This window comes from Vibrio sp. HS-50-1 (genome assembly GCF_024747315.1).
Taxonomy (GTDB): domain Bacteria; phylum Pseudomonadota; class Gammaproteobacteria; order Enterobacterales; family Vibrionaceae; genus Vibrio; species Vibrio diabolicus.
On the sequence record NZ_JAMPZF010000043.1, the window covers coordinates 1 to 115343 of the forward strand.

Genomic DNA, 115343 nt, shown 5'->3' on the forward strand with positions numbered 1-115343 from the left:
TGGACACTTGCTGATTACAAGCGAGTGTTACCACTGCGGAGTGGTAGTTCAGTTGGTTAGAATACCGGCCTGTCACGCCGGGGGTCGCGGGTTCGAGTCCCGTCCACTCCGCCACTTATTTGAGAGTCGTCTCATTAAACACGAACTGTAGGGGTGTAGCTCCAATTGGCAGAGCAGCGGATTCCAAATCCGCGTGTTGGGAGTTCGAATCTCTCCACCCCTGCCATATATCAAGGCTCTGACTTAGGTCAGAGCCTTTTTCGTTTCTAGCGAATAGTTGTCGACATCTGATGCACATTGATCTTAAGAACATATTACATCGGTGATTTAAGCCATTCTATTTTCCCTTGCAATAGATTGCGTCACTAAGCTTCGGTGTATCGTTTTACCCTTTCTTACTTCTCTTCATACTCCCATTACTCTTCGTTAGTGAGCTAGTTGATTTACTACTGGATCTATATGACGTGTATAGAAAAGCTTAGTGGTTACATTGGCTTGGATGATTACTGACTTGGTTCCTGTTATTATCATGAGTTAATGCTAATAATTAGGAAGTAAGTTTATGCCACATTTTCGATTCCGTGCTGTAGAGCCGCAAGCTGTTCAGGCACTATCAAAGCCTCTGACGGATGAACTTCAGCCTCTGATGGACTGTCCGCGTGAGGATTTTACTTTTGAGTATATCTACACTACGTTTTTCAATGAGGGTGAGGTGAGTGCTGCATATCCTTTTGTCGAAGTGCTTTGGTTTGACCGTGGTCAGGAAGTACAAGATAAAGTTGCTAAGCTTATTACACAGCAAGTTCGTGGTATTGCTGGTGCGGATATTGATGTTGCAGTTATATTTTCAGCTTTATCCCCTAAAGCTTATTACGATAATGGCGAACACTACTAAAGGCTAAAAGCTATGAAGCTGAGTTTCATTGTATCTTTGGGTTTATGTTTCTCAGCTTCTGTATACTCTACTCCTTGGGAGTCTGTTACTAACCCTACCCAAAACTCTTCTTCCTCTATTGGTAGCTATGCTAACGGTTGTTTGGATGGTGCATTACCTTTGCCTCTTGATGGCGTTGGTTATCAAGTTTTACGCAGTAAAACGAAACGCTACTATGGGCACCCTAAAACGATAGAGTTTATTAAAAACCTAGCGCTTAAAGCTCATCAAAATCTCAACACAACGCTGCTTATAGGTGACCTGTCTTTACCAAGAGGAGGAAGGTTTTCTTCTGGCCATTCTAGTCACCAAACTGGGTTAGATATTGATATCTGGTTAAGACTCGCTGACCAACAGCTTTCTTATAACGAATTACAACTCCCTAAGCCAATGAGTGTGGTGGACTTAAAAGGTTATTCCATACTTAACCATCGCTGGGAAGATAGGCACTTTAGGCTGATTCGATATGCTGCACAGAGTGAGGATGTTGCACGAATTTTTGTACATCCTGTCATTAAGGAGCAGCTTTGCTCGCAAGAAGAAGGCAAAGAACGTTCTTGGTTACGTAAAGTTCGCCCTTGGTGGGGGCATCATTACCACTTCCACGTCAGGTTATCTTGTCCTGAGTCGAGTGGCTACTGTGTTGAACAAGCTCTGCCTCCAGCTGGTGATGGTTGTGGGGTAGAGCTCGCTAGTTGGGGACCGAAAGTTAAGCCTATCGATAAGCCGCCGTCTGCGAAAGTTATTGCTAAGCCCAAGCGAAAAAAAGCGATTCCACCGCAATGCCAATCACTTATCTCTACTAACTAGAGTGGCTCTACAGGTTTATATTCCCTTACGTATCTCTTTTATGAAACTGGAGAAACATCATACTTTTGTCTACAGTGAATAATACCAATACAAAAACTAACCTAATTAGTTTTGGTGACATAATATAGAAATCTAAATTAAACAAAGAGTTGTAGTATAGATAAGTCGTAACTTCTCTGTTTAGAAAGATCTTTCGTCACGATACTTTGGTTTCTTAGCAATATGTCTGTCAGTTGGCTAGCGAAGCAATAACAAGGCAGACAAGTGTGTGAGGCGGGAATGGATACTTCTCCTGCTAGAAGAGTAAATCAAGGATAAAACCATGACTATGATTTGTGCAAAAGAATTTGCAGAGTGGTTAAGACACAGATTTAGCAGTGAAACGAAAGGGGTCTTATTGACTCGGGTTGATGTAAATCACCTGACAGGACGTCAGCGTCTTGATCCCGGATTTGTTAATGATGTGCATTACGAGCTGATGCAATATGGAATGGCTTTCGTTACGGATACGAGCCGAGAAAACTTTTATCTTGTGCCGGTTTCCCAAGCAGAAAATTGGCGAGATAGGTTAGAGTCTCATTTTGAAAAAGAGTTGTTTTGTAATATCTATCCTATTGAAAAGTCGGGTTAAAAAAAGGTTCAACTTTGTCTCCAAAGTTGAACCTACTTGTTCTTATGCCAATCCTTGAATAATCACGAACTTCTCCAGTAACTGCTCTTCTGTTTCTACATGATCCGGGTCTGTGATGATGCATTTTGTAATCGGACACACTGACTGACAGGTCGGCTTTTCGTAATGTCCCTTACACTCTGTACATAGAGCTGGGTCAATCTCGAAAATGCTTTCTCCCATGCTGATTGCCCCATTAGGGCATTCGGGATCGCACATGTCGCAGTTGATGCATTTGTCAGTAATGAGCAAGGCCATGATTACTTACCAGTCGGGTTACGGGTGTCCTGCCCTGAGTTCAAGTTACGCATCAATAGACCGTATTCTAAATCTAGATCTGCTGGTACTGGAATGAAGACGAAGTGACCATTCCCTTTGGCATCCTCAATAGACTCTGACTTACGGTTTTCCATCGCTTCTAGCGTGAAAACAACATTACCTTTTGGCGTCATTAGCTCAAGACTATCACCGACAAGGAATTTGTTTTTCACTTCTACTTCAGCCATATCACCACGACGTTTACCAGTGAACTCACCGACAAACTGTTGAGCATCAGAGACTGAGTAGCCGTAATCGTAATTTTGGTAGGTATCGTGAGTATGACGACGTAGGAAGCCTTCGGTATAGCCACGGTGAGCTAGGCTCTCTAGTGTACCCATTAGGCTTTCATCAAATGGTCGGCCTGCTACAGCGTCATCAATTGCTTTGCGGTAAACCTGTGCAGTACGAGCACAGTAATAGAATGATTTAGTACGACCTTCGATTTTCAGCGAGTGCACACCCATCTTAGTTAAGCGCTCAACATGCTGTACCGCACGTAGGTCTTTAGAGTTCATGATGTAAGTACCATGTTCATCTTCGTACGCTGCCATTTTTTCTTCTGGACGGTGCGCTTCAGAAAGTAGAACGACTTCATCCGTTGGTTTACCACGACCAATTGTGGTTTCAGGGCGTTCGTCTTGTACTTCGACAGGCTGTGCTTCAGATGGGTCAAACTTCTCTACAATATCACCAGCGTCGTTTTCTTTGCCTTCTTCCACTTTGTATTCCCAACGGCACGCGTTGGTGCAAGTGCCTTGGTTAGGATCACGTTTGTTTATGTAACCAGAAAGTAGGCAACGACCAGAATAAGCCATGCATAATGCACCGTGAACGAATACTTCAAGTTCAGTTTCAGGACAATGCTCACGAATTTCTTCGATTTCTTCTAGAGATAGCTCGCGAGAAACGATCACTCGTTCCACGCCATTCGCTGCCCAGAACTTAACAGTCGCCCAGTTTACAGCGTTTGCTTGTACAGAAAGGTGAATTGGCATTTCTGGGAAAGCTTCACGAACCATCATGATTAGGCCTGGATCTGACATGATCAATGCGTCAGGACCCATTTCTACGATTGGTTTAAGATCACGGATGAAGGTTTTTAGCTTCGAGTTGTGTGGTTGAATGTTACATACCACATAAAGCTTTTTGCCTAGAGCATGTGCTTCATCGATACCGATTTTTAGGTTTTCGTGGTTAAACTCATTGTTACGTACGCGGAGGCTGTAGCGAGGTTGGCCAGCGTAAACTGCATCTGCGCCGTAGGCGAATGCGTAACGCATGTTTTTCAGGCTTCCCGCAGGAGACAGTAGCTCAGGTACGAATGCTTTCTCAGTTGTCATTGCTCAATTCTCTTTTATCTGATCACAAGTCAGGCCAATTCCACCTAATGGAAATGGGGCGCAAATTTTACGTCAAAATGTGAACTGTGACTAGGGTAATTGTGCTTCAGATAGAAAAACGCCCTCAAAAAAAGTGAGGGCGTTATGGTTAACTTTTATACAGTATTAAGCGTTGGGATTTGGTAAGCCGCCTAGCGCATCGTATAGGTTGGGTAGGAAAGCACTGAACTCCCCACACATCAGAGAGAAGTCTGCATCAAATCGAGCTGCTTGATCTTCACGTGGAATATCGTCATTTTGATCTTTCAATTCATCAGAGAATTTTAGACGCTTAATACCCGCATCTTCTGTCATGATGAATTCAATACGATCTTGCCAATTAAGTGCAAGCTTCGTTACGACTTTATCTGCTGCGATGTGGTTGCGGATTTCATCTGTGGTCAGCTCTTGCTTCTTACAACGAATCACGCCACCTTCTTCAAGCACGGATTTTAGCTCAGCTTCGTCCATCATGGTGATACCTTGAGGTGTGTCGCCCGTTTTCACCCACTCGGTTAGCGTTGTTTCAATCGCTACTTCTGGAATGGCAGGAACAACAGGTAAACTACCCATGGTTTTACGAAGTAGTGCTAATACGTCTTCCGCTTTTTTGTAGCTGCTTGCGTCAACAAGGATGAACCCTTCTTTTGGCATGATGAGCACGTGAGCGTGGCTGCTGCGGCTAAATGCGCGAGGCAGTAAATCCATTACGATGTCATCTTTCAGGTTGTCTTTCTCTTTCTTCTTCAGAGGACGACCTTCTTGCGCTTCCATTGCTTCTACTTTTGCATTCAATGACTCTTTGATCACTGAGGCAGGTAGCATTTTCTCTTCTTTCTTGGCGCAAATCAGAATGCGGTTTTCTGACACGTGAGTCATCATGTCGCCATGTCTACCCATTGCACTGACCCAGCCAAATTTCTGTTTATCTTGACTGCCACATGGGGTGAATCGGAATTCAGACAGTTGAGTTTCTAGTTGTTCGGCGTTGAAAGTAACCTCGCGGTTAACGCGGTATACCAGACAGTTTTTAAACCACATAAATCTTCTCTAGGCTTGATGACAAGGGACTAATCATAGGGAATTTTTGTGCTGATGTCTTAATAGAAATGAAAAATATCCGAATGAACCTCAAAAGAAAGTTATATGAAAATTTGTTTTCAAAGGTCACAAAAGTGTCATAATTGGTAGTGATAATGCTTATGCATAGAGGGGCGCTTTGTCTCTTAAATTCATTAGCTCAACGAACATAAGGTTACTCAATTATGTCTAGAAGGATTCTGGTTGTTGAAGACGAAGCTCCTATTCGCGAAATGCTGTGCTTCGTACTTGAGCAGAAAGGTTACCAAGCGGTAGAAGCGGAAGATTACGATACTGCAGTAACCAAACTGGCTGAACCCTTCCCTGATTTAGTTTTACTGGATTGGATGTTACCAGGCGGCAGCGGCATTAACTTCATCAAACACATGAAGCGAGAGGAATTAACGCGCAACATTCCAGTTGTGATGCTTACCGCTCGTGGTGAAGAAGAAGATAAAGTGCGCGGTTTAGAAGTCGGTGCGGATGACTACATTACTAAGCCATTTTCTCCTAAAGAGTTGGTTGCCCGCTTAAAAGCGGTGATTCGTCGCGTAACCCCGACCGCATTGGAAGACGTAATTGATGTGCAGGGATTGAAGCTTGATCCTGTATCACACCGTGTCACGGCTAATGATGCACCATTAGATATGGGCCCAACAGAATTTAAAATGCTACATTTTTTCATGACGCATCAAGAGCGTGTGTACAGCCGTGAGCAGCTATTAAACAATGTTTGGGGTACTAACGTGTATGTCGAAGATCGTACGGTCGATGTTCATATTCGCCGCCTGCGTAAAGCATTGGAAGCAGCAGGGCATGATAAGCTGATCCAAACTGTTCGTGGTGCTGGATACCGCTTCTCGACAAAGGCATAAATTAACACGCAGCTTATCGGTACCATTTCTGGAGTTATGAGTGGTTGAAAGATTAACGTGGAAAAAGCTGGCCTGGGAGCTGGCTTTTTTTTACACCCCATGGGTGATAGTAGGTTGGATATTCGGTTATATGCCGTGGTTGCTTTTGGCAGCTACGGCATTGCAGCTTGTGTGGCATTTGCATAACCAAGTACGTTTATCTTCTTGGTTATGGGATGAAAAGCGCCTTACGCCACCGTCTGGTAGCGGTAACTGGGAATCTTTGTTCAATGGCTTGTATCGCTTACAGCAGCGCCAACGCCGTAAACGCAAAGAGCTTACTAATCTCATTCGCCGATTCAGAAATGGTGCGGAATCGTTACCCGATGCCGTCGTGGTGTTCCGTGCTGAAGGCAATATCGTTTGGTGTAACAAACTGGCTCAACACTTATTGGGTTTCCATTGGCCGGAAGACTCTGGTCAACCTATCTCCAACCTCATTCGTACGCCTGATTTTATCAAGTACCTCAACAAGAAAGACTTCTCTGAGCCATTGGAAATGCGCTCACCACTCAATGTCGAACGCATGCTAGAACTACGTATCGTACCGTATACCGAAGGTGAACATTTGATGGTGGTGCGTGATGTTAGCCAGTTAAAACAACTTGAGGGAATGCGCCGCAACTTCTTTGCTAACGTTTCTCATGAACTTCGTACACCAATGACGGTGCTGCAAGGTTATTTGGAGATGACAGAAGATCCTGACATGGTTGTGGGCCCAATGTGGAGCAAAGCGCATGGTGTTATGACGGAGCAGCTCAACCGCATGAACAGTTTGGTGAACCAACTACTGACGCTATCTAAAATTGAAGCGGCACCTATGCATGAGCTTGAAGATGTCGTGAATGTACCTGCGATGCTAGAAGTACTAGAAAAAGAGGCGGTCAGCCTTAGTGGGGACAACCAACATAAATTGAAATTTGATGTTGATGCTAGCCTACGTGTACTGGGCGATGATGACCAGTTACGTAGTGCCATCTCTAACCTCGTTTATAATGCTGTCAAATACACACCGCCTGGCGCGAACATTAATGTTCGTTGGTTCCAGACATCTCAAGGCGCATGCTTAGAGGTGGAGGATAGTGGTGATGGTATAGAGCCTCAGCACCTCCATCGACTTACTGAGCGTTTTTATCGCGTCGATAAAGCAAGATCACGCGATACCGGAGGGAGTGGGTTAGGGTTGGCTATTGTGAAACATGCGCTGAGCCACCATGATTCTCATTTGGAAATTCACAGTGAAGTGGGCGTGGGCAGTAAGTTTTCTTTTGTATTGCCTGAACGTTTGGTGGTGAAATAATGGCATTAAGAGTCGCAAAAGTGTTCAGTCTACTGGTTCTTGCTTGCTCCGGTATGGCTGTTGCTCAAGATAAACCATTGCCGAATTATCATAAAACGACTGGGATTGTCGGGAATTTGCTCTCTGTCGGCTCCGATACGCTTGCGGGCATGACAACACTTTGGGTTGAAGAGTTTAAATCCATTTACCCGAATATTAATGCGCAAGTCCAAGCGTCTGGCTCTTCCACGGCGCCCCCAGCATTGACCGAACAAACAGCTCAGTTTGGTCCCATGAGTCGCCCGATGCGTTTAAGAGAGGTTGAAGCGTTTGAACGTGAACATGGTTACAAGCCAACGGCGCTTAGGGTTGCGATCGATGCTATCGGTATTTTTGTCCATCAAGACAATCCAATTCAAGGGCTCAACTTTAGTCAATTAGATGCTTTGTTTTCTGCAACTCTGCGCTGTGGTGAAAGTCAATTTGTCACAAACTGGCAGCAACTCGGTCTTGAATCACAGTGGGCAAAGCGAAACGTACAGTTGTTTGGTCGTAACTCCGTTTCTGGAACTTATGGTTACTTCAAAAGCAATGCCTTGTGTGGCGGAGATTTCAAGACCCGAGTTAACGAGCAGCCAGGCTCCGCGTCAGTTGTGCAAGCTGTAGCGTCAACCATCAGTGGAATCGGTTATTCCGGTGTCGGTTATCGAGTGGCAGGCGTACGCTTAGTTCCGGTGGCAAAAACGGGGAATGACTACGTGACGCCAACGCGAGAACATATTGTTAGTGGTAAGTACCCACTATCACGTTACTTATATGTTTACGTGAATAAGCACCCGGATTACCCATTAACACCAATTGAAGCCGAGTTTATTCGCTTTATTTTCTCCGCTCAGGGGCAAGCGTTGGTTGAGAAAGATGGTTATGTGCCCATTACGGCAGATTTTGCAGAAGAAGAGTTAAAAAAAGTCGGCCTGTAAGCCGACTTTTTGTTTAGGTATGAACAGCACGAGATCAGAAAGTGAGTGTCCACTTCGCGCTGTCCCAACGTTCTTGTTCTTCCTGCAAATCAGCATGAAGCAATTTGTTGTTTTCTAGCCATGCTTTATCTGTGCACGTAAGAATCCATTCATCATTTTTGATGGATAAAGTGATGTCAGGCAATGGATCTTCGTTACGCTGTCCATTTAATACGATAGAAAGTCGTAATATTTTGATGAGGCTTATCACGTCACTTTGTTTGTAGAGGTTGAAATCTGGCAGTTCTTGCAGTTTAAGTGCTTTACGCTGGAAGCGGGCTAATGTTGCGAGCACTAATTGCTGTTCACGGTTGAAGCCTTGTAGAGTGGAATGCAACAGAACATAGAAAGAGTGGCGATGGAAGCTACGTAAGTTGATGCTTAATCCGACTTCATGAAGCAATGCTGCCCATTCTAGTAAGTCAAATAACTCACTCTTTTTTTTAATGCCTAGTTCAGAGCGCACCTGACATAACATCTCACGTGCATGGCCTTTAACACGAGCAGCATGCTTTAAGTCAACCCGGTGTTTGTTGGCTAAATTTTCAGTTGTGCGCATACGTATATCGGAGCGCGCAAAACGCTCTTCCATTTCGTACAACAGACCTTCGCGCAGAGCACCATCGGAGAAAAACATCTGCTCAATGCGGAGTGCTTTGAAAATTGCGGACAAAATCGCCACGCCTGCCGCGAATACGGGCTTACGTTCTTCTGTTAAACCTGTCAGTTCAATCTCTTCAATTGAATCAAAATTACACAGAGTTTCAATAAGCGTGTCCAGTCTCTTCGCGGTGATCAGGCCATCTTCAAAACCCAACCCTACAAGTACTTCTTGAATCGCTTTGATAGTTCCTGACGAGCCGAGCGCGATATCCCAGCCTTTTTTACGATATGCTGAAGCGATGGACTCGAGTTTTTGCTCGGCGGCTAACATCGCTTTATTGAAGTTTTTTCCAGACAGTTTGCCGTTTTTAAAATATTGCTCTGTAAAGCTGACGCATCCCATCTGTTTACTGTTGAGAAGCTCAGGTTCAAACTCTTGTCCAATGATCATTTCGGTACTGCCGCCACCAATATCAACGACCAACTTGGAGTTTGACTCTACTTGAGTGTGAGCGACACCTAAGTAAATCAAGCGGGCTTCTTCTTCCCCTGGGATGATTTCTATTGGGAAGGGCATCACTTCTTTCGCACGCTCAATGAATAGATGAGCATTTTTAGCGCGTCTTAGTGTGTGTGTCGCGGCGATACGCACATTCGACTCATCAAGCCCTTGCAGTCTCTCAGCGAACATGGCTAAGCACTCTAACGCACGTTCCATCGCGGAATGACTTAAGTTCAATTCACTGTCGAGTCCTGATGCTAAGCGAACACGCTGTTTATGGCGGCTAACCAGTTGTAAGTCACTGCCTACAACCTTGGCCACCACCATGTGGAAACTGTTTGAGCCGAGGTCTATCGCGGCAATGTAGCGAGTATCTTGTTCAAGTATTTGAGGCATCTGAATTTTGTTTTCTAGTTTGCTTTTCTATATTTTTAAGATAGTCATAGATAGCGATTTGAGAACGAACTTTTTTGCGATTACCTCGTGGTACGTAAGCGTTGCTCATTTCCTTATCTATAAAACGAGCCTTTACTGTATCGGTAAAATGGATATTCGTTATATCAATAATTCTCTGTTTCAAACGTGGATCACGGACTGGCGCCGCCACCTCAATGCGGTGATCGATATTTCTTGTCATCCAGTCAGCAGAAGAGATATAGACTTGCGGATCGCCATCGTTATGGGTAATCACCACGCGTGGGTGTTCCAAAAAGCGGTCAACAATACTGATGATGCGAATATTGTCGCTGATCCCCTCAATGCCCGGTACTAAGGAGCACATGCCGCGAATGATCATATTTATCTTCACTCCCGCCGTACTTGCTCCATATAGCTTATTGACGATGCCTTTGTCGACTAGGTTATTGACCTTGATCGTAAGGGCGGCTTTTTTCCCTAGCTTAGCATTCGCAATTTCATTATCGATTAGGCGGTAGATTTGGGTTCGAGAATTACGAGGAGATACCATGAGGTGATTGAACTTCACTGGGCGATATGGATTCTCAATGTAACCGAAGACATTACGAACTTCGTTAGTGATTTCTTGATCTGCGGTAAGGAGAGAGAAGTCGGTATAAATTCGTGCCGTTTTCTCATGGAAGTTGCCTGTGCCGATGTGCGCGTAGCGAATAATTTCTTCACCTTCACGGCGACTGATCATCAGTAGCTTTGAATGAATCTTAAGGCCAGGCGCTCCGAAGATGACGTGCACACCTGCCTCGGTCAACACTTTTGACCATTCGATATTGGCTTCTTCATCAAAGCGAGCCTGCAGCTCCACGACCACGGTGACGTTTTTGCCGTTGTGCACGGCATCAATTAACGAGTTCATCAAGCGAGAATCTTTCGCGACACGGTAAATGTTAATCTTGATACTAAGTACTTTCGGATCGAAGGAGGCTTGGCGCACCAACTCACTAATGTGGTCAAAAGTGTGGTAGGGGTAATAGAGTAGAATATCTTTCGCTTTAATCGCATCAAAGCTGTTAGCGTAACCTTCGAAATCGGCGCATTTCATTGGCGGAAGCGGTTTATTTTCAAGGTACTCTCGCCCAACATTTGGAAAAGCAATGAAGTCTTTAAAATTGTGATAGCGGCCGCCGGGGATAAGGTTATCGTAATTAGAGATATTGAGCTTGTTACAAAGAAACTCTAGCATTTGGGGCGGCATATCACGTTCGTAGACGAAGCGAACGGGCTTTGCTGTCAGTCGCTGATTGACACCTTCCGACATTTGTTCGAGCAAGCTGTACTCGATTTCATTGCGTAAATCGTATTCAGCGTCACGCGTCATTTTCATCGCATAGCCGCTAAGCTCATCATAATCAAAAAAGCCTTTGAACAGCTCGTCCAAACAGTGGCGGATAATATTATCAAGTAAGATGATGGTTTTTCGACGCTTTCCTTTCTGTTCTGGTACCATCACAAAGCGGGGAAGGTGATCGGTCGGAATTTCGATAAGAGCGTACTGGTAATGTTCTTCTTTACGCAGTTCTACGGCGATGTAAGCGTACTCGTCTTTGAGAAATTGCAGAACATCGATCTCGTCTTTCATTAGGAGGGGAGTGATATGCGGCATGACCTCTCTACGGAAGTATTTTGCGATCCACTTTTGTTGCGATTCATCCAGTTGTTGTTCGTTGACCAAGAAAATGCGACGTCGCGCCATTTCTCGAATCAATTCGCTGTAAAGCTCATCAAATTGTTCGTTAAGCTTTAGTGCTTTCGACTGCATTTTGGTTAACAGTCGTTTAGGGCTATCACTGCCACCGCGCTCTTGGCTGATTAGGATTCTGCGCTTCACGTCCGCAAAGCGTACTTTGTAAAATTCATCTAAATTGTTGGAAAAGATCCCAAGAAAGCGAATACGTTCGATCAAAGGGACGGTTTTATCGGCAGCTTCTTGTAATACTCGTTCGTTGAAAGACAACCAACTCAGCTCTTTTTCTATATATAGTTTTTCTGCGCTCATAACCTTACCTAGCCAAAAGTGAAGTAATACGTACTCATCTTGGAAAAATGGATGAGTGAGAACATTATGAGATTTTCATTACAGATTTATTTCATACCACGCATTGCATAAGAGTTGTATTCTTTTCAGGTGTTTAATGTGATCTGTAATATAATTGTCATCTTAACGACATATTCTAGTACTAAGTCAAAAAAGGTAGAGATTTAAATGGCACAAGCCGAGTTTTCATTGCAGGAAAAAGATAAGAAACGACTGATAAAAGATCGTTTAGTTCGACTTGCAGTGACATCCGGTGGTGTCGGCGTACTCGCGGCGCTTATTTTGATCTTTGTCTACCTCGCCATGGTGATCATTCCGCTTTTTTCTGATGCGGAGATCAAAACCAACCAAGCCATTCGAGCCTCCCATATTGAAACACCACTGGCGATTTCGGTGGATGATTACGCTCAGCTCGCGTTCGTTCTAACCCAAAGTGGTGAGATTCAATATTTGTCGATGGACGATCCTACGAAACCTGCGGTGTATAAACAGCAAATCGTCCAGGAACCCGTCGCTTTCTCTCAATCGGCTCCTGGACTAGGTTGGTATGGGTTTGTTGATGGGCAGGGTAAAGCGCACCTTTTCAAGCCTGAATTTAATGCCACGTTGAGAGAAAATACACGTCCTCCGGAAGTGATTGAGCTAGACACCAGCATGGATCTGACGCTGAGTACGCCTCAAGATCCTGTGACTCAGTTTGTGTTTGCAGCTTCAACGCCGTTACCAACAATTGTTTGGCAGACACAAAGCGGTGAAGTGAAGGCTCGTTGGCAAGTGGCTTCGTCTTTGGGGACGCCTCCGACAACGATCGATTTTACGTTCTCTTCAGGCTTTGATGCCCCTCAGCAAATGTTATTGACACCTGATGGTGAAACGCTTTATTTGCGCGATGGCTCTGAGTTGATCGTGTTAAAGAAAACCGCACGTAAATTTGCTGTGCGAGAGGTGGTCGACCTCACTCAAGGTGATAAGAAGCACTCCGTTCGTACAATGGACCTACTGGCTGGTGCTTACTCGCTTTTGGTGACACACAACGATGGTCGGGTGTCGCAATGGTTTGACACGCTGCAAGAAGAGAGACGCACGTTAACGCATATTCGTGATTTTAAATTGGCATCAGAGCTTAAGTATTTGTTGCCGGATTCTCATCGCAAAGGATTTTATAGCTTTTACACCAACGGCACGTTGCAAAGCCATTATACAACCAGTGAAAAACTAGTGTTGTTTAAGCGTGCGTACAATCAAGCGCCCGCAATCGCAGCAATGTCTAACAATGAACGCTACTTAATCACTTGGCAAAATAATGCGTTAAATGTTGCGGAAGTGGACAATGCCTATCCGGAAATTTCATTGTCCTCATTATGGCAAGAAGTGTGGTACGAAGGGTATCCTGAGCCTGAATATGTGTGGCAATCGACTTCGGCGAGCGATAACTTTGAGGCTAAGTTCAGCCTAGTACCTATTGCGTTTGGGACGATAAAAGCGGCGATGTTTGCGATGCTGTTTTCAGTACCGCTCGCAGTGCTAGGTGCTATTTATACGGCTTACTTTATGTCGCCACGCATGCGTCGTGTCGTAAAACCGTCGATTGAGCTAATGGAAGCACTGCCGACGGTGATCATTGGTTTCCTCGCGGGGCTGTGGTTCGCGCCTATTGTCGAAGATCACCTGATTACGATCGTCGTCATGCTGTTTGTTTTGCCCTTGAGCACCATGATTATGGGCGGGCTATGGGCATTAATACCGCAACCTTTGCGAAATCGTCTGCCTAATGGTTGGCATGCTTTAGTGCTCATGCCTGTCATATTGATACTGATTGGGCTTGGAGTGTGGATTTCGCCTACGATTGAGCAGACGTTCTTCAGTGGTGATATGCGCTTGTTCTTAACCGAGCATGGTATTGGTTACGATCAACGTAATGCATTGGTGGTGGGGTTAGCGATGGGTTTTGCTGTTATCCCGACGATTTTTACCATCGCCGAAGATGCCATTTTCTCTGTGCCGAAGCATTTATCGGATGGCTCTTTGGCATTAGGGGCCACGCCTTGGCAAACTTTAATCTATGTTGTCTTGCTTACCGCAAGCCCGGGTATTTTTTCTGCCATTATGATGGGGCTGGGACGCGCTGTTGGTGAAACCATGATTGTGTTAATGGCAACGGGCAATACGCCATTAATGGATTGGAATATTTTGGAAGGATTGCGCAGCCTGTCGGCGACCATCGCCGTTGAGTTGCCAGAGTCGGAAGTTGGAAGTTCGCATTATCGCCTGCTGTTCCTAGCTGCATTAATTTTGTTTGTGTTTACGTTTGCAGTAAACGCGCTTGCGGAGTGGGTTCGTCAGAGACTGAGAGACAAGTACCGTGCGTTGTAATAATGGTTTGAATAAAGAGCGAGTAATGACGTGTTAAATTGGATTCGTTCTGGCGCACCGTGGATATGGCTAACAGGCGGTGCAGTCAGCATCAGTTTGTTGTCGGTATTAGGGTTGTTACTCCTTATCGGCTGGAAAGGCCTGACTTACTTTTGGCCAGCGCCCTTGTATCAGTGGAATGTTGCAGCGTTGACCCCTGTGCAAGGCGAAGTGCTACATGAAAATACTATTCTGATTGGTCAAGTGTATGAACGCAGCTTTGTACCGAAGAGTTATCTGCCTGAAAGCGCGGCGCAGCAATTAGAAGACGATGAAGACTTTGCTACGCGACTCAGTATCAAAATCGCCAACCGAGAGTTGTATCCCGCCGATTTTATCTCCGTATTGCAAATGCAGTTGGATGAGCCCACGACGCCAAAAGAGTGGGCTGTGATCGAGCGAAGTAGTGGCGGTTACTTTTTTGGTAAGCTGGTGGCGTTTCAGGATGGAGACAACTTATACACCAACGATATTCAATCAATCTTGAACAAAAAACTGGATGATGCAGAAACTCTGCGTCATGAGATTGATTCTTTGGTGGTCGATCAGCTTAAAGAGCTTGGTTGGAAGCTAGAGCAATTGCGATTAGAAAAGCGCAAGCATGAGTTGAATGACACGCTGACAGAAAGCTTCTTAAAGGAAAACCAGACGAAAAAAGAGCGGATAGAGAAAGCGCTGGCGACGTTAGATTTACAGCTTGATGGCTTACGATTACAGCTTTCTGGCTATGCCCTGATTGTCGAGGATATGACGGGCTCACAAGTATCGATTCCGCTCGAAGACATTTTGGACTACTGGTACCCAAACCAAATGTCACTGCCTGATAAAGTCATGCACTGGGGGAAGCAGGTTTGGAAGTTTTTATCTGAAGATCCAAGAGAGTCTAACTCCGAGGGAGGCGTGTTCCCTGCGATATTTGGTACGGTTTTCTTAGTAATTATCATGTCGATCATTGTGATGCCACTTGGGGTGATCGCTGCTATCTATCTGCATGAATACGCTAAGAATAACGCTCTAACCAGGGTTATTCGTATTGCGGTTATAAACCTAGCGGGTGTTCCATCGATTGTTTATGGCGTATTTGGTTTAGGCTTCTTTGTTTATACGATTGGTGCCTCTATCGATAACGTATTCTATGCGGAGAAGCTACCGGCACCAACCTTTGGTACGCCGGGTTTGTTGTGGTCTGCACTAACTCTTGCCGTGCTGACGCTTCCAGTTGTGATTGTGACGACAGAAGAAGGTTTAACTCGTATTCCGAGTTCAGTACGACATGGCTCTCTGGCGCTTGGTGCAACTCAGTTCGAAACACTATGGCGTGTGGTTTTGCCTATGGCGACGCCAGCTATTATCACAGGGTTGATCCTTGCGATTGCGCGTGCAGCTGGCGAAGTAGCGCCACTGATGCTGGTGGGGGTCGTGAAATTAGCATCCAGTTTACCGGTTGACGGGCAATTCCCTTATGTGCATTTGGATAGAAAGTTCATGCATTTAGGTTTTCACATTTACGATGTTGGCTTTCAAACCTCCAACATCGAAGCTGCGCGACCATTAGTTTATGCTACCTCTTTCTTACTCGTGACAGTGATTGTCGGGCTAAACTTAACAGCAATCAGTATTCGCAATAATTTACGAGAAAAATACAGAACGTTAGGACAAGATTAAGTATGTTTAATTTTGATAGTACATTAGGTTATGAGCCACCATTGGACGTTCATAATTTAACGGATGAACAAACAGCAATCTCAATCGAGAACCTTAATCTGTTCTATGGTCAAACTCAGGCGCTGCATGATATTTCGATGCGAATTCCCAAAGGGCGAGTCACCGCTTTTATCGGTCCTTCAGGGTGTGGAAAGTCGACGTTATTACGTTGCATCAATCGCATGAACGACTTAGTAGAAGGGTGTCGAGTCACAGGTAAAGTCCGTCTACATGGCAAAAATGTTTATCATCCTAATGTCGATGTTGCGACACTTCGACGCCGAGTGGGGATGGTGTTTCAAAGACCCAATCCATTTCCTAAGTCTATTTATGAAAATGTAGTTTATGGCTTACGCTTACAAGGTGTAAAAAACAGCCGTAGTTTAGATGACGCAGTGGAGCGATCCTTGCGCTCGGCGGCGTTGTGGGATGAGGTAAAAGACCGCTTGCATGAGAACGCATTTGGTTTATCTGGTGGTCAGCAACAGCGCTTGGTCATTGCGCGCGCGGTGGCGATTGAGCCGGAAGTCCTGTTATTGGATGAGCCGACATCAGCGTTGGATCCAATCTCAACTTTAACTATTGAAGAGCTTATCAATGAGCTTAAGACTCAATATACTGTCGTTATCGTTACCCATAACATGCAACAAGCGGCGAGAGTGAGCGATCATACTGCATTCATTCATATGGGTAAGTTAATTGAATACTCTGACGCGGACTCGATCTTCACCTCGCCAATGAAGAAACAGACCGAAGATTACATTACGGGTCGCTACGGTTAAGTCGCGACTCTATACGGAATAAGGAACATCATGCACTTTGGACGTCATATTTCAGGACAATTTAACGTAGAGCTAGAATCGATTCGTACTCATGTATTAACCATGGGGGGCTTGGTAGAACAGCAGCTTTCGTATGCTATTCAAGCCTTGCATAAAGAAGACATCGAACTGGCGCGTAAGGTTGTGCGTGACGATCATAAAGTGAATGCGATGGAAGTCTCGATCGATGACGCCTGTACACGCATTATTGCTAAGCGTCAGCCAACGGCAAAAGACTTGCGCTTAATCATGGCTATCATCAAAACGATCACTGATTTAGAACGTATCGGTGACGTGGCGACACGCATTGCTTACGTTGCCATTGAAAGCCCATCATCAAAAGAACGACAATTCCAAGTGTCGTTAGAGCCTCTCTGCCGTCAGGCAATTAATATGCTGCATCAGGTTTTGGATGCGTTTGCCCGCATGGATGTAGAAGCGGCAGCAGAGGTGCACAAACAAGATGACAAGCTAGACGCCGAATATGAAGCGGTAATTCGTCAGTTGATGACCTATATGATGGAAGACCCAAAAAATATACCCAATATTCTGCAAGTGATGTGGTCGGCACGCGCGATTGAACGCGTGGGGGACCGTTGCCAGAACATCTGTGAATACATTATTTACTTTGTGAAAGGGAAAGATGTACGCCATCTAGGTGATCAAAGCATTGATGACGTACTGAAGTAACTGATTTCAATAAATAGACCAGCTTTTAGGCTAGTCTATTTGTTAGGGAGAGGGAAAGCACGTCAATATTTATCAGGAACGAAGGTCTGATCATCAATGGGCGCTCTGACGTAACCTTCTTTATTGAGTTCAGGTAATTCGATGGGTGAGTACTCAAGTGCTTTGTAATCAATCTGGCTAAGTAAATGACTGATGCAGTTCAAGCGCGCTTTCTTTTTCGAGTCAGAGGGCACGACCCACCAAGGACAGCTCTTCGTATCTGTGTAAGCGAACATTTTATCTTTTGCCTCAGAATACTCGACCCAGCGATGACGTGACTCCAAATCCATTGGGCTGAATTTCCAACGTTTGATCGGCGTATTAATTCGACCTAGAAAACGTTTTTCCTGCTCTTCGTCTGAAACCGAAAACCAATACTTAATCAGAATAATCCCAGAGCGTTGCAACATTCTCTCGAATTCAGGGCAAGAGCGTAAAAACTCCTCGTATTCGTCTGGAGTACAGAACCCCATGACTTTTTCGACACCCGCTCGGTTATACCAACTTCGGTCAAATAAAACGATTTCACCAGCAGATGGCAAATGAGCGACGTAACGTTGGAAGTACCATTGCGTTTTTTCTTTTTCTGTCGGTGCAGGCAGAGCCACTACGCGACAAACACGCGGGTTTAGCTTTTCTGTAATTCGCTTTATCACCCCGCCTTTGCCCGCAGCATCACGGCCTTCAAACAGAACCACCACTTTTAACCCTTTGTGTTTGACCCACTCTTGAAGTTTTACGAGCTCAACTTGAAGGTTTTTGAGCTCCTTTTCGTATTCCTTTTTCTTCAATTTAGACATACACCTTTCCTCACGCCTTGATAAACAATATGTTAGCACTCAAAAGCTATGCGCGTGAGGTTACGGTGGTCTATTTGAGAGCTGCTACGACATCGGTAATGGCTTGTGTACTTGTGATGGGGATTAAGAAATCATCGACATCAGTTGCGCCCATTTTGCTTTGTTCAGCAACAAAGTTCATTTTACTAGGTCGAGTCGTTTTGCCTGACAGATGGATTTCAGGAACTTGAGTGTCTTCTACTAATGCACGTACGTTACTCGCATTAACGCCAGCACCCGCCATGATTGCAATGCGTCCTTGGGCTTGTTCAACAAGAGATTTAAGTACTTTCTGGCCTGCTGGCGCAGAAGGTGCGAGCCCTGAGGTGAGAATGCGTTCGCAGCCCAAACTGATGACCTCTTCCAATGCTAATTGAGCGTTTCTACATTGATCAAAAGCACGATGGAACGTTATGCCCAGCCCTAATTCCTGTGCGAATTCGCACAGTGCTGTTGCAAAGGGCATGTGAATACCCCCCTCTTGAGTGAGTACACCTAAAACCACACCATCCAAGCCCGATTGGTGAGCAGCTTCAATATCCCAACGCATCATTTCGATCTCTTCTTCACAGTAGAAGAAGTCACCTTGGCGTGGGCGGATCATGGCATAAACTGGAACACTAGAAAGCTTAGCCGCTTGCTGCATAAAGCCATAACTGGGTGTTAGCCCGCCTAAAGCCAAAGAGGAGCAAAGTTCAATCCGAGTGGCGCCGCCAGCAATGGCGTAGTGCAGAGATTCAATATTATCGATACAGACTTCTAGGTGAGTAACCACGTTCATTTATCCTGCTAACGTTACAAATAAGTGTTGTGGCTAAGATATTAGCAGGGCCAGTAACCAGAATCTGTATGGAGGGCATGAGAAATAGAGGTAAAGTTTACGCTGCAGCGTTACCTCATTTTGGCGGTTTATCTGAAGGTAAAAGAAAGCCCAGAGCATTTGCTCTGGGCTTTGATAGGACTTTACTTAGACTGATTGGCGTTTGCGGTTTTCCGCATTAGCTTTTTGCTTTATATACATCCAACCATCACACCCGTTGAGCTAGGGTGAAGGTCTATTATTTTTTGCCTAGGTCAGCTGCGTGCTCAGATAGGAACGCTGCAACACCTTTTGGAGATGCGTCCATACCTGCTTTACCTTCTTCCCATTGTGCAGGACATACTTCGCCGTGCTTCTGGTGGAAGTTAAGAGCGTCAACCATGCGTAGCATTTCGTCGATGTTACGGCCTAGAGGTAGGTCGTTAACTACTTGGTGACGTACAACGCCTTCTTCGTCGATTAGGAAAGAACCACGGAAAGCAACGCCTGCTTCTGGGTGCTCAACGTCGTAAGCTTTACAGATTTCGTGCTTAACGTCAGCAACTAGTGGGTACTTAACTTGACCGATACCGCCATCTTCGATAGCAGTGTTACGCCATGCGTTGTGAGAGAACTGAGAATCGATAGAAACACCGATTACTTCAACACCTTTAGCTTGGAAATCAGCTAGACGGTTGTCGAATGCGATTAGCTCAGATGGGCAAACGAAAGTGAAATCTAGTGGGTAGAAGAATACTACTGCTTTCTTACCTTTAGTGAACTCTGCAAAGTTGAAGTTTTCAACGATTTCACCGTTACCTAGAACAGCTGCTGCAGTAAAATCAGGGGCTTGACGACCTACTAGTACCATTTTTTTGCTCCTAAAAAGTATGGTTAGTTCCAAACCGAATTCAGTTGTGTCGGTTTGGTCCGTGTTTGTACGAGACAAACTATAGTACAGATTGTAGTATTGAAAAAAGCGAAATAAATAGATTGAGTTAATCGAAAAAAACGATAATAGCAAAACTCTTAACTCGATCACTGGAACGGCGGTAGATACAAATACAATTATGAATAAATGGCCCAGTTTGAAGCAGTTGCACTACTTAGTCACACTGCATGAAACAAGACATTTTAGTGACGCTGCAGAGCGTTGTTTTGTCAGTCAGTCGACTTTAAGTAAAGGTATTCAAAACTTAGAGGAATTGATTGGTTGTCCATTATATGAAAAGAAAGACAAGAAAAGTCCACTGGTTTTTACCCAAACAGGAGAAATGGTAGTAAAGCAGGGGCGAGAGCTGTTAGCAAAAGGGCAAGATTTGGTCGAGCTTGGACGTATGTGCCAAGGCGACGATATGCAAGGCCAGCTAAAAGTGGGATGCATACCAACAATTGCTCCGTTTTTACTGTGTGATTTGGTGCAAGAGGTTAACTATCGTTTCCCACAACTGAATCTTTTATTAAGAGAAGACACGACAACAAACTTACTTCAAGCGCTTAGACACGGTGAGTTGGATGTACTCATTTTAGCGTTGCCAGTTGAAATTGACGGTATGGAAAGTCGAGTGGTGGGTAAGGATCCGTTTCGAATGGTTATTAGTGCGAATCAAGCCCAATCGGTGCCTGTGCCGATTCGTTACGCAGATTTACCTGACGAATCCGTCTTTTTATTAGAGAAAGAGCATTGTTTAACGGAACACGCGGTATCTGCGTGTAAATTAACAGATAAAGAAAAAATTAATCCGTTTACAGCAACCAGCCTTCATACTTTGGTGCAAATGGTTGCGAATGGTTTGGGAACAACGTTCATTCCTCAAATGGCTATCGACCACGGCCTGCTGCATAACCAGAATTTAGTCGTGATCGATCCCCCAGGAAAGCAAGCCTATCGTGAAATTGGCTTAGTTTGGCGTCCGAGTTCATCAAGAACGAAAACATTTAATCAGCTTGCAGAAGTCGTTTCCGAACTGCTTTAGCTATTAGTATTAGCCTCTACATCTCCATTATTTATCTAAAAGCGCACTGAAAACAGTGCGCTTTCTAGTATTTTATTCTGTTGGTGAACTTTGACTTGTAAAATTTTACAGCTCTTCTTTGATGAAGCTTTCATAAAATAGTGAAATTTCACAATGTTAATTTTACACAAAACCTAGTATGTCTTGTTTGACCCTTGTTTGAATCCACCTTGCCAGCCCTTGTGAATACAAGGCGTTTGTTTACCAGTCTATATTCATACACTCGTTTGAAATGATAAATCGATCTTAAAATTAATGTAATTTAATTACGTAATAACTTACAAAAATAGGTGTTCGATAGGCGGTTTTTACCCTGCCGAATAAAACTTCGAATTTTCTGTTTTGTTTATCTTGGGGGTTTCGTTAAACCCTTTGTTGAGATAGCTTATTTAAAGGCCGATAAGACTTATGTCTAGATTGAAAATACACATAACATTACGCAATCTATCGACATAGCTAGACGAGTTGAACACAAAGTTAAAGGATGTAATTTGTTGTTCATAACTTACAAATGTAGCTTTACGCTGACTGCCCAAGATGGATAAAGCACGTTAAGGATGAATGATTATGCTTGCTCAGACAGAACAAAAAACACAACAACTAAAGCAAACCCAAGGCATGCTTGAGGTGAATGGAGTCGTTGCTCCAGAACATCAAGCAATTTTCCCTGTTGAAGCCCAAACCTTTTTATCTCTACTGTGTGAAAAATTTGCTGGACGTGTTGAGCAGTTGATGGAAGCACGAGAAGAGAAGCAAGCGCGTATCGATGCAGGTGAGCTGCCAGACTTTTTACCAGAGACACAAGACATCCGTGAAGGAAGCTGGAAGATCCAGGGAATCCCACAAGATCTGCAAGATCGCCGTGTGGAGATTACCGGACCAACTGATCGCAAGATGGTGATTAACGCACTGAATGCGAATGTAAAAGTGTTCATGGCAGACTTCGAAGATTCAATGTCTCCAGCATGGAGTAAAGTGCTGGATGGGCAAGTGAATTTACGCGATGCCGTGAATGGAACCATCAGTTACACCAACCCTGGCAATGGCAAGCATTATCAGCTGGAAGATGACCCAGCGGTGTTGATCTGCCGTGTTCGCGGCCTTCATTTAAAAGAAAAACACGTTACGTGGCACGGTCAGATCATTCCAGGTGCGCTATTCGATTTCGCTCTGTACTTCTATAACAACTACAAAGCGTTACTTCAAAAAGGCAGCGGCCCTTATTTCTACATTCCAAAACTGCAATCGCATCACGAAGCGAAGTGGTGGAGCGAAGTGTTCCATTTCACGGAAGACTATTTCGGTCTTGATACAGGCACCATCAAAGCGACTGTGCTGATTGAAACCTTACCAGCCGTATTCGAAATGGATGAGATTCTGTTCTCACTAAAAGAACACATCGTTGGTTTGAACTGTGGTCGCTGGGATTACATCTTTAGCTACATCAAAACCTTGAAGAAGCACCCTGAACGCGTACTGCCAGATCGCCAAGTGGTCACTATGGACAAGCCATTCTTGAATGCTTACTCGCGATTATTGGTGCGTACTTGTCATAAACGAGGTGCTTTCGCGATGGGAGGAATGGCCGCCTTTATCCCAGCGAAAGACCCGCAAGAGAATCAAAAAGTATTAGACAAGATCCAGACTGACAAATCGCTAGAAGCAAACAACGGTCATGACGGTACTTGGGTAGCTCATCCAGGTTTGGCTGACACCGCGATGGAAGTTTTTAGTGCTGTACTGGGCGAGCGCACCAATCAATTGGATGTGAGTCGTTCAGAGGATGCACCTATTACAGCGGCTGAACTACTCGAGCCTTGTGAAGGCGAGCGTACAGAAGCCGGAATGCGCCACAATATTCGTGTTGCGCTGCAATACATCGAAGCTTGGATTTCTGGTAATGGTTGTGTACCGATTTATGGCTTGATGGAAGATGCGGCGACAGCTGAAATCTCTCGCGCTTCTATCTGGCAATGGATTCAACACGGCAAGTCGCTAGATAACGGATTGAAGGTCACTAAGGATCTGTTCGAGCTCTATCTAAAAGAAGAGATTGAAGTAGTGAAACAAGAAATTGGCGAGCAGCGCTACCAAGCGGGTCGATTTGAAGAAGCGGCAGACTTGATGGCAAGGCTCACTACGAGCGATGAGCTGACCAACTTTTTAACAGTTCCTGGTTATGACTACCTGGATTAATAAAGAATAACTGTAACACCAATAACGTGAAGGATTTTCAAGGCAGATAGGGAAGTACTGCCTGAGAACGGAAACTCAACGCACACGCATAAAGTGCAAATTATAAAGAGGGATAGACCAATGACTAACTTAACTCGCCGCCAACAAATTGAAGCTCTGGAAAAAGACTGGGCAACTAACCCGCGCTGGAAAAATGTAAAGCGTACATACACTGCTGAGGAAGTGGTGGAACTGCGTGGCTCTATGGTACCAGCTAACACAATTGCACAACGTGGTGCAGACAAACTTTGGTCACTGGTCAACGGTAGTGCGAAAAAAGGTTACGTAAACTGTCTTGGTGCGTTAACTGGCGGCCAAGCTGTTCAACAAGCTAAAGCTGGTATTGAAGCGATTTACCTATCTGGTTGGCAGGTAGCAGCGGACAACAACACCGCTTCAACGATGTACCCTGACCAGTCTCTATACCCAGTCGATTCTGTACCGTCAGTAGTAAAGCGCATCAATAACTCGTTCCGTCGTGCAGACCAAATCCAATGGTCAGCAGGTAAATCGCCTGAAGATGAAGGTGGTATTGACTACTTCCTACCAATCGTAGCGGATGCTGAAGCGGGCTTTGGTGGTGTGCTTAACGCTTACGAGCTCATGAAGTCTATGATCGAGGCAGGCGCAGCGGGCGTTCACTTTGAAGACCAGCTAGCATCGGTGAAAAAGTGTGGCCACATGGGCGGCAAGGTATTAGTTCCAACGCAAGAAGCGGTCCAAAAACTGGTTGCTGCTCGTTTGGCTGCTGATGTGGCGGGTACAACAACCTTGGTTATTGCTCGTACTGATGCGAATGCGGCAGATCTCATTACTTCAGATTGCGACCCATACGATAAAGACTTTATTGAAGGTGAGCGTACTCAAGAAGGTTTCTACCGCGTTCGTGCTGGTATTGACCAAGCCATCTCTCGTGGCCTAGCTTACGCACCGTATGCAGATTTGATCTGGTGTGAAACAGCGACGCCATGTTTGGAAGAGGCACGTAAGTTTGCAGAAGCGATTCACGCTGAATACCCAGATCAACTGTTGGCATACAACTGTTCGCCGTCCTTCAACTGGGAGAAGAACCTAGATGCAGAAACCATTGCTAAGTTCCAACAAGAGCTGGCAGACATGGGCTACAAGTATCAATTCATCACGCTAGCAGGTATTCACAACATGTGGTTCAACATGTTCGAACTGGCGCACGCTTATGCTCAAGGTGAAGGTATGCGTCATTATGTTGAGAAAGTTCAGCGTCCTGAATTCCAGGCGGCAGAAAAAGGCTATACATTTGTTGCACACCAACAAGAAGTAGGTACAGGTTACTTCGATAGAATGACCAATACTATCCAAGGTGGTAACTCTTCAGTGACCGCATTGACCGGTTCGACCGAAGAAGACCAATTCTAATTGGCAGAGAAACACTTCCTTAATCAGCGTCAGTAATGGCATTTTGAGCGGCAACCCTGCCGCTCTTTTTTCGTTTAAAACGTTTAAGAAACGAAATTTACACCCAAGATAACGCGTTTGCGTATTATTCTTCTGGCTCGATTTCTTCGGGTTCCACTTCTTCTTGCAGTTCCAATAAGTTAATCGCAATGGTCACAAAGTCACTGTCAGTAATGATGCCTACCAATCGACCCTTGGTGACAACAGGTAAACAGCCAACTTTGTGCTTTTGCATGTAGATAGCGCTCTCTTTAAGCCCCGCGATGGGTTCGGCAGTCATGATGTTAGTGTGCATCATTTCGTAGAGCGGTGTATCTAGAGTAAAAGATTGTTCAGCCTCATCTGGGTGCAAGCTCGATTCTTGAGCAGCAAGAATGTCGCGTTGAGTCACCAAGCCTTGTAAGTGGTTATTGGCATCAACAACCGGAATATGTCGAATATCAAGCGCATCCATCATGCTTTTTGCATCACGCAAGGTGTGCGTGCGCAGTAAGGTATGAGGATTACGAGTCATCATGTCTTCAACCTTGATCATAGAGACCTCCAGCGGCATTGTCCTTCTCTTAAATATAGAGAATATTTTCCTGTATATCTGGGAGCTAACTCGTTTTTCATCAATTAAATAGCACAATACACTTGCGCTTCTTTTTGTCTGCGTAATCTGTGTCTTATCGACGTTTTTATTAATTTGAATAAGTCGGTTTGCGTGCGAGTCAGTTGGCATTTTTGATTGATATTGAATGTGTACCCAAGGTAATCCAATGAATTGAATCGCACATTTTTATTCGTTGGATTTTCCAAGATTCGTCTCTCGAAGAAGATACGCTCAGGCTTACCAAATTGAAGACAGCAACCTAAATGAAAAGAACAACGTGTAACAAACTCATTGCGCTGGCAGTGGCGGCATTCAGTGTGCAATCAGCACAGGCGATTGTGTTAGGAGATGAACTAACCGACTCTGTTGACCGCGTTACTTTACGAGCAAGTAATATGGCAGAGTTCCCACTGTGTGGCGGCACCATGCTGACGGAGCAGTGGGTGTTGACTGCGGCACACTGCGTGGTCATGGGGCAGGGAGCGAACGAAGCAAGCTACTATGTGACCCCGCCGGGCGAGTTGTCGGTGAATGCGAATGTGCATGAACTTAATTCAGCAGGGCTTGATAACTTCTATCCAGTGTCTCACGTTGTGGTTCACCCTGATTACACGCGGATTTCAAAAGCTGAGACCGACAGTAATGGCAACGTGAAACCTACCCAAACCGGTTTAGACTCAGACATCGCGTTGCTGTATCTCACGCGCCCAGTGGCAAACGCGAGCTTTGCTGATTTAGCAAACAAAGCCGACATGGAGAGTATCGAAGCGCGGTTGGCAGCGGATTGGAACGATAATTACTTGACCAATCAACGTGTCGAAAATGTGCAAGTGTTTGGGTGGGGGACCACTCAGCCGGATGCTTCTGAACCTTCCAATACGCTCAAAACCACCATTAGTACATTTTTACCCATCGACAAATGTTATGAGCGTTTAGAAATTGGCAGCAGTTTTCCGGGGATTATCGACTCAAGAGAAAACCAAACCAAAATCTGTACGCTACCAACGAAAAACCGAGTATTAGAGCCGGATAGCCACACCCAATATGGTAACTCTGCATGTAAAGGTGACAGTGGGGGGCCGCTGGTCGATGTGGCAACGGGCAAACAGATTGGTATTGTTAGCGGTGGACCTCTCATTCTTCCGACTTGTGGCTCTTTGACTATTCCAAGTTTCTACACCAAGGTGAGCCAATATTACGACTGGGTACAGTCTTACATTACTGCCGATGCGCCACCAAGTAGCTACATCATTGCACCGAACTTTATTAAAGAGGCTAATAACGAAGTCGGCGGAGATAAAGAGTGTCACGACGGTATTGCAACCAATAACTGTGATTTCAAAGGGTCAGATGATGATGGTGGCAGTCTGGGTCTGTGGCTATTGGGTCTATTCGTACCCTTGGCGTGGTGGCGAAGGCGTGAGGTTTGATAGGGCGATTTGAATACCAAACGAGTAAGCAGCGTTATGCGCTGCTTTGCTTTTTAATGTTCCATTTCTGTTGGCTTAAACTGAAAAATAATGCCAAGTGATCGCGGTTTTTCACGTTTTATTACATTCTTCATCATGGCTTTTACAGTGATATTCTGGGGATTTGCTTGCTATTGCAGCATGTAAACATATACTAGTCTGCTGCGAAAAACTCGTCGCAATTTTATCGTCGTCCTAGACGTGATTTGACCAATATATAAGACAAGTAACATGCAAGTATCAGATTTCCATTTCGACCTTCCAGATGAACTTATCGCTCGTTACCCTCAGCCAGAGCGTACCGCTAGCCGACTATTACAAATGGACGGCAATACCGGAGAGCTAATTGATGGCACATTTACTGATGTATTGGGCCAAGTTCAACCCGGTGATCTCGTGGTGTTTAATAATACTCGTGTTATACCTGCTCGTCTTTTTGGTCGTAAAGAGTCGGGTGGTAAGCTAGAGGTGCTGGTGGAGCGCATGCTTGACGAGAAAAGCATCCTCGCGCACGTTCGCTGCTCTAAATCTCCAAAACCAGGTACAACCATCATTGTTGGCGAGAATGATGAATACTCAGCAGAAATGGTGGCGCGTCATGACGCTCTATTTGAACTGAAATTTAACGCTGATAAGACGGTATTAGAAATTTTGGAAGAAATCGGCCACATGCCACTTCCTCCGTACATTGACCGCCCAGATGAAGATGCAGATAAAGAGCGTTACCAAACCGTATATAACCAGAAGCCAGGCGCAGTAGCGGCGCCGACAGCGGGTCTTCATTTTGATGATGTTCTACTAGAGAAAATCAAAGCGAAAGGCGCAGAGTTTGCTTACGTCACTTTGCACGTTGGTGCCGGTACATTCCAGCCAGTAAAAGTAGAAAACATCAACGATCACCATATGCACGCTGAGTACGTAGAAGTACCGCAAGAAGTCGTCGAAGCAATTAAAGCGACGAAAGCGCGAGGTGGACGAATTATTGCTGTTGGTACTACATCGGTACGCTCACTTGAAAGCGCAGCGCAAGACGCATTGAAAAAAGGGACTGAGTTGGTCCCATTCTTTGGTGATACAGAAATCTTTATTTTCCCTGGCTACGAATATCAGCTTGTGGATTGCTTGATTACCAATTTCCACCTGCCAGAATCCACACTGATCATGTTGGTGAGTGCATTTGCAGGTTATGAGAACACCATGAATGCTTACAAGCATGCGGTAGAAAACAAATATCGCTTTTTCTCATATGGTGATTCAATGTTCATCAAGAAGAAAACGATTTAGTAAAAAATAAGATTTACGAGTGCTAGCAGTAAGCTAGGAAATAGAGCAGAACCTCTGCTTTATCTCTCGCAAGGAAAAGCGACCGCTCCTTAAAGTAGGGTAGAGCCCTAAACACTCAGTCAGACTGTTTCTCTGACACCCGGAGGCATCGTGAAATTAAAATTCGATCTTAAGAAGAAAAACGGCAATGCGCGTCGTGGTCAACTGACTTTCGAACGTGGCACTGTTCAAACCCCAGCGTTTATGCCAGTTGGTACTTACGGTACGGTTAAAGGCATGACGCCAGAAGAAGTGAAAGGTACGGGCGCAGAAATCCTACTAGGTAACACGTTCCACCTTTGGCTGCGTCCTGGTCAAGAAGTCATGAAAATGCACGGCGACTTGCATGATTTTATGAACTGGCACGGTCCTATTCTTACTGATTCAGGCGGCTTCCAAGTATTCAGCCTTGGCAAGATGCGTACTATTACCGAAGAGGGTGTGCACTTCCGTAACCCAGTTAATGGTGACAAGATTTTCATGGACGCAGAAAAGTCGATGGAAATTCAAAAAGACCTAGGTTCTGACATCGTCATGATTTTTGACGAGTGTACGCCATACCCAGCGACACACGATGAAGCGAAGAAATCGATGGAAATGTCGCTACGTTGGGCACAGCGCTCACGTGATCACTTCGAGAAGCTAGAAAACCCGAACAACCTGTTTGGTATTGTTCAAGGTGGTGTTTACGAAGATCTACGTGATGTGTCGGTAAAAGGTCTAACGGAAATCGGTTTTGACGGTTACGCGGTTGGTGGCTTGGCAGTAGGCGAGCCTAAAGAAGATATGCACCGTATTCTTGAGCACACTTGTCCGCAGCTTCCAGAAGACAAGCCTCGCTACCTAATGGGCGTGGGTAAACCAGAAGACTTGGTTGAAGGTGTTCGCCGTGGTATCGACATGTTTGACTGTGTAATGCCAACGCGTAACGCGCGTAATGGTCACCTGTTTGTGACTGGTGGTGTGATCAAGATCCGTAATGCGAAACATAAAACGGATACAACCCCGTTGGATCCGCACTGTGACTGTTACACTTGTCAAAACTACAGTAAATCGTACCTTCATCACTTAGAGCGTTGTAATGAAATTCTGGGTGCTCGTCTGAATACGATCCACAACCTACGCTACTACCAGCGTCTGATGGAAAGTATTCGTAAAGCGATTGATGAAGATCGTTTTGATGAGTTTGTTACCGAGTTCTATGAGCGTCGTGGCCGTGAAGTGCCACCACTAGCAAAAGAACAGTCATTGACGGACTAAAAAGAATTAAAGCCTTTGGCATGTCGCCAGAGGCTTTTGCTAATAAAGTAGGCTAACGCACGTTATTTTTGAGAGAGTGATCGCTATTAGTTACTCTCAGACTTGAATCTAAAATGCGAAAGCCCAACTTGTTGGATTATCAATAAAATATAATGAGGATGTTTTAATGTTTATTTCTCAGGCTCACGCAGCAGCAGAAGGCGCGCCAGCAGGCGGTGGTTTTGAAATGCTAATCATGCTTGGCATGTTCGCAGTGATCTTTTACTTCATGATTTACCGCCCACAAGCGAAACGTGTAAAAGAGCACAAGAACCTAATGGCTTCTATGGGCAAAGGCGACGAAGTTCTAACTAGCGGTGGCCTAGTGGGTAAAATCACTAAGATTGCTGAAGACAATGACTACATTTCAATCGAGCTTAACGCGAACAATGAAGTGGTAATCAAGAAAGACTTCATCACTGCAGTGTTGCCAAAAGGTACGCTTAAGTCTCTATAAAACAGCTAAAGGATCCTCGCTGTGCTAAACCGTTATCCATTATGGAAGTACTTGATGGTATTTTTTGCCATCATCACCGCTGCGTTATACGCACTTCCAAATATCTACGGTGAAGATCCGGCTATTCAAGTTACAGGGGCGCGTGGCGCCTCTGTAGATATGTCAACGCTGGATGCTGTCACTACTGCTCTTGATAAAGAGCAACTCTCTCATAAATCCATTGCTCTCGAGAATGGATCAATTCTTGTTCGTTTTAACGACACTGACACGCAAATCAGTGCTCGTGATGTCATCAGCGAAGCGCTTGGCAAAGACACAATTGTTGCACTTAACCTTGCTCCTTCTACACCCGATTGGCTAGAAGCGATTGGCGCGTCACCATTAAAGCTGGGTCTTGACCTTCGTGGTGGTGTCCACTTCTTAATGGAAGTAGACATGGACGCTGCGATGGAAAAGCTCGTTGGTCAGCAAGAAGAAGCTTTCCGTAGCGAACTTCGTGAGGCAAAAATTCGTTATCGTGCTATCCGCCCTTCTGGCAAAGAAGCGGTAGAGGTTCTGCTACGTAACGAAGAGCAATTAGCAGAAGCGAAAGCAATGCTAGAAAAGAATCACCCGGACATGCTCTTTGTCGAATCTGATTCAAATGGCCGTTACGCTCTTACTGCGACCTTTACCGAGCAACGTTTACAAGAGATCCGTAACTACGCTGTTGAGCAAAACATTACGATTTTACGTAACCGTGTAAACGAGCTAGGTGTTGCAGAGCCTCTCGTTCAACGTCAAGGTGCAAGTCGAATTGTTGTTGAGCTTCCTGGTGTTCAAGATACTGCTCGTGCAAAAGAGATTCTAGGTGCGACTGCAACGCTAGAATTCCGTGAAGTTGACGATAAAGCTGACCTATCAGCGGCGGCAAATGGTCGTGCGCCAGCAGGCAGTGAAATCAAAATGGACCGAGACGGTCGTCCGGTTGTGCTTAAGAAGCGTGTTATTCTTGGTGGTCAAAGCATTACGGATGCAAGCTCAAGTGTCGATGAATACGGTCGTCCACAAGTTAACATCTCGCTAGACAGCGAAGGTGGTAACAAGATGTCAGCGTTCTCTAAGAAGAACATCGGTAAGCTAATGGCTACCGTGTTTGCTGAGTACAAAGACAGTGGTCGTCGTACGCCTGAAGGCAAAGTCATCCTAGATAAGCATGAAGAAGTCATCAACCAAGCGACGATTCAATCGGCTCTTGGACGTAACTTCCGTATCACGGGTATAGACTCCGCAGCTGAAGCGCACAACCTTGCACTTCTATTACGTGCTGGTGCACTGATCGCACCTATCTCTATCGTTGAAGAGCGTACTATTGGTCCATCAATGGGCCAGCAAAACATCGATATGGGTATCCAAGCGTGTATCTGGGGTATGGTTGCCGTAATGCTGTTTACGCTGCTTTACTATCGTGGCTTTGGCTTGATTGCCAACATCGCTCTAATGGCTAACTTAGTGTTGATCATTGGTGTTATGTCGATGATTCCAGGCGCTACCATGACGCTTCCGGGGATTGCCGGTATCGTGTTAACGGTCGGTATGGCGGTTGATGCGAACGTACTGATCTTCGAGCGTATCCGTGAAGAGCTTCGTGATGGGCGTAGTCCACAACAAGCTATTCACCAAGGTTACGCGAATGCATTCAGTACGATTGCCGATGCGAACATCACGACACTGATTACTGCAATTATCCTATTTGCAGTCGGTACTGGTGCAGTGAAAGGTTTCGCGGTTACTCTATCTATCGGTATCTTAACTTCAATGTTCACCGCCATTATTGGTACACGTTGTATCGTGAACCTGATTTACGGTGGCAAACGCGTTGATAAATTGTCGATCTAAGGCTGGGAATTAATATGTTTCAAATTCTAAAAGCAGAGAAGACGATCGGCTTTATGCGTTGGTCGAAAGTAGCATTCGTTTTTTCAATCTTTATGATTGCGGCTTCTATCTTCACTTTGTCAACTAAGTGGCTAAATTGGGGCCTAGACTTCACTGGCGGTACGCTAATTGAAGTTGGCTTTGAAAAACCTGCGAACCTTGAAAAAATCCGAACCGCTTTAGATGCGAAAGGTTTTGGTGATGCGACAGTACAAAACTTCGGTAGTGCTCGTGAAGTAATGGTTCGTCTTCGTCCACGTGATGACGTTTCTGGTGAAACGCTGGGCAACCAAATCATTGGTGCTATCAAAGATGGTACTGGCGAAAGCGTAGAAATGCGTCGTATTGAATTCGTAGGTCCTAACGTTGGTGATGAGCTAACAGAAGCTGGCGGTCTAGCGATCCTCGTGTCGCTGATCTGTATCCTGCTTTATGTCTCGATGCGATTTGAATGGCGTCTAGCGGCTGGTGCGGTTATGGCATTGGCTCACGATATCATTATCACGTTAGGTGTTTTCTCATTCCTACAAATAGAAGTTGACCTAACCATCGTCGCGGCATTATTAACGGTAGTCGGTTACTCGCTCAACGATACCATCGTTGTGTTTGACCGTATCCGTGAAAACTTCCGTAAGATGCGTAAAGGTGAGCCAGCCGATATCATGGACGCTTCAATCACCCAAACGTTGAGCCGTACGTTGATTACCTCGGGTACAACATTGTTCGTGGTAATTGCACTGTTCATGCAGGGTGGTGCGATGATTCACGGCTTCGCAACCGCACTTCTACTTGGTATCACTGTAGGTACTTACTCTTCTATCTACGTAGCATCAGCACTAGCGCTAAAACTGGGCATCCAGAAAGAGCACTTGATGCCACCTCAAGTAGAAAAAGAAGGCGCAGAGTTCGACGAAATGCCATAAGGCAGGTTGAGAGTCGAAAACAAAAACCGCTGAGCAATCAGCGGTTTTTTTGTATCTGAATCGAGTTTTGTGCTTGCAGAACCTCACGGTATGGAGAGCCTTACATTGCCGCTAAGTAGATACGGTTCAGTAGATACAAGAAAGCCCCGCTCATTGAGCGGGGCTTTCTAAAGTCATCAGCGTGACGGGCTAAATATGACTTTCAAATATTACTTAAGGATCGCGCTGTTACCGTTTTCGCGGATGTGCTTAAGGATAGATTTTACGCCACGAGCGCTTGAAGCAACAATGTTACCAGACTTCATGTACTCAGTGCCGCCAGCAAAGTCAGTTAGGATTGCGCCAGCTTCACGAGCAATAAGCTCACCTGCTGCCATATCCCAAGGTTTTAGACCTAGCTCGAAGTAACCATCAACACGGCCAGCAGCCACGTAACATAGGTCAAGAGCAGCAGAGCCGCTACGACGGAAATCAGCACATTCAGTGAATAGCGCACCAACGATCTTGATGTAAGACTCAGCGTGTTGTTTCTGTTTGAATGGGAAACCAGTAGCTAGAACAGTACCTTGAAGGTCTTTTAGTTGAGCAACACGGATACGCGCACTGTTTAGTTGAGCGCCTGCACCACGTTGTGCAGTGAATAGCTCGTTTTGCATTGGATCGTAAACACAAGCAACTTCAGTTTTGCCTTTGATACGAACTGCGATAGAAACCGCGAAAGTTGGGTAACCTTTTACAAAGTTAGTGGTGCCATCCAGTGGGTCGATGATCCATTGTACGTCTTTATCTTTACCTTCGATAAGACCTTGTTCTTCAGCAACGATACAGTGCTCAGGGTAAGACTGCTTGATAGTATCGATGATGATGTATTCTGCTTCTTTATCTACATTAGTGACAAAGTCATTAGTGCCTTTAAGAGTAGATTCTACTTTATCAGTGTTTTCTAATGATTTAGCAATATGATTGCCTGCCTTTCGCGCAGCGCGAATAGCAATGTTTAGCATTGGATGCATACGAATTTCCCAACGGATGTTAAAGAACAAATGAAAGCGGCGGCGAGTATACCAGAGATCAGTAAAAAGGGAAGTGGTTATTTTTTGTTCTAAAGTCAGTGGTTTTATTGTATTTAGCTTGAGGCGAACGAGAACAATGACCAAGAATGAGAAGAGAGGCCTGCTTCGCCCTAGGGTGTGTTAAAAAACTATGGTAACATTCTGCGGTTTTAATTTAGGTAGCAAACACAGATGTTGGATCAAGTAAAAATTGTACTCGTAGGTACCTCTCATTCAGGCAATATTGGCTCAGCAGCTCGAGCTATGAAAGTGATGGGTTTAAGCCAACTAGTATTAGTCGATCCACAATGTGAAGTGGATGAACAAACTCTTGCTTTGGCTGCGGGTGCTGGTGATATTGCTCAAAATGCAAAGATTGTCGGTACATTAGAGGAAGCGGTTGAAGATTGCAGCCTTGTGGTGGGCTCCAGTGCTCGCTCTCGTACATTAGAATGGCCAATGCTTGAGCCACGTGAATGTGGTGAGAAATTTGCGGTTGAGGGTAGAAAACACCCTGTCGCGCTCGTGTTTGGTCGTGAAAGAACTGGTCTAACAAACGAAGAGCTGCAAAGGTGTCACTACCATGTTTGCATTCCTGCTAACCCTGAATATAGCTCGCTTAACCTAGCGATGGCCGTACAAACTCTGAGTTACGAAGTACGAGTTGCGCATTTGAACTTAGAGCAAAGCCAGTTTGCCCCAAATGAGCCGGAAGAGTACCCACGTCATAGAGAGCTCGAAATGTTCTTCGAGCATCTTGAAAAGGTGATGGTTGAGACCCAGTTTATCAATAAAGAGCAACCAGGGCAGGTGATGAATAAATTGCGTCGCTTGTTCTCTCGTGCTCGGCCAGAAACCCAGGAGCTCAATATTCTACGCGGCATTTTGACCTCGATAGAAAAGAAGTTCTGAATAAAGAATAACCACTCTAGGTGTAAGGATGAATACCTGAGTAAAATGGTCAAATAAATACTTGACCATTTTACTCAGGTATGGAAAAATCTTAACCATTACAAACCATGTGGATACGGTGTGGTATGAAACTTACATCTAAAGGAAGATATGCGGTGACAGCCATGCTGGATGTGGCACTGCATTCGCAACAAAACCCTGTACCTCTTGCTGACATCTCAGAGCGTCAGGGGATCTCGCTCTCTTACTTAGAGCAGCTATTTTCAAAATTGCGTAAAGCAGGTCTCGTTGCCAGCGTTCGTGGTCCTGGTGGTGGTTACCGACTTGGTGCCGACGCACACAGTATCGCTATTGGTACCGTGATTGCAGCCGTTGATGAGTCAGTCGATGCAACCAAATGCCAGGGCAAAGGAGATTGCCAAGGTGGAACACGTTGCCTTACTCACACGCTATGGCGCGACTTAAGCTCTCGCATTAGTGACTTCTTGAATAACATCACTCTTGGTGAGTTGATGACAGACAATGAAGTCCTCGAAATTTCTGATCGTCAGGACATTGATCTGGCGGTAACCCATGGGCTATCAAACAAAAATACAACCGCCGCGCCCATCGGTGTAAACGTCCGCTCTTAGCGGTCAGCTTTTTACATTGGAGTAGAGAATGAAACTGCCGATTTATCTTGATTATTCCGCTACATGTCCAGTTGATCCACGTGTTGCTGAAAAAATGGTTCAGTACATGACAATGGATGGCACATTTGGCAACCCAGCGTCGCGTTCGCACCGTTACGGCTGGCAGGCAGAAGAAGCGGTCGATACTGCTCGTGAGCAAATTGCTGACCTTCTAAATGCAGATCCTCGCGAAATCGTATTTACATCTGGTGCGACAGAATCAGACAACCTTGCGATTAAAGGTGCAGCGCACTTTTACTCGAAGAAAGGCAAGCACGTAATCACTTGTAAAACAGAGCACAAAGCCGTTCTTGACCCATGTCGTCAACTTGAGCGTGAAGGCTTTGAAGTGACTTACCTTGAGCCAGAATCAAATGGCTTGATCGATCTAGAGAAGCTTAAAGCGGCAATGCGTGATGACACAGTGCTTGTGTCTATTATGCACGTAAACAACGAGATTGGTGTGGTTCAAGACATTACAGCGATCGGCGAATTGTGTCGTGAGCGTAAAATTGTTTTCCACGTGGATGCAGCGCAATCTGCAGGTAAATTACCAATCGACGTTCAAGAGATGAAAGTTGACCTAATTTCGCTTTCTGCTCACAAAGTTTATGGCCCTAAAGGCATCGGTGCACTTTACGTTCGTCGTAAGCCTCGTATTCGTCTTGAAGCGCAAATGCACGGTGGCGGCCATGAGCGTGGTTTCCGCTCTGGTACACTTCCTACTCACCAAATCGTTGGTATGGGTGAAGCATTCCGCATTGCAAAAGAAGACATGCAAAAAGATTACGATCACGCTTTAGCGCTTCGTAACCGTCTTTTTGATGGCGTGAAAGACTTAGAAGCAGTGACGGTAAACGGTGACCTTGAGCAACGTGTACCACACAACCTAAACATCAGCTTCGCATTCGTAGAAGGTGAATCACTACTAATGTCGCTTAAAGATCTAGCGGTATCTTCTGGTAGTGCTTGTACGTCTGCAAGTCTTGAGCCTTCTTACGTTCTTCGTGCCTTAGGCATGGATGATGAATTGGCTCACAGCTCGGTTCGTTTCTCGTTTGGTCGTTTCACGACTGAAGAAGAAATTGATTACGCAATTGAACAAATCCGCGTTGCAGTGACTAAGCTACGCGACATGTCTCCTCTATGGGATATGTACAAAGAAGGGATTGATTTGAGCACTGTTGAATGGGCTCACCATTAATCTCAGGGATTGAAATAGAGGATTCGAGGTAATTTATCATGGCATACAGCGAAAAAGTAATTGATCACTACGAGAACCCACGTAACGTTGGTTCATTCGATAAAGAAGACCCATCAGTAGGTAGCGGCATGGTTGGCGCTCCAGCTTGTGGTGACGTAATGAAGCTTCAAATCAAAGTGACACCGGAAGGTATCATCGAAGATGCGAAGTTCAAAACATACGGTTGTGGTAGTGCAATCGCATCAAGCTCACTAGTAACTGAGTGGGTAAAAGGCAAGTCAGTTGATGAAGCAGCAGCAATTAAAAACTCTGAAATTGCTGAAGAGCTAGAGCTTCCACCAGTGAAAGTTCACTGTTCAATTCTTGCTGAAGATGCAATCAAAGCAGCGGTTGCAGACTACAAGAAAAAACACCAAGAATAATTATTCCGTAATATAATGGGAGCTTTGACGCTCCCATTCCAATCGAAATTTAGACAGACTAAGGTGCAGTATGGCCATCACAATGACAGAATCAGCGGCAAGTCGCGTAAGAGCATTCCTAGATAACCGAGGCAAAGGTATCGGTTTACGTCTTGGAGTGAAGACGACTGGTTGTTCAGGCATGGCATATGTACTTGAGTTTGTTGATGAGCTTAACGAAGAAGATGAAGTTTTTGAACTCTCTGGAGTGAAAATTATCATCGACAAAAAAAGCTTAGTGTACCTAGACGGTACCGAATTGGATTACGTGAAAGAAGGGTTGAATGAAGGTTTTGAATTCAACAACCCTAACGCGAAAAGTGAATGTGGTTGTGGTGAAAGCTTCAACGTCTAATTGATTGTCCTTCTGGGCAAGCGAGTCCGGAAGGCTTTACTAGGACCCGAACTTAATGAATCACTTTGAATTATTTGGGCTACCAAGTCAGTTTAAGCTGGATGGTAGCCTTCTTTCTTCTCAGTTCCGAGAACTACAAAAACGCTTCCACCCGGATAACTTTGCAACGGGATCTGAACGTGACCGTTTGATGGCGGTGCAAAAGGCAGCGCAAATCAACGATGCCTATCAAGTTCTGAAAAACCCTATCTCCCGTGCCGAGTACATCCTCGCAGAGCAGGGAGTTGAGATCCGAGGTGAACAGCAGACAATGCAAGATCCAATGTTCTTAATGGAGCAAATGGAGCTGCGCGAAGAACTGGAAGAAATTGCTGACAGCACCGATCCTGAATCGGCTCTTTTTGACTTCGATTCTAAGGTCAGCAAAATGTACAAACAGCATCTGGCAAGCGTCGAGCAAGAGCTTGATGATGGTCTTTGGGCTGAAGCCGCAGACCGAGTTCGTAAGCTAAAATTCATTGCCAAACTAAAGAACGAAATTGAACTAGTCGAAGACAAACTCCTCGGCTAGTTAGCGTGACAAGGACCTATCATGGCACTACTTCAAATCGCAGAACCGGGCCAAAGCTCGGCACCTCATGAGCATAAGTTAGCAGCGGGTATCGACTTAGGTACTACCAACTCTTTGGTTGCTTCTGTACGTAGCGGCGATGCAACTCCACTTGCGGACGAGCAGGGCCGTACTATTTTACCTTCAGTCGTTAATTACACTGAGGAAACGTTAACGGTTGGCCACGAAGCCAAAGCCAAAGCAGAGCTTGAACCAGAGAACACTATTATCTCTGTAAAACGTTTGATCGGTCGTTCATTAAAGGACATTCAGTCCCGTTACTCTTCACTTCCTTATCGTTTTAGAGAGAGTGAAAATGGTCTTCCGATCCTGCAAACGCCTCAAGGTGACAAAAACCCGATTGAAGTATCTGCGGACATTCTAAAAGCGCTAGGTAAGCGAGCAGAAGAAACGTTAGGTGGTGAGTTAGCGGGTGTTGTGATCACTGTTCCTGCTTACTTTGATGATGCTCAGCGTGCAGGTACGAAAGATGCCGCGAAATTAGCTGGCCTTCATGTGCTCCGTCTGCTTAACGAACCAACTGCCGCGGCAATTGCTTATGGCCTAGACTCAGGCCAAGAAGGGGTGATTGCGGTTTATGACCTAGGTGGCGGTACATTTGATATCTCTATCCTACGTTTGTCGAAAGGCGTATTTGAAGTATTAGCAACAGGTGGTGACTCTGCGTTAGGCGGTGATGACTTTGACCATCTGTTAGCGGATTACCTAATGGAGCAAGCGGGTCTCGAAGCCCCACTTTCTGCTGAAAAAAACCGTACGCTACTGAACATTGCTACTGCGACTAAGATTGCTTTCTCTGAGCAAGACAGCGTTGATGTTGACGTGTTTGGCTGGAAGGGCACCGTTACTCGTGAGCAGTTCGAAGATCTGATTCGCCCCTTAGTGAAGAAAACACTAATGTCTTGTCGTCGTGCATTAAAAGATGCTGATGTTAACGCAGACGAAGTACTCGAAGTTGTCATGGTTGGTGGTTCAACACGCACATTGCTGGTTCGTGAAATGGTAGGCGAGTTTTTTGGCCGCACACCGCTAACAAGCATTAATCCTGATGAAGTTGTCGCAATCGGCGCGGGTATCCAAGCCGACATTCTAGCGGGTAACAAGCCTGATTCAGAAATGTTACTTCTTGACGTGATCCCACTGTCGCTTGGTATTGAAACCATGGGTGGTTTGGTTGAGAAGATCATCCCTCGCAATACCACGATTCCTGTTGCGCGTGCGCAAGAATTTACCACATTCAAAGATGGCCAAACGGCCATGAGTGTTCATGTGGTACAAGGTGAGCGTGAAATGGTTGATGATTGTCGTTCACTGGCTCGTTTCTCATTGAAAGGCATTCCACCGATGGCGGCGGGTGCGGCACATATTCGTGTGACTTACCAAGTTGACGCTGACGGCCTTCTTTCTGTTACGGCAATGGAAAAGAGCACCGGTGTTCAGTCAGAGATTCAAGTAAAACCTTCTTACGGGTTAAGCGATAATGAAGTGGCGGATATGCTGCGTGATTCAATGACTCACGCTAAAGAAGACATGCAAGCTCGTGCGCTAGCTGAGCAGCGTGTTGAGGCCGACCGTGTGATAGAAGGTTTGATTGCAGCGATGCAAGCTGATGGTGACGAACTACTATCAGAACAAGAGAAACAAGACCTGATAAAAGCCATCGAAGCCTTGATTGAGCTGCGTAATGGTGATGATGCCGATGCGATTGAGCAAGGCATTAAAGATACCGATAAAGCGAGCCAAGATTTCGCATCGCGCCGTATGGATAAATCGATTCGAGCTGCGCTGTCAGGTCAATCAGTAGACGATATATAAGAGATAAGTAGTTATGCCTAAGATTATTGTATTACCACACGACGATTTGTGCCCAGAAGGCGCAGTGTTGGAAGCAAACACTGGTGAAACCGTTCTGGACGTAGCGCTAAAAAATGGTATCGGTATTGAACATGCGTGTGAAAAATCATGTGCTTGTACCACCTGCCACGTGATCATCCGTGAAGGTTTTGATTCGCTAGAAGAAAGTGAAGAGCTGGAAGACGACATGCTGGATAAAGCGTGGGGTCTAGAGCCTGAATCACGTCTAGGGTGTCAGGCGAAAATTGCGGATGAAGACTTAGTGGTAGAAATTCCTAAGTACACGCTGAACCACGCTTCAGAAGATCACTAAAACTATCTTCCCAATATAGGGAAGAAGCAAAAGGAAGATGAGCAATGAAATGGACAGATTCTCGCGATATCGCGATTGAACTTTGTGACAAGTTTCCAGATGTTGATCCGCAAACGGTGCGTTTTACCGATCTTCATCAATGGATCATGGAGTTAGATGAGTTTGAAGATGACCCAAACCATTGTAACGAAAAGATTCTGGAAGCCGTTATCATGTGCTGGATGGATGAAGCAGACTAAGTCTGTAAAACACAGCCTAGTTAACAATTCTTACTAAAAAAAGCGGACCTTTAGGTCCGTTTTTTTATCCAATTGACATTTTTGCCCTACATAATGCTAACATCCGTGAGTTATTAAAAAGAAGCAGCGTAGGCAACGCTGCTATAAGACAAGGAGAAACCATGTCTACACAGATGTCTGTATTTTTAAGTCAAGAGTCGGCAGCACCACATTGGGGTGAAAAAGCACTGCTTTCATTCGCTGAAAACGGCGCAACCATTCATTTAGGTGAAGGTCACGATCTTGGTGCAATTCAACGTGCAGCTCGTCAGCTAGATGGCCAAGGAATTCGTTCTATTTTTCTTTCCGGTGATAACTGGGATTTAGAGAGCGTTTGGGCTTTCCACCAAGGTTACCGTAACCCCAAAAAACATGGCTCAGTTGAGTGGTCTGCATTGTCTGAAGAAGATCAAGCAGAGCTTCAAGCGCGTATTACCGCGACTGATTTTACCCGCGATATCATCAATAAAACCGCAGAAGAAGTTGCCCCTCGTCAGCTAGCGACAATGGCCGCTGAATTCATCAAATCTGTTGCGCCTAAAGGCACAGTGACAGCTCGTATCGTCAAAGACAAAGACTTGTTGGCAGAAGGTTGGGAAGGTATTTACGCCGTAGGCCGTGGTTCGGAGCGTACTTCTGCGATGCTCCAGCTAGACTACAACCCGACAGGTGACGAGAACGCACCAATATTCGCGTGTCTTGTCGGTAAAGGTATCACCTTTGATTCGGGTGGTTACAGCTTGAAGCCTTCTAACTTCATGAGCGCAATGAAAGCAGACATGGGTGGCTCAGGCACCATCACCGGTGGTCTTGCACTGGCGATTCTTCGTGGTTTGAACAAGCGTGTAAAACTGATCCTTTGTTGTGCAGAGAACATGGTTTCTGGTCGCGCACTCAAGCTTGGCGACATCATCACCTACAAAAACGGTAAAACCGTTGAAATCATGAACACCGATGCAGAAGGTCGTTTAGTGCTTGCTGATGGTCTTATCTACGCTAGTGAGCAAAAACCTGAGTTAATCATTGATTGTGCAACACTAACAGGTGCGGCGAAGAATGCGTTGGGTAATGATTATCACGCATTAATGAGTTTCGATGACGAGTTATCGCATCAAGCGCTCACTGCGGCAAACCAAGAAAAAGAAGGTTTATGGCCGCTACCACTTGCTGACTTCCACCGTGGAATGCTGCCATCAAACTTTGCTGACTTATCGAATATCAGTTCTGGTGACTACTCTCCGGGTGCAAGCACAGCAGCAGCATTCTTGTCTTACTTCGTAGAAGACTACAAAAAAGGCTGGTTGCACTTCGACTGTGCGGGTACATACCGTAAAGCCGCGTCTGATAAATGGGCTGCGGGAGCTACGGGTATGGGCGTTCGTACACTTGCTCGTTTCCTCAATGAGCAAGCTGGTAAATAAGATTGATTGCGGCACTCCTTGTTTGAGTGCTGCTCTTACCCAGTAAGTCACTTTAAAAACACAACTATTATTACAAGTACAGAAAGGAAATTTTATGGCTCTAGAAAGAACATTTTCAATCATTAAGCCGGATGCGGTAGAGCGAAACCTAATTGGTGAAATCTATAACCGTATTGAAAAGGCTGGCCTACGTATTGTCGCTGCTAAAATGGTTCACCTGACTGAAGATCAGGCAAGCGGTTTTTATGCAGAGCATGAAGGCAAAGAGTTTTTCCCTCCACTAAAAGAGTTCATGACATCTGGTCCTATTATGGTTCAGGTACTGGAAGGTGAAAATGCGATTGCACGTTACCGTGAGCTGATGGGTAAAACTAACCCAGAGGAAGCGGCATGCGGCACTTTGCGTGCTGATTACGCACTTAGCATGCGTCACAATTCAGTTCATGGTTCCGATAGCCCTGAATCTGCAGCGCGTGAAATTGAGTTTTTCTTCCCTGAGTCAGAGGTTTTCTCTCGCTAATTAGGCGTGATACTTCACTTGTTAGTGATACTCTGATACAGAAAAGCCTCGGAACTTTCCGAGGCTTTTTCATTTCATATACCTAAGTTGAGTGGCAATGTTGACTGCATAAGTGAGCTCTTACACGCTAACTAGTCTGACTATATAATGGGCTTTAAAGCCCAGTAACGTGAGTTATTTTTAGTCTTTTCCCTTTACGATTTCTACGCTTTTACTTTTGATAGTGTAATAGCCACTTATAGCGCAAGAGGTGCTTAAAATTTAATCATTTTGATTTTAATGCCTTAGCAAACTCAGGGTTTTACACCCCTTGTTGTAGCTGCATAAAGGCTGTACAATTCGCGCCCTTATTCTTGTTTCAGTCATTGAGAGGCAACATGACCACTGAAAAAATCAATCTACTCGACTTTGATCGCAAAGGCATGCGTCAGTTTTTCGCAGAAGAACTCGGCGAGAAAGCGTTTCGTGCCGATCAGGTTATGAAGTGGATCTACCATTTCGGTGTAGATGACTTCGAAAAAATGACAAACATTAACAAGAAGCTGCGCGAAAAGCTTTTACACAAGTGCGAAATCAAGGCACCAACAGTCGCAGAAGCTCAGCACTCTTCTGATGGTACGATCAAGTGGGCGATGAACGTTGGTGATCAGGATGTAGAGACGGTTTACATTCCAGAAGATGATCGTGCAACGCTTTGTGTGTCTTCTCAAGTAGGTTGTGCGTTGGAATGTAAGTTCTGCTCAACAGCACAGCAGGGCTTTAACCGTAACTTGAAAGTTTCAGAGATCATCGGTCAGGTGTGGCGCGCTGCACGTGAAATTGGTCTTGAGAAAGAAACAGGTCGCCGCCCAATTACTAACGTCGTGATGATGGGGATGGGTGAACCGCTTCTAAACATGAAGAACTTGATCCCGGCATTAGAACTAATGCTGGACGATCTTGGCTTTGGTTTGTCAAAACGTCGTGTGACTGTATCTACATCAGGTGTGGTTTCTGGTCTTGATCAGATGACAGGCAAAATCGATGTCGCGTTGGCAATTTCCCTTCATGCGCCAAACGATAAGTTGCGTAGTGAAATCATGCCAATTAACGATCGTTGGGATATTCAAGATTTCCTAGCATCAGTTCGTCGTTACATCGCTTCATCGAATGCAAACCGCGGTAAGGTAACGGTTGAGTACGTACTCCTTGATCATGTGAATGATGACATGGACCATGCTCGTGAACTGGCTGAGCTGATGAAAGACACACCATGTAAGATTAACTTGATTCCGTTTAACCCGTATCCAGGTTCACCTTACAAGAAACCAAGTAACTCACGTATTGATCGCTTCCAAAAAACATTGATGCAATATGAGCATACAGTAACGGTTCGTAAGACTCGTGGCGATGACATTGATGCAGCGTGTGGTCAGTTAGTTGGTGATGTGATTGACCGAACTAAACGTACTGCAATGTTAAAAGCGTCGCGCGGTGCTGATACCATTGAAGTAAAAGCGGTATAAACGACCGGAATTCAAAAATAGCCAGAGCCATTTGCTCTGGCTATTTTGTTTATCGATAAGAGCATTTCTGCCAAGATTTATGACGACAACTCTCCAACTCGAGGTTATTTGGGTATAATTTCGAATTCCTTTGTCAAAGTTTGGACAAAAGCTTGAGCTATCTGTTAGTTTGAGTGTAAAGAGTTTTTGTCTTCGTTACACATTCGCTTATCATGATATGTGACATTAACGATGACACCGATAATTCTCAGCATTTTCTCACATACGCTTTGCTGATTTTTGCAAAACGGGTATTCACACTCAAATCGCTGAGAGTTTCTTAAAATTATTATTTTGGTTAACGCGTTTAGGCTAGCTATCTTTTAAAGAGGCTTAAGAACAATAACGAAAATACATAACCACGTTAGCCACTAAAACAGATTAAATACCACCATTATGACAGAACACGAAAATACGAATGAAGTGCCACTTTCTATTGAAGCTGGCACATTACTGAAAAACAAACGCGAATCTCTTGGGATGAGTCAAAAGCAAGTTGCTGATCGCCTGAGGCTTCGCGTTTCTGTTATTGAAGATATTGAAAATAACCGATTTGAGTCTCAACAAGTTGCGACATTTACGCGTGGTTACTTGCGTTCTTACGCGAAGTTCGTGGGCCTTGATGAGAAGATGGTTTTGACTGCGTTAGAGCAGACAGCAGATGTACAGCCGCAAGAGCAAGAAATTGAAATGCAGAGCTTCTCTCGCAAAACAAAAGATGAGAAGCACAATAGCCGTATCATGCTCCTGACTTGGGTTATCGGGTTGGTCATTATTGGTATTTCTGCAGCTTGGTGGTGGCAAAACCAGCAAGAGAATAGCCTAACGAAGGAAGTTACGGATTCAAGTGTTGAAGCGCCGAAGCCCACAGCGCAAGAGTTAGCTGATATCGATTTAATGACGGCTGAGGAGTTAATCGCAAGTACTCCTGAAGACGTTGTTTCAACAAGTAATGATGTTGTTGAAACGAGTGAAGTACCAGTCGAGCAGGGTAGCGCCCCTCTGCTTGCTGAAACTGAAAATACAACAAGCGTAGATTCTGAAGAACCTGTTGCCGTGATTGAAACTGCGGAAGAGGAACAGCCTGCGCCAGTCGTACCTGAAGGCATGACACTTCTTACTATGAAGTTTAAAGCGGACTGTTGGATTCAAGTAAAAGACACCAATGGTAAAACGCTGGTAAGTGGTACTCATAAACCAGGACAAGATGTAGAACTTACCGGAAAAGCGCCGTTTAAAGTGATATTAGGCGCACCGGAAGGGGTTACAATGACATTTGCAAGTGAACCTGTCGACCTTTCTGGGTATACTTCAGGCAAAGTAGCTAGATTCACTCTACCGTTATAAAAAATTATGAAACACGAATCTCCAATTATTCGTCGTAAATCGACGCGTATTTATGTGGGTGATGTGCCAATTGGTGATGGTGCGCCAATTGCCGTACAGTCAATGACTAACACTCGCACGACTGACGTAGAAGCGACAGTCGCTCAAATCCGAGCACTAGAAAAAGTCGGTGCAGATATCGTTCGAGTTTCTGTACCTACCATGGACGCAGCAGAAGCTTTCAAACTGATTAAACAGCAAGTTTCTGTACCATTAGTGGCTGATATTCATTTCGACTATCGTATCGCGCTGAAAGTGGCGGAGTACGGTGTTGACTGTTTACGCATCAACCCAGGTAACATTGGCAATGAAGAGCGCATTCGCGCTGTTGTTGACTGTGCTCGCGATAAAAACATCCCAATCCGTATTGGTGTCAACGGTGGATCTTTGGAAAAAGATTTACAGATGAAATACGGCGAACCAACGCCAGAAGCTTTAGTTGAATCGGCGATGCGTCACGTAGATCATCTCGATCGTCTTAACTTTGACCAATTTAAAGTTAGCGTGAAAGCTTCAGACGTCTTCCTTGCGGTGGATTCATACCGTCTGCTAGCGAAGAAAATCGATCAGCCTCTTCACTTGGGTATTACAGAAGCGGGTGGTGCTCGTGCTGGTGCTGTTAAGTCATCTGTTGGCTTAGGTATGCTGTTATCTGAAGGGATCGGTGATACGCTGCGTATCTCTTTGGCTGCCGATCCAGTTGAAGAAATCAAAGTCGGTTTCGACATTCTTAAATCTCTGCGTATTCGCTCTCGAGGCATCAACTTTATTGCTTGCCCAAGTTGCTCGCGCCAAGAATTTGATGTGATTGGCACGGTGAACGCACTTGAGCAGCGTTTAGAAGACATCATCACGCCAATGGATGTGTCTATCATCGGTTGTGTGGTAAACGGCCCTGGTGAAGCAGAAGTTTCTCACTTAGGTCTAGCAGGTAGTAACAAGAAGAGCGCATTCTACGAAGATGGTAAACGCCAGAAAGAACGCTTTGATAACGATGACCTTGTGAATCAGCTAGAAGCTAAGATCCGTGCGAAAGCAGCCATGATGAATGGCGAAAACCGCATCGAAGTTAAAGTACAAGATTAATCTCAACGAGAATTACGGTAAGTATTGTGGCAAAAACAATTCAAGCAATTCGAGGCATGAACGATTGCCTCCCAACTCAGTCGCCACTGTGGCAAAAACTAGAAAACACAGTGAAAAATGTAATTAGCGCATACGGTTATAACGAAGTGCGCATGCCAATCGTTGAAGAAACAAACCTATTCAGCCGCGCTGTTGGTGAAGAGACAGACGTCGTTTCAAAAGAAATGTACACCTTTGATGATCGTAACGGAGACAGCCTAACACTTCGCCCTGAAGGTACGGCGGGTTGTGTACGTTCATGTATTCAAAACAGCCTTATCAACCGTGATGAACAGCGTCTGTGGTACATGGGGCCTATGTTCCGTCATGAGCGTCCGCAGAAAGGTCGTTACCGTCAATTCCACCAGTGTGGTGTTGAGGTGTTTGGTCTAAATGGTCCAGATGTTGATGCAGAGCTTATCATGATGACGGCTCGACTATGGCGTGAGCTAGGTATCAATGAACATGTTCGTCTTGAGCTGAACTCTATCGGTTCTCAAGAAGACCGCGCAGACTACCGTACTGCACTGGTTGCGTTCCTTGAGCAACATATTGATGTGCTAGACGAAGATTGTAAGCGTCGCATGCACACGAACCCACTGCGTGTTCTGGATACGAAGAACCCAGACGTTCAAGCTATTTTAGGTGATGCACCTCGCCTTTCAGATTACTTAGGTGAAGAATCTAAAGCACACTTCGCAGGTCTATGTGAACTTTTAGACGCCGCAGGTATCGAATACACAGTTAACGAACGTCTAGTTCGTGGTCTGGATTACTACAACCGCACGGTATTTGAATGGATCACTGAAAGCCTAGGTGCTCAAGGCACCGTTTGTGGCGGTGGTCGCTACGATGGTCTTGTAGAGCAATTAGGTGGTAAACCAACACCAGCCGTTGGCTTTGCAATGGGCCTAGAGCGTCTTGTTCTGATGCTAGAAACACTAGAACTAACAGACGTTCGTCGCAGTGTGGATGTTTACGTAGTAACAGCAGGCGAAGGCACCATGATGGCAGGAATGAAGCTAGCAGAGCAGCTTCGTGAGTCTATCCCTGGCGTTCGTGTGATGAATCACTTCGGTGGCGGTAACTTCAAGAAACAGTTTAAACGCGCAGACAAAGTTGGTGCTGTAGTAGCATTGGTTCTGGGCGAAAACGAAGTTGCGGATAACACCGTAGTACTGAAAGACTTGGCTGGTGGTGAGCAAGAGACTTACAACCAAGCCGAAGTTGCAGAAAAGATCGCAGCACTGATTTAAGTCTTTTAGTAATCTAACAAAATTACATCCTAGTTCGTAAGCTAAGGCTCCCAAATGTGGAGCCTTTAAACGAAATAGGAACAATGGCAGCTAAGCTGCCATTTACATGTTTTAAGAGGACAGGAAGTGGAACTTTACGATACTGAAGAACAACAAGTTGAAGCCATTAAAGACTGGTGGAAGGAAAACGGCAAAGCCGTCATCATCGGTGCGGTTGTTGGCTTAGGTGGTTTATTTGGCTGGCGTTACTACCAGGATTCTGTGATTCAGGCGAGTGAAGCAGCTTCTCAAAGCTACACGACAGCAATGAATGCTTTGCAAGATAAAGGTACTGATGCTCAAGCTGACGTGAAAGCTTTCATTGAGTCAAATGAAGTAAAAGAATATTCAGTATTGGCTGCGCTACAACTTGCTAAAGCACAAGTTGAAGCTCAAGATCTTTCTGCTGCATTAGAGCAATTGAAGTGGGCGCAAAGCAACACTCAAGATGCTGCGCTGTTACCATTGATTAGTTACCGCATTGCGCGTATTGAGACGGAAATGGGTAACTTCGACGCTGCAACGGCAGAGCTAAGTAACGTCACTGATACAGCATGGACAGGTCGTATTGCTGAACTTCGTGGCGATATTGCGATTCGCCAAGGTGACAAAGATGCCGCATACGCTGCGTATACTGAAGCTCAGCAAGCGGCAGACGCAAGCCCGACACTACAAATGAAATTGGACGATCTGGCGAAATAAGGACCGCATTGGATGAAAAGAGTCTTTAACAAAGCCTTGTTAGGGGCGTTAACAATGGGAATTCTTGCCGGTTGTGCTGGTGAGAAAGATACCATTGTAATGGCGCCACTACCTCAGGTAGACAGTGAGTTTACAACCAGTAGTGAGTGGAGTACATCGGTTGGCGATGGTGTTGGTCATTACTTTTCAAAGCTATCCCCTGTATTTGCGAATGATACATTGTTCGTGGCAAGTCGCGATGGCTTAGTAAAAGCGCTGGATCCTGAGAATGGTAAACAACGTTGGCAAACGGACCTAGAAGAAGATGTCATTGCTCGTCTCTCTGGTGGTATCACAGCAGCATACGGAAACCTTTATATTGGCTCTGAGAATGGTGAAGTCATCTCTCTTGACCAAGAAACAGGTGAAGTTGTTTGGCGTGTGAAAGTTGGTGGTGAGGTACTGGCGAAGCCAGTTGCAGATTCAGGCCTTATTATCATCAATACGAGCCGAGGCATGTTGATTGCCCTTAATGAGAGTACAGGTGAGCAACGCTGGGCATTGAGTACAGAAGTGCCGAACCTAACTTTACGTGGCGACAGTACTCCGACTGCAATTGGCGGCGGTGTATTTTGGGGAACGGCAAATGGCCGACTCGCAGCTGCTATCGTTGAGCGTGGTCAGCTGATTTGGCAACAGCCTGTTGGTACGCCAAAAGGCGCGACAGAAATTGATCGTTTGGTTGATGTTGATTCATCGCCAATTGTGTTAGGCGGTACTCTTTTCACCATTGGATACAATGGTCAACTTATCGCCATTGATTTGCGTTCAGCGAACCCGATTTGGAAGCGTAATTACTCATCTGCAACAGACATTTCTACAGATGGTAGCCGCATCTTTGTGATAACGGAAAAAGATCATGTTGTTGCCGTTGATTCACGAAGTGGGACTGAGTTGTGGGAAAACAGCTTGCTTGAGCACCGACAACTTACAGCGCCAGTTATTGTCGGCAATTATCTCGTTGTCGGTGACACGCTTGGTTACCTTCACTGGATGGATCGTTCAACAGGCGAATTTGTTGCGCAGCAGTTTATCGATGATAGCGGCTTGGCCGTTGGCCCGACGTTATTGTCGGATGGTTATGTGATTACAACTCGCAACGGCGATGTAAAGAAACTAACCATTAACGAATAATATCGTGATATAATTCACATTCGGCTCCTGGCTGGTGACAGCTAGGAGCCGTTTTGTTGTTTGAATTTATTAACCCTGACGTGGTTATAGGTAAAAAGCTGGTTTGATTTGGCATCGAGCAAGTCGTTACCTATAACTACAGAAGAAAGATTATTGTAGAGGTTGTTATGGTACCTGTTGTAGCTCTAGTAGGGCGTCCGAACGTAGGTAAATCTACACTATTTAACCGATTGACTCGCACTCGTGACGCGTTGGTTGCGGACTTTCCAGGCCTAACGCGAGACCGTAAGTATGGCCAGGCGAGACTTGGTGAAGAGCACGAATTCATTGTGATTGATACCGGCGGTATTGATGGCACAGAAGAAGGCGTGGAAACAAAGATGGCAGAACAGTCATTAGCCGCGATTGATGAGGCTGATGTTGTATTGTTCCTTGTTGACGGTCGTGCTGGTCTGACTCCTTCAGATGCAGCAATTGCTGCGCATCTGCGTAAAATTGAAAAGCCAGCGATGCTGGTGGTAAACAAAATAGATGGTATTGATGCCGATGCGGCGTGTGCTGATTTTTGGCAGCTCGGCGTGGATGATATGTACCAGATTGCGGCCGCTCATGGCCGTGGTGTGACCGCTCTGCTTGAGCGTGCTTTATCTCCATTCTTTGATGATCTACTAACAAGTGAGTCTGAAGACGGTGAGATTGAAGACCTGACTGGATTCGAAGACGAAGAGCCTCTTGTTGAAGATTACACTGAAGAAGACGCAGAAGCTGAATTCAAGCGCCTTCAAGAGCAGCCGATTAAGTTGGCGATCATCGGTCGTCCTAACGTAGGTAAATCGACACTGACTAACCGTATTCTGGGTGAAGAACGTGTGGTTGTATACGATATGCCTGGTACGACGCGTGATTCTATCTACATCCCGATGGAGCGTGATGGACGCGAATACGTACTAATTGATACCGCAGGTGTTCGTCGTCGTGGTCGTATCAATGAAACGGTTGAAAAGTTCTCTGTTGTTAAGACGCTGAAAGCGGTAGAAGATGCAAACGTCGTTCTACTGGTGATTGATGCACGTGAAAATATTTCAGACCAAGACCTAAGCTTGCTTGGTTTTGCACTGAATGCTGGCCGCTCAATTGTCATCGCCGTTAACAAGTGGGATGGTCTAGACAGTGACGTGAAAGAAAGCGTGAAGAAAGAACTGGACCGCCGTCTAGGATTCGTCGATTTCGCGCGTATCCACTTTATCTCTGCGCTGCACGGTACTGGCGTTGGTCACTTGTTTGAATCTATCCAAGAAGCATATAACTCGGCGACAACGCGCGTGGGTACGTCAGTACTGACGCGTATCATGAAGATGGCAGTGGATGATCACCAGCCGCCAATGGTTCGTGGTCGTCGTATCAAACTCAAATACGCACACGCAGGTGGTTACAACCCACCGATCGTTGTTATCCACGGTAACATGGTTCGTGAATTGCCAGATTCGTATAAACGTTATCTAATGAACTACTTCCGTAAGTCTCTGGAAATTATGGGAACACCGATTCGCATTAACTTCCACAACAGTGATAACCCATACGAGAACCGTACGAATAAGCTTACTCTATCACAAGAGCGTAAACGTAAGCGTATGATGTCGATGGTGAAAAACCGCAATAAATAATGAAATTCGAATACCCAAGTTTCTACTTGGGTATTTTTTTATCAAAAGTAATCGTAAAAATGACTATCACAGCAACAAAGACTCGTTTTTGTCATCAAACATGGCAATTAGAAGCACAAATACAGCTCGTTCAATCTACGGAAGAAGTGACTTACGTTATTACAGATGTCACGCCGTTCCATCCCGTCAGTCACATATGGCCGGATCACCCTGCAGACAAAGGAACGTTGAAGGTGAATGGGGCTGAGCATGACGTGGTAGATTGCCAAGTTGGATCAGTGGAGCAGGAGAGTGGTGCTTTGTATGTGGGTAGTGACATCCCTGTAAAGCGTGATGCTGAAGGTTGGGTGTTTGTCGTCGTGCATGTTTTATCACGTACGGAATCACTTGCAATTAATGACTTGGTAATATTAGCGGTAGATAAAGACTATCAAAATGCTTTGAGCCGAGGCCACACTGCAGGACACTTAGCGTATTTGGCGTTGAATAAAGTACTAGCGGAAGACTATTGGCGAAAAGACGCAGACCGCAAAGACCCACATGGTTATTATGACTTTAATAGCTATGCACAAGTTACGAGTTATGTTACTCCAGACAAGTGCCTCGATACGTACCGTTTAGGCAAAACACTCCGTAAAAGAGGATTAAACAGTGCAGATATGCTGAATGACCTCCAGGCGATTGCAGAAAAAGTGAATGGCCAACTGGTTGAATGGCTTCAAAGAGATGCGATGATCACCATGGAATGCCACGGCGACAGATTAACGGATTCTCGCTATTGGAAGTGCGATTTAGGGGAAGGTCAATTAGCGGTAATCCCTTGTGGTGGAACGCATGCGAGCCATTTAAATGAGTTTGCTTTTATCCAAGTTAAACTCGTTGAGCTCGACGCTCAAACTATCGAAATGCACACCAATGTAAACACTGCTTTCTGAATAAGATCTTTTTATTAAATTCTAATTTTTCGTTTAATTAAATTAAAATTAGGTTTTTATTCTGCCTTAAATTGGAATGCAGAATATGTAACTTATGCTTTCGGTGTGTGGTTATATAAATATTCTTTTAAGGGGTGATCGCTGATCAAGGAGTAAATATCAGACGATCAGTATAAGATCCTACTTATCAAGTATGGTTAGCGCCTCGTGAAACTTGTTGGGGCGGTGATGAAGATCAACATACTTGTTCGTTATTTTGAGTAGCATGCGTTACTCGAAATTGCTTAGTTTAGAGAGAGGAACGGGATATGCAGCAGAACATTTGCCCGACTTGCAATGTCGAACTGGAATGGACAGGACAATACCATTGTGCACAGTGTGAATCGGATTTTAAAAAAGTAGGTTTTTGCCCTGATTGTGAGGCGGAGCTGGAGAAGCTGCAAGCATGCGGTGCTGCGAGTTACTTTTGTAATGTGTGTAATGAACTCAAATCAAAATCACGTGTCCGATTTGAGTTCCAGAAAGTCACTTAACCAGAGTTTGTATTCAGTTAACGGTAGAACGAACGTCGCCTTCGGCTAATCGAGTAATCAATACATCTCCCGATTTTACATCTGAAGATTGAGTAATCACTTTACCTTGCTCAGTTTGAGTAATTGAGTAACCTCGTTTCAATGTCGCTAGCGGGCTGACGGTGTCTAACTTCTCTGCAGCAATCGAGAGTTGATGGCGCATAGTCAGTAACTTGCGATCCATTGCATCCATGAGCTTTTGCTCAACACGTTCTAGCTTCGACTTCTGCTCGGCAAGGCGTGTTACAGGAGAATTTAATTGCAGCCGATAATGTTGACGCTCGATTCGCTGTTGACGCAAGGCAATAAAACGACTCATCGCTCGCTGTAAGCGCATGTCCAACTCATCTAACTGTTGCGTCTGACGTTGCAAGCGATAGCTTGGGTGCTGTCTCTCTAGACGGTGCACTAATTGAGCAGATTGCTGCTTTTGTTGTGCTAGGTAGTAACGCATCGCGCTCGCTAACTTATGCTGGCGGGTAACTAAAGCTTGATCTTTGTGGCTGTTATCACGGCTTACTAGCTCAGCGGCTGCTGATGGAGTAGGCGCGCGTACGTCGGCGACAAAATCAGCTATTGTCACGTCAACTTCATGTCCAACGGCGCTAATAATAGGAATTTGGCTTGCTGCAATCGTGCGAGCTAATATCTCGTTGTTAAAGCACCATAAGTCTTCTAATGAACCACCACCTCGGCCCACAATTAGCACATCACATTCATCACGGCTGTTAGCGCGACCAATGGCTTGTGCAATTTGAATGGCTGCGTCCTCACCTTGTACCACTGTCGGATAAATCACAACGGGTAGGGAAGGATCACGACGTTTCAATACGTCTAAGATATCGTAAAGCGCGGCACCAGTTTTCGATGTGATGACGCCAACACGTTTAGGGTGCTCAGGCAAAGATTGCTTATTGATTTGCGCGAACAACCCTTCTGCTGCAAGCTTCATTTTCAGCTCTTCAAACTCTTGCTGAAGACGGCCGTCACCTTCCGGTTGCATGCTTTCGATGATCAATTGGTAGTCACCGCGAGGCTCATAAAGAGAAAGACGAGCTTTTACTAGGACTTGATTACCGTTAGCGGGCTTGAAAGTAACACGGCGATTGTTACCACGAAACATGGCACATTTAACTTGAGCGCGAGAGTCTTTAAGAGTGAGGTACCAGTGACCAGAGACAGGAGCTGAGAAGTTGGATATCTCTCCGACGAGCCAAACGATCCCCATTTCGTTTTCAAGGAGTAAACGAACTTCTGCGTTGAGACGAGAAACAGTAAAGATGTTTTGATTGGTCTTGGAGAGCACAGCTAATCTCTTAGACGTGAGTATGGAAATTAGCGGAAATATAATACATAGCAAGGGGGTAATTGCAAGAAAAAAATTAAAAAATTTGTGGTCAAGCGATTGCGTTAACCGTATAATCCCTCCGCAATATCTAATCCAAATGTAGCTTGTTGCTAACACAGGTTACCCTCATTATGCGAAACGATGAGATTGGATTGTTCTTTTTACTCCTCTAATTGTGAGATATTGCAAATGCTAAGAATTGCCAAAGAAGCGCTGACATTCGATGACGTACTACTTGTGCCAGCACACTCCACCGTTCTCCCAAACACAGCTGATCTTCGCACTCAGCTAACTAAGAACATCACCCTAAACATCCCAATGATTTCAGCGTCTATGGACACTGTTACTGAAGCTCGTCTAGCGATCGCGCTAGCGCAAGAGGGTGGCATTGGCTTTATCCACAAGAACATGTCTATTGAGCAGCAGGCAGCCGAAGTTCGTAAAGTTAAGAAGTTCGAAGCTGGTATGGTGACTGACGCGGTTACAGTAAACCCTGACGCGACCATCGCTGATGTTGTTGCACTCACTGAAAAGCATGGTTTTGCAGGTTTCCCTGTTGTCACTGAGAGCAATGAGCTTGTTGGTATTATCACTGGTCGTGACGTTCGTTTTGTGACGGACCTTTCTAAGAAAGTATCTTCAGTAATGACGCCAAAAGAGAAGTTGGCAGCAGTTAAAGAAGGTGCAACACGAGAAGAAGTGCAAGAGAAAATGCACGAAGCTCGCGTAGAGAAAGTATTGGTTGTGAATGATGAGTTCCAACTAACCGGTATGATTACTGCGAAAGACTTCCACAAAGCAGAACGTAAACCAAACGCATGTAAAGATGAGCGTGGTCGCCTACGTGTTGGCGCAGCAGTTGGTGCTGGTGCTGGTAACGAAGAGCGAGTTGCTGCACTAGTTGAAGCTGGCGTTGACGTTCTACTTATCGACTCTTCACACGGTCATTCTGAAGGTGTTCTAAGCCGCATTCGTGAAACACGTGCAGCTTACCCAGATCTAGACATCATCGGTGGTAACGTAGCAACAGGTGCTGGTGCTAAAGCACTAATCGAAGCTGGCGTAAGCGCAGTGAAAGTTGGTATCGGCCCTGGTTCTATCTGTACAACTCGTATTGTAACGGGTGTGGGGGTTCCACAAATCACTGCAATCGCAGATGCGGCAGAAGTGGCTAATGATTATGGTATTCCAGTTATCGCTGACGGTGGTATCCGTTTCTCAGGTGACATCTGTAAAGCAATCGTAGCGGGCGCATCATGTGTGATGGTTGGTTCTATGTTTGCAGGTACTGAAGAAGCGCCGGGTGAAGTGATTCTATACAACGGCCGTTCTTACAAGTCTTACCGTGGCATGGGTTCTCTTGGTGCAATGTCTCAAGGTTCTTCTGACCGTTACTTCCAGTCTGACAACGCAGCGGACAAGCTAGTACCAGAAGGTATCGAAGGTCGTATCGCATACAAAGGCCGTCTAAAAGAGATCGTACACCAACAAATGGGTGGTCTACGTTCAAGCATGGGTCTAACTGGTTCTGCAACTATCGAAGATATGCGTACGAAAGCTGAATTTGTACGTATCTCTGGTGCAGGTATGCAAGAGTCTCATGTACACGATGTTCAAATTACTAAGGAAGCGCCGAACTACCGTCTAGGGAACTAATTACCTAACGAAAACGTTTGCTTTTTCCTTGAAGCATTAAGAAGAGGCGAGTACACTCGCCTCGGTTTTAATCACTTAGCCTTAAAAAGACTGCTCAAAATGACTAAAAATATCCATGACCAACGTATTCTGATCTTGGACTTCGGTTCTCAGTACACTCAATTAGTAGCACGCCGCGTACGTGAAATCGGCGTTTACTGTGAACTATGGAGCTGGGATGTAGAAGAAGCGGATATTCGCGAATTCAACCCAGATGGCATTATCCTATCTGGCGGTCCAGAAAGCGTAACAGAAGAGAACTCTCCACGCGCGCCTCAATATGTGTTTGATTCTGGTGTTCCTCTACTTGGCGTATGTTACGGCATGCAAACTATGGCGGAACAACTAGGTGGCAAAGTAGCAGGCTCTAACGAACGTGAGTTTGGCTACGCTCAGGTTAAAGTTTCTGGTGAATGTGCCTTATTTAAAGATCTTGAAGCAACTCAAGACGTTTGGATGAGCCACGGCGACAAAGTAGTAGAGATCCCAGCCGATTTCGTAAAAGTTGGTGAGACAGACACTTGTCCTTATGCTGCGATGGCGAACGAAGAGAAGAAATACTACGGCGTTCAGTTCCACCCAGAAGTGACACACACAAAAGGTGGCCTACAAATGCTTGAGAACTTTGTTCTTGGTGTATGTGGCTGTGAGCGTCTATGGACATCGGAATCTATCATCGAAGACGCGGTTGCTCGCATTAAAGAGCAAGTGGGTGACGACGAAGTTATCCTAGGCTTATCTGGTGGTGTGGATTCATCTGTTGTTGCGATGCTGGTGCACCGCGCAATTGGCGACAAGCTAACGTGTGTATTTGTCGATAACGGTCTACTTCGTTTAAACGAAGGCCAACAAGTGATGGATATGTTTGGCGATAAGTTCGGCCTAAACATCATCAAAGTTGATGCAGAAGATCGTTTCCTTGAAGCACTGAAAGGCAAGTCTGATCCTGAAGAGAAGCGTAAGACAATCGGCCACGTATTCGTAGATGTATTCGATGAAGAGTCGAAAAAGCTAAAAAATGCAAAATGGCTAGCGCAAGGTACCATCTACCCAGACGTAATCGAGTCTGCGGCATCTAAGACTGGTAAAGCGCACGTGATCAAATCACACCATAACGTGGGCGGTCTACCAGATGAAATGGAAATGGGTCTTGTTGAGCCACTACGTGAGCTGTTCAAAGATGAAGTACGTAAGATTGGTCTAGAGCTAGGCCTGCCTTATAACATGCTTTACCGCCACCCATTCCCAGGTCCAGGTCTAGGTGTTCGTGTTCTTGGTGAAATCAAGAAAGAATACTGTGACTTGCTACGTCGTGCTGATGCTATCTTCATTGAAGAGCTTCACGCTGCAGACCTATATGACAAAGTATCTCAAGCGTTCACGGTATTCCTACCAGTTCGCTCTGTAGGTGTAATGGGCGATGGCCGTAAATACGACTGGGTTGTATCACTGCGTGCAGTAGAAACCATCGACTTTATGACTGCCCATTGGGCACACCTACCATATGACTTCCTAGGTAAGGTATCTAACCGTATTATCAACGAAGTTGATGGCATTTCTCGTGTTGTTTACGACATTTCTGGTAAGCCACCAGCGACTATCGAGTGGGAATAATTTTCCTCTAGACTGTTGAGTTTATAAGAACCAGCCTCCGGGCTGGTTTTTTTGTGCTTCAAATTTGTGAATAGGGGACTCAACTTTTTTATAGGAGATATATACATGCGTTAAAATTAAATATATATTCATTTTAATTGTTTGAATATTATAAATGGTATTGCTATGGAACAGGCTGACGTTACCTCTCTCATTCCCATCCTTATTACTCTTTTCCTCGCGCTGAAGACGAGAAATGTCGTCGTTGGTTTATTCGCTGGTGTGGTCAGTGGCGTCGCTATGCTTGAAGGGACATTTGTCGAAAAAGGACCACTAGACTCGTTTAGTGCGTTGATGAAAAGCTATCTACTGCCGCAACTTACCGATAGCTACAACGCTGGTGTGATTTTGTTATTAGTGTTCATTGGTGGTTTCGTTGCGCTGATGGAAAAGTCTGGTGGTGGTGTTGCTTTTGCTAAAAAGGTCACTCAATGGGTGGCGAGTAAGTGCCAAGCTCAACTGTCCGCATGGTTCGGTGGTGTGGTTATTTTCTTCTCTGACCTTGGTACACCGTTGATTGTTGGTCCTGTTTTTCGCCCTTTATTTGATAAGTTAAAAGTATCACGCCAAAAATTAGCTTTTATTATCGATTCGACTTCCTCTCCGGTCGCAATCTTGATTCCTTTTATCGGATGGGGTGTTTACATCATGGGGTTGATTCAAAAAGAGTTTACTGCCCTGAATGTCACTATGAGTGACTGGGATGCTTTCATTGGTGCGATTCCGTATCAGTTTTACGCCTTTCTTGCGATCGCGATTGTGCCGATTGTCTCTTTCTTCAAATTAGATTTCGGACCGATGGCGAAGGCTGAACAACTAGCAGAGCAGGGTTCCGACTTTGGAAAAGTTCAGGAATCGATGAATGTATTTACGCATAAAAATGCAAAACCCAGTTTTGTCTGGGCGCCTTTGCTCGTTATGCTGGTGGTTCTATGTACCATCCTCGTGCCACACGGTTTTCCATTTCAAAAAGTGGCAGGATCAACGTTTAGGGCTGCACTTTCTTCTGCATACTTCTTCGCGGCCTTCACTTTAATTGCGCTGATGGCGTTTTATGGCGTAAGAAAGCTTTCGGATGGTATTCAGGTTTATCTGAAAGGGATGTCAAACATGATGTCAGTGGCGGTGATTCTGGTATTGGCTTGGGCGCTTAGCTCGGTTGGGAAAGAATTAGGTGCAGCTGCATACATTGCTGAACAAGCTCAAGCCGGTTTCCCGTATTGGCTATTGCCAGCAGTCGCCTTTTTGCTTGCTGGTATTATCTCGTTTGCGACGGGATCATCTTGGGGGACATTCGCCATCATGATGCCATTGGTGATCCCAACGGCCGTCGCGATTGATGCTCCTTTGTTAGTTTGTATTGGTGCGGTGTTATCTGGTGGCCTGTTTGGCGATCACTGCTCGCCAATCTCTGAAACGACGATTTTGTCGTCGACAGGGGCAGGGTGTGAGCAGTATGAGCACTTCCGTACACAGTTGCCTTACGCATTACTCAATGGAATGATTGCATTAGGGTGTTTCCTTTTAGCTGGAATCAACGCCTCGCCAGTGATTGTGCTTGCCGCCATTGTTGCCCAGTGTGTGGTTTATTTTGTGTTGTCTAAACAAAAATCAACCGCGAAGCTAGACGTGGTTTCGGCAGAACAATAAAGATAGAAATATCATAAAGCGGAGGCTCATTGGGCCTCCGCTTTTCTTTTGAGTCAAGGTAACATTTTTCTTGTGACAAAATGTGTGCGAGGACTTATTTATTCATTTTGTCTCGCAGAATCAACGCACTTAGCTCGGCGTTTTGTATATATGATCCACTATATGTCTAGTTATTCCTTGTATATTGTATTGTTGAAACCCGGAGAATAGACATGTTTGCACTCAAACATCTTCCTCTTGCATTGAGTTGTGTCCTAGCTGCACAAGCGAATGCGAGTATGAATATCCAGCCCGATCCGCAGAATCCAAACGGCTATGTCATTGCTCGTGGTGACGTTCAAGCCGTAGAGCAAAGCAAAACCTCTGACCCTATGTATGCCATTTGGTCACAAGCATTAGAGACGCGCCCGAACTCAGTGGTGGAGGCGATTGTTCCTGGAGCGGCAACCAATCCAGAAAACGTGAAGCGTGTAGAGCGTGTGTTCCCTGAAAGTGAGTGGGACTTCCTGACTCAAATGGCGGCACCTGAATACACTTACACGCGTTTCCTACGTGCAATTGGTAAGTTCCCTGCATTCTGTGGTGAGTACACGGATGGGCGAGATTCGGATGCGATTTGTAAAAAATCGATCGTGACAGCCTTTGCTCACTTTGCGCAGGAAACTGGTGGTCATATTTCGATTGATAACGTATCAGATAACCCTCTTGGATTGGAAGAGTGGCAGCAAGCTTTGGTTCATGTGCGTGAAATGGGCTGGTCAGAAGGTCAAGAAGGTTACACGACAGGTTGTGGTCAGAATGACTGGCAAAACAAGCGTTGGCCATGTGAACCAGGACAAGGTTACTTTGGACGTGGTGCTAAACAGCTTTCTTACCATTTTAACTATGGCGCGTTCTCTGAAGTGATGTTTGATGGTGATGCATCTGTATTGCTAAAAAATCCAGGCTTGGTTGCGGATTCATGGTTGAACTTAGCATCGGCTATCTGGTTCTTCCTAACTCCACAAGCACCGAAACCTGCAATGCTACATGTGATTGACCGTACTTGGGTGCCTTCACAGCGTGAACTTGATGCTGGTATTGGTTACGGCTTTGGTACCACCATCAACGTGATCAATGGTGGTATTGAGTGTGGTGAGCAAAACAAGGATAAAGGTCAACCTGTTAACCGTATTCGTTATTGGGAAGGTCTTGCCGCCCATTATCAAATTCCAATTGAAGCTGATGAAACAAACACTTGTTGGCAGCAGACGCCTTACGGCAGTCTGAACCTAAATGGTGCGACAGACGTGCTTTACACCAACTGGGATGGTAACTGGAAATACTACTCAGATCGCCCTGGAGGCCATTCGTTTGAATGTGAGTTGGTTGGTTTCCAAACGGCTTACTCTGCGCTAGTTGCGGGTGATTACGAGAAGTGCGTAACTAACTTCTACCAATCTCATGCGGGGTGGCCAGAAGTTCGTGTGGTTGAAAAACTAGACCCTGTTGATCCGGTCGATCCACCTGTAGGTGGCGTGGCGGCTTGGGATGCAGGCAAAGTGTATAACACAGGTGATCAAGTCTCTTACCAAGGTGCTGTTTATGAAGCGAAATGGTGGTCACAAGGTAATGAACCCACGCAAGGTGGCCCGTGGAAGTTGATCTCGGGCACTCCGACAGAGCCGCCTACAACGGAACCTGAACCACCGGTGACTGAGCCAGAACCGCCCGTCACAGAACCTGAGCCACCAGTAACCGAGCCAGAACCACCAGTGACAGGTAATTTTATTCAGTGGGAGCCGGGCGTAACGCAAGTCGCTAACGGCGATAAAGTGACGTACCAAAACAAATGTTTTGTTGCGAAAAATGGCCCTGGAGTGTGGGAAAGCCCAACGCAGAGCAACTGGTTCTGGGACGAGATTTCTTGCCAGTAATCGAGTGAAAAATAACCTAACCATATATAAAGACTCTGCTTTTTCGCAGGGTCTTTTTTTATATATGTAGTGGTTTATTTATGGAATCTAAGTTTTCAATAACAGCTTTTCTCTTTTGTTCTGGAGCCCATTAAAATTCGCGCGCATTTTTTATCAACATTTTTGAAAAAAGGTATTTGTACATGTCGACAAAACTGGCTAACCCAGCACCGCTAGGTCTAATGGGTTTCGGTATGACCACTATTCTGCTTAATATTCATAATGCAGGATTTTTCCCAATTGACTCTATGATTCTAGCGATGGGCATCTTTTACGGTGGCCTTAGCCAAGTAATCGTTGGCATCATGTGCTTTAAACGCGGCGACACGTTCGGCACAACTGCGTTTACTTCTTACGGTCTATTTTGGCTAACACTAGTAGGCTTGATCGTAATGCCTCACATGGGTCTTCCTGCAAGCCCAGCAAGCTTTATGGGTTGGTACCTAGCGTTATGGGGTATCTTCACTGGTTTCATGTTCATTGGTTCTCTATGCTACCCAACAGCGAAGCAAGTGGTATTTGGTTCTCTAACTATCTTGTTTTTCCTACTCGCAGCTCGTGACTTTACTGGTAGTGAAGTGATCGGTGCTATCGCTGGTTTCGAAGGTATCTTCTGTGGTGCAAGCGCGATTTACTTCGCAATGGCACAAGTACTAAACAACGAATTTGGTCGTGAAGTTCTACCTGTAGGTAAAGCAAAAATCGCTCGTAAAGTTGAAGCTGTCGCTGCTTAATCCTTTACACATAATGCAGAAAAGGGGATTAACCAATGGTTAATCCCCTTTTTTATGCCCTTAAACGGACCACTGCTTTTTCTTGTTTATGCGTTAAGGCTATGTTGATGGTTGTTCAACAGTTTCTGTAGTACTGTTGTCTGCCGTTGGTGCCTTACCCGTTTTACGCTTGTACTTATCTTCCCAGTAATCTGCGCCTTTAATGCCTAGCGCTACAGGGTTGAATGTAAAGTCGGTCACACCACGTTTTTGTTGTTCTTCGTAATCGTTCAATGCTTTGAGAGCTGGTTTCGACATAAAGAAGATGATCAAAATACCGACGATGTTAAGCCATGCCATTAGACCTACACCTACATCACCCATCGCCCAGGCTAAGTTGGCGGTTTTCACGGTTCCGTAGAACACGGATGAAATAATGATGACTTTCAGAATAAACATCAGCCCATTTACTTTGAATGTACGACGAATGTAAGCAATGTTCGTTTCTGCAATGTAGTAGTAAGCCAGAATGGTCGTAAACGCAAAGAAGAAGAGTGCGATTGCGATGAATGGCTTACCCACACCAGGTAGCGCACTTTCGATCGCCATTTGCGTAAATACAGGACCATTCGCACCAATATCAGCCGGTAGGTTTTGAATTAGGAACGTACCTTCAACTGCACCATTTACGTTGTACGCGCCAGTGATAAGAATCATAAACGCGGTTGCTGAACACACAAGTAGTGTATCGATGTAAATAGAGAAAGATTGAACAAGACCTTGCTGAGCTGGGTGATCAACACTCGCTGCAGCTGCAGCGTGAGGACCAGTACCTTGACCTGCTTCGTTGGAGTAAACGCCACGTTTTACACCCCAACCGATTGCCGCACCAACACCTGCCATTGGTGTGAACGCGTCACCAATGATCATGCCGAAAATGCGTGGAACCTCACCAATGTTTAGAAGGATGATGACAAATGCAGTGATGATGTAAGCCAGCGCCATAAATGGCACAACGATTTGGGTAAAGTTCGCAATACGTTTTACGCCACCGAAGATGATGAAGGCCAGAATGACACAGACAACCGTACCAGTGAAAATTTTAGCAAAACTGAAGGTACCAATAGCGGTTTCAATCATGTCACCTGAGCCAAATGCTGCTTCTACTGCGTTACCGATGCTGTTCGATTGAACGCCAGGAAGTAGAACACCACATGCAAAGATGGTTGCGATAGCGAAGATCCAAGCGTACCATTTTTGTCCCATTGCTTTTTCAATGTAGTAAGCAGGACCACCACGGAATTCACCTTCGTCTTCTTCTTTATAGATTTGTGCAAGTGTCGACTCTGCGTATGCGGTTGCTGCACCAAAGAAGGCAACGACCCACATCCAGAATACGGCGCCTGGTCCACCAAAACCGATAGCGGCAGCAACACCAGCAATGTTACCTGTACCTACACGGCCAGATAGTGAAACGGCAAGTGCCTGAAATGATGATATCCCTTTTGTTGAACTCTTCCCTGAAAGTAATAAGCGCCACATCTCAAAGAAGTGACGAATTTGTACAAAACGCGTCATGATTGAATAGAACAAACCTGCACCAAGGCACAAATAGATCAGTACCGGGCTCCAAATAATTCCATTCAGAAAATCAACTAATGACTGCATGAGTATTTTCCCTGTTAGTTGTGTTTGTGGTTGTTTTTCACACAATACATTACCCTTTATGTAATGCAATTGTTAACTTTTTTGGCTATAAATCCTTTGTAGCGTGATGGTGAACACAGAATAGAGAGTGATTGTTAAAATTTAGTTCTTGTTGCTTATTTGCTCCTTTGGGGTAGAAGATTTGTCTGGTGATTAAATATGCAGCACATTGTCATTAAAATGTGCTGCATATTTGATGAGTTGAAAATGCCAAATATTATGCATTTTGTGGAGTAAAGGCCTGTTTGTTTTTATGCAGATATGTCCTTATGCATAACGGCAAAGGTTAAGCTCTGTGTCATCCATCACTTTCGCTTTTTCACCAACCATAATGCTCGCTAGCAAGTGGCCAGAACCACAAGCCATAGTCCAACCCAGAGTGCCGTGTCCGGTGTTAGTAAAAAGGTTATCGTATTTGGTCGCGCCGATAATCGGTGTGCCATCAGGCGTCATTGGTCTAAAGCCACTCCAAAACTCGGCTTGGCTAAAGTCGCCGCAGCGAGGGAAAAGATCACGGATGACCATTTCGATGGTATTTTTTCGTTTTTGCGGAAGGGAGGCATCAAACCCTGCTAATTCTGCGGTGCCCGCTACGCGAATTCTGTCATCAAACCGAGTCATGGCGACTTTATAGGTTTCATCCATCACAGTAGAGCGAGGAGAGAAGTGCTCATCTTCCATTGGGATGGTGAGCGAATAGCCTTTTACTGGATAGACAGGAATCTCAATGTCGAGTTGCTTGAGTAGCGCTGTAGAATAGCTGCCAGAGGCAACCACATATTGGTCCGCTTTAAACTGTCCTCGATTCGTTTGGACACCTATGATCTTTTTGCCTACTGTAACCCAATTGCTTACTTCGGTGTCGAACTCGAACCTCACGCCATGGGCCTTAGCGAGCTCTGTTAGTTGTTGGCAAAACTGATAGCAATCGCCTGTTTCGTCATCTGGCAGATGCAAGCCACCAACCAGTTTATCTTTCACAAGATCCAGTCCAGGTTCTTGTTCAATGCAGCGTTCTACGTCCATCAACTCAAACCGAGTCCCGCTTTGCTCTAGAAGCTGCATATCCTTTTCAATGGCTTGCAGCTGTTGAGGCGTTCGAAATACTTGCAAGGTGCCGAACTGGCGACCTTGATATTCAATGGCATGTTCTTGACGTAATTGTTCCAGACACATACGACTGTGGTTAGCTATCGAAAGCATGCGAGCTTTGTTGACTTGGTAGCGAGACAGGGTGCAGTTGGCCACCATCTTACTTGCCCAACTGATCATATCGGCATTGAGGGTTGGTTTGATTTTGAGTGGAGCATGCTCTTCCATTAACCACTTTATGGCTTTAACAGGAACACCAGGCGCAGCCCAAGGCGAAGAATAGCCGTACGAGATCTGCCCAGCATTGGCGAAACTTGTTTCCATTGCACTGCTTGGTTGACGGTCAATAACCGTAACTTGATAGCCTGCTTGAGATAAATACCAAGCAGAGGTTAAGCCGATGACGCCGCTGCCTAATACGATGACTTCCATTGATGTACTCCACACATTTATCAGAGTGGTTAGTTTCTTTTCTTTACCTTTTGTTAACAATCGATATAAATTACATACAGCGTTTAGAAAAACTATAGGCTCAAGGATGAGAAGTAATTTAATAAGTGGCTTGTGTCTGTTTAGCCAAGTCGCGGAACACAGCAGCTTTACTGGCGCGGCTAGGTTTTTGCACCTCACTACGGGAGCCGTGAGCCAACAAATTATTCATTTGGAAGCGTTATTAGGTTTTACTTTATTTGAACGCCATTCCCGCGGTATTCGTTTAACCGCTAAAGGCACTCAGTTACACCAAGCAACGCAGTTTCACTTTTCTGAGCTGAGCAAACTGCTTGATGAGCTCAAAGTAGAAAAGCACACCAATGAGATTCGCTTAAAATTAACGCCTTCTTTTGCTTTTAAATGGTTAGTCCCAAAGCTGGAAAGTTTTCATCACGAGAACCCGGATATCCAAGTGCAAATCTTCGCGGAAGGGGCGTTGGTAAATAGTGAGATAAAAGACTATGACGTCGCGATAGACTATGGTCTTCATCCTTACCGAAATGCTAACGCGGAGTTGATTTTGGATGAGCAACTGCTGCCCGTAATGAGTCCGAAGTACCTTGAGGATCATGGTTGGCTAAAAGTGCCTTTTGATGAACAAGAATCCTCAATGTCAGTGAAGAAATGGCAGGAGGCGACGCTACTACACGATGCGATGCCATGGGAAAAAGCGACGCGTGACTATGAGTGGCTATATTGGGCGTCCGCAATGGGATTAGACTTTAAAACCGATGTTGGACACTTTTTCAATAGAACGGATATGGCGATGTCTGCGGCGGAAGCAGGAGTTGGGATTGCGATGGCACGAATGGCACTGATTGAGGATGAATTGACGACAGAGCGTTTAGTTTCTCCCTTTCAGCCGGTTCCAGCCAATGCAGGGTACTACTTGATCATGAACACACGAAGCCAGTCCACAAACAAGTTTCGTACTTGGTTATTACAGCAAGTGGCGAACAAATAGATATAGTACTTGGTGAGTCAGATAGAAAACACCGCCTCGATGACGGCGGTGTTTTATTTTGGATTACTGTCGTTGATAAACCGACTCGCCTCGGCTGATGGTTTCTTCCACGTTTAGGTCTTTTAGCGCATTAGGTTCAATCTTCATCGGGTTGTTATCGAGGATGATTAAATCCGCATTTTTGCCCACTTCGATAGAACCTTTATACGACTCCTCAAAGTGTTGGTAAGCCGGCCAAATCGTCATGGCTTGCAGTGCGGTATACGTGTCAACACGCTGATCTGGCCCCAGTACTTTATCGGTTCTGGTGGTGCGATTGACGGTCGCATCCAATACTCGGAATGAACTTGGCAGCGCCACAGGTGCGTCATGGTGTGTACTGAATTTTAACCCCGCCTTTCTCACCGCTTGAGTTGGTGAAATGAAATCGGCACGAGGATGGCCGAGTACCGAGTCCACATGCCAGTCACCCCAATAAAAAGTATGCATTGGAAATAGAGAAGGGAAGATGCCTTGCGCAGCTAAGCGATCTACTTGGTCTTGGCGCATGGTTTGGCCGTGAATGAGAACAGGTCGGCGGTCTTGCTTTCCTAGCTTTTCATTTGCTTTGGTTACCGCATTGATAAATTGCTCGATCGCCGCGTCACCATTGGCATGCGTCAGCACTTGCCATTCATTTTTAAAGGCTGTTTCTACGTAATCGTAAGCTTGTTGATCTTCGAAAGTTGGGTAGCCAGCGTAGTCTTTATCTTGTCCATGTGGTGGGTGGAAGTAAGGCTGACTTAGCCATGCCGTTTTACCTTGTGGAGAGCCATCAAAGTTCAGCTTTACGCCACCGATGCGGAAATGGTTGGTGTACTCTGGCGTGTTGTATTCCGAGTCCATAAAATCGCTGCTCGATACCATATCGGCGTACGCAACCAAGTCGATCATCAGTTTGTCGTTTTTCGACGCGCGTTTCATCGCTTCATAACCTTCTGATGTTGCTCGTCCTTCTTGAGCCGTGGTATAGCCATATTTCGCGTACATACCTTGCGAGGCTTCTAACATGCGATCTTGAAGTTCAGAATCAATCAACTTATTGAGGTTGAACAGCATTGCAAAGTGCGCGTTTTCTTCTAGGACACCATTTGGCTCTTGGCTGTTTTCCATTCGGCGGATAATGCCACCTTTTGGATCTTCCGATTCTGCCGTGATGCCTGCTAGCTCTAGCGCTTTACTGTTTGCGACACTCAAATGCCCCGAAGTGTGGATGATCAATACAGGCTTATCTGTACTGACTTTATCGAGATCCGCTTTGGTAGGGTAGTAATCCAGTTGGGCGTCGTCGTAACCAAAACCTAAAATCCAACCCGTTTTCTCAATGAATAGGCGTTGCGTATTATTGTTCTCGGCATTTTTTAGAGTTTCGATGATTTTCGCTACGGTATCGGCTTCGCCATCAGGAGATGGCAGCACGTTTGCGACCATGGCTTGCAGACCAACACCATAGACATGACTGTGCGGATCAACAAAGCCAGGCAACATAGTTTTGCCTTTTAAGTTGACCAACAGTGTTTTATCGAACTTGTGTTCCATCGCTCCATCTTTGCTGCCGACATAAATGATTTTCTCGCCTAATGTGGCGACGGCTTCGGTGTACTCTGGCTTATCGCCAGCCATGGTTAGGATATCGCCACCATAATAAATTTTGTCTGCGGCGGTTACTTTTAGCGGCTCGGCGACGGCTTCTACTTCTTTCGCTTCTTCAGAAAAACACCCCGTTAAAGCAAGCCCAGAGAGGGCAATAGGGATCCAGTTTTTGTTCATCGGTCATCTCCATACAGAGTAAGGTTTTTGCCTATTGCCCCCATCTCAATGAGTTTGAGAACTCAATAGGTCAAATTCACTTTAGTTCATATTGAAGGAGGATTATCAACAAGATTAAAGACTTTCAATCAAGCGCAAGTTATACCTATCGATGAATATCAAAAATGTTACCTTTTCCCATTTCATAAACGTTTTTGGACTTGGGCAATGTGACCCATAACGAGGTTCTGTGGTTAAAAAGTCGGCATGATAAGTCCACGATTTATCTCGATGACGCTCAAGGAAGAACATGAAAGACGAAACGCTATCCATCCACTTTGGTTACGAAACTGACCCTACCACTAAATCTGTCGCGACACCGATTTATCAAACGGTCGCGTACGAGTTTGATAACGCGCAGCACGGCGCTGACCTGTTTAACTTGGAAGTACCGGGGAATATCTACACTCGCATCATGAATCCGACTAACGACGTTCTGGAAAAGCGCATGGCGGCGTTAGAAGGCGGCATTGCTGGATTGGTCGTGAGTGCGGGGAGTGCAGCGATTAACTATGCGATTCTGACGTTAGCACAAGCGGGCGATAACATCGTTTCTACGCCGCAACTTTATGGCGGTACTTATACCTTGTTTGCGCACATGCTGCCAAATCAGGGTATTCAGGTGAAGTTTGCTAAAGATGACAAGCCAGAAAGTTTGGCCGAATTAATTGATGAAAATACCAAAGCGGTATATTGCGAGAGCATTGGTAACCCTGCGGGTAATATCATCGATTTAGAACGTGTGGCGGAGCTTGCTCACGCACAAGGTGTGCCTGTGATTGTGGATAACACCGTCGCGACGCCAGTGCTGTTCAAGCCCATCGAGTTCGGTGCGGATATCGTCGTTCACTCTCTCACTAAGTACGTTGGTGGGCATGGCACCACATTAGGTGGCGTGATTGTGGATTCCGGTAAATTCCCTTGGGCGCAGCACAAAGACCGCTTTCCCGTTTTCAACCAACCAGAACCTTCTTACCACGGCGTGGTGTATACCGAAGCGTTTGGTGAGGCGGCATTTATCGGGCGCGCGCGCACCGTACCATTGCGTAATACCGGATCGGCATTATCACCGATGAATGCATTTATGCTTATGCAAGGGCTAGAAACGTTACCGCTGCGTATGGAGCGCCATACCGAGAACACACTCAAAGTGGCTGAATTCTTGGAACAGAATGACAAAGTCAGCTGGGTGAGTTATGCCGGCTTGCCAAGTTCTGAACACTTCCATCTCGCCGAAAAATACATGAAAGGTAAGCCTTCTGCGATTTTGTCGTTTGGTTTAAAAGATGGTTATGACGCAGGTGTGCGTTTTTATGATGCTTTGAAAATCTTTAAGCGTTTGGTGAACATTGGCGATGCAAAATCACTGGCTTGCCATCCCGCCTCGACGACCCATCGTCAGTTGAGCGAAGCAGAACAAAAACAAGCTGGTGTGTCTCCAGAGATGATTCGTTTATCGGTGGGTATTGAACACATTGACGATATTCTAGCCGATTTAGAACAGGCACTAAACACGTAAAACGATCCTGTTTTTAGCTTTTAGTTACCCATAGGCCAGCCTTTGAAAAAGCTGGCCTGTTTTTATTTTATTATTTAAATATCAAAGGCTTTGGTGCTTTTGGTTTGTGGTATTCCAAAAGCTCATAGAGGGTGAAATTTATTCCCTTGTCACGTTTGGGGTTGTTCCTGATGATGTGTGCAAATATTACACATTGGAAGGGACTCAAATGTCTTACGTATTTCACCGTCATTGCCATGCCACGCTACCAATCATCGATAAAGGTGAGGGTGTTTATCTATTCGATAAACAAGGGAAACAGTATCTCGATGCTTGTGGCGGCGCTGCGGTATCAAACCTTGGCCACAGTCATCAAGCCGTTAAAAAAGCCATGCTGGAACAGATCGAGCGAGTGCCGTTTGCTCATACTGGATTTTTTACTAGTGACAGCAGTGAGCGACTAGCGGAATTGATTTGTCAGCGTATGCCTGAGCAGTTCAACCATGTGTATTTAGTCAGTGGCGGATCAGAAGCGGTGGAGTCGGCACTAAAAATGGCGCGGCAGTATTTTGTGGAATCAGGTAAGCCAGAGAAGAAGCAATTCATCGCGCGTCAGCAAAGTTATCACGGCAATACGTTGGGGGCTCTGGCGGTCGGTGGTAATGAATGGCGACGTGAACCGTTCAAACCTATCTTGCATCCGAGTCATCACATTGCCCCTTGCTATGCTTATCGTTATCAGCAGAGTCATGAGTCGGAATTGGATTACTCATTGCGAGCGGCGAATGAGCTAGAGGCAAAAATTCTTGAGTTGGGGGCTGACAATGTCATGGCTTTTGTCGCCGAGCCTATTGTGGGAGCCACAGCTGGAGCTGTGCCAGCGACTCAAGGTTACTTCAAACGTATTCGCGAAATATGCGACCAATACGATGTGTTATTGATCTTGGATGAAGTCATGTGTGGCGTTGGGCGAAGTGGCAGTTTTTTTGCGTTTGAGCAAGAAGAGGCAGAGCCCGATCTGGTTTGTATGGCTAAAGGGCTTGGTGCGGGTTATCAACCTATTGGCGCGGTGGTTGCGAATGATCGAGTCTATCAAGCTATTGCTGATGGAAGCGGTTTTTTCCAACACGGTCATACTTTTATGGCGCACCCTGTGGCGTGCGCTGCTGCAGTGGCAACCATTGAAACCATCTTCCAAGATGATTTATTAACGGCGGTGAATCAGCAAAGTGCTTTGCTGCGTAATGAGCTTACTTCTGCATTGGCCCATTTACCATACATTGGCGACATTCGTGGTAAAGGCTTGTTTTTTGGCATTGAGCTGGTGGCGGATAAAGAAAGCAAGGCGCCTCTGAGTAAAACCACATTGGCAGACAAACGCATCAAACAGCGAGCAATGGAAAATGGCTTAATGTGCTACCCAATGGGCGGAACGATTGATGGCGTTAATGGGCACCATATTTTGCTCGCACCGCCTTTCATTGTTCAGCCTCACCATATTGATGAACTAGTCGGCAAACTCTCACTGACGTTAAAAGAGGTGGCGGAGACATGGAAGTAGCAAACCAATATTTGCGAGAACCTATCGCCATTATCGTGGCTCCAAACGGCGCAAGAAAAACCAAGCATGATCACGTCAACTTACCCATGACAACAGACGAACTGGTTGCAGAGGCTATCGCTTGTCAAACAGCAGGGGCTGCCATGATCCATTTGCATGCTAGAGACGCCAACGGACGTCATTCATTAGACATCGATGACAACATGGCAATTTACCATGCCGTGAAAGAAGCGGTGGGAGAAAACATGATGGTTCAGCTCACCACAGAGGCGGTGGGTTTATATTCTCCGTCACAACAGAGGGCGTTAGTTAAAGCTGTGAAACCAGAAGCGGTTTCTTTCGCATTGAGGGAGTTAATCCCCGATCGCGCAAGTGAGAAAGAAGGGCATGCCTTTTTCCATTGGGTGGCTAAAAACAACATCGTGAGCCAAATTATTCTCTACGATGCAACCGACATTGAACGTTATTTCCAACTGCGTGATGCAGGCGTGTTACCTAAAGTGCATCAGCATGCATTAGTGGTCTTAGGGCGTTATCACCAAGCTCAACAGTCTTCGACATGGGATTTACGAGGCTTGAATTTGGCGCGTTTTGTCGAGGAAGAAATTCGATGTGCCATTTGTGCTTTTGGCGCGCGAGAGCAAGATTGTTTAGCGAGTGCGATGTTACTTGGATTCGATGTGAGAGTGGGGTTTGAGAACAACCACTTCGATGTGACAGGCGAGTTAGCAATCAGTAATGCGGCTCAGGTGGAAGCTCTACGCGATGTGGCTAGGCACTTCGCGATTCCTTTACACAGTGCGCAAAGTTTGCGTTCAGTTTTGAAGTAAATCTGTTCGCGGCAAGGAAAATAAAGAAGAAAGTAAAAAGGCTCCATCGGAGCCTTTTCGGTATTTGTCGCTAGTTCTCAGTTTGCACTACAGGTTGACGTGCGGGATGTTTGATAAATACCGCGACAACAGCCGCTATCGCTAATGCAAAGCAGTAGTAAGAATTAGCAACTACTTCAATTGGCGATAGGTTGAATACGGAACCTAGCAGCAATACTTGAGCGCCGTAAGGCAACACGCCTTGCACCACGCATGAGAAAATGTCTAACAAGCTTGCTGAGCGGCGAGGAGAGACATTGTTCTCTTCCGCCAACTGGCGCGCAACGCTGCCCGATACAATGATTGCGACTGTATTGTTCGCCGTACAGCCATTGACCATCGACACCAAGCCAGCGATACCTAGCTCGCTCGCGCGGCTGTTGGCATGCTTAGAGTGGCTAGAGCCAAACGCGTGGATAAGGCTGCTAACGAAATTGGTTAGGAAAGCAAGACCGCCTTGACGACGCATCAGTTCACTCAAACCTCCAATTAGCATGGATAACAAGAAGATCTCTTGCATGTTACCAAAGCCTTTATAAACGTCTTGGGCTAGATTAGTCAGTCCGTAATTGTCAATCGATGCCAAGCTCACGCCGCCAGCCAAAAGGATACCAATCGACAGAACCACAAACACATTCACACCAGATACCGCTAGGATCAAAATAGTGATGTACGGCAAGACTTTTAGCCACTCAATATCGCCAGTTGCAGGCACTTGAGTCGCTGTACTGTTGAAAGCGAACACTGCAATCGCGATCAACGCCGCAGGCAAAGCAATACGAATGTTCTCTTTAAACTTATCTTTCATCTCACAACCTTGAGAGCGTGTCGCCGCGATGGTGGTGTCAGAGATGATAGAAAGGTTATCACCAAACATAGCGCCGCTCAGCACAACGCCTGCGGTTAACGGTAAGCTCATTCCTGCTGATTCAGCAATCCCCAACGCTACGGGGGCAACGGCTGCGATAGTACCCATCGAAGTGCCCATCGCTGTTGCGATAAAAGCAGAAATCAGAAAAATGCCCGGCAAAATCATGCTGGTTGGAATTGCGGATAAACCAAGGTTCACCGTTGCATCAACACCGCCAGAGGCTTTTGCTACCGCAGCAAAAGCACCAGCAAGCAGATAGATCATACACATTGCGATGATGTCTGGGTGGCCAACACCACGCATGAAGTGTTCGATTGAGCGGTTAAGTTTCTCTTTACTTAAAAGAAACGCAATGATGATGGCTGGTAATACCGCGATGGGTGCAGGCAGCTGGTAGAAGGCAAATTCAACGCCTTGCAAAGATAAGTAAGTGCCTACGCCAATAAACAGCGCAAGGAATACAATCAATGGGATCAGTGCGACCGCAGAAGGTGCAACTGTTTTAGTTGTTTGTTGGGAACCGGACATGTAAACGACAATGTTAATAATAAGAGAGAAGAGCAGACTAATATCACATTTACGCATTGTCAACGTCTAGACGTCTAAATGGCTGTTTAAATTTTGCACGTAAAGAAAAAGATAAAAGCTCGTATTACGTATCTCACTGATACCACGAGCTTTAGTTATGCGCCAATGAAGAGGCTGTCGTTATTGCATTGATTTGGCTTTTTTGCGTTTAACAATACCTAAAACCATCCACGTAAATAAGACAGCAGCAAATGCCCATACCAGATATTTGTATTCGGTGTACAGGTTGCTCAACACGCTTAAATGTTCAAATGCAAAGTGAGTTAACAAGCTGAATACCAATACCCAAACCGTCGCCGCGAGGGCGTTACCGAGCAAAAACTCTCTACGTGGCATTTTCGCGATACCGCACGCAAGAGGCATAAATTGCTTCATTCCTTCAATAAAGCGACTGACGACCAAGCACGTAGGGCCGTATTTCTGGATAGTCAGTTGAAGTGTTTGCATCTTCGGGCCAGAGATATAGCCTTTTTTATCCAACCAGCCTTCAAAGTAATACCCGATTAGGTAACCACAGGTATTCCCAAAAAAGCAGCTTAGCCACGATACCATCATAACCATACTTAGGTTCATGACTTGTTCTGAAGAGAGCAAAGATGCCGCGATCATCAGCGATTGACCAGGCATCGGTACACCTATCCCTTCTAGAAATATACTGACAATCAGCGCCAAGTAGCCGTATTGCTCGAGCAAAGGCTTCATTGACATGAGAAGTTCGTTAATGTGTTCCAAAAGCTTTCCCCTAATAAAAGCGGAACGAAGTTGGAGTGATACTCCGAATGTCCTACTGGGTCAATTCTTGTTTCTTACCGCTGAGAAAAACTGACATGCCTCTGATTATTGTGCGGAATCAATCTGCTGCTTGTTTTATTCGCCGCCACGCTCCCGTGTGGCGACGAATAAGGCACACCTTTATGACTCTTTAGCTTTAGTAAATGCGCCATACAAATCAAGGCGTCGGTGACGTAAGTTGGTTACTGAACCCTCGGTATTAAGTTGCTTCAACTTAGTCAAATCAACATCGGCGAAGATCATCATTTCGGTGTTGGCGCTTGCTTCTGTCAAGGTCGCATCGTGCGGGAAGTAGATATCCGACGGTGAGAATACGGCAGATTGTGCGTACTGGATGTCCACGTTATCAACACGAGGTAAGTTACCGACACTGCCACCAATTGCAACATAGCATTCGTTTTCAATGGCTCGCGATTGGGAACAAATTCGTACTCGTTGGTAGCCATTTTTTGTGTCCGTCCAGAAAGGAACGAATACAATTTGTGCGCCTTGTTCTGCTAACATTCTTCCCAATTCAGGGAATTCGCTGTCATAACAAATCAGTATGCCGACTTTGCCCGCATCGGTTTCGAAAACTTGAACATTGTCACCACCGTCGATCACCCAGTCTCTTTGTTCATGAGGCGTGATGTGGATTTTATATTGAGCGTTGATTTCACCATCTCGTTGCAGCAAGTAGGCCACATTATACAGTTTGCCATCTTCGATAACGGGCATACTGCCTGCAATAATGTTGATGTTGTAGGTGACCGCCATCTGCGAGAAACGGTTTTTGATCTCTTCTGTAAAGCTAGCCAAAAAGCGGATTGCTTCAACGGAATTTTTGTCGTTTTGCAAGCCCATCAGCGGTGCGTTAAAGAACTCAGGGAATAGGGCGAAATCGGCTTTATAGTTCGCAAGAGAAGAGATGAAGAACTCAGCCTGATCGAGCAAATCCTCTAGGTCATTCATCGCGCGCATTTGCCACTGGACGACACCAATCCGAATCAGCGTTTTTTCTACATCGTGTACGGATTGAATATCCTCTTCGTAGAAAAAGTTATCCCACTCCAGCAGTGTCGCGTAACCTTTAGAAGCGCTATCCTCTGGTAAGTAGCCGCGCATAATTCGTTTTACATCGAAGTCGTTAGCAAGCTGAAAAGACAAAATAGGGTCATGAAGCTCACGGCGTTTTACTTTGTCGATGTACTCTGCAACGCTCAGTTCATCTGCGTATTGGTGGTAATTAGGAATGCGACCACCGGCTAAAATGGCTTTGAAGTTTTTACTACGGCAAAGCTCTTTACGCGCATCATATAAACGTCGACCCAAACGTAGCCCTCGATAGTCTGGGTGGACAAATACATCGAGACCATACATTGCATCACCGGTTACTTGATTCTGTATGACGTTGTTTTCGGTAATGATGTCGGTATACAGGTGAGGAAGAGAAAAGCGGTTGTAGTCCACTTTAATGGTTAATGCTGCACCGACTATTTTGCCGTTATCTTCAATACAGATTTGGCCATCAGGAAACTGATGAATGAGATCCATAATTGTCAGCCGTGGCCATGAGCCGCCAACATCAGGAAACACTAAGTCCATTAGTTCTGCAAGCTCAGGGTAATCCGTTGGCTCAATGGTACGTAATGAGAGTTTGGGCGAATTGCTGTCCATATCTTTCAATCCATTTATCCTTTTGAAACAGTGTTAATGAGAATGCCACAATTTGGAGCAGACAGATACTGAAGTCTTTGAGTTGTTTTGGGTTACCAAAAGCATTTCAAGAAAACAATATTAGCTTAGTTTGCTCTTCAACCATTCGTAAAACGCCGCCACTTTCTTAGCCGATAGGCGATAATTTGGGATCATCACGTAATAACCATAACCACTCTGTAAAGATAGGTTAAGAATACGTTGGATATCCCCTCTTAAAATAGAATTCTGCGCCATAAAATCAGGAAGTAAGGCGAGTCCTTTTCCCATTTTGACGGCTTCGTAAGCTAGGTAAAAATGTTCAAAGCCTACAGAGTGATAGGTAACGGTTGATTCTACTGCATGTGCAGCCTTAAATTGCTCCCACAACTGAGGGCGAGTGATTTGAGGTATCAACGGATAGTCGCTAACAGCGTGCACACTCTTGAGTGCAGGAGCGTTAGTACAACCGACCAATAGTAGTATTTCTTCGCATAGCAAGTGGCTGTATTCATAATGCGTGGACAATGGAAGACAACGAATATGCAAGTCGCTTTCACCGCTTGAACCTTTGATGTTCCCATCTCCGGTACAGATTCTTATACGGATATTGGGATGTCGCTGGTGGAAGTCATCAATATGAGGCACCAACCAAAGGCTAGCGAAAGAAGGAGTAACATCCACGGTGAGCAATTCTTGCTTTGAATCTGATTGGATTAAGTTGGCGGTTGCATTCTGAATAAGTTCTAGTGCTTCTGTGACTTGCGGTAGGTAGCGTTTTCCTTCCTCAGTTAACTCAATACCATTCGAGCCTCTTTGTATTAAAGGTAAACCCACTAGTTGTTCAAGCGCGGCGATTTGTTTGCTTACTGCGCTTTGTGTAATGCATAGGGCATCCGCCGCTTTAGAGAAGCTGAGGTAATTTGCAACCGCGACAAACGTCCTCAATGCTCGGATAGAAGGGTACTCACTGCCTTTTAACATACTTCAGTCCCATGGAGATAGCCTCTTCACAGAGTAGGAGATTTACCTATTGAAGCAAAGAGAGAAAAAGCCGATGTGTGATTACCTTCCTTACTCGTTCATAAAGAATCCAGATCAAAAATTAAGAATCCTAAATATAATGGGTATGTAAATAATTGATGATAGGGGTTTGTTTATTGATTCCCCCTATCTTTTGAAAAAACTACAAATAAAATAGAATGTTTTACATCATTAGTATTTACAGAAAATTAATATTGTTTTATCAAGGTAAATAAAACGGTATAACTTTTAGTTTTGTTGTTCTAATTTCAAAATAATGTCAATTTTTTATAAAGTAGAAGATGTTTTCATTAAATTAAAATTGGCATTGCATTTGCTTTGTATAATTCGAACTTTCAATGGCACTTATATTAGGAGAACGAAATGAAAAGCAATGTTGTTACTTTGATTGGCCTTTTTTCTTTAGCAACGTTTAGTACTTTATCTCACGCAGCGGGCTCCAAAGATCATGGTGTTTATGTCGGCGCCAGCTATGGTTACTTAAAAGTTGATGGACAAGATGACTTTGATGATGACAGCGATGCTATTCAAGGTTTGGTTGGTTACCGTTTTAACCCTTACTTAGCGTTAGAGGGCGGTTACATTGATTTTGGTAGCTATGGTAATAACCTAGCAAATGCCGAAACGGACGGTTACACCGCAGCACTAAAAGTTACAGCCCCTATTGCTGATCGTGTCGATCTTTACGCAAAAGGCGGTCAAATGTGGTACTCGACGGATTACAACGTTGCGGGCTTCCAAGGCAACAAAGATGACGAAGGTGTATTCGCTGGTGCCGGTGTTGGTTTTAAAGTTACTGATAACTTCTTAGTTAACGCAGAATATATGTGGTACGACGTAGAACTGAATGCAGAGAACGTAGCGAATGGTGCAAGCACAAAAACTGATTTTAACCAAGCATCGCTAGGTGTGGAATATCGCTTCTAATATTGTTAACCATGTTAAACCCAATAAAAATGCGAAGCTAAATGGCTTCGCATTTTTATTTTTTAAGAGATTTAATTATCTGCATAAAATTACTAATGAATAAAATATTTATAAAGTTGGAAGTGTTGATTATTAGAGATCGTCTGCTTATTTTTCTATAGGCTATAAAAGAAGCCGTGCACTAATAGAAAGTAACATCGTAAAAGTAGATCGTGTACTGTTGCAACATAAGTACGGATAGCAGATACAAAAAAGGCCACCCGAAGGTGGCCTTTTCCAAACGTTTGGTGGGCTGGCGTAAGTTGAACTTATAGTTTAAGCTTTTGATTTTAAAGTTAAATCAATGGTTTGATTTTTAAAGTGGTTACTACTATGGTTCCTAAATCTGTTATGATAAGACGATCTTTGGCCATTTTAATCTGTATTGCTTAAAGTATATCGTCGAGAGTATCTGCAGGTTAAAGCTCAATGCTCAGTAGCTCGTTATCGATCAACTCCTTTAGCTTCGCCTTGATCTGGCTTTTAGACTGACTACCTGCAATTTGGCTCAGTTTGTCCCAGTCAGCTTCACTAAATGTTAGCGTTTTTTCTTCTTTGCTGGTTTTAGTATCTTTGCTTTTATTGAGCTCTCTTTCTTTTCTGCCAAATCTCTCAGTTAGTTTTGCTTCCAGTTTTGTAAATTGGTTTGGCTCTGTGGTAGCGCAAAGCACATCAAAGATACACAAAATGGTTTGCTTTTGCTTATCGGTGCTCTCTGTTACAGAGAGACCGAGCGCCGGGAACTCTTTGGTTAAGCTACGGTAATACCAGCTTATTAAATTGCTATTGCTTGTTTGAAAGACATTTTTATTCGTATTTATTTTATTAAAGACTGTAGTATGAAGTTGTTCTAAATCCTGAAGTAATTGGTATGTTTTCCTGCGCTCTTGTGAAGAGATTGATATGATTATGAACTCTAGAGTATTCACTATGTTGTTGTAAGCTGAGAGGCTTTTATTTGGGCATATTTTTGCTAAAGGCTTTAGATGGCGGGTTTGATTGCGAGAACTTCTGTAGTTTTTTAAATCTAAATCTAAATCTAAATCTAAATCTATACCGGTACCTAAATCATGTTGACCTGATTCAAAAGAAATACTAGTTACAGGATAACGAAGATTCTCAGAACCATCTCTTACTAAGGCGCGAATCATTACAAGGAAAAAGTAAAGAGCTCTTGGCTGTTGATGTAACCAGCCAATATAATCATCGAGGTCACTCCTTATACTTTTCGATAGTGAAAAGATATTATCAATAAAATTCCCTAGTGCATCTATTTCTTCTTCATTCAAATTGCCAGAATCTAAAATCTCTCTATCTATATCTAATGTTTCACTAATGTATTCTTTTAATAAGAATTCTAATTGAGGTTTGTTACGTTCATTTAAATCTTTTGTTTTTTCATTAGTTTTAGATCTTGTTTCGATGATGGTTATATATTTCTTTAGATCTTCTGTTGTCGAGTTTTTTATTAGTTCTCGGTAGCGATTGTGGACCATTTCTTACTCTCAGTGAAGTTTTTTGTTGGTATATAGTAGGAAATATATCATATTTAGGAGAGTTTTTTACGCTATCAGGTTGGTTTTTGGTTGGTTTTTGGTTGGTTTTTGGTTGGTTTTTTGGTGGGTTTTGCTGTTTTTTGTGACTTAAGTAGGGCTTAGCAGTTGTGTTGTAAAGTTGAGCTAAGAAAACTTAATCAAGAGAAATTGATATTATCTTAGTCTGATTGATTTTATTTTTAAAGTGTTTTTAAATTTTCTTGGAAACTGATAGTTATACTTTTTTATCTTTAACACAGCTCTTTCTTATGCTTCTGGTGGAAATAATTGGAAAGGCTGCTCAATTAGCTTATAGCGTTGAAAATGCTCTAAAGCCGCTGGCTTGGTTCGGTTTGGTTTCGCTCGTAAACCGTCGGTATATAGTTATATATGTTTCATTCTTAAGCAGTATTCACAACCTATAAATTATTACCAAGATACCTAACCTATGAGGTAGTAAATCGAATAGGTATAAGAATGAATACAAAGAAAAGGATACGAGAGCCGAAGGTTTATCAGGGTAGGTACTTTCACGATATAAAGCTGAATAAAAAAAGAGAATATTATGAACCTTATTTGACAAGGTCAAAAGAACTTCTTGATTATGTTACAAGTGAACATAACAGGGTTCTTTCTTTTAGTCTTATTTTACGGTTTCCTGAAGGATTTAAGCAGGATAGAGATGTATGATATATATCAAGGTTTATAAGGATATTTCAGAAGAAGGTTGATGTTACTTTAAAAGAGAGAATAAAGAGAAAGGCCAGGGTTCATCATATCAAGAAGGGAAATAAGGTTTTCAATATATGGTGTAGAGAAAGGGATAGTAGTAATAATGACCACTATCATATGTTTATTCTACTGAGTTATGAAAACTTCCGAACTCTAGGTCACTACTCTACCAGTCTTGAGCCAGAAAAAAGCTTAGCAATCTTGTTACAAGAAGCATGGTCTGACGCTTTAGGAATTTCATACTGTGGTATGAAAGGCTTAGTTCAGTTTCCCCCTAAGAATAATTACTTCAGAGTCGTACAAAATAGGCCTGACACCAAGAGTAACTACGACGACTTACTTTTCCGAATGTGTTATTTAGCCAAAAGAGAGACGAAGAATTTTGGAGAAGGGATACGCTCATTTGGATGTAGCAGGATCAAGAGGGGCTAAGGCCTTAAATTCTTATCACGTGCCAATCGCCGTAGTTTTTGAGGAGAGAGCTGCGGTGTGGTTGGAATCTGATGTCACTGAGTGGATGAAAACTAGATTAACAGAGCTCAGTGAATATTAGGTGATTTTGAGTTGATACGTAATGAGGCTAGCGAGAACTAGCCTTTGATGCGATGAAAGAGCAATGACAAAAATGCCTGATATGGAGTGCAGTAATCAGACCTGGATGGTTGAGAAAGATGATCTGCTTATCCTTTGTGACGATGCCTTACATCCCATACACGCCACTGACTCGCTTGAATGTGAGTACGAGTGTCACGTTTAAGCTGAGTCAATGTGAAGGTGTTTGAGAAGATGTCACCACTTAGACAGTAGCTACAGAACTGATGACAGTTTTCATTTAACAGGGAATAGTCTGTTTGCACACCAAGCATGGCTTCTGCAATTTGAGCGGTAAACTCGCTGCCAATTGCTCTCCCTTGAGCATTGCAGCTCACGTAAATGGAAAGGGCTGTAGTATCAGCTAGGAACTGATGAATTGTTACGGCTTCAATAAGACCTTTACCATTACGATGGATGATACGTCCATTTCCCACGTAGACACCTGAATGTTCAGCATATCCAAATGCGAGATCGCAATACACAATGCTACCTCTTACTGGGCTATTCGTTTTCCAGAATAAATTTTGGATTAAGCTTTTCGATAAGCTGCCAATTAGAAAGCTTCCTATTGCGTGATATGGATTCATGTTATTTGCTCTCAAATATAATAATGACGAAACTCAAAAGGGCTCTGAGCCTAATGTTTATAAGGGATTGGCGGTCCCGCTCCCTCACTAAATGACCAGGCTTAAAGCTCAAGAGAAACAAAGTCTTTATCGACTTCATCTTGAGTGATACCGATATAGCGAAGCGTGACGCCCTCAGATGTGTGACGAAGCATTTTCATGACACGGCCTATATCCTTTGTAGATTGGTAAAGAAAGTAGCCTCGTGTCTTTCTTATCGAATGAGTACCTAACGCAATATTTAGCTCTTGGCCTACCTGTTGAAATGCCATAGACACGGCGCGTCGCGTGATTGGCTGGGGTGGTTTGTTTTTCAACTGTTGGCATCGGTAGGATTGAAACAAGTAAATGTGGTCGGGATGTTGCTCCCTTAATCTAGCAATATGCTGCTGCGCTTTGGTATTGAGCTGAATGTTTGCCAGCTTGCCAGTTTTACTTTCACGAATAATAAGTCGGTCACCATGAATGTCTTCAAAGCGGATCGATAACAAATCAGAAATCCGCAGTGCTAGGTTTAATCCGATATGCCACACATCGGCCATTTGTGGATTACAACGAATACTCAGTAAATGTCCAACCAGACGTATGGTGTCATCGTCTTTGATTGCTTGTACCTCAGCCATAATCTGCTTCCTTTTTTGTCTGTAGAAGGATGTTTTGGGAAGCACAGAGCAGACGATATCAAGAAACCCTTGTGCAATAAGGGATTGAAGCTTCCCGTTTTAACAATATGGGAAGCAGACATCGGCTTAGCTCTATGCGGGTGGTTTTGTTGAATATTTGGTAAGGGAAGGGGAGTGTTCTGGGGTAGTAAGTGGATTGGCTTTGGTTGTTAGCCACACTTAATCTGAATTTGGTTGTAAGCGTCCATTGCTACATAAGCTAGAAAGTTGCACTCCCACATTTCATACAGCTCCGTGGTTTCTTGTAGGTGCATGCCCAGCCAGCCGCTAAAGCGCGCGAAAGCGACGTTGTTAGCAAAATCAAAAGTAAGGTCGGGAACCAGTTCTGGTATTTCGTCGCCCACATAAACGCGGTCCGTTATCTCACTAATGGCAATATGGCTGTCTTTAATATCGATAGTGATAGAGACAGGATGAAACCCTCCATCTTTCGGGTGGTAACTGGTGTCCTTAAATCGGATAGTTAGCCGTCCTCGGTAATTAACATCATGAATAGAGCGTTTGATTAAGTCTTTGAGTTGGTGTGAAGGCTTGGCTCGCTTGCATGCGAACATAGCCAGGTTAGCAGCTTGATTCATAGTGACCTCTTTGAGGGAAATGGAGATTAGCGAATGGGGGTAATGTCGATTGAGATTGCAGAGTGTGCGATGAGCGAGCGAGTGACTGCTTTAAGCCAGCTGGCGAGTAAGGTTTGTACTTCTGGCCGTTGTAAGCTGCACTGCTTAATTTCAGGGTGATAGAACCAACAACCCGCGAAGTTGAAATACAGCGATAACTCTTTTTGTGGCGAGCCTGTGACGACAACATCAAAGGTGGCGATAAAGCGAAGCTGCCAGGGCGAATCACTGGATGTGCGTTCTAGTTGAATTTCAATGGGCTGAAATCGTTGGTCTGTTTCTTGAGAGCGAATGTTTAACGCCAAACGCTCAACTGTATTAGGAATGGTGCTGTCCAATAGCAGGGCATCAAGAAAGCAATGCATTGGAGTAACGAGCTCATCATTAAGCCCGAAAACAATAAACTCACTCATATCAATCCCTTTTCAGCAAATGAGACACAGTCTTCACCAACGACGATGTGGTCTAAGACACGGATATCCACGAGCTTTAGAGCGTCGATAAGTCGCTGAGTAATGCGTTTGTCGGCTTGGCTAGGCTCAGCAATACCGGAAGGGTGGTTGTGGGCAAAAATCACCGCGGCAGCGTTGTGGTTTAGTGCCGTTTTTAATACTTCACGGGGATAAATCGAAGCGGCGTCAATCGTGCCAAAGAACAACTCTTCGAAGCTGATCAATTGATGTTGGTTATCAAGAAACATCACGGCAAACACTTCGCGGTCATGTGCTCCTAATTTGAGTTTTAAATACTCTTTGACATTGGTTGGGTTAGTGAACGTGCCTTCACGTTTGTATTTCACAGCCAGCGCCTCGGCTGCACGCTCTAGCAGTTCATTGAGTTCTGAAATCTCAAAGGGGTAGTCATGGTCAGTATTTGGGGTACGCATAAGGGCTCCTTAGACTATCTGTTTGGTTATGCGTACTGATGAAATATGTCTGAAAGGGTTTTAAATCAGGCTTGCTAGGGCTGGTGGGGAGAACGCAAGCGTGCCTAGAGACAGGTAAAAAATAACTTACTTGCCGTTGTTATGTAGAAATAGCTGTAAAGCAAGTTATTAACAACCAAGCCGAATCAAAGAATGTGTCGGCTTTTTAGTCTCTGGAGAGTATGACAATGAGTATGGAAATTTATGTAGAAGCGGCCATGGTGAGAAAACAAAGAGGTCGTCTTGTTGGTGGTATTGCGTACATAGCACTCGATGCTGATGGATGTATTGATGATGAAGATTGGGAGCCTGTTGGCTATGTCACAGACCAAGCTTATCTAGACCTATCGGCGCTTGCTTTTGGATTAAAGCGTGCGAGAGATGGCGATATTATTTATTCAAGCAGCAATTATTGCGTCAAGGGTTTTAATGAGTGGTTAGATGGCTGGAAGCGACGAGATTGGCGTAAAGCAAATAAAGAATCGATAGCTAATGCAGAGCTCTGGCGGCTGGTGGATGAAAGAAGCGCGGAGAAGCGTGTTGAGGTGAGAAAAGTCGCTGCCTGTTCAGCAGGAAAAGATGCAGCTTATAGATACGCTCTCCTGGCGACGAAACGTCAGTTGTAAGGACAATGAATCACTTGCTGGTACTGCCAGCAAGTGATTCATATTTGCCGTTATCGAATTTTATAGCTTTGCAAACAAACCACAGGGACAAAACGGTATTTTTTTATGTGCAAGTCAATCCCATGGGAACCAATGACATAGGAGGACGTCCCATGAGATTTCTAAAACTACAAGAAGTAATGGAAAAGACAGCACTAAGCCGTTCAGCAATTTACCGGAAAATGAATGAAGATCAATTTCCTCAGTCCATCAGCCTAGGGGATAGGGCAGTAGCTTGGGTTGAAAGTGAAGTAGATGAGTGGATGGAGGAGTGTTTAGCTTTAAGGTGATTCAGTGCCGCTTTGTTTTCAGAGGGAGCCGTCACACTCTATCATTCTTCTGGCATTCTTTATCGCCTTATGCAATCAGGCTGTATATCATCGTAAATTAATGATGTTTGATGGTATTGTAGGTTTTGGCTAGTGGAGAATAGAAAAGAAAGCTTAGTTAATATTTTGAGGTCCTGGCACTTAGTGGAGTTTTTTCAAGCCTACTCGGTACCAGACAAAGACGACAGTAAAATTGCTCCAGTAAACGTGGCTGGTCACGAGTTGCAGTCGCACGGTAATTACCTACTTCCGTGGTTAAATCCCGCGGCTCGTGACAAGCTCGGCCTTACTCCAGGAAAAAAGTGTGTTTATACCCTATATCTAGGTTTGTTCGATAAATCGGCGATAGATAAAAAAGTTGCAGAGTATTTTTCTACCAACCGCCAGGAGGATTGCTTCTCTGAAGAGATAGAGCAAAGAAGAGACAATGAAGGGGCGTCTTGCTTTGCCAAATTGATGTTGGATGAGTTTGGTACTCCCCGGCTCGATACCTTTTCGGTAAGCACACTACCTTGGGCTTTAGCCGAGTTACTCGGGGGAAGGGCAGGGACGATATCTCAGGAACGATTTGATAGTCGCTGCGAGGACCTTAACGAGTTTGTGGAGCGGTGGGAAACAACCTTGCCTAGCCATCCTCGCTCAGAGGGAAGACATACTCTTTGTGTGAAAAGCCTAATGAACTTGATTGAAGGGCTTTATCAATGGGCTGGTATTTCCAATCAGGAGTTATTGCTTTCAGATAATTCAAAGGTTTACCCGCTTCAGATGGCTTTTTATGAGTACGAGGCGAAGTCAGACAACCTTTTGGAGAATAAAAACAAGTCAGAAAAAGCTGAAGACGATAATGAAGATGACCCTAGCGATGACGAATCTCAGTTACCCATCCTGAACAGCTTTTACATTCGAGATATAGAACGTGCCATTAATGCGGTTTCTACTGGCAGGAGCAGCAAGCCCCTTCAAACGTATCTGGGGCAATCCGATCATAAGCATGTCGACCTGTATACAAACGATTCGATTCCGTTGATTCATAATCACCTGAGCCCCAAAGAAACACCAGAAGGAAGGTGGCTGACGGAGCCTGCTCATAACATGTCCTTAATGCAGCAGTTTGCTATCAATACCGTCTTCAAGGAGCTAAAAACAGGTGGAGTAATCTCAGTAAATGGTCCTCCTGGCACAGGTAAAACCACCTTATTACGTGACATAATTGCGCAAAATATTGTTGAGAGAGCGAAAGTATTAGCTTCTTTTTCGAAAGCTGCCGATGGATTAAGTCCAGAAGGGTTTCTTATTGAAGAGCTTACTGATTTTGAAATGGTTGTGGCGTCATCAAACAATGCAGCCGTTGAAAATATCTCAAAAGAACTTCCTCAAGCAAAGTCGATAGCTGACAGATACGCTAATACCAGTTTTTTTCGCTCTGTTGCCAATCAAGTTAGTGCTGATGAGAAGAAAGGTCGTTTACAACCCTTGAACGACAAAGTACAGAGCTGGGGAAATATATCTGCTGCCATGGGGGCTTATAAAAAGAGGCAAAGGTTTCTCGATCGCTTTTTCTTTAAATATCACTATGAAAAAGGCAAGGAGCCAGAGTTTAGAGAACCTTCTTTAGACTTCTTGAACTTTTGGCAATATCGCTCAACTTATACCGGGCCCTCTTTTCACACGGCCAAAGCAACTTTTAACGAGAAGTTATCTCGTTTCCATGAACTGAATGACAAGTTAGCCTATTTTGATAGCCTGAAAAACACTTTCGATGCACATCAATTTGATGCTGATTTACATCGAATGAACCTAGCTCTCAATGAGCTAGAAAACTACGTTCATTCGCTTTCTATGGTGTTAGATGCCCTTAATTCGACAAGAAACGCTGAAGTAAAAAGGGAAGAAGAAATTGCAGTTTCCATAGAGTTACTGAAGGTGAACACGCCTAGTTGGTTTAGTCGGTTCTTTAACACTAAGAAAAATAAACAATATAGGGCCTCACTATCCCAAAAGCTTGGCGAATTCGAAAGTGTCAAAAAAGCTATCCGGTCGGTTGTTGGTGATGTTGAAGCCAAAGAAATCGAGATAAAAGGATATACAAAGAAAATTTCACAGCAGCAGGTTGATATTCAAGCTAAAGAGCTTGAAAAGAAGAAGCTTCTAGATGAGTTAGATGCCTATAGAACGGAGTTTAAAGGGTATCATTTACCTGAAATTACTGATGATATCGAGGATCATGACAGGCAGAGGCATGCTTGCTGGCAGCACGCAACCATCAATGAATTACGGTCTGACATTTACGCGGCAGCGTTAGAGCTTCACGAGGCTTGGTTGATAGAGGCCAGTAAGCAGAGTGCCTTTCTATCAAAGATAAGAAAAATCAATGATGTTGTGTTAGGGAAGAGTAGCGAAAATGCACTGGCGATTTGGCAGATACTGTTTATGTTTGTCCCCGTGGTTTCGACGACTTTTGCTTCATTGGGAAATATGTTTTCTAAGCTGCCCCCAGAATCTCTAGGTTGGCTCATGATTGATGAGGCCGGGCAAGCAATACCCCAAGCAGCGGTTGGTGGGTTGCTTCGTGCTAAGCGGGCTGTGGTTGTTGGAGATCCTCTGCAAATCGAACCTGTGTTTACTTCCCCACCAGAGCTTATTGACTACCTAATGCAATCTAAATTGCAAGAGGAATCCGAGAAGTGGGACCCTTGTAAGTGGTCAGTTCAGACGTTAGCCGATCGCGTTAATCCATATGGCTGTATGATAGATATGGATGGTGAAAACCAATGGATAGGTATACCGTTATGGGTACATCGCCGATGTATAGAACCAATGTTTAGCATTTCGAATGAAATAGCTTATAACAATCGAATGATACATGGCTCTGACAACAATAAAGATGTTGAGCCAAGAACTCATAAGGCCTTAGGACACAATCGATGGAATGATTCACAAGGAGACTGTGTACTCAAACAGTACAAACTTGAGTTGGGTGAAGATGTTAAAGCTCTTTTACTCGAATTAGCAGCGCACAATGGGGACTTAAGCAGCATCTACCTGATAACACCGTTTAAAGCGGTAAAAAAAGAGTTGAAAGAAGATCTAAGGCGTAGCAAGTCTGAGCTGTTGAGTAACTCGAATTGGAAAGGGAAGGACTTTAATAACTTTTTGAAACACAACGTGGGGACTGTTCATACCTTCCAAGGCAAGGAGAACGATACCGTCATTTTAGTACTTGGTTGTGACACAAGAAACAGTGGCGGGGCGTCTTGGGCTTCTTCAAAACCAAATTTGTTGAACGTAGCGGTTACCCGAGCCAAAAAACACTTGTATGTCATCGGCGATATTCAGGTTTGGTCCGACAAGCGCTATTTTGATAAAACATACAGTAAGTTGAATCATTTTAGTATGAAAGACTATTCGCAGAGCGATAGTACAACGAAACACAAAGACCCATTGCCTGTTTAGGTTAGTAATAGTTCTACACTTACGAGTTGCTGAATTATCAATATAGTTTGGAAGCTATCACTGCATTGATAACTATGAAACAAATCTCCACCAGCTTTCACTGGTGGGGATTTGTCTTTTTTCTATGCACTCAGTCTTGTATTGAGTTATCTCACATTGCCGATTCCCCAATTTTCCCATATTCTCTCACCATCAATTCTGATGAATAAAACCAACATGAGATAACACTCTGAATGGTAGACCAAATTTTAACTTTGAAAGAGGTGGCCGCTTACCTAAAGTTGGCCGAAAAAACAGCATATAGATTAGCAAGCGAAGGAAAGCTTCCTGGTTTCAAAGTCGGCGGTTCTTGGCGCTTCAAACGTGAAGACCTTGAGGCGTGGATAGAAGAGAATAAGAGCAAGTAATGACATTAATAAATCTCAAAGACTTAGAAGCGCACCTTTGGCATGCGGCCCACATCATAACGGGACCAATCGACGCTTCAGACTACAAAACCTACATCTTCCCAATCCTATTCTTTAAGCGTATCTGTGATGTTTACGATGAAGAGTTCGAAGAGGCGATGGATCAGGTGGGTGATGAAGAGCTTGCGAAAGGCGATATGTTTCACCGCATTCAAATTCCAGCTAACTGTCATTGGAAAGATGTGTTTGCAGAAACCAAAGACATCGGCCAAGCTCTAAAAGATTCATTCCGTGGCATTGAGCTAGAAAACCCACAGCTGCATGGCATTTTTGGTGATGCGAGCTGGACCAACAAAGAACGTCTATCAGACGAACTGTTATCGACACTACTCAACCATTTCAACAAGGTTAACCTTGGCGTATCGAGTGTGCGTAATGATGATATGGGTCGTGCTTACGAATACCTCATCAAGCGCTTTGCTGATAAAGCAAACAAGAAAGCAGGTGAGTTCTATACGCCACGTACCATTGTTCGTCTTATGGTTAATATTCTAGACCCACAAGCTAATGAAAGTGTTTATGACCCGGCTTGTGGTACAGGCGGTATGCTGCTTGAAACCATCCACCATGTTAAAGAAAGTGGCGGCGACCCACGTCTTCTTAAAATCAAAGGCCAAGAGAAGAACCTGACTACCGAAGCCATTGCTCGGATGAACTTGTTCCTACACGGACAAGAAGATTTTGAGATTGTTCGTGGTGATACGCTTCGTGATCCTAAATTCCTTAAAAATGATCAGTTAGAAACTTTTGATTGTGTAATCGCTAACCCACCGTTCAGCTTAAAAGAGTGGGGTTATGACTATTGGATAAGTGATCCGTACGGTCGTGCAAGCTTTGGTTTAGCGCCAAAAACCAACGGTGATTTCGCCTGGGTACAGCACATGTTTGCTTCATTGAATGATGAAGGGCGCATGGCGGTAGTGCTTCCACATGGTGTGCTTTTCCGTGGTGGTGCAGAAGGTAAAATCAGAACCAAGCTATTAAAAGAGAACCGTATCGTGGCGGTAATCGGCGTGGCTTCAAACTTGTTCTACGGTACAGGCATCCCTGCTTGTATTCTCGTATTGCGTAAAGCAAGACCAGAAGAGCATAAAGACCATGTTCTGATTGTGAATGCGGAAGAAATCTTCACTAAAGGCCGAGCGCAAAACACCTTATCAGAGCCTCAAGCTGATGAGATCTATGACATCTATCAGAAAATGCGCACCAAAGGGCCAAAAGCAGACGACATTGAGGGTGTTGCACGTTGGGTGCCACATAGCGAGATAGAAGAGAACGATTTCAACTTGAACATCGCTCGTTATGTACAAAAGCCGCTAGAAGAAGAAACCATTACCGTAGAAGAAGCGTTGAAAGATTTCCAGCAAAAATTAGCAGCCTTAGAGGCCGCTGAACAAGAGTTAGAAGCCTTGTTAATCAAAGAGGGCTTTGAGCTATGAATAAAAACAAATTAGAAGACCTACTGTGGGGCGCTGCAGAATTCCTGCGTGGCCAAATTGATGCGTCTGATTACAAGCAGTACGTATTCCCACTGCTGTTCTTTAAGCGTCTATCGGATGTATATCTAGAAGAGTATAACGAAGCGCTCGAGCTGCACGAAGGTGATGCTGAATATGCCGCGATGTCGATGTATCACCGTTTCGATATTCCTGAAGAAGCTAGCTGGGAGAAAGTTCGCAATACCAATAAAGACATTGGTGAAGCGATTCAAAATGCACTGCGTTTGATTGAAGCAAAGAACGAGCGTTTGCACGGTGTATTTGGTGATGCGCAGTGGACCAACAAAGAGCGTTTGCCAGATCACTTGTTGTCAGATCTTATTCAGCACTTTAGTAAAATCCCACTAGGCATTAAGTCTGTTGCTCAAGATGACTTGGGTGAGGCTTACGAGTACTTGATCAAAAAATTTGCGGATGACTCAGGCCATACGGCTGCGGAGTTCTATACCAATCGTACTGTAGTGCATTTGATGACCCGTATCATGAAGCTTAAGCCTGGTGAGAGTGCGTATGATCCAACTTGTGGTACAGGTGGAATGCTGCTTAATGCGGTGATGGATCTGCGTTCTCAAGGCGAAGAGTGGCGCGGTGTTCACTTGTATGGCCAAGAAGTAAACCTGTTAACGTCCGCAATTGCTCGTATGAACATGTTCCTGCACGACATTGAAGAGTTTGATGTTATGCGTGGTGATACCCTAGGCGACCCTAAGTTTATCGAGAACGACCAGCTTAAGCAGTTTGATGTTATTTTCGCTAACCCGCCGTACTCCATCAAAAAATGGAACCGTGAAAAGTTTGCAGCTGACCCGTATGGACGCAATATGTACGGTGTACCACCGCAAGGTTGTGCTGATTACGGTTTCTATACCCATATCATCAAGAGTTTGAAACCAAAGACTGGCCGTGCGGCTATGCTTTGGCCCCACGGTGTTCTGTTCCGTGACTCAGAACAAGCGATCCGTAAACAGGTTATAGAATCAGACATCATTGAAGCAGTAATAGGGCTTGGTCCAAATCTGTTCTACAACTCACCGATGGAATCGTGCGTAGTGGTGCTTAACTGTAATAAGCCTGTCGAGCGCAAAAATAAGATTCTGTTTATCAATGGTGTAGAGCGTGTAACCCGCGAGCGCGCCCATAGCCGCTTATCTGATGATGATTTAGATGTGCTATGTGAGGCTTACTTTACACCAGAAAAGCAAAGCGACATCACGGCTTTGGTGGATATCGAAACCATCAAAGAGAACCTCTACAACCTGTCGATCCCTCTATATGTGCAGGCACAAAACAATGGTGAAGTGGATGATATCGAACATGCTCTCGAAGAATGGAAAGTCAGCCGCGTGCAATTGAAAAAGCAAACCAATAAGTTGTTCCAAAGCCTTGCTGCACTTGGATATACAGTTGAAACCAAGGTGGAGCAATAAATGACTGAGCAACAATTACCAGAAGGTTGGCAAATGGTTAAGTTTGGTGATATCGCCAAACATATTTCCAAGCGAGTTGCCCCAACTGAAACTGACTTAGAAGTGTATGTCGGCTTAGAGCACCTAGATCCTGATAGCTTAAAGATAAAGCGTCATGGCGTGCCTAGTGATGTTGCGGGACAAAAGCTATTGGTTAAAAAAGGACAAATTATTTTCGGAAAACGTCGTGCGTATCAGCGTAAAATAGCAGTCGCTGATTGGGATTGTATTTGTTCTGCTCACGCAATGGTGCTAGAGGCTAATCCTCAAAGTGTCATTCCTGATTTTTTGCCATTTTTCATGCAGTCTGATGTATTCATGAATCGAGCTGTGGCAATTTCCGAGGGATCGCTTTCACCGACCATAAAGTGGAAAACATTAGAAAATCAGATGTTTCTGTTCCCGGACATAAAGCATCAAGAGAAAATACTAAAGGCACTCCAAGCATTTGAGGTTGTTCTGACTAAATGCCAGCAGCTAATTAGTAGCTCGAACACTCTTCGATCGTCAACAAGAGCAGAAACACTTTACAAAGGTGGAAAAGGTCGAAAATTGGTTTCGACACACTGGGGAAGTATTCCTGAGGGCTGGAGTATTAAACCTTTCTCCTATTTATCCGAAATAAACCCCACATATAAATTTAAGAATCAGCAATCGGTGACTTTTTGTGATATGGCTGCATTAGCCACAGACTCAATGAAAATAGAAGGAAGTTTGATCGTTAAGGAGTCAGGCGGAAGTGGTGCGCGATTTAAAAATGGTGATGTATTGTTTGCACGAATTACCCCCTGTGCAGAGAATGGGAAAATGGCCATTGTTGACTTTTTGGAAGACAAAGCTGTGGGGCAAGGATCAACAGAATTTATAGTGTTGTCTCCTAAGAATATTTCATCCGAATATCTATACCATCTTTGCCGAACCAATCGCGTCCGACAGTTTGCTATTAATAACATGGAAGGAACCACTGGGAGGCAAAGGATTCCAGCGCAGGTGTTCGAAAACATAATGTTACCTATGCCTCCGAAAAGCGAGGTTGGGAAGCTAGAAGAAACGTTGTCAAATGTAGAGGATCTGCATTCAGTCGCGCTTACAAAATTGGCAAAAATAAATTTGGCAAAGAAGTCCTACATGCAAAAAATATTTGGGATTATGTAAATGTTTAACGAACAAACCGTCACAGAAAATGGAATCATTGAGCGCTTAAAAGGCTTAAGCGGAGTTAAGTGGAATTACTGCCATGGTGAGAGCTTGCCTAAGCAAACACACGATATCTTCGTTGATACCTGGCTTAAAGAGGCGCTTTGTTCGTTAAACCCTGATATTGGTAACAATCCCGATTATGCTGATGAGGTGATCTACAAGCTTCGCGGCTTGATGTTGGAAGCCAAGCACACAGGATTGGTGAAAGCCAACGAAAATTTTCATGAATGGTTGATGGCAGAAAAAAGCCTACCGTTTGGTGAGAACGGCGACCATATCACCATCAAGCTGATTGACTTTGATACCCCTAAAAATAATCATTTTGTTGTAGCCCAGCAGGTTCACTTCATTGCCGCGACAGAGGTGTTTTTCGATATCGTTCTGTATGTGAATGGTATCCCACTGGTGGTCGGGGAAGTAAAATCTGCCACTCGTCCAAGTGTCACCTGGCAAGATGGCGCAGCCGATTTTATGGGCGGCCAAAAGCACTATTGGAAAAATGTTGAACCTTTCTTTGTACCAAACCTTCTGTGCTTTGCTTCTGAAGGTCGCACCTTTGCGTATGGTGCGATTAATGCCCGAGCCAAAGATTGGGGACCTTGGCATAAAACCGACCAGCGAGATGAGATTCCAGCTAGCTTAGCTACGGTACTTGATAGCTGTGAAGGCTTATTGAACCCAGAAACCTTGCTGCAAATGCTAGAGTCATTCGCGTTGTTCTCAACCGTGAAGACAGGTAAAGACACGCCACCTAAACGCATTAAAATTCTGCCTCGTTATCCGCAATTTGAAGCCGCAAAGCAAATAGTTGAGCGTGTAAAAAAAGGTTATCCGAAAAAAGGGCTTATCTGGCACTTCCAAGGTTCAGGTAAGTCCTTGCTTATGCTCTATGCGGCTCGCATGCTTCGTGCTGATAACAAATTGAAAAATCCAACCGTCTTGATTGTGGTAGACCGTCGAGATCTCGATAGCCAAATCAATGAAACCTTTGGTGGAGCGGATGTTAAAAACCTCATCAAAGTACAAAGCTGTAAAAAGCTTGGTGAGCATATAGAACAAGATAGTCGCGGCATTTTGATCACCACCGTCTTCAAGTTTAAAGACGTCGAAATCGATGAGAGCAATGAAAACGGTCTAAACAGTCGTGATAACATTATTGTGCTGGTGGATGAAGCGCACCGCACTCAAGAGGGTTCTCTTGGCGACAAAATGCGCTGGGCGCTGCCTCATGCTCATTTCTATGGCTTAACAGGTACGCCGATTTCTGGTATCGACCGCAATACTTTCAAACTCTTTGGTGCTGAAGAGGATGAAGGGCGTTATATGAACCGCTACAGCTATAAGCAGTCCATACGAGATAAAGCGACCAATGCAGTGAAGTTTGAGCCTCGTTTGGCTGAGCTTCGTGTGGATCGTGCCGCAATTGATGAAGCTTTTGAACAAATGGTCAAAGATAACGACCTAGACGATGATGAGAAAATGGCATTATCTAAGCGTGCTGGCCGCTTAGCGATTATGTTGAAGGCGCCAAAACGCATGGCGGCGGTAAGTGAAGATATTGCCAATCACTTTGTAAGCCATGTAAAGCCAAAGCAGATGAAAGGCATGGTAGTGGTCTATGACCGAGATGCCTGTGTGCAGATGTATTACTTACTCGGTAAGAAGCTTGGCTTTGATGCGGTTGAAGTGGTCATGAACGTCGACCAGGCACCGGTCAAAGATGAAGATGCAAGTAAGAAAGGCAAGGTTAACAAGGATTGGCGTAAATGGAAGCAAGAGCTTGAGCTTCCTATCATCGAGTCGGACTTTGAACGTTGGCAAGAAATTGATGGCAACGACCAAAAGCAGAAGAGTTTGATTGAGGATTACAAAGATCCAAAACAACCACTTCAATTGCTGATTGTGACCGCAAAACTATTAACAGGATTTGATGCACCTATCTGTTACTGCATGTACCTAGATAAGCCATTACGTGACCATACATTGTTGCAGGCAATGTGCCGTACTAACCGTTTGTACGAGACAGACAACGTCAGTAAGCAAATGGGCCTCATCATTGATTACCTTGGCGTATTTGAAAACCTGCGTACCGCACTTGCTTACGATCCTGAAGAGATCGACGGCGTGGTGGAAGGCATTGAGGCCTTTAAAGAGCTACTGCCAGCTCAGTTAGATAAGTGCTTAAGCTTCTTCCCTAACGTCGACAGAACCATCGATGGTTTTGAAGGTATTATGGCAGCGCAAGCTTGCCTACCGACTAACGAAAAGCGTGATGAATTTGCGGCGTCTTTTGGTGTGCTGTCTAAGCTGTGGTCTGCGATTAATCCAGACACTTTTCTTACTCCTTATCGAGCTGATTATAAGTGGTTGGTTCAAATCTATGAATCAGTCCGCCCGGTAGGGCAGACAGGCTCTCTCGTGTGGGCTGCGCTAGGCCCAGAAACCATCAAGATGATTCACGAACATACTGACATCAATCGTATTCGTGATGACATTGATGAGTTGGTTATGGATGAACACGCTATCTTCACCTTGACTGAGAAAGAACAAGAGAAGCGCGCAAGCCAATTAGAAATTGATCTAATGGGCCGTCTGCGCGGCAGCGGTAATCCGAAGTTTATCGCTCTCGGTGAGCGCTTAGAAAAATTACGTCAAGATTATGAAGCAGGCGTAATCAAAGCAATCGACTGGTTAAAAGGGCTGCTTGATACGGCCAAAGATACTGTGCAAGCCGAGCGTGAAGCGGGTGACTCACCAGTAACCCAAGAAGATAACAAACAAGCACTAACAAAACTGTTCTTAGAAACTCGCCCTGAAAGCACGCCTAAGCTAATCGGCGATGTTGTAGAGCAGATAGATAAGATTGTAAAAGCCAAACGCTTTAAAGGCTGGCAGAGCTCTAATAGTGGTCCAAGAGAGATTCAAAAGGCACTGCTACTGACACTTGCCCAATTTGGTTTAGGAAAAGACAAAGAGCTGTTCGCTAAGGCGTATGGTTATATTGAAGAGCATTATTGATGAATTATCATATCTTATTTGGACAAGAGGCTGTTCCACATAGTGGTGTTAGCTCGGTTTATCTAACACCGATCAAAAATGAAATGTCTTCTTTTAGTACATTGTTTAATGTAAGTCTTCACGATGACAAAGGGTTGTATAGAGAGCTTGGCCTTGTAAAAATCGGTGTTGTCAATCAAATCTCCGAAGAGAAGCTCTCAGAGAGTCTCCCTCCCATTTTTGAACGATTAGGCAACGATTATTTTTCATTAGGCATAGACGTTGACTATTACTCTAAGCTAGCGCAATTGCCTAGTTCGCTTCGTTTTAGCTTATTGAGAAGCCTCAATGATATTGTGTATTCATCAGATCATTTAGCAATTGCGCAGAAAGAAACTGTTTTTAGAACTGACTTTTTGGCGAGTGTAAGTTTGTCTAGCATTAAAGGGCAGTTTTCACGAGTTCTTAAGGGTGGGGTGCTTCTCACTGATTACAGTTTCAGTTTTAACCGCTCAACTGATGGGCTTTTCTCCGCAATTAATCTGGGTTTTGAGGTTAACGCCAGTTCCGTGCCTAGTACCAATATACATGCTGTCATTGGAAGAAATGGTGTCGGAAAAACGACATTGTTGAATGGAATGGTTCAAGGTGGGCTAGGAATCAATAATAAACTAGGCTTTTTCATTGATCCAAACACTGGAGAAGCTTTCGAGAAAGATTATTTCTCTTGCATAGTGTCAGTATCGTTTAGCGCGTTTGATACATTTACTCCTCCAGAAGAACAGCAAGACCCAAGTAAAGGAATTCGGTATTACTATGTTGGCTTAAAAAGTCAGAAACAAGGTGAGAACAGGCTTAAAACCCGGACTGAGATGGACGTTGATTTCAATCGGTCATTTGCTTTATGTCTGGGGGAGAAAGAAAAAAAGGTTCGGCTTTTCAAAGCAATAAAAACTCTGGAGTCAGATGAGAATTTTGCTGAAATGAATATCCGTCGATTTGAGTTAGAACCTACTTCGATAGCCAAAAGGGGTATTTGGGAAGCAATGACATCAATGAGTTCTGGTCATGCTGTAGTTTTGCAAACACTGACGCGTTTAGTTGCATCTGTCGAAGAAAAGACGTTAGTTCTAATAGACGAGCCTGAAAGCCACTTACATCCGCCGCTGCTATCTGCATTTATTCGAGCTTTGAGCGAACTACTTCATGATAGAAACGGAGTAGCGATCATCGCAACTCACTCTCCTGTAGTATTGCAAGAAGTACCGAAATCGTGTGTGTGGAAGGTGTTGAAATCTGGAGATGTTACAAAAGTGCTTCGCCCTGAGATCGAAACTTTTGGAGAAAATGTAGGAATTTTGACAAGAGAAGTTTTTGGCTTAGAGGTAACGAAATCTGGTTTCCACAAGCTTTTATCCAAATCTGTTGATGACGGTTTTACTTATGAAGAGATTCTAAATCAGTACAATAATCAGCTTGGTTTTGAGGCAAGAGCTATCTTGAAGGCGCTTCTCCTACATAAAGAGAAGGCCGATATTAAATGATTAAACTCTCACCACCGGAACACACCATAAATGATGCTATTCAACTATGTACTGACGGGATGTCAAAGAAGGATCTGAAAGACAGAATTTATCAGGGGAGTGACGAAATACGAGAATCTGCGGCAGACTACTGCGTTAAAGCTGAGGGTGGGGAACTTTTTACCATTGATCCTATTGAAGGCGATGAAGAGTCAGTTGTTAATTCTGGTGTTTCCAAGAGGGAATTTGTAAATCTATATGAGTATTATTTTAGAAATACCAAAAAGCCTGGAAGGGAGATCTATGACGCTCTAATGCTCTCTGCCGATGAGAGTTGTCCTTTTTGTGGCGGAATCGGACGGCCTAAGAATCTAGACCATTATCTACCTAAAGCTCATTTTCCTCAGTTTTCTATTTTACCATTCAATCTTCTCCCTTCTTGCCGGGACTGTAATATGGACGGTAAGGGAGAGTACTATGCGACTGCTTATCATGAACAGATAATCCACCCTTATTTAGACAAAGAGTGTTTTTTTCAGGAGCAGTGGGTTTTCGCACAAGTATTGCCAGGGTCGCCGTGTGCGCTGGATTTTTATGTATCTCCCCCTGAAGAATGGGAAGAGAATGATAAGCTTAGAGCTGAACAGCACTTTATAGACTTTGATTTATCCAAACGGTACAGTATTCAAGCTGCCAATCTTGTTACTTTTATAGTGACAATACGAAGTACAATTATGAACGATAGTACAGCAGAGGAATTTAAAGCATTTCTCTCATCTTATATAGACTCACCTCTATTCATTAATCATTGGCAAGTTGTTTCATGTCAAGCTCTTGCGAATAGTGATTGGTTCTGTACAGAAGGGCACCTATAGTTTGAGTTAGTAAGAAATTCATACATTTAGCTAATTACTTTCAACTGCTTTGTTCCTGTCACAGAAAGGCTGCCTTTGGCGGCCTCTTCTATATGCCCGCTCCACCAGCTCATCATAGGGCGGCGGCGTTCAAGGTAGTCAGTTCGGTTATAGGCGCTACGCACTTGGTTATCATCAACGTGTGCCAGTGACGCTTCGATCAAGTCACGGTCAAAACCTTGTTCATTGAGTGTAGTACTTGCGAGAGACCGCAGACCGTGGCTAACTAATCTTCCCGCAAACCCCATACGTTTCAGAGCCATATTTGCCGTTTGGCTGTTACATGGTTTCTTCGGATCGCGATCTGAAGGAAATATGTATTCACGGTGGCCGCTTATCGGCTTCATTACTTCTAATAGCGCCAGCATCTGCTCAGTGAGCGGGATGCGGTGCTCTCTTCTTTTTTTCATTCTCTCTGCTGGAATTGTCCATATTTTTTCTTCCCACTCAATCTCATCCCATCTAGCGCCTGCGGCTTCCGAAGGACGAGTCATAGTGTGTAGTTGCCACTCGATTAAACAACGAGTAGTACGCTTTATACTGGCATTGGCAATCGCTCCCATAAGCTCTGGTAGTTGTGCGGGTGCCAGTGCTGCCATATGTTCTTTTTTTGGTTTTTTGAATACTTTGTGAATATCTTTAAGTGGGCTGGCCGGAATAAAGCCACAGTTAGCAGCATACCCCATGACCTCATTAAGGCGCTGAATTAGTCGCTTAACGGTCTCAAGGCTGCCTTTGGCCTCTATGGGTCTGAGGAGATCTACAACTTGTGGAGCTGTAATTTGTTTAACTGGTGTATCGGATAGATAAGGAAAAATATGTAGTTCAAGAGAGCGCCAGATATCAACAGCATAGTCAGAAGTAACATTGTGTTTCTTGATTTCAAACCACTCTTTAGACACATTCAAAAATGTATGCTCATGAACTTCTATGTGTTCCTGTAGTTTTTTCTTTTTGTGTTCTTGAGGATCTATGTCTTGTGCGATCAGCTCTCTTGCTTCTTGAGCACTTTTTCGCGCTTGTACAAGAGAAACATCAGGGTAGCGTCCTAAGTTGAGATTGGCGCGCTTTCTGTTTGTTGGGCGGTAGTAATTAAGTTGCCATTGTTTAGAGCCACTTGGTAGAACTCTTAATTTCAGGCCTTGTCCGTCAACGAGACTGTATTCTTTCTCTTTGGGCTTGGCGTTTTTTACTTCTGTCGCACTGAGCGGTTTGGTTTGTCTAGGCATGTTAGGAACCAAAAGTAAGGAACACAATACTAAGGTTCCTACAATGGTTACTAAAAGTCAAAGATGTAGTGAAACACCTTGAGATACTATGGGATGCTAAGTTATTGATTTTACATTGATGTAGATACAAAAAAAGACGTCCTGAGACGTCTTTAGATGTTGAATTGGTGGAGCTGGCGGGAGTTGAACCCGCGTCCGAAAACCGTTCATCATTGGTACTACATGCTTAGTCGATCTTTAATTTCGCCACCCACCTGCGAACCGACACGCTAATGAATGACTAGCCTGAATTAAAATTCGCCGTTCATCTCTCAGGCGGGAGAATCCGGGCTAGCGCGTTTGGGTTTGATCCCTCGTTATTCCCCGTCTTACGTGCGGAAGCTAGGGCGAGAGAGCTCTGAGCAGGTTATTAAGCTGCTAGTGCGTAGTTTTCGTCGTTTGCGACTATTTTTTTGCGGTTTGTTAACGAGGCCTACCGCACCTCGGCATGCACCTCAGACTTCTGAATTCCCGTCGAATCCTAAATCAGCCCCAGGTAATATTCGCATAGTAACAGAAAAGCACTGGCTGTCCAGTACTATGCGTTTAAGTGGTCAAGATTAACGCAGTGTACTCTTCATTACGCGTGCTTTTTCTCTTGCCCAGTCTTTTTCTTTTAAATCCGTACGTTTATCGTGCAGCTTTTTACCTTTTGCTACGCCAATTTTTAGTTTCACCCAAGAGCGAGACCAGTACAGAGAGAGCGCCGTTAATGTCATACCTTCACGGTTCACACGTCCGAATAGGTTGTCTAGTTCACGACGACTCATTAGTAGTTTACGCACACGTGTGGGGTTCGCCACAACGTGTGTCGATGCCTGATTTAAAGGAGTGATTGTCATGCCACTCACAAAGGCTTCACCGTCACGCATAAATACGTAACTTTCTGAAATATTGGCTTTACCTTGGCGAAGGGCTTTCACTTCCCAACCTTGGAGCTCCAAGCCAGCTTCGATTTCATCATCGATGAAATACTCGTGGCGAGCTTTTTTATTCAGCGCGATAGTATTGCTACCCGCTTTTTGTTTCGTTTTTTTCTTTGCCATAATAGCGACATTATACGGGTTGGATATCGGATAGGAAATCCTTTTATTTGCGCAATCGTGGAATAAAAGTAAAATTGGCAGGAGCTTTAAATCTGTACATGTATCGATAGGAGTATGTATGAAGCAAGTCAGCCGTTCTGCGCTTGTGTCTTTTAGTGCTGAACAGATGTTCAATCTGGTTAACGATGTTGCTAAATACCCTGAGTTTCTGCCTGGTTGCTCGGGCTCTAGAATCATTGAGTCTTCGGGTAATGGTATGGTGGCTTCTGTCGATGTGGCGAAGGCTGGTATCAGCAAAACGTTTACTACTTCAAATGAGCTGATCCCTGGCCAAGCAATTATGATGAACTTGGTGGATGGCCCGTTTAAGACGTTGCGTGGTGGTTGGATTTTTACCGCGCTAGATGAGCAAGCTTGCAAGGTTGAGCTAAAGCTTGAGTTTGAATTCTCAAGTAAAATGATTGAGATGGCCTTCGGTAAGGTTTTTAACGAGCTTACCAGTAACATGGTAAATGCATTCACTAAACGCGCAAAACAGGTCTACGAGTGTTATGAGTATTGAGTCAGATATGATTCACGTAGAGGTTGTCTATGCTCTTCCTCATGAACAGCGTGTATTTAATTTAGTGGTGAATAATCACGCAACGGTAGAAGAGATCATTCGACAATCTGGCGTGTTAGAGTTATACCCTGAAATTGATTTATCTAAGAATAAAGTGGGTGTGTTTAGTCGTAATGTGAAGTTAGATGCGACCGTTCGAGATCGAGATCGAATAGAGATATATCGTCCGTTACTCGCAGACCCGAAAGAGATTCGTCGTAAGCGGGCGGAGCAGGCTAAAGCCGAGGGGAATGCAGACCCAGTCACCGGTGGTAAGCCTAGCTCTGTACGTAAGAATAAGTAGACTTGATATCAGTCCCAATGGATGGCGTCATTGATTCAAAGTGTGATTGCGCGATATCTAGATAATAAAAAACCTCTCATGTGAGAGGTTTTTTTGCAAAAGTCGTTTACTGAATCTGCTCGTAAAATGCGTCACTTTTTGGGAAGTCACCACTGATATCTGCGAGTGTGCCTTGGTCGTTAAAGTTAACGATCAGGTCTTTTTGCACTGGATCACCGTGACCAGGAGTATGGTGATAAATGTAGTACCAAGTGTTTGGGTAGCCGTTTTCAATAAGCATTGGCGACCCTAGTACGAAGCGAACCTGTGCTTTAGTCATCCCAAACTTTAATTTATCTACCGCACTTTGTTCTACATAGTTGCCTTGGTTGATATCAATGCGATAAACCAGTTTTTCCAATACCGAACATCCTGTCAGCAATGTCATTGCTAATGGTACGGCAACTAACCACTTCTTTAATTGCATAATAATTTCTTAGTAACCTTTAAAATACTGCGCTGATAATAAACAAGCTCGACGCAGATGTAAAAAGCTATGCGTCGTATGATAGGAAATCTGACAACGAATTTTGAGTTGAGTTGCATTTATTGATTCTCTCACATGTATGTTTATGTCGATGAGCGGTTTTCTATCCAGTTTAAGCGGTAACTAATGACAAATAGCTAAGTTATTGAGCTATGGGGTGGCACTGACCATTATTTCGAAAGGGAATCAGCACCCAAGCACTTTGATATGGTGATGGGGGAGGTAGAGTCACGGAGTAGTGTTCGTGACTCTATCTTTGAAAGAGCATGGCTAAGCGGCGATGAGGAGCTCTTTGGCGTTTGCAAGGGTAGAATCTGTAATTTGGCTACCTCCAAGTAGGCGAGCTAATTCTGCCACACGTTGTTGTTCATCTAATGCGTGCATTTGTGTTTCGGTTTGGCCAGCTTTTGTTTGTTTAGCCACGAACATTTGTTGATGGCCACAACCTGCAACTTGAGGGAGGTGAGTGACACACAATACCTGAGTAGACTCGCCAAGCTTGCGTAGCATTTTGCCGACGACTGCTGCTGTTGGACCACTAATACCGACATCCACCTCATCGAAGATCAAGCTTGGTGTATCCACTTTCTGAGCGGTAATCACTTGGATAGCTAATGAGATGCGTGATAGCTCACCGCCTGACGCAACTTTTGCTATAGGTTGCAATGGCTGTCCTGGGTTGGTCGATACTAAGAAGCACACACTGTCCATGCCAAGTGGTGATGGGTGCGTGTTTTCATTGCTGACTTCGATATTGAATACCGCTTTTTCCATGCTCAATTCGTGCATGCTTTGCGTGATCAGCTTATTCAGCTCTTTAGCGTAACGGCTGCGTGATTTGTGTAGTTTTTCTGCTTGGTTTAGGAAGCTTTGGTACTTTTGTTCCACTTCTTGCGCGAGTTCATCTAAACGTTCATCAGAGCAATCTAACGCTTCTACTTGGGCCAGAAGATCTTGGTGATGTTGGTATAGTTCTTCTGGCATCACGTGGTGTTTGCGAGCAACAGACATCACTTTAGAAAAACGTTCTTCTACATAAGCCATACGAGCAGGATCCACATCGATGCCATCTAGATAACTGCGTAATTCGTTCTTCGTTTCTTCCAGTTGAATCATCGCTTCTGACAACATGTTGGGTAGCTCAGATAGCTTTTCATCTAACTCAGCTAGTTGAATTAGGGAGTGATTGGCCGATTGCAAAATACCAAGCGCATTGACTTCTTCACCTTCGTAAATAAGTTCGATGGCTTGCTGACAGGTAGTGGCGAGTTCACCACTGTTGGATAGTCGTTTGTGCTCTTGCTCGAGCTCTGCAAATTCTTCTTCACCTAGCGATAACTCATTTAGTTCTTTGATTTGGTATTCAAGCAATTGTTTTTGCGCCTGGTTTTGCTGGCTATTTTCTTTTAGTTGCTTGAGGTTATTGTCTGCCTGACGCCAATGCTGGTAAGCACTTCGTGTGCTTTTTAGTAGGTTTAGATGACCTGCATATTGGTCGAGCATAGCCATTTGGTGTTCGCTTTTCATCAATTGGTGATGAGCGTGTTGCCCATGGATATTGATCAGCAGTTGCCCTAGAGATTTGAGTTGTGATAGTGGGACAGGACTGCCATTAATGAAGGCTCTTGAGCGACCTTCTTTTGTGATGATGCGACGCAAAATACATTCACTGCCATCAAGCAGATCGTTATCTTCTAGCCAACGCGTTGCATGTAGGTTGTTGTCCAGTAAAAAAGCGGCACTAACTTCGGTTTTTTCTTCACCTTGTCGAACCATGCCAGCTTCGGCTCGTCCGCCTAAGCAGAGCCCAAGTGCATCGATAGCAATGGATTTACCCGCGCCTGTTTCACCTGTGATGGTGGTCATGCCCTTAGACAGCTCGAGTTGTAAAGACTTAACAATCGCAAAATTATTAACACTTAGATGAGCCAGCATTTTTATTTACCTGTATAACTGAACAATACTGTATAAGAGAACAGTATATACTGTTTCTTTATACAGTAAAGACAGGTGAGAAAAAATTTCTGTGTGGGGTGCTTTTTTGTGATGAAGTGGGAAAAATGAGCCGAAGTGATTACAACGACTCATTAAAATTGAACAGGTTACGGACGAGTTGGGTTAATCGTGAGCGGCTCTAATGTGACTACTGCATTCACACCAGCACCTGGATGATCCACGTATGATGTGTTTTGCATGAGTGTGTAGTAAACGTCGACGAAGTCATCATCATTCGTTAGGACGCCGTCAGGGATCGTGTCGATGATCTTATTCGTGATTTGCGGAATAATCGCGTAAGCCTGAACTTCTGGATCTGGAATCGCTTTCAGCACTTCTCCAGCAACTTGAACGAGGAGTTTTGCCAACTGTTTATAGTCTGTACCATCATCTTGTTCCATGAGCACGATGTCTGCAGCGCCCCAGCGGTAACGAGACCAGTGAATAATGATCTGATTCGGGTAGTAATCTTGGTTATCGTAGTCTAAGTATGGAAGCTCCACTAAATCGAGAGTCGGTTCATCACGACTTGGATTGACGCCCGTTACGATAGCGTAGATTTCTGCCTTGCCAGAGATCCAAGGTTCTTTGTCATCGGCGAGACGGATCTTTTTCAACTGCGTTGTTTGAATTGGAGCCGCTTCGCCCACTGTGCTACTTGACAATAGCGGTGCATTTTGGCGTTGTTCATCAGCAACGTATGGTTGAACTAAAGCTGGCTGACCGAGTTTTTTCATCTCAGCTTGCATAGCTTGCAAGCCTGCTTTTAGCTCAGCAGAGCTGTTGTTATCAACAACGAGTACAGGTACATCTGGGAGTTGGTAAACATCGAGTTGATGGATGTTGCCATACACATCAAATGCTTCGATATATTGCCAATTCTCATCATCACCACTTGGTTCAAATGCAAATAATGGCTCGACCTCGCCACTTTGCCATGCTGTTATCATGCTCTCATTCGCTAAACGAACTTCCAGCAACTGATCTGAGTATTCAGAAATACCTTTCCAGCTACGAATTTGAGTGTCAGCTTGTACAAGCTGATGGCTAAACTCGGAGTTGGGGTTTTGTTGAACAAATGCTGATACAGAGACGCTAGTCTGTTGTGGAGTAATATCTCTTCTCAACATGGGTTCAATGGCAGCATAGTGCTCACTCAATTGTTGAGCGAGGGCACGCTTCGTCTTAGTGATATCTTCCGCTTTTGCGTTGGATACACTGTTGACTTGCGTTTCCTCTGATTGGCAGCCAATAAGTGCTAATGTACTGAGAACAGACAGAATGATGGTTTTCTTCATAATATGTCCTTTATTGATTTTATGAAATAGAGTTAATACTCTATTCATGGTGAGAATATCACCGGACATAGATCATTGAATTTGCTTTTCTATCTTTTGTGTAAACTTTGCCCACAGGATCAAAATTTATAAACTTCTCTTTAATGACAGCAAATATCGTGTCGCCTCACTACTTTGTGTCTATTTCTTGTCTAAGAAAGCCAAAAGCCAGTGGCAATTAAGCTGCTGGCTTTTTTATTGAAGTCATTTCCCTGAATAACAAGTGTTAGAACAATTTACTAGACCAACCAAGCTTGTTACGTAAAACGTGATAGTAGCTGTAGTCCTTGGGATGGATGAGTTTGAGCACATTTGGACTTTGATAGATGTGGATTTCGTCTCCTGGAGAAACAGGGAGAGACACTTGTCCATCACAGCTAACTTCTTGTGTTCCTCGGTTCTCTGGTGACACCACCAATTTAATTCGACGCTTTCCATCAACCACCAAAGGTCGACTCGACAAGGTATGAGGAAACATTGGCACGAGTGAAATGGCATTCAAGCTAGGCGAAAGAATTGGACCACCGCCAGAAAGCGAATATGCGGTCGAGCCCGTTGGTGTGGAGACAATCAAACCATCGGCTCGTAAAGAGAAGGCGAAGCTTTCATCAATGTACACTTCAAATTCAATCATATGGGCAATTTGCCCTGGGTGAAGTACAGCTTCATTTAGCGCAGCGTTGTGGCTTTTAATTTGCCCGTGACGGTGTACTTCCGCTTCTAAGAGAAAGCGCTCTTCTTCAATATACTCACCGTCGAGTACCGCTTGCAGAGACGCTTGGAACTCGTCTGGGTTTAAGTCAGTTAAGAAGCCCAGGTTTCCACGGTTCACCCCTATGACTGGTACATCAAATCGGGATAAAATTCTTGCCGCGCCTAGCATGTTGCCATCCCCACCAACCACAATGGCTAGATCGGCATTTTTTCCTAGTTCAACTAAACTGGCAAATTGACTCTGCGGGATATCATCCAGTATTGCGGCAAGGCGATCGTCAATAAATACTTTATAGCCTTCAGAGGTCAGCCATTGGTACAACTCTTTATGAGTTTGAATTGCTTGTTGATCTCTTGGTTTTCCGATAATCGCGATCACGTTACATGGATTTTTCATAGCATTTCCGCATTAAAGAGGCTTGAATCAGGAATCTTCATCCCCATAATAATGGCAAGTCACCTAAATATGCGAATTTTTATGTGGTTAAAGCCCGCAAAAACGCGCATGGCTTTAAGGGCATTATGTTGAATTCTGGAGATATCATGAGCAACGAAGAAAACAAAGTTACAGAAGAAGAGCTTGATCAAATCATCGAAGAGGCTGAAAAAGTAGAAGCTGAAGCACAAGAAGTAGAAGCTGAGCTTGAAGAAATTGGTGATGAGACAGACGCTAAGATTGCTCAACTAGAAGCGGCACTACTGTCTAGCGAGGCAAAAGTAAAAGAGCAGCAAGATGCGGTGTTGCGTTCTAAAGCTGAAGTAGAAAACATGCGTCGTCGTACTGAGCAAGAAATCGATAAAGCACGTAAGTTTGCGTTGAACAAGTTTGCCGAAGAGTTGCTTCCTGTTATTGATAACCTAGAGCGTGCAATTCAAGCGGCAGATACAGAGAATGAAACGGTTAAGCCGTTCCTAGAAGGTGTTGAGTTAACACACAAAACGTTTGTCGACGTTGTGGCGAAATTTGGCTTGAAAGCAATCAACCCTGAAGGTGAAGCATTTAACCCAGAGTTCCATCAAGCGATGTCGATTCAGGAAAGCCCTGATCATGAATCAAACACAGTTATGTTTGTTATGCAAAAAGGCTACGAACTAAACGGCCGTGTGATTCGTCCGGCAATGGTAATGGTTGCTAAATAACCTTAACTGCCTGTTTTCAAATATAAAGCGCCCATCATTTTTTGATGGGCGCTTTTTTGTTTTAAACGTAAGTTGTTGTAATGAGCTTCATTGTATATCGATAAAATGGAAGTTTGATCCCCTTCATATTTTTTCTTATTGGTTAATTATTTTCCTATAGGAGATTTCTTCTCATCTCACTGCGTGTTTATGAACGAAGAGGGCTATAAGTAATTGTAATCATTCGTTGTGTGAATGTTTGTCCTGCATAGGAATGTAAAGATAGTCATTTTTTCTACAACAATTCCGTTAACAAAAATGTAAATTATCACTTTATTTTGTAACCTTCGTGTGTATGATTTGCGACTAATGCTTTAAAAGTAAGCATATATAACTACAAAGATGTAAATAGCAAACACAACATATCGGAGATTTATAATGGATAAATCGCTTTCTAGTAAGATTTTTATAGGCTTGTTTGCCGGCCTTGTGCTCGGAACAGCAATTCAGTACTTATTTAGCGGTATTGCGATTTTTGATACATACCTACTTGGAGCAGCAGAAGGCGTTGGCGGCATGTTTGTCTCGCTGATCAAATTGCTTGTTGTTCCTTTAGTTTACGTTTCAATCGTATGCGGCATTGTTGACTTGAAAGACATCAGTGCATTTGGTCGTCTTGGTGGAAAAACTTTTACCCTCTACATTCTTAACACCATCATTGCGATTACGGCGGCTTTGACTGTTGGTTTGATTTTCCAGCCAGGAGCGGGTGCTAATCTGGCAGGAACGGTATCTGAGGCCGTACAGCTGACGACGACAGAAACGCCGGACATTTTCTCTCTAGTTGTTAACATTGTTCCTAGCAACCCAGTACAAGCGTTTGCTAACGGCGACATGCTGCAAATCATCTTCATGGCAATTCTGACAGGTCTTGCAATTCAAGCTTTGGATTCTCGTGGTGGTCCTGCCATCCGCACGTTCAAAATGGCAAATGAAATCATGATGAAACTGGTTGGGTTAGTGATGAGTCTTGCGCCATATGGTGTGTTCGCGCTAATGATTCAATTGGGTGCAACACTAAACGCCAATACATTGATGTCCGTGGCTGGTTATGTGGCCTTGGTGGTTGCGATGTTGGTGTTCTGGATCTTCTTCTTCTATCCAATGGCAGTAAGTCTTGCGACAGGGACCTCTCCAAAGACTTTCCTACGTGCAACTCGTGAGCAGATTCTGTTCTCTTTATCTACCGCGAGCTCAAACGCGACTATCCCGGTAACGATGCGAACACTGACAGAAAAGCTTCAGGTCTCTAAATCGGTTGCTGGCTTCGGTGTACCACTGGGCGCAACGATGAACATGTCTGGTGTGTCTATCTATATTGCTCTAGCAACGATGTTTGTTGCGAACGCTTTTGGCCAGCCAATTAACACCGCAGACATCTTCACGCTTGGTTTAACTATTCTTCTATTATCTATTGGTGCTGGTGGCGTTCCTGGAGGCGGCGTGGTAATGGTAGGCGTTTTGCTTCACCAACTAGGCTTACCACCTGAAGGCTTGGCAATTATTGCTGCGGTTGACCGTATTAATGACATGTTCTGTACGTCTTCAAACGTTGTGGGCGACACGGCAGTGAACACCATTGTGGCAAAAACAGAAGGTGAGATTGGTAAAGAAGAAGGCGTTGACGCTGAGCCTGCTCAAGCGAACGCTTAATGCCTTGAATCATTTATTTTAACCCTAATATTGAAACGAGCTCTTATGAGCTCGTTTTTTGTTTAGGAAGAGTCGGGCATAAATACATTTACCTGAGAAATGGTGTTTTGTTGCGCTACAGCAGTGTGACGAGTTCCCAACTAATCAGAAAGAAACACATAAATTTCGAAAAAAGACGCTTTTTTTTAATTCTGCCCTTGAAAAGCATTTTGCCGCCCTTATCTATGTGGCATAGAGAAGCAAACATTGATTATTTTTGTTTGTGAGCAAGGGTTGAAACCCGATTCTCCTCCCCCCACATTGGGGTTATAACCAAACGAAAATAGAATTTATTCGGAGATAGCCAGATGGGTAAAATCATTGGTATTGACTTAGGTACTACTAACTCATGTGTTGCTGTATTAGACGGCGACAAACCACGTGTAATTGAAAACGCAGAGGGCGAACGTACTACTGCATCGGTTATTGCTTACACTGACGGTGAGACGCTAGTAGGTCAACCTGCGAAACGTCAAGCAGTAACTAACCCAGAAAACACGCTATTTGCAATTAAGCGTCTAATCGGTCGTCGTTTTGAAGACGAAGAAGTTCAGCGTGACATCCAAATCATGCCTTACAAAATTGTTAAGGCTGACAACGGTGACGCTTGGGTAGAAGCAAAAGGCCAAAAAATGGCGGCTCCTCAGGTTTCTGCTGAAGTTCTTAAGAAAATGAAGAAAACTGCTGAAGATTTCCTTGGTGAGGAAGTAACTGGCGCAGTTATCACAGTACCTGCTTACTTTAACGATGCTCAGCGTCAAGCTACAAAAGATGCTGGCCGTATCGCAGGTCTAGAAGTTAAACGTATCATCAACGAACCAACAGCAGCAGCGCTAGCTTACGGTCTTGATAAGAAAGGCGGCGATCGCACTATCGCGGTATACGACCTTGGTGGTGGTACATTCGATATCTCTATCATCGAAATCGATGAAGTTGAAGGCGAGAAAACATTCGAAGTTCTAGCGACTAACGGTGATACTCACCTTGGTGGTGAAGACTTTGATAACCGTCTAATCAACTACTTAGTAGACGAGTTTAAGAAAGAACAAGGTATCGATCTTAAGAACGATCCACTAGCAATGCAGCGTGTTAAAGAAGCAGCAGAAAAAGCGAAAATCGAGCTTTCTTCTACTTCTCAAACTGACGTAAACCTACCTTACGTTACTGCAGATGCAACTGGTCCTAAGCACATGAACATTAAAGTGACTCGTGCAAAACTAGAATCTCTAGTTGAAGACCTAGTACAACGCTCTCTTGAGCCACTAAAAGTAGCTCTAGCTGACGCTGATCTATCAGTAAACGACATCACTGACGTAATCCTAGTTGGTGGTCAGACTCGTATGCCAATGGTTCAAGCGAAAGTTGCTGAGTTCTTTGGTAAAGAAGCGCGCCGTGACGTAAACCCTGACGAAGCAGTAGCAATGGGTGCTGCAGTTCAAGGTGGTGTACTTGCTGGTGACGTTAAAGACGTACTACTACTAGACGTAACTCCACTGTCTCTAGGTATCGAGACAATGGGTGGCGTAATGACTAAGTTAGTTGAGAAGAACACAACTATCCCAACTAAAGCGAACCAAGTTTTCTCTACAGCGGAAGACAACCAGAGCGCAGTTACTATCCACGTTCTACAAGGTGAGCGTAAACAAGCGATGTACAACAAGTCTCTAGGTCAATTCAACCTAGAAGGCATCCAGCCTGCACCACGTGGTATGCCACAAATCGAGGTTACTTTTGACCTTGATGCGGACGGTATCCTACACGTGTCAGCGAAAGACAAGCAGACTGGTAAAGAGCAGAAGATCACTATCCAAGCTTCTGGCGGTCTAAGCGATGAAGACATCGAGAAAATGGTTCAAGAAGCAGAAGCTAACAAAGAAGCGGACAAAAAGTTCGAAGAGCTAGCAACTGCACGTAACCAAGCTGACCAAATGATTCACGGTACTCGTAAGCAAGTAGAAGAAGCTGGTGAAGCACTACCTGCAGAAGAGAAAGAGAAGATTGAAGCAGCAATTTCTGAGCTAGAAACAGCGCGCAAAGGCGAAGACAAAGAAGCTATCGATGCTAAAGTTCAAGCACTAATGACAGCTTCTCAAAAACTGATGGAAATCGCTCAACAACAAGCTCAAGCGCAGCAAGCACAAGGTGCTGACGCCGGTGCACAGTCTAAAGAAGACGACGTTGTAGATGCTGAGTTCGAAGAAGTTAAAGACGACAAGAAATAATATTTCTTAACCAGATGGCTGCAAAGCCATCTGGGGTCGATAAGACTTCGTGTGCGGGCGTTTGGGGCAACTCTTACGCCCGTCTGTTTGTAAACGCTGTCTTTCTAGTTAAGTATGTTGCGGATAAGTGCACTTACCTAGAACGATACAAACACCAAGCGGTGAATCGATGCCGTTTGTAGTAATTAACTGGTGACGAAGAACATGTCAAAACGTGATTTTTACGAAGTATTAGGCGTAAGCCGTGATGCCTCAGAGCGCGATATCAAAAAGGCGTACAAGCGTCTAGCGATGAAATTCCACCCAGACCGAAACCAGGGTGATGAGTCTGCGGCGGACAAGTTTAAAGAAGTAAAAGAAGCGTACGAAGTTCTGACCGACCCTCAAAAGAAAGCGGCGTACGACCAGTACGGTCATGCTGCTTTTGAACAAGGCGGCGGTGGTTTCGGTGGCGGCGGCTTTGGTGGCGGCGGTGCTGATTTCGGCGACATCTTTGGCGATGTATTCGGCGACATTTTTGGTGGTGGTCGTCGTGGCGGTGGTGGTCACCGTGCTCAACGTGGTGCGGACTTACGTTACAACATGGAATTGACGCTAGAAGAGGCGGTTCGTGGTGTAACGAAAGAGATCGAAGTACCAACACTCGTACACTGTGATACCTGCGATGGTAGTGGCGCGAAGAAAGGCTCATCTGCTGAAACATGTGGTACCTGTCATGGTCATGGTCAAGTACAGATGCGCCAAGGCTTCTTCGCAGTGCAACAAACCTGCCCAACCTGTCACGGTAAAGGCAAGATCATTAAAGACCCTTGTAATGAGTGTCATGGTCAAGGTCGTAAGCAGAAAACTAAAACACTTAACGTTAAGATCCCAGCAGGTGTTGATACTGGCGACCGTATTCGTCTATCTGGCGAAGGTGAAGCGGGAGAAATGGGAGCACCAGCGGGTGACTTGTATGTACAAGTGCACGTGAAAGAGCACCATATCTTCGAACGTGATGGTAACAACCTATACTGTGAAGTGCCTGTAAGCTTTGCGATGGCGGCTCTAGGTGGTGAAGTTGAGGTACCAACTCTAGATGGTCGCGTAAGCCTAAAAGTGCCTTCAGAAACGCAAACAGGTCGTATGTTCCGCATGCGTGGTAAAGGTGTGAAAGGCGTCCGCGGTGGCGGTATCGGTGACTTGATTGTTAAGTTGGTTGTTGAAACACCAGTAAACCTAAGCTCACGCCAAAAAGAACTGCTCAAAGAGTTTGAAGAGTCTTGTGGTGGTGAAGCGGCGACAAAGCATAAGCCTAAATCAGAAGGCTTTTTCAACGGTGTGAAAAAGTTCTTTGATGATTTAACCAGCTAAGACGTTAGTGAAAAGCACAAATACAAAGGCCTGCTAAAATGCAGGCCTTTTTGCATCTCGGTGTTCTTCTAATTCCAGCAATCACTTGGTTCTTCGACATTTGTTGACGTTAAAGTAATCGTTTTAGCGCCAGTCAAGCACTCGTCGTCGTCTTGTCCCAGAGCCGATTTTGCTGTTGCTGTAATGGTATAGGCCGTACTTGCAGAGCTCGCAATATTGAAAGAAAATCTATCTGTGTCTGAATCACATAGAGTGCATGTGCCTCCAGAGATAATATGACTCCAGTCGTACCCACCATCATAAGATGTCTCTAGCTCTAGCTGAATTCGACTAAGATCGCTCAAGGCAACCGTCCTATGAGACTTAATTACATGATTGGTGTAAGAAGGGTAGGCGACAGCCGCAATGATCCCGACAATCACTACGGCTATCAGTAATTCGATCAATGTCATCCCTCCCAATCTTTTTTTGTAGCTGTTACAGCGAGAAATTCGAATCATCACGAGTAGTTTCCTTTTCACTTTTCCGCCTATTTTTGGCAGGTGATAGCATCTGTGCAAGATGAATTACGGCCCTTTTGCCGTTTACATAGGAATTTGGGAAATGCCTCGCGGGTTTACGTTGTTGGAGCTTCTTATTACTGTTGCTGTACTGAGTATTATATTGGCGTTTGCAGCTCCAAGCTTTAGCCGTGTTTCACAAACTGTGCAAATGCAGCGATTGGCAACTGAATTAGCTGGTTTTCTAAGCCAAAGTAAGTCAGAGGCGGTAATGAGAAATCAAAAGTTATATATACATTTCTCAATGGCTAAAAACGTTGTTGTCAGTCAAGGTGCATGGTCTCTACAGTTAACTGACTCATCTAGCGGCTCAGGGGGAGTAATCTTAAACCTTTCCGGCTCCGCATACTCTGAATTATCTTTGAAGCACAGTTACGATAATCAAAAAATAAGCTTCGATGAGGTCCGTGGACGGCCCCAAGGAGGAAATATAGAGTTTTTCCCAACCAATGCTCAAAACATAAAACTACAAGCAAAGCTCTCAAACCCTCCTGGGAGGATTAAGATTTGTAGTAATTCTGGAGCGAAGTTATATGATTACCATCAGTGCTAACAAACGCTATCAAATAGGTAGCTCTTTAATTGAATTAATGATTAGTTCTTTAATTGGGTTAATTGTTCTTAGTGTAGTGGGCTCTATATTCTTGACTTTACAAAAAACAGCAAAAGAAAAAAGCTTAGAGCTAAATTTATTGCAAGGTCTTAATATTACTTTATCTGTTATGAAAGAAGATATTCAAAGAGCAGGTTATGATGGTGGGAACGGTAGTTCACTCAAATTATCCGGAGCTACAGGAACCATAATGCTGAGCGGCGCCTCTTCTGTTGGTTTTGTGTATTTTAAAGAAGACTCAGCTGCCAATGAAGACTATCGAAATATTAAGTATGAGAAGAGAGATACTCGGTTTTTTATATGTGAAAAAGGCGTTGTGTCTCAAACACAAATATTATCTTTTGATGGTATAGATTTTTGTCGTTCTCTATTTGATGATGATATTTTCCAAGTTACCCAATTCACCGTTAGTTCAGAAACAGTGACTAATGGAGGAAATGTAAGTTCGGTCACGAACGTTAAGTTAGGTTTGCAAACGATTGATGGAGTCTTTAGTGAAGTCGCGGAGTTTTCTATCAAACAAAGGAATTGGCAATGACATCTAAATATAACTATTCCGGTTATACCACTTTGCTTGTGACTTCTATACTTTTATTACTTGCTTTAATTGCATCATTAGCATCATCCAAAGGTGTATTTTTTCAAATAAAAGTTGCGCAAAACGAAATAAAATCTCGACAAGCACATTGGTTAGCTGAAGGAGGTGTTGAATGTGCATGGGCGCAATTTAGAGTTAGTAATATTGTACCTGCAGTAATAACAGATTGTGGCTCAGGGCTTTGGACGGTTCCGAATTTTACGAGTACTTCCAATGGGTATTTGGTTACTTCTAATGTTGGATTTACAAGCATTAGTAAGGAGATTATTTTGGGAGGTAACTTGAGCTATGGTGCAATGCAGTCTAGTGCCGACATTTATTTTCATTCTAGTGCAACGTTTTCTACTCCAGATCCAGGGGAATTGAGCAGCGATGGGTGGGAGTGTATTGCGTTAAGGTATAAAAAGCGCTTTTACTCCTCTTCAGTTGATAATAAAGGCGTAATTCATGGAGAGTCTCCCTATGCCGATTTTAACAACCCTACAAATAAAGATTGTGCAAACACGACGGCAAACCGTCATCTCTCATCTAGTGTTGGCGGGGTTGGTGCTGGTGATGATTTTACTCAAGATACAGATTTAAAGCCATTTGAATCCTTCTTTGGAGTAAAGGCTGAAGAGCATAACGATGTCCGAGATAATGGTGTATTTCATGTTATGACGGGCTCAGTGGCTGGTGGCATACCTAATTGTGGTGCTGCTTTAACAGCAGAAATTCAGTCAGGGAAGCATCATTTATGGGTTGAAGGGAGCTGTGAAATCAAGCAATCGGAATACAATGATTTGGTGAATGCTACATCATCGACCAATGGCGTAACAGTGCTCATTCATGATGGTCTTTTCTCCGTGATGGGACCACCGAGCTCCGGCGCTACATCAAATAAGTTTAAAGGGGTCTTGTTTCATTTCAATCATGATTATGCTCCGGCAACAGCGGATTGGGTTGGGTTCGAAGCCAATGCTCACCTAAATCATGTGCCAAGTGTTGTAGAAGACTCATACAGGACAATAGCTTCTTATTATCAGCATGGTTCTTTTACGGTATCTGGTGGTCAATATTTTGATAGTGAAG

99 protein-coding genes, 2 tRNA genes, 1 other RNA gene and 2 pseudogenes (1 of these 104 running past the window's edge) are annotated in these 115343 nt (G+C 44.5%); 72 read left to right on the plus strand and 32 right to left on the minus strand.

What is annotated here, in order from left to right:
• Window positions 1-37 precede the first annotated feature (37 nt).
• From NDJ01_RS18390 to NDJ01_RS18410, 5 genes are all read left to right on the plus strand, one after another.
• A tRNA-Asp gene (locus NDJ01_RS18390) sits at window positions 38-114 on the plus strand.
• 35 nt (window positions 115-149) lie between these two features.
• Window positions 150-226: transfer RNA gene (locus tag NDJ01_RS18395), tRNA-Trp, on the plus strand.
• Between the two features lie 336 nt (window positions 227-562).
• The gene (locus NDJ01_RS18400; RefSeq protein ID WP_005391613.1) at window positions 563-895 is read left to right on the plus strand and encodes a DUF1904 domain-containing protein; all 333 of its coding nucleotides are present in this window, start codon (window positions 563-565) and stop codon (window positions 893-895) included.
• 12 nt (window positions 896-907) lie between these two features.
• Window positions 908-1744, plus strand: coding sequence for a penicillin-insensitive murein endopeptidase (gene mepA / locus NDJ01_RS18405; protein ID WP_258587114.1), 837 nt, complete (start codon window positions 908-910; stop codon window positions 1742-1744).
• 322 nt (window positions 1745-2066) lie between these two features.
• The gene (locus tag NDJ01_RS18410) at window positions 2067-2375 is read left to right on the plus strand and encodes a hypothetical protein (RefSeq protein WP_005391608.1); all 309 of its coding nucleotides are present in this window, start codon (window positions 2067-2069) and stop codon (window positions 2373-2375) included.
• Between the two features lie 42 nt (window positions 2376-2417).
• Here NDJ01_RS18410 and NDJ01_RS18415 read toward each other — a convergent pair whose 3' ends face one another.
• The 3 genes from NDJ01_RS18415 to rdgC all read right to left on the minus strand — a co-directional run bounded on the left by NDJ01_RS18415 (window position 2418) and on the right by rdgC (window position 5155).
• On the minus strand, window positions 2418-2672 hold the full coding sequence (locus NDJ01_RS18415; protein ID WP_031780214.1) for a YfhL family 4Fe-4S dicluster ferredoxin: 255 nt from the start codon (window positions 2670-2672) through the stop codon (window positions 2418-2420).
• Between the two features lie 2 nt (window positions 2673-2674).
• The gene (gene yegQ / locus NDJ01_RS18420) at window positions 2675-4075 is read right to left on the minus strand and encodes a tRNA 5-hydroxyuridine modification protein YegQ (RefSeq protein WP_006741904.1); all 1401 of its coding nucleotides are present in this window, start codon (window positions 4073-4075) and stop codon (window positions 2675-2677) included.
• A 165-nt stretch (window positions 4076-4240) separates the two neighbouring features.
• On the minus strand, window positions 4241-5155 hold the full coding sequence (gene rdgC / locus NDJ01_RS18425; RefSeq protein WP_258587115.1) for a recombination-associated protein RdgC: 915 nt from the start codon (window positions 5153-5155) through the stop codon (window positions 4241-4243).
• A 224-nt stretch (window positions 5156-5379) separates the two neighbouring features.
• Between rdgC and phoB the strand changes: the two genes are divergently transcribed.
• The 3 genes from phoB to NDJ01_RS18440 are packed head-to-tail and all read left to right on the plus strand — an operon-like array spanning window position 5380 to window position 8367.
• A complete protein-coding gene (gene phoB, locus NDJ01_RS18430) occupies window positions 5380-6069 on the plus strand; it encodes a phosphate regulon transcriptional regulator PhoB (RefSeq protein ID WP_005381752.1) in 690 nt (229 codons plus the stop codon).
• Between the two features lie 40 nt (window positions 6070-6109).
• Window positions 6110-7408, plus strand: a complete 1299-nt coding sequence (gene phoR, locus NDJ01_RS18435) for a phosphate regulon sensor histidine kinase PhoR (RefSeq protein WP_048626037.1) — start codon at window positions 6110-6112, stop codon at window positions 7406-7408.
• Window positions 7408-8367 (plus strand): PstS family phosphate ABC transporter substrate-binding protein, encoded by a 960-nt coding sequence (locus tag NDJ01_RS18440; protein WP_237312538.1) that lies wholly within the window; start codon window positions 7408-7410, stop codon window positions 8365-8367. Before phoR ends, NDJ01_RS18440 begins: the two co-directional genes overlap by 1 nt.
• Before the next feature lie 34 nt (window positions 8368-8401).
• Here NDJ01_RS18440 and ppx read toward each other — a convergent pair whose 3' ends face one another.
• A complete protein-coding gene (gene ppx, locus NDJ01_RS18445) occupies window positions 8402-9907 on the minus strand; it encodes an exopolyphosphatase (protein WP_258587116.1) in 1506 nt (501 codons plus the stop codon).
• Entirely contained in the window at window positions 9891-11981 is a 2091-nt protein-coding gene (ppk1, locus tag NDJ01_RS18450; protein ID WP_005391598.1) for a polyphosphate kinase 1, read from the minus strand. The genes ppx and ppk1 overlap by 17 nt, the downstream gene beginning before the upstream one ends.
• Window positions 11982-12188: 207 nt before the next feature.
• Between ppk1 and NDJ01_RS18455 the strand changes: the two genes are divergently transcribed.
• The 5 genes and pseudogenes from NDJ01_RS18455 (at window position 12189) to phoU (ending at window position 17647) form a co-directional block, all read left to right on the plus strand.
• Window positions 12189-14393 (plus strand): ABC transporter permease subunit, encoded by a 2205-nt coding sequence (locus NDJ01_RS18455; RefSeq protein WP_258587117.1) that lies wholly within the window; start codon window positions 12189-12191, stop codon window positions 14391-14393.
• Between the two features lie 30 nt (window positions 14394-14423).
• Window positions 14424-14655, plus strand: a pseudogene (locus NDJ01_RS24780) (phosphate ABC transporter, permease protein PstA); the annotation flags it as partial.
• A gap of 65 nt (window positions 14656-14720) precedes the next feature.
• Window positions 14721-16097: pseudogene (gene pstA, locus NDJ01_RS18460) on the plus strand (phosphate ABC transporter permease PstA); the annotation flags it as partial.
• A gap of 2 nt (window positions 16098-16099) precedes the next feature.
• On the plus strand, window positions 16100-16918 hold the full coding sequence (pstB, locus tag NDJ01_RS18465) for a phosphate ABC transporter ATP-binding protein PstB (protein ID WP_005381745.1): 819 nt from the start codon (window positions 16100-16102) through the stop codon (window positions 16916-16918).
• Window positions 16919-16948: 30 nt separating this feature from the next.
• Window positions 16949-17647 (plus strand): phosphate signaling complex protein PhoU, encoded by a 699-nt coding sequence (gene phoU / locus NDJ01_RS18470; RefSeq protein ID WP_005381744.1) that lies wholly within the window; start codon window positions 16949-16951, stop codon window positions 17645-17647.
• Between the two features lie 62 nt (window positions 17648-17709).
• Here the strand turns inward: phoU and ppk2 are convergent, their stop codons facing one another.
• From ppk2 to NDJ01_RS18485, 3 genes are all read right to left on the minus strand, one after another.
• The gene (gene ppk2, locus NDJ01_RS18475; protein ID WP_047010197.1) at window positions 17710-18486 is read right to left on the minus strand and encodes a polyphosphate kinase 2; all 777 of its coding nucleotides are present in this window, start codon (window positions 18484-18486) and stop codon (window positions 17710-17712) included.
• A 70-nt stretch (window positions 18487-18556) separates the two neighbouring features.
• Window positions 18557-19300, minus strand: a complete 744-nt coding sequence (locus NDJ01_RS18480) for a copper homeostasis protein CutC (protein ID WP_101911810.1) — start codon at window positions 19298-19300, stop codon at window positions 18557-18559.
• A gap of 283 nt (window positions 19301-19583) precedes the next feature.
• Window positions 19584-20195, minus strand: a complete 612-nt coding sequence (locus tag NDJ01_RS18485; RefSeq protein ID WP_005381738.1) for a peroxiredoxin C — start codon at window positions 20193-20195, stop codon at window positions 19584-19586.
• A gap of 199 nt (window positions 20196-20394) precedes the next feature.
• Here NDJ01_RS18485 and NDJ01_RS18490 point away from each other — a divergent pair, with 199 nt between their 5' ends.
• The 3 genes from NDJ01_RS18490 (at window position 20395) to aceA (ending at window position 24969) form a co-directional block, all read left to right on the plus strand.
• Window positions 20395-21300, plus strand: coding sequence for a hydrogen peroxide-inducible genes activator (locus NDJ01_RS18490; RefSeq protein ID WP_005383681.1), 906 nt, complete (start codon window positions 20395-20397; stop codon window positions 21298-21300).
• A 606-nt stretch (window positions 21301-21906) separates the two neighbouring features.
• A complete protein-coding gene (gene aceB, locus NDJ01_RS18495) occupies window positions 21907-23535 on the plus strand; it encodes a malate synthase A (protein WP_074190941.1) in 1629 nt (542 codons plus the stop codon).
• Window positions 23536-23655: 120 nt separating this feature from the next.
• A complete protein-coding gene (aceA, locus tag NDJ01_RS18500; protein ID WP_005391585.1) occupies window positions 23656-24969 on the plus strand; it encodes an isocitrate lyase in 1314 nt (437 codons plus the stop codon).
• A gap of 124 nt (window positions 24970-25093) precedes the next feature.
• On the opposite strand, the gene NDJ01_RS18505 is transcribed toward aceA, so the two are convergent.
• Window positions 25094-25543 (minus strand): CBS domain-containing protein, encoded by a 450-nt coding sequence (locus tag NDJ01_RS18505; RefSeq protein WP_005391583.1) that lies wholly within the window; start codon window positions 25541-25543, stop codon window positions 25094-25096.
• Between the two features lie 323 nt (window positions 25544-25866).
• On the opposite strand from NDJ01_RS18505, the gene NDJ01_RS18510 reads away from it, so the two are divergent.
• The 6 genes from NDJ01_RS18510 (at window position 25867) to secF (ending at window position 32991) form a co-directional block, all read left to right on the plus strand.
• Window positions 25867-27033, plus strand: a complete 1167-nt coding sequence (locus NDJ01_RS18510; RefSeq protein WP_258587118.1) for a trypsin-like serine protease — start codon at window positions 25867-25869, stop codon at window positions 27031-27033.
• 270 nt (window positions 27034-27303) lie between these two features.
• Window positions 27304-28356 (plus strand): tRNA preQ1(34) S-adenosylmethionine ribosyltransferase-isomerase QueA, encoded by a 1053-nt coding sequence (gene queA / locus NDJ01_RS18515; protein WP_046874341.1) that lies wholly within the window; start codon window positions 27304-27306, stop codon window positions 28354-28356.
• 150 nt (window positions 28357-28506) lie between these two features.
• Window positions 28507-29655, plus strand: coding sequence for a tRNA guanosine(34) transglycosylase Tgt (gene tgt / locus NDJ01_RS18520; RefSeq protein ID WP_005391577.1), 1149 nt, complete (start codon window positions 28507-28509; stop codon window positions 29653-29655).
• Between the two features lie 166 nt (window positions 29656-29821).
• Complete coding sequence (yajC, locus tag NDJ01_RS18525) at window positions 29822-30151, plus strand: preprotein translocase subunit YajC (RefSeq protein ID WP_005381725.1); 330 nt, start codon at window positions 29822-29824, stop codon at window positions 30149-30151.
• A gap of 21 nt (window positions 30152-30172) precedes the next feature.
• The gene (gene secD, locus NDJ01_RS18530) at window positions 30173-32029 is read left to right on the plus strand and encodes a protein translocase subunit SecD (protein ID WP_006741889.1); all 1857 of its coding nucleotides are present in this window, start codon (window positions 30173-30175) and stop codon (window positions 32027-32029) included.
• A 14-nt stretch (window positions 32030-32043) separates the two neighbouring features.
• Complete coding sequence (gene secF / locus NDJ01_RS18535) at window positions 32044-32991, plus strand: protein translocase subunit SecF (RefSeq protein ID WP_005391572.1); 948 nt, start codon at window positions 32044-32046, stop codon at window positions 32989-32991.
• Between the two features lie 209 nt (window positions 32992-33200).
• Here secF and suhB read toward each other — a convergent pair whose 3' ends face one another.
• Complete coding sequence (gene suhB, locus NDJ01_RS18540; RefSeq protein ID WP_047010191.1) at window positions 33201-34004, minus strand: inositol-1-monophosphatase; 804 nt, start codon at window positions 34002-34004, stop codon at window positions 33201-33203.
• A 231-nt stretch (window positions 34005-34235) separates the two neighbouring features.
• Here suhB and trmJ point away from each other — a divergent pair, with 231 nt between their 5' ends.
• The 20 genes from trmJ (at window position 34236) to NDJ01_RS18640 (ending at window position 53020) form a co-directional block, all read left to right on the plus strand.
• Entirely contained in the window at window positions 34236-34955 is a 720-nt protein-coding gene (trmJ, locus tag NDJ01_RS18545; protein WP_006741887.1) for a tRNA (cytosine(32)/uridine(32)-2'-O)-methyltransferase TrmJ, read from the plus strand.
• 125 nt (window positions 34956-35080) lie between these two features.
• Window positions 35081-35587: a Fe-S cluster assembly transcriptional regulator IscR gene (iscR, locus tag NDJ01_RS18550; RefSeq protein ID WP_005381720.1), complete on the plus strand. Its 507-nt coding sequence runs from the start codon at window positions 35081-35083 to the stop codon at window positions 35585-35587.
• A 28-nt stretch (window positions 35588-35615) separates the two neighbouring features.
• On the plus strand, window positions 35616-36830 hold the full coding sequence (locus NDJ01_RS18555) for an IscS subfamily cysteine desulfurase (RefSeq protein ID WP_005391556.1): 1215 nt from the start codon (window positions 35616-35618) through the stop codon (window positions 36828-36830).
• Between the two features lie 38 nt (window positions 36831-36868).
• A complete protein-coding gene (gene iscU, locus NDJ01_RS18560; RefSeq protein ID WP_005381718.1) occupies window positions 36869-37252 on the plus strand; it encodes a Fe-S cluster assembly scaffold IscU in 384 nt (127 codons plus the stop codon).
• Between the two features lie 70 nt (window positions 37253-37322).
• Complete coding sequence (gene iscA, locus NDJ01_RS18565) at window positions 37323-37646, plus strand: iron-sulfur cluster assembly protein IscA (RefSeq protein WP_005391554.1); 324 nt, start codon at window positions 37323-37325, stop codon at window positions 37644-37646.
• Between the two features lie 55 nt (window positions 37647-37701).
• Window positions 37702-38217 carry a co-chaperone HscB gene (gene hscB, locus NDJ01_RS18570; RefSeq protein WP_012842113.1) on the plus strand — a complete coding sequence of 172 codons (516 nt, stop codon included), beginning with the start codon at window positions 37702-37704 and terminating at the stop codon, window positions 38215-38217.
• A 21-nt stretch (window positions 38218-38238) separates the two neighbouring features.
• The gene (hscA, locus tag NDJ01_RS18575) at window positions 38239-40092 is read left to right on the plus strand and encodes a Fe-S protein assembly chaperone HscA (protein WP_046874339.1); all 1854 of its coding nucleotides are present in this window, start codon (window positions 38239-38241) and stop codon (window positions 40090-40092) included.
• 13 nt (window positions 40093-40105) lie between these two features.
• On the plus strand, window positions 40106-40444 hold the full coding sequence (fdx, locus tag NDJ01_RS18580; RefSeq protein ID WP_005391548.1) for an ISC system 2Fe-2S type ferredoxin: 339 nt from the start codon (window positions 40106-40108) through the stop codon (window positions 40442-40444).
• A 44-nt stretch (window positions 40445-40488) separates the two neighbouring features.
• Complete coding sequence (iscX, locus tag NDJ01_RS18585; protein ID WP_005391546.1) at window positions 40489-40683, plus strand: Fe-S cluster assembly protein IscX; 195 nt, start codon at window positions 40489-40491, stop codon at window positions 40681-40683.
• 161 nt (window positions 40684-40844) lie between these two features.
• Window positions 40845-42143, plus strand: a complete 1299-nt coding sequence (pepB, locus tag NDJ01_RS18590) for an aminopeptidase PepB (protein ID WP_005391544.1) — start codon at window positions 40845-40847, stop codon at window positions 42141-42143.
• A gap of 94 nt (window positions 42144-42237) precedes the next feature.
• Window positions 42238-42663 carry a nucleoside-diphosphate kinase gene (gene ndk / locus NDJ01_RS18595; protein ID WP_005391542.1) on the plus strand — a complete coding sequence of 142 codons (426 nt, stop codon included), beginning with the start codon at window positions 42238-42240 and terminating at the stop codon, window positions 42661-42663.
• A gap of 377 nt (window positions 42664-43040) precedes the next feature.
• Window positions 43041-44168 (plus strand): bifunctional tRNA (adenosine(37)-C2)-methyltransferase TrmG/ribosomal RNA large subunit methyltransferase RlmN, encoded by a 1128-nt coding sequence (locus NDJ01_RS18600; RefSeq protein WP_005391540.1) that lies wholly within the window; start codon window positions 43041-43043, stop codon window positions 44166-44168.
• Window positions 44169-44603: 435 nt separating this feature from the next.
• Complete coding sequence (rodZ, locus tag NDJ01_RS18605; protein WP_203343552.1) at window positions 44604-45554, plus strand: cytoskeleton protein RodZ; 951 nt, start codon at window positions 44604-44606, stop codon at window positions 45552-45554.
• A 6-nt stretch (window positions 45555-45560) separates the two neighbouring features.
• Entirely contained in the window at window positions 45561-46679 is a 1119-nt protein-coding gene (gene ispG / locus NDJ01_RS18610) for a flavodoxin-dependent (E)-4-hydroxy-3-methylbut-2-enyl-diphosphate synthase (protein WP_258587119.1), read from the plus strand.
• A 26-nt stretch (window positions 46680-46705) separates the two neighbouring features.
• Entirely contained in the window at window positions 46706-47974 is a 1269-nt protein-coding gene (gene hisS, locus NDJ01_RS18615; protein ID WP_046874336.1) for a histidine--tRNA ligase, read from the plus strand.
• A gap of 126 nt (window positions 47975-48100) precedes the next feature.
• Window positions 48101-48715, plus strand: a complete 615-nt coding sequence (locus tag NDJ01_RS18620; protein WP_005381697.1) for a YfgM family protein — start codon at window positions 48101-48103, stop codon at window positions 48713-48715.
• 12 nt (window positions 48716-48727) lie between these two features.
• The gene (gene bamB, locus NDJ01_RS18625; RefSeq protein WP_256899422.1) at window positions 48728-49888 is read left to right on the plus strand and encodes an outer membrane protein assembly factor BamB; all 1161 of its coding nucleotides are present in this window, start codon (window positions 48728-48730) and stop codon (window positions 49886-49888) included.
• A gap of 167 nt (window positions 49889-50055) precedes the next feature.
• Entirely contained in the window at window positions 50056-51552 is a 1497-nt protein-coding gene (der, locus tag NDJ01_RS18630; protein WP_046874335.1) for a ribosome biogenesis GTPase Der, read from the plus strand.
• A gap of 59 nt (window positions 51553-51611) precedes the next feature.
• Window positions 51612-52487, plus strand: coding sequence for an alanyl-tRNA editing protein (locus NDJ01_RS18635; RefSeq protein WP_139059878.1), 876 nt, complete (start codon window positions 51612-51614; stop codon window positions 52485-52487).
• A 308-nt stretch (window positions 52488-52795) separates the two neighbouring features.
• Window positions 52796-53020 carry a zinc ribbon domain-containing protein gene (locus NDJ01_RS18640; protein WP_047010185.1) on the plus strand — a complete coding sequence of 75 codons (225 nt, stop codon included), beginning with the start codon at window positions 52796-52798 and terminating at the stop codon, window positions 53018-53020.
• A 13-nt stretch (window positions 53021-53033) separates the two neighbouring features.
• Here the strand turns inward: NDJ01_RS18640 and xseA are convergent, their stop codons facing one another.
• Entirely contained in the window at window positions 53034-54365 is a 1332-nt protein-coding gene (gene xseA, locus NDJ01_RS18645) for an exodeoxyribonuclease VII large subunit (protein WP_258587120.1), read from the minus strand.
• Between the two features lie 231 nt (window positions 54366-54596).
• Here xseA and guaB point away from each other — a divergent pair, with 231 nt between their 5' ends.
• The 5 genes from guaB to NDJ01_RS18670 all read left to right on the plus strand — a co-directional run bounded on the left by guaB (window position 54597) and on the right by NDJ01_RS18670 (window position 62094).
• Window positions 54597-56063: an IMP dehydrogenase gene (guaB, locus tag NDJ01_RS18650; protein ID WP_005391524.1), complete on the plus strand. Its 1467-nt coding sequence runs from the start codon at window positions 54597-54599 to the stop codon at window positions 56061-56063.
• 99 nt (window positions 56064-56162) lie between these two features.
• Entirely contained in the window at window positions 56163-57716 is a 1554-nt protein-coding gene (guaA, locus tag NDJ01_RS18655) for a glutamine-hydrolyzing GMP synthase (RefSeq protein ID WP_005391523.1), read from the plus strand.
• Between the two features lie 165 nt (window positions 57717-57881).
• The gene (locus NDJ01_RS18660; protein ID WP_258587121.1) at window positions 57882-59405 is read left to right on the plus strand and encodes a Na+/H+ antiporter NhaC family protein; all 1524 of its coding nucleotides are present in this window, start codon (window positions 57882-57884) and stop codon (window positions 59403-59405) included.
• A 212-nt stretch (window positions 59406-59617) separates the two neighbouring features.
• A complete protein-coding gene (locus tag NDJ01_RS18665) occupies window positions 59618-61321 on the plus strand; it encodes a chitinase (protein WP_053808716.1) in 1704 nt (567 codons plus the stop codon).
• Between the two features lie 182 nt (window positions 61322-61503).
• The gene (locus NDJ01_RS18670) at window positions 61504-62094 is read left to right on the plus strand and encodes an acetate uptake transporter (protein WP_005391518.1); all 591 of its coding nucleotides are present in this window, start codon (window positions 61504-61506) and stop codon (window positions 62092-62094) included.
• 99 nt (window positions 62095-62193) lie between these two features.
• On the opposite strand, the gene NDJ01_RS18675 is transcribed toward NDJ01_RS18670, so the two are convergent.
• Window positions 62194-63741, minus strand: a complete 1548-nt coding sequence (locus tag NDJ01_RS18675) for a sodium:alanine symporter family protein (RefSeq protein WP_012842106.1) — start codon at window positions 63739-63741, stop codon at window positions 62194-62196.
• 306 nt (window positions 63742-64047) lie between these two features.
• On the minus strand, window positions 64048-65304 hold the full coding sequence (locus tag NDJ01_RS18680; RefSeq protein WP_170892538.1) for a D-amino acid dehydrogenase: 1257 nt from the start codon (window positions 65302-65304) through the stop codon (window positions 64048-64050).
• A gap of 106 nt (window positions 65305-65410) precedes the next feature.
• Here NDJ01_RS18680 and NDJ01_RS18685 point away from each other — a divergent pair, with 106 nt between their 5' ends.
• A complete protein-coding gene (locus tag NDJ01_RS18685) occupies window positions 65411-66328 on the plus strand; it encodes a LysR substrate-binding domain-containing protein (protein ID WP_258587122.1) in 918 nt (305 codons plus the stop codon).
• A 63-nt stretch (window positions 66329-66391) separates the two neighbouring features.
• On the opposite strand, the gene NDJ01_RS18690 is transcribed toward NDJ01_RS18685, so the two are convergent.
• Window positions 66392-68137 carry an amidohydrolase gene (locus tag NDJ01_RS18690; protein WP_065645085.1) on the minus strand — a complete coding sequence of 582 codons (1746 nt, stop codon included), beginning with the start codon at window positions 68135-68137 and terminating at the stop codon, window positions 66392-66394.
• A gap of 289 nt (window positions 68138-68426) precedes the next feature.
• Between NDJ01_RS18690 and NDJ01_RS18695 the strand changes: the two genes are divergently transcribed.
• The 3 genes from NDJ01_RS18695 to NDJ01_RS18705 all read left to right on the plus strand — a co-directional run bounded on the left by NDJ01_RS18695 (window position 68427) and on the right by NDJ01_RS18705 (window position 72065).
• On the plus strand, window positions 68427-69695 hold the full coding sequence (locus NDJ01_RS18695) for an O-acetylhomoserine aminocarboxypropyltransferase/cysteine synthase family protein (protein ID WP_258587123.1): 1269 nt from the start codon (window positions 68427-68429) through the stop codon (window positions 69693-69695).
• Between the two features lie 208 nt (window positions 69696-69903).
• Window positions 69904-71235: an aspartate aminotransferase family protein gene (locus tag NDJ01_RS18700; protein WP_258587124.1), complete on the plus strand. Its 1332-nt coding sequence runs from the start codon at window positions 69904-69906 to the stop codon at window positions 71233-71235.
• The gene (locus NDJ01_RS18705; RefSeq protein ID WP_258587125.1) at window positions 71226-72065 is read left to right on the plus strand and encodes a 3-keto-5-aminohexanoate cleavage protein; all 840 of its coding nucleotides are present in this window, start codon (window positions 71226-71228) and stop codon (window positions 72063-72065) included. The genes NDJ01_RS18700 and NDJ01_RS18705 overlap by 10 nt, the downstream gene beginning before the upstream one ends.
• 70 nt (window positions 72066-72135) lie before the next feature.
• On the opposite strand, the gene NDJ01_RS18710 is transcribed toward NDJ01_RS18705, so the two are convergent.
• The 4 genes from NDJ01_RS18710 to NDJ01_RS18725 all read right to left on the minus strand — a co-directional run bounded on the left by NDJ01_RS18710 (window position 72136) and on the right by NDJ01_RS18725 (window position 77013).
• Window positions 72136-73503, minus strand: a complete 1368-nt coding sequence (locus NDJ01_RS18710; RefSeq protein ID WP_186437868.1) for a Na+/H+ antiporter NhaC family protein — start codon at window positions 73501-73503, stop codon at window positions 72136-72138.
• Window positions 73504-73683: 180 nt separating this feature from the next.
• Window positions 73684-74271: a DedA family protein gene (locus NDJ01_RS18715; RefSeq protein WP_005391489.1), complete on the minus strand. Its 588-nt coding sequence runs from the start codon at window positions 74269-74271 to the stop codon at window positions 73684-73686.
• Window positions 74272-74475: 204 nt separating this feature from the next.
• Entirely contained in the window at window positions 74476-76011 is a 1536-nt protein-coding gene (locus tag NDJ01_RS18720) for a bifunctional GNAT family N-acetyltransferase/carbon-nitrogen hydrolase family protein (protein ID WP_005391488.1), read from the minus strand.
• A 120-nt stretch (window positions 76012-76131) separates the two neighbouring features.
• A complete protein-coding gene (locus NDJ01_RS18725) occupies window positions 76132-77013 on the minus strand; it encodes a LysR family transcriptional regulator (RefSeq protein ID WP_258587126.1) in 882 nt (293 codons plus the stop codon).
• 423 nt (window positions 77014-77436) lie between these two features.
• Here NDJ01_RS18725 and NDJ01_RS18730 point away from each other — a divergent pair, with 423 nt between their 5' ends.
• A complete protein-coding gene (locus tag NDJ01_RS18730) occupies window positions 77437-78000 on the plus strand; it encodes a porin family protein (RefSeq protein WP_258587127.1) in 564 nt (187 codons plus the stop codon).
• A gap of 458 nt (window positions 78001-78458) precedes the next feature.
• Here the strand turns inward: NDJ01_RS18730 and NDJ01_RS18735 are convergent, their stop codons facing one another.
• A complete protein-coding gene (locus NDJ01_RS18735) occupies window positions 78459-79535 on the minus strand; it encodes a hypothetical protein (protein WP_258587128.1) in 1077 nt (358 codons plus the stop codon).
• 744 nt (window positions 79536-80279) lie between these two features.
• Between NDJ01_RS18735 and NDJ01_RS18740 the strand changes: the two genes are divergently transcribed.
• The gene (locus NDJ01_RS18740; protein WP_258587161.1) at window positions 80280-80738 is read left to right on the plus strand and encodes an inovirus Gp2 family protein; all 459 of its coding nucleotides are present in this window, start codon (window positions 80280-80282) and stop codon (window positions 80736-80738) included.
• 248 nt (window positions 80739-80986) lie between these two features.
• Here NDJ01_RS18740 and NDJ01_RS18745 read toward each other — a convergent pair whose 3' ends face one another.
• The 5 genes from NDJ01_RS18745 to radC form a co-directional block, all read right to left on the minus strand.
• Window positions 80987-81487 carry a lecithin retinol acyltransferase family protein gene (locus tag NDJ01_RS18745; RefSeq protein WP_309475425.1) on the minus strand — a complete coding sequence of 167 codons (501 nt, stop codon included), beginning with the start codon at window positions 81485-81487 and terminating at the stop codon, window positions 80987-80989.
• Window positions 81488-81588: 101 nt separating this feature from the next.
• Window positions 81589-82149, minus strand: a complete 561-nt coding sequence (locus tag NDJ01_RS18750; RefSeq protein ID WP_258587130.1) for a tyrosine-type recombinase/integrase — start codon at window positions 82147-82149, stop codon at window positions 81589-81591.
• Window positions 82150-82358: 209 nt separating this feature from the next.
• Window positions 82359-82787, minus strand: coding sequence for a DUF2787 family protein (locus NDJ01_RS18755; RefSeq protein ID WP_213963405.1), 429 nt, complete (start codon window positions 82785-82787; stop codon window positions 82359-82361).
• Window positions 82788-82813: 26 nt separating this feature from the next.
• Window positions 82814-83239 carry a DUF2787 domain-containing protein gene (locus tag NDJ01_RS18760; protein WP_258587131.1) on the minus strand — a complete coding sequence of 142 codons (426 nt, stop codon included), beginning with the start codon at window positions 83237-83239 and terminating at the stop codon, window positions 82814-82816.
• Entirely contained in the window at window positions 83236-83712 is a 477-nt protein-coding gene (gene radC / locus NDJ01_RS18765) for a DNA repair protein RadC (RefSeq protein ID WP_031855499.1), read from the minus strand. Before radC ends, NDJ01_RS18760 begins: the two co-directional genes overlap by 4 nt.
• A 227-nt stretch (window positions 83713-83939) precedes the next feature.
• Here radC and NDJ01_RS18770 point away from each other — a divergent pair, with 227 nt between their 5' ends.
• The 10 genes from NDJ01_RS18770 (at window position 83940) to NDJ01_RS18815 (ending at window position 98225) form a co-directional block, all read left to right on the plus strand.
• Entirely contained in the window at window positions 83940-84377 is a 438-nt protein-coding gene (locus NDJ01_RS18770; RefSeq protein ID WP_258587132.1) for an RNase H family protein, read from the plus strand.
• Between the two features lie 122 nt (window positions 84378-84499).
• Complete coding sequence (locus NDJ01_RS18775) at window positions 84500-84706, plus strand: AlpA family transcriptional regulator (protein ID WP_089183715.1); 207 nt, start codon at window positions 84500-84502, stop codon at window positions 84704-84706.
• A gap of 132 nt (window positions 84707-84838) precedes the next feature.
• A complete protein-coding gene (locus tag NDJ01_RS18780) occupies window positions 84839-88198 on the plus strand; it encodes an ATP-binding protein (RefSeq protein ID WP_258587133.1) in 3360 nt (1119 codons plus the stop codon).
• A gap of 233 nt (window positions 88199-88431) precedes the next feature.
• Entirely contained in the window at window positions 88432-88605 is a 174-nt protein-coding gene (locus tag NDJ01_RS18785) for a methylation-associated defense system helix-turn-helix domain-containing protein MAD1 (RefSeq protein ID WP_102416605.1), read from the plus strand.
• The gene (locus NDJ01_RS18790; RefSeq protein WP_258587134.1) at window positions 88605-90104 is read left to right on the plus strand and encodes a class I SAM-dependent DNA methyltransferase; all 1500 of its coding nucleotides are present in this window, start codon (window positions 88605-88607) and stop codon (window positions 90102-90104) included. The genes NDJ01_RS18785 and NDJ01_RS18790 overlap by 1 nt, the downstream gene beginning before the upstream one ends.
• Window positions 90101-91591 (plus strand): class I SAM-dependent DNA methyltransferase, encoded by a 1491-nt coding sequence (locus tag NDJ01_RS18795; protein ID WP_258587135.1) that lies wholly within the window; start codon window positions 90101-90103, stop codon window positions 91589-91591. The genes NDJ01_RS18790 and NDJ01_RS18795 overlap by 4 nt, the downstream gene beginning before the upstream one ends.
• Entirely contained in the window at window positions 91592-92785 is a 1194-nt protein-coding gene (locus NDJ01_RS18800; protein WP_258587136.1) for a restriction endonuclease subunit S, read from the plus strand.
• Window positions 92786-95848 carry a type I restriction endonuclease subunit R gene (locus tag NDJ01_RS18805; RefSeq protein ID WP_258587137.1) on the plus strand — a complete coding sequence of 1021 codons (3063 nt, stop codon included), beginning with the start codon at window positions 92786-92788 and terminating at the stop codon, window positions 95846-95848.
• Window positions 95848-97371 carry an AAA family ATPase gene (locus NDJ01_RS18810; protein WP_208892150.1) on the plus strand — a complete coding sequence of 508 codons (1524 nt, stop codon included), beginning with the start codon at window positions 95848-95850 and terminating at the stop codon, window positions 97369-97371. Before NDJ01_RS18805 ends, NDJ01_RS18810 begins: the two co-directional genes overlap by 1 nt.
• Entirely contained in the window at window positions 97368-98225 is an 858-nt protein-coding gene (locus NDJ01_RS18815; protein ID WP_258587138.1) for an HNH endonuclease, read from the plus strand. Before NDJ01_RS18810 ends, NDJ01_RS18815 begins: the two co-directional genes overlap by 4 nt.
• A 26-nt stretch (window positions 98226-98251) precedes the next feature.
• On the opposite strand, the gene NDJ01_RS18820 is transcribed toward NDJ01_RS18815, so the two are convergent.
• The 3 genes from NDJ01_RS18820 to smpB form a co-directional block, all read right to left on the minus strand.
• The gene (locus NDJ01_RS18820; RefSeq protein ID WP_258587139.1) at window positions 98252-99493 is read right to left on the minus strand and encodes an integrase domain-containing protein; all 1242 of its coding nucleotides are present in this window, start codon (window positions 99491-99493) and stop codon (window positions 98252-98254) included.
• A 165-nt stretch (window positions 99494-99658) separates the two neighbouring features.
• Window positions 99659-100026: a transfer-messenger RNA gene (ssrA, locus tag NDJ01_RS18825) on the minus strand.
• A 66-nt stretch (window positions 100027-100092) separates the two neighbouring features.
• Complete coding sequence (gene smpB / locus NDJ01_RS18830; RefSeq protein ID WP_005391476.1) at window positions 100093-100578, minus strand: SsrA-binding protein SmpB; 486 nt, start codon at window positions 100576-100578, stop codon at window positions 100093-100095.
• 118 nt (window positions 100579-100696) lie between these two features.
• Between smpB and NDJ01_RS18835 the strand changes: the two genes are divergently transcribed.
• Window positions 100697-101140, plus strand: a complete 444-nt coding sequence (locus tag NDJ01_RS18835) for an SRPBCC family protein (protein WP_005391473.1) — start codon at window positions 100697-100699, stop codon at window positions 101138-101140.
• Window positions 101130-101483, plus strand: coding sequence for an RnfH family protein (locus NDJ01_RS18840; RefSeq protein WP_005391471.1), 354 nt, complete (start codon window positions 101130-101132; stop codon window positions 101481-101483). Before NDJ01_RS18835 ends, NDJ01_RS18840 begins: the two co-directional genes overlap by 11 nt.
• Window positions 101484-101589: 106 nt before the next feature.
• Here NDJ01_RS18840 and bamE read toward each other — a convergent pair whose 3' ends face one another.
• The 4 genes from bamE to nadK form a co-directional block, all read right to left on the minus strand.
• Entirely contained in the window at window positions 101590-101949 is a 360-nt protein-coding gene (gene bamE / locus NDJ01_RS18845; RefSeq protein ID WP_005391468.1) for an outer membrane protein assembly factor BamE, read from the minus strand.
• 330 nt (window positions 101950-102279) lie between these two features.
• Window positions 102280-103944, minus strand: coding sequence for a DNA repair protein RecN (gene recN, locus NDJ01_RS18850; protein ID WP_104969114.1), 1665 nt, complete (start codon window positions 103942-103944; stop codon window positions 102280-102282).
• 167 nt (window positions 103945-104111) lie between these two features.
• Window positions 104112-105302 (minus strand): DUF3103 domain-containing protein, encoded by a 1191-nt coding sequence (locus NDJ01_RS18855; protein WP_258587140.1) that lies wholly within the window; start codon window positions 105300-105302, stop codon window positions 104112-104114.
• A 265-nt stretch (window positions 105303-105567) separates the two neighbouring features.
• Window positions 105568-106452, minus strand: a complete 885-nt coding sequence (gene nadK / locus NDJ01_RS18860) for an NAD(+) kinase (protein ID WP_005391462.1) — start codon at window positions 106450-106452, stop codon at window positions 105568-105570.
• A 146-nt stretch (window positions 106453-106598) separates the two neighbouring features.
• On the opposite strand from nadK, the gene grpE reads away from it, so the two are divergent.
• The 4 genes from grpE to dnaJ all read left to right on the plus strand — a co-directional run bounded on the left by grpE (window position 106599) and on the right by dnaJ (window position 112501).
• Window positions 106599-107195 (plus strand): nucleotide exchange factor GrpE, encoded by a 597-nt coding sequence (grpE, locus tag NDJ01_RS18865; protein WP_012842091.1) that lies wholly within the window; start codon window positions 106599-106601, stop codon window positions 107193-107195.
• A gap of 417 nt (window positions 107196-107612) precedes the next feature.
• Entirely contained in the window at window positions 107613-108887 is a 1275-nt protein-coding gene (locus NDJ01_RS18870) for a dicarboxylate/amino acid:cation symporter (protein WP_012842090.1), read from the plus strand.
• Window positions 108888-109234: 347 nt separating this feature from the next.
• On the plus strand, window positions 109235-111148 hold the full coding sequence (gene dnaK, locus NDJ01_RS18875) for a molecular chaperone DnaK (protein WP_048626076.1): 1914 nt from the start codon (window positions 109235-109237) through the stop codon (window positions 111146-111148).
• Between the two features lie 204 nt (window positions 111149-111352).
• Window positions 111353-112501 (plus strand): molecular chaperone DnaJ, encoded by a 1149-nt coding sequence (gene dnaJ, locus NDJ01_RS18880; RefSeq protein WP_005391453.1) that lies wholly within the window; start codon window positions 111353-111355, stop codon window positions 112499-112501.
• A 68-nt stretch (window positions 112502-112569) separates the two neighbouring features.
• On the opposite strand, the gene NDJ01_RS18885 is transcribed toward dnaJ, so the two are convergent.
• Window positions 112570-113001: a type IV pilin protein gene (locus NDJ01_RS18885; protein ID WP_047010170.1), complete on the minus strand. Its 432-nt coding sequence runs from the start codon at window positions 112999-113001 to the stop codon at window positions 112570-112572.
• A gap of 103 nt (window positions 113002-113104) precedes the next feature.
• Here NDJ01_RS18885 and NDJ01_RS18890 point away from each other — a divergent pair, with 103 nt between their 5' ends.
• The 3 genes in view from NDJ01_RS18890 to NDJ01_RS18900 are tightly spaced (each overlapping or abutting the next) and all read left to right on the plus strand, a layout consistent with a single transcriptional unit that may run on beyond the window.
• Window positions 113105-113614, plus strand: a complete 510-nt coding sequence (locus NDJ01_RS18890) for a GspH/FimT family pseudopilin (RefSeq protein WP_047010169.1) — start codon at window positions 113105-113107, stop codon at window positions 113612-113614.
• The gene (locus NDJ01_RS18895) at window positions 113595-114212 is read left to right on the plus strand and encodes a PilW family protein (RefSeq protein ID WP_074190963.1); all 618 of its coding nucleotides are present in this window, start codon (window positions 113595-113597) and stop codon (window positions 114210-114212) included. The genes NDJ01_RS18890 and NDJ01_RS18895 overlap by 20 nt, the downstream gene beginning before the upstream one ends.
• Window positions 114209-115343 carry the 5' portion of a hypothetical protein gene (locus tag NDJ01_RS18900; RefSeq protein ID WP_257889602.1) on the plus strand. It continues 119 nt past the right edge of the window, so the window shows 1135 of its 1254 coding nt (coding positions 1-1135); it begins with the start codon at window positions 114209-114211; its stop codon lies beyond the right edge, outside the window. Before NDJ01_RS18895 ends, NDJ01_RS18900 begins: the two co-directional genes overlap by 4 nt.

Coding starts and splice junctions, on each gene's coding strand:
- guaA (WP_005391523.1), top strand. CDS start 56,163: ATGACTAAAAATATCCATGACCAACGTATTCTGATCTTGGACTTCGGT.
- NDJ01_RS18400 (WP_005391613.1), top strand. CDS start 563: ATGCCACATTTTCGATTCCGTGCTGTAGAGCCGCAAGCTGTTCAGGCA.
- NDJ01_RS18505 (WP_005391583.1), bottom strand. CDS start 25,543: ATGATCAAGGTTGAAGACATGATGACTCGTAATCCTCATACCTTACTG.
- NDJ01_RS18715 (WP_005391489.1), bottom strand. CDS start 74,271: ATGTCAATGAAGCCTTTGCTCGAGCAATACGGCTACTTGGCGCTGATT.
- NDJ01_RS18785 (WP_102416605.1), top strand. CDS start 88,432: ATGGTAGACCAAATTTTAACTTTGAAAGAGGTGGCCGCTTACCTAAAG.
- NDJ01_RS18790 (WP_258587134.1), top strand. CDS start 88,605: ATGACATTAATAAATCTCAAAGACTTAGAAGCGCACCTTTGGCATGCG.
- ppx (WP_258587116.1), bottom strand. CDS start 9,907: ATGCCTCAAATACTTGAACAAGATACTCGCTACATTGCCGCGATAGAC.
- NDJ01_RS18895 (WP_074190963.1), top strand. CDS start 113,595: ATGATTACCATCAGTGCTAACAAACGCTATCAAATAGGTAGCTCTTTA.
- NDJ01_RS18800 (WP_258587136.1), top strand. CDS start 91,592: ATGACTGAGCAACAATTACCAGAAGGTTGGCAAATGGTTAAGTTTGGT.
- hscB (WP_012842113.1), top strand. CDS start 37,702: ATGAATCACTTTGAATTATTTGGGCTACCAAGTCAGTTTAAGCTGGAT.
- NDJ01_RS18490 (WP_005383681.1), top strand. CDS start 20,395: ATGAATAAATGGCCCAGTTTGAAGCAGTTGCACTACTTAGTCACACTG.
- NDJ01_RS18695 (WP_258587123.1), top strand. CDS start 68,427: ATGAAAGACGAAACGCTATCCATCCACTTTGGTTACGAAACTGACCCT.
- NDJ01_RS18755 (WP_213963405.1), bottom strand. CDS start 82,787: ATGAATCAAGCTGCTAACCTGGCTATGTTCGCATGCAAGCGAGCCAAG.
- NDJ01_RS18775 (WP_089183715.1), top strand. CDS start 84,500: ATGGGAACCAATGACATAGGAGGACGTCCCATGAGATTTCTAAAACTA.
- NDJ01_RS18750 (WP_258587130.1), bottom strand. CDS start 82,149: ATGGCTGAGGTACAAGCAATCAAAGACGATGACACCATACGTCTGGTT.
- ispG (WP_258587119.1), top strand. CDS start 45,561: ATGAAACACGAATCTCCAATTATTCGTCGTAAATCGACGCGTATTTAT.
- NDJ01_RS18725 (WP_258587126.1), bottom strand. CDS start 77,013: ATGTTAAAAGGCAGTGAGTACCCTTCTATCCGAGCATTGAGGACGTTT.
- ppk1 (WP_005391598.1), bottom strand. CDS start 11,981: ATGAGCGCAGAAAAACTATATATAGAAAAAGAGCTGAGTTGGTTGTCT.
- yegQ (WP_006741904.1), bottom strand. CDS start 4,075: ATGACAACTGAGAAAGCATTCGTACCTGAGCTACTGTCTCCTGCGGGA.
- NDJ01_RS18665 (WP_053808716.1), top strand. CDS start 59,618: ATGTTTGCACTCAAACATCTTCCTCTTGCATTGAGTTGTGTCCTAGCT.
- iscX (WP_005391546.1), top strand. CDS start 40,489: ATGAAATGGACAGATTCTCGCGATATCGCGATTGAACTTTGTGACAAG.
- NDJ01_RS18890 (WP_047010169.1), top strand. CDS start 113,105: ATGCCTCGCGGGTTTACGTTGTTGGAGCTTCTTATTACTGTTGCTGTA.
- NDJ01_RS18805 (WP_258587137.1), top strand. CDS start 92,786: ATGTTTAACGAACAAACCGTCACAGAAAATGGAATCATTGAGCGCTTA.
- NDJ01_RS18820 (WP_258587139.1), bottom strand. CDS start 99,493: ATGCCTAGACAAACCAAACCGCTCAGTGCGACAGAAGTAAAAAACGCC.
- NDJ01_RS18600 (WP_005391540.1), top strand. CDS start 43,041: ATGACCACTGAAAAAATCAATCTACTCGACTTTGATCGCAAAGGCATG.
- suhB (WP_047010191.1), bottom strand. CDS start 34,004: ATGCATCCAATGCTAAACATTGCTATTCGCGCTGCGCGAAAGGCAGGC.
- queA (WP_046874341.1), top strand. CDS start 27,304: ATGCAAGTATCAGATTTCCATTTCGACCTTCCAGATGAACTTATCGCT.
- NDJ01_RS18440 (WP_237312538.1), top strand. CDS start 7,408: ATGGCATTAAGAGTCGCAAAAGTGTTCAGTCTACTGGTTCTTGCTTGC.
- NDJ01_RS18555 (WP_005391556.1), top strand. CDS start 35,616: ATGAAACTGCCGATTTATCTTGATTATTCCGCTACATGTCCAGTTGAT.
- pstB (WP_005381745.1), top strand. CDS start 16,100: ATGTTTAATTTTGATAGTACATTAGGTTATGAGCCACCATTGGACGTT.
- recN (WP_104969114.1), bottom strand. CDS start 103,944: ATGCTGGCTCATCTAAGTGTTAATAATTTTGCGATTGTTAAGTCTTTA.
- NDJ01_RS18855 (WP_258587140.1), bottom strand. CDS start 105,302: ATGAAGAAAACCATCATTCTGTCTGTTCTCAGTACATTAGCACTTATT.
- NDJ01_RS18415 (WP_031780214.1), bottom strand. CDS start 2,672: ATGGCCTTGCTCATTACTGACAAATGCATCAACTGCGACATGTGCGAT.
- NDJ01_RS18485 (WP_005381738.1), bottom strand. CDS start 20,195: ATGGTACTAGTAGGTCGTCAAGCCCCTGATTTTACTGCAGCAGCTGTT.
- mepA (WP_258587114.1), top strand. CDS start 908: ATGAAGCTGAGTTTCATTGTATCTTTGGGTTTATGTTTCTCAGCTTCT.
- NDJ01_RS18670 (WP_005391518.1), top strand. CDS start 61,504: ATGTCGACAAAACTGGCTAACCCAGCACCGCTAGGTCTAATGGGTTTC.
- nadK (WP_005391462.1), bottom strand. CDS start 106,452: ATGAAAAATCCATGTAACGTGATCGCGATTATCGGAAAACCAAGAGAT.
- trmJ (WP_006741887.1), top strand. CDS start 34,236: ATGTTGGATCAAGTAAAAATTGTACTCGTAGGTACCTCTCATTCAGGC.
- fdx (WP_005391548.1), top strand. CDS start 40,106: ATGCCTAAGATTATTGTATTACCACACGACGATTTGTGCCCAGAAGGC.
- bamB (WP_256899422.1), top strand. CDS start 48,728: ATGAAAAGAGTCTTTAACAAAGCCTTGTTAGGGGCGTTAACAATGGGA.
- yajC (WP_005381725.1), top strand. CDS start 29,822: ATGTTTATTTCTCAGGCTCACGCAGCAGCAGAAGGCGCGCCAGCAGGC.
- NDJ01_RS18760 (WP_258587131.1), bottom strand. CDS start 83,239: ATGAGTGAGTTTATTGTTTTCGGGCTTAATGATGAGCTCGTTACTCCA.
- NDJ01_RS18710 (WP_186437868.1), bottom strand. CDS start 73,503: ATGTCCGGTTCCCAACAAACAACTAAAACAGTTGCACCTTCTGCGGTC.
- rdgC (WP_258587115.1), bottom strand. CDS start 5,155: ATGTGGTTTAAAAACTGTCTGGTATACCGCGTTAACCGCGAGGTTACT.
- NDJ01_RS18885 (WP_047010170.1), bottom strand. CDS start 113,001: ATGATTCGAATTTCTCGCTGTAACAGCTACAAAAAAAGATTGGGAGGG.
- grpE (WP_012842091.1), top strand. CDS start 106,599: ATGAGCAACGAAGAAAACAAAGTTACAGAAGAAGAGCTTGATCAAATC.
- NDJ01_RS18840 (WP_005391471.1), top strand. CDS start 101,130: ATGAGTATTGAGTCAGATATGATTCACGTAGAGGTTGTCTATGCTCTT.
- NDJ01_RS18680 (WP_170892538.1), bottom strand. CDS start 65,304: ATGGAAGTCATCGTATTAGGCAGCGGCGTCATCGGCTTAACCTCTGCT.
- rodZ (WP_203343552.1), top strand. CDS start 44,604: ATGACAGAACACGAAAATACGAATGAAGTGCCACTTTCTATTGAAGCT.
- pepB (WP_005391544.1), top strand. CDS start 40,845: ATGTCTACACAGATGTCTGTATTTTTAAGTCAAGAGTCGGCAGCACCA.
- NDJ01_RS18455 (WP_258587117.1), top strand. CDS start 12,189: ATGGCACAAGCCGAGTTTTCATTGCAGGAAAAAGATAAGAAACGACTG.
- NDJ01_RS18835 (WP_005391473.1), top strand. CDS start 100,697: ATGAAGCAAGTCAGCCGTTCTGCGCTTGTGTCTTTTAGTGCTGAACAG.
- der (WP_046874335.1), top strand. CDS start 50,056: ATGGTACCTGTTGTAGCTCTAGTAGGGCGTCCGAACGTAGGTAAATCT.
- aceB (WP_074190941.1), top strand. CDS start 21,907: ATGCTTGCTCAGACAGAACAAAAAACACAACAACTAAAGCAAACCCAA.
- NDJ01_RS18675 (WP_012842106.1), bottom strand. CDS start 63,741: ATGCAGTCATTAGTTGATTTTCTGAATGGAATTATTTGGAGCCCGGTA.
- dnaJ (WP_005391453.1), top strand. CDS start 111,353: ATGTCAAAACGTGATTTTTACGAAGTATTAGGCGTAAGCCGTGATGCC.
- NDJ01_RS18700 (WP_258587124.1), top strand. CDS start 69,904: ATGTCTTACGTATTTCACCGTCATTGCCATGCCACGCTACCAATCATC.
- ppk2 (WP_047010197.1), bottom strand. CDS start 18,486: ATGTCTAAATTGAAGAAAAAGGAATACGAAAAGGAGCTCAAAAACCTT.
- NDJ01_RS18735 (WP_258587128.1), bottom strand. CDS start 79,535: ATGGTCCACAATCGCTACCGAGAACTAATAAAAAACTCGACAACAGAA.
- NDJ01_RS18660 (WP_258587121.1), top strand. CDS start 57,882: ATGGAACAGGCTGACGTTACCTCTCTCATTCCCATCCTTATTACTCTT.
- NDJ01_RS18770 (WP_258587132.1), top strand. CDS start 83,940: ATGAGTATGGAAATTTATGTAGAAGCGGCCATGGTGAGAAAACAAAGA.
- radC (WP_031855499.1), bottom strand. CDS start 83,712: ATGCGTACCCCAAATACTGACCATGACTACCCCTTTGAGATTTCAGAA.
- phoU (WP_005381744.1), top strand. CDS start 16,949: ATGCACTTTGGACGTCATATTTCAGGACAATTTAACGTAGAGCTAGAA.
- bamE (WP_005391468.1), bottom strand. CDS start 101,949: ATGCAATTAAAGAAGTGGTTAGTTGCCGTACCATTAGCAATGACATTG.
- NDJ01_RS18690 (WP_065645085.1), bottom strand. CDS start 68,137: ATGAACAAAAACTGGATCCCTATTGCCCTCTCTGGGCTTGCTTTAACG.
- ndk (WP_005391542.1), top strand. CDS start 42,238: ATGGCTCTAGAAAGAACATTTTCAATCATTAAGCCGGATGCGGTAGAG.
- guaB (WP_005391524.1), top strand. CDS start 54,597: ATGCTAAGAATTGCCAAAGAAGCGCTGACATTCGATGACGTACTACTT.
- NDJ01_RS18720 (WP_005391488.1), bottom strand. CDS start 76,011: ATGGACAGCAATTCGCCCAAACTCTCATTACGTACCATTGAGCCAACG.
- NDJ01_RS18635 (WP_139059878.1), top strand. CDS start 51,612: ATGACTATCACAGCAACAAAGACTCGTTTTTGTCATCAAACATGGCAA.
- smpB (WP_005391476.1), bottom strand. CDS start 100,578: ATGGCAAAGAAAAAAACGAAACAAAAAGCGGGTAGCAATACTATCGCG.
- NDJ01_RS18510 (WP_258587118.1), top strand. CDS start 25,867: ATGAAAAGAACAACGTGTAACAAACTCATTGCGCTGGCAGTGGCGGCA.
- iscR (WP_005381720.1), top strand. CDS start 35,081: ATGAAACTTACATCTAAAGGAAGATATGCGGTGACAGCCATGCTGGAT.
- iscA (WP_005391554.1), top strand. CDS start 37,323: ATGGCCATCACAATGACAGAATCAGCGGCAAGTCGCGTAAGAGCATTC.
- NDJ01_RS18410 (WP_005391608.1), top strand. CDS start 2,067: ATGACTATGATTTGTGCAAAAGAATTTGCAGAGTGGTTAAGACACAGA.
- secF (WP_005391572.1), top strand. CDS start 32,044: ATGTTTCAAATTCTAAAAGCAGAGAAGACGATCGGCTTTATGCGTTGG.
- NDJ01_RS18730 (WP_258587127.1), top strand. CDS start 77,437: ATGAAAAGCAATGTTGTTACTTTGATTGGCCTTTTTTCTTTAGCAACG.
- NDJ01_RS18685 (WP_258587122.1), top strand. CDS start 65,411: ATGAGAAGTAATTTAATAAGTGGCTTGTGTCTGTTTAGCCAAGTCGCG.
- dnaK (WP_048626076.1), top strand. CDS start 109,235: ATGGGTAAAATCATTGGTATTGACTTAGGTACTACTAACTCATGTGTT.
- NDJ01_RS18745 (WP_309475425.1), bottom strand. CDS start 81,487: ATGAATCCATATCACGCAATAGGAAGCTTTCTAATTGGCAGCTTATCG.
- aceA (WP_005391585.1), top strand. CDS start 23,656: ATGACTAACTTAACTCGCCGCCAACAAATTGAAGCTCTGGAAAAAGAC.
- NDJ01_RS18705 (WP_258587125.1), top strand. CDS start 71,226: ATGGAAGTAGCAAACCAATATTTGCGAGAACCTATCGCCATTATCGTG.
- NDJ01_RS18640 (WP_047010185.1), top strand. CDS start 52,796: ATGCAGCAGAACATTTGCCCGACTTGCAATGTCGAACTGGAATGGACA.
- NDJ01_RS18795 (WP_258587135.1), top strand. CDS start 90,101: ATGAATAAAAACAAATTAGAAGACCTACTGTGGGGCGCTGCAGAATTC.
- NDJ01_RS18870 (WP_012842090.1), top strand. CDS start 107,613: ATGGATAAATCGCTTTCTAGTAAGATTTTTATAGGCTTGTTTGCCGGC.
- NDJ01_RS18815 (WP_258587138.1), top strand. CDS start 97,368: ATGATTAAACTCTCACCACCGGAACACACCATAAATGATGCTATTCAA.
- iscU (WP_005381718.1), top strand. CDS start 36,869: ATGGCATACAGCGAAAAAGTAATTGATCACTACGAGAACCCACGTAAC.
- NDJ01_RS18810 (WP_208892150.1), top strand. CDS start 95,848: ATGAATTATCATATCTTATTTGGACAAGAGGCTGTTCCACATAGTGGT.
- phoB (WP_005381752.1), top strand. CDS start 5,380: ATGTCTAGAAGGATTCTGGTTGTTGAAGACGAAGCTCCTATTCGCGAA.
- hscA (WP_046874339.1), top strand. CDS start 38,239: ATGGCACTACTTCAAATCGCAGAACCGGGCCAAAGCTCGGCACCTCAT.